Source organism: Pseudomonas grimontii (assembly GCF_007858185.1).
GTDB classification, from domain to species: domain Bacteria; phylum Pseudomonadota; class Gammaproteobacteria; order Pseudomonadales; family Pseudomonadaceae; genus Aquipseudomonas; species Aquipseudomonas grimontii.
In genome coordinates, this window is the sequence record NZ_VFES01000002.1 from 1 (window position 1) to 115,343 (window position 115,343).

The 115,343-nt window shown below is 60.6% G+C and carries 96 protein-coding genes, 1 tRNA gene and 2 pseudogenes (1 of these 99 running past the window's edge); 40 read left to right on the forward strand and 59 right to left on the reverse strand.

Annotated features, from left to right (window positions below; genetic code table 11):
- Positions 1–567 precede the first annotated feature (567 nt).
- Positions 568–1,488, reverse strand: a complete 921-nt coding sequence (locus FIV39_RS04250) for a LysR family transcriptional regulator (protein WP_090401136.1) — start codon at positions 1,486–1,488, stop codon at positions 568–570.
- 182 nt (positions 1,489–1,670) lie between these two features.
- On the opposite strand from FIV39_RS04250, the gene FIV39_RS04255 reads away from it, so the two are divergent.
- Entirely contained in the window at positions 1,671–2,576 is a 906-nt protein-coding gene (locus FIV39_RS04255; RefSeq protein WP_090409823.1) for a TauD/TfdA dioxygenase family protein, read from the forward strand.
- An 89-nt stretch (positions 2,577–2,665) separates the two neighbouring features.
- Here the strand turns inward: FIV39_RS04255 and FIV39_RS04260 are convergent, their stop codons facing one another.
- Positions 2,666–4,273: an alkaline phosphatase family protein gene (locus FIV39_RS04260; RefSeq protein WP_090401135.1), complete on the reverse strand. Its 1,608-nt coding sequence runs from the start codon at positions 4,271–4,273 to the stop codon at positions 2,666–2,668.
- Positions 4,274–4,373: 100 nt separating this feature from the next.
- Positions 4,374–5,318 (reverse strand): LysR family transcriptional regulator, encoded by a 945-nt coding sequence (locus tag FIV39_RS04265; RefSeq protein WP_053137643.1) that lies wholly within the window; start codon positions 5,316–5,318, stop codon positions 4,374–4,376.
- 155 nt (positions 5,319–5,473) lie between these two features.
- On the opposite strand from FIV39_RS04265, the pseudogene FIV39_RS04270 reads away from it, so the two are divergent.
- A pseudogene (locus tag FIV39_RS04270) lies at positions 5,474–7,814 on the forward strand (TonB-dependent receptor).
- On the opposite strand, the gene FIV39_RS04275 reads toward FIV39_RS04270, so the two are convergent.
- On the reverse strand, positions 7,785–8,972 hold the full coding sequence (locus FIV39_RS04275; protein WP_090401133.1) for a CynX/NimT family MFS transporter: 1,188 nt from the start codon (positions 8,970–8,972) through the stop codon (positions 7,785–7,787). The pseudogene FIV39_RS04270 and the gene FIV39_RS04275 overlap by 30 nt on opposite strands.
- A 107-nt stretch (positions 8,973–9,079) precedes the next feature.
- On the opposite strand from FIV39_RS04275, the gene FIV39_RS04280 reads away from it, so the two are divergent.
- The 4 genes from FIV39_RS04280 to FIV39_RS04295 all read left to right on the forward strand — a co-directional run bounded on the left by FIV39_RS04280 (position 9,080) and on the right by FIV39_RS04295 (position 12,163).
- Positions 9,080–9,946, forward strand: a complete 867-nt coding sequence (locus FIV39_RS04280; RefSeq protein ID WP_090401132.1) for a LysR family transcriptional regulator — start codon at positions 9,080–9,082, stop codon at positions 9,944–9,946.
- 224 nt (positions 9,947–10,170) lie between these two features.
- The gene (locus tag FIV39_RS04285; RefSeq protein ID WP_090401131.1) at positions 10,171–10,986 is read left to right on the forward strand and encodes an energy transducer TonB; all 816 of its coding nucleotides are present in this window, start codon (positions 10,171–10,173) and stop codon (positions 10,984–10,986) included.
- Positions 10,987–11,040: 54 nt separating this feature from the next.
- Positions 11,041–11,760 (forward strand): MotA/TolQ/ExbB proton channel family protein, encoded by a 720-nt coding sequence (locus tag FIV39_RS04290; protein WP_390620686.1) that lies wholly within the window; start codon positions 11,041–11,043, stop codon positions 11,758–11,760.
- A gap of 1 nt (position 11,761) precedes the next feature.
- Positions 11,762–12,163, forward strand: coding sequence for an ExbD/TolR family protein (locus FIV39_RS04295; protein WP_010565408.1), 402 nt, complete (start codon positions 11,762–11,764; stop codon positions 12,161–12,163).
- 85 nt (positions 12,164–12,248) lie between these two features.
- On the opposite strand, the gene FIV39_RS04300 is transcribed toward FIV39_RS04295, so the two are convergent.
- From FIV39_RS04300 to FIV39_RS04310, 3 genes are read right to left on the reverse strand one after another with little or no spacing between them, the layout of a single operon-like run.
- Complete coding sequence (locus tag FIV39_RS04300) at positions 12,249–13,196, reverse strand: LysR substrate-binding domain-containing protein (RefSeq protein WP_090401130.1); 948 nt, start codon at positions 13,194–13,196, stop codon at positions 12,249–12,251.
- Entirely contained in the window at positions 13,196–14,044 is an 849-nt protein-coding gene (locus tag FIV39_RS04305; RefSeq protein WP_090401129.1) for an EamA family transporter, read from the reverse strand. The genes FIV39_RS04300 and FIV39_RS04305 overlap by 1 nt, the downstream gene beginning before the upstream one ends.
- 53 nt (positions 14,045–14,097) lie before the next feature.
- Positions 14,098–15,045: a TauD/TfdA family dioxygenase gene (locus FIV39_RS04310; RefSeq protein ID WP_090401128.1), complete on the reverse strand. Its 948-nt coding sequence runs from the start codon at positions 15,043–15,045 to the stop codon at positions 14,098–14,100.
- Between the two features lie 459 nt (positions 15,046–15,504).
- Here FIV39_RS04310 and FIV39_RS04315 point away from each other — a divergent pair, with 459 nt between their 5' ends.
- The 8 genes from FIV39_RS04315 (at position 15,505) to FIV39_RS04350 (ending at position 26,678) form a co-directional block, all read left to right on the forward strand.
- Positions 15,505–15,753 carry a hypothetical protein gene (locus FIV39_RS04315; protein ID WP_090401127.1) on the forward strand — a complete coding sequence of 83 codons (249 nt, stop codon included), beginning with the start codon at positions 15,505–15,507 and terminating at the stop codon, positions 15,751–15,753.
- A 240-nt stretch (positions 15,754–15,993) separates the two neighbouring features.
- Complete coding sequence (locus FIV39_RS04320; protein WP_016975008.1) at positions 15,994–16,575, forward strand: alpha/beta hydrolase; 582 nt, start codon at positions 15,994–15,996, stop codon at positions 16,573–16,575.
- Positions 16,576–16,624: 49 nt separating this feature from the next.
- Positions 16,625–17,545: a sigma 54-interacting transcriptional regulator gene (locus FIV39_RS04325; protein WP_090401126.1), complete on the forward strand. Its 921-nt coding sequence runs from the start codon at positions 16,625–16,627 to the stop codon at positions 17,543–17,545.
- 149 nt (positions 17,546–17,694) lie between these two features.
- Positions 17,695–18,477: a MetQ/NlpA family ABC transporter substrate-binding protein gene (locus FIV39_RS04330; protein WP_090401125.1), complete on the forward strand. Its 783-nt coding sequence runs from the start codon at positions 17,695–17,697 to the stop codon at positions 18,475–18,477.
- Positions 18,478–19,132: 655 nt separating this feature from the next.
- The gene (locus FIV39_RS04335) at positions 19,133–20,215 is read left to right on the forward strand and encodes an efflux RND transporter periplasmic adaptor subunit (RefSeq protein ID WP_090401123.1); all 1,083 of its coding nucleotides are present in this window, start codon (positions 19,133–19,135) and stop codon (positions 20,213–20,215) included.
- A complete protein-coding gene (locus tag FIV39_RS04340) occupies positions 20,212–21,282 on the forward strand; it encodes an efflux RND transporter periplasmic adaptor subunit (RefSeq protein ID WP_090401122.1) in 1,071 nt (356 codons plus the stop codon). The genes FIV39_RS04335 and FIV39_RS04340 overlap by 4 nt, the downstream gene beginning before the upstream one ends.
- On the forward strand, positions 21,279–24,344 hold the full coding sequence (locus FIV39_RS04345; RefSeq protein ID WP_090401121.1) for an efflux RND transporter permease subunit: 3,066 nt from the start codon (positions 21,279–21,281) through the stop codon (positions 24,342–24,344). The genes FIV39_RS04340 and FIV39_RS04345 overlap by 4 nt, the downstream gene beginning before the upstream one ends.
- A gap of 162 nt (positions 24,345–24,506) precedes the next feature.
- The gene (locus FIV39_RS04350) at positions 24,507–26,678 is read left to right on the forward strand and encodes a glycoside hydrolase (RefSeq protein WP_090401120.1); all 2,172 of its coding nucleotides are present in this window, start codon (positions 24,507–24,509) and stop codon (positions 26,676–26,678) included.
- Between the two features lie 84 nt (positions 26,679–26,762).
- On the opposite strand, the gene FIV39_RS04355 is transcribed toward FIV39_RS04350, so the two are convergent.
- The 12 genes from FIV39_RS04355 to FIV39_RS04410 form a co-directional block, all read right to left on the reverse strand.
- A complete protein-coding gene (locus FIV39_RS04355; RefSeq protein WP_090401119.1) occupies positions 26,763–27,389 on the reverse strand; it encodes a class I SAM-dependent methyltransferase in 627 nt (208 codons plus the stop codon).
- Between the two features lie 89 nt (positions 27,390–27,478).
- The gene (locus tag FIV39_RS04360; protein WP_090401118.1) at positions 27,479–28,123 is read right to left on the reverse strand and encodes a methionine ABC transporter permease; all 645 of its coding nucleotides are present in this window, start codon (positions 28,121–28,123) and stop codon (positions 27,479–27,481) included.
- On the reverse strand, positions 28,113–29,228 hold the full coding sequence (locus FIV39_RS04365; protein ID WP_090401117.1) for a methionine ABC transporter ATP-binding protein: 1,116 nt from the start codon (positions 29,226–29,228) through the stop codon (positions 28,113–28,115). The genes FIV39_RS04360 and FIV39_RS04365 overlap by 11 nt, the downstream gene beginning before the upstream one ends.
- Positions 29,225–30,040: a MetQ/NlpA family ABC transporter substrate-binding protein gene (locus FIV39_RS04370; protein ID WP_090401116.1), complete on the reverse strand. Its 816-nt coding sequence runs from the start codon at positions 30,038–30,040 to the stop codon at positions 29,225–29,227. The genes FIV39_RS04365 and FIV39_RS04370 overlap by 4 nt, the downstream gene beginning before the upstream one ends.
- A 145-nt stretch (positions 30,041–30,185) precedes the next feature.
- Positions 30,186–31,553, reverse strand: a complete 1,368-nt coding sequence (locus FIV39_RS04375; RefSeq protein WP_090401115.1) for an LLM class flavin-dependent oxidoreductase — start codon at positions 31,551–31,553, stop codon at positions 30,186–30,188.
- A complete protein-coding gene (locus tag FIV39_RS04380) occupies positions 31,553–32,746 on the reverse strand; it encodes an SfnB family sulfur acquisition oxidoreductase (protein ID WP_090401114.1) in 1,194 nt (397 codons plus the stop codon). The genes FIV39_RS04375 and FIV39_RS04380 overlap by 1 nt, the downstream gene beginning before the upstream one ends.
- A gap of 24 nt (positions 32,747–32,770) precedes the next feature.
- Positions 32,771–34,012: an SfnB family sulfur acquisition oxidoreductase gene (locus tag FIV39_RS04385; RefSeq protein ID WP_090401113.1), complete on the reverse strand. Its 1,242-nt coding sequence runs from the start codon at positions 34,010–34,012 to the stop codon at positions 32,771–32,773.
- Between the two features lie 187 nt (positions 34,013–34,199).
- Positions 34,200–34,976, reverse strand: a complete 777-nt coding sequence (locus tag FIV39_RS04390) for a hypothetical protein (protein WP_090401112.1) — start codon at positions 34,974–34,976, stop codon at positions 34,200–34,202.
- A gap of 305 nt (positions 34,977–35,281) precedes the next feature.
- Complete coding sequence (gene tcyN, locus FIV39_RS04395) at positions 35,282–36,028, reverse strand: L-cystine ABC transporter ATP-binding protein TcyN (RefSeq protein WP_090401111.1); 747 nt, start codon at positions 36,026–36,028, stop codon at positions 35,282–35,284.
- A gap of 3 nt (positions 36,029–36,031) precedes the next feature.
- Positions 36,032–36,697 carry a cystine ABC transporter permease gene (tcyL, locus tag FIV39_RS04400; RefSeq protein ID WP_065925825.1) on the reverse strand — a complete coding sequence of 222 codons (666 nt, stop codon included), beginning with the start codon at positions 36,695–36,697 and terminating at the stop codon, positions 36,032–36,034.
- A complete protein-coding gene (tcyJ, locus tag FIV39_RS04405) occupies positions 36,697–37,497 on the reverse strand; it encodes a cystine ABC transporter substrate-binding protein (RefSeq protein ID WP_090401110.1) in 801 nt (266 codons plus the stop codon). Before tcyJ ends, tcyL begins: the two co-directional genes overlap by 1 nt.
- Before the next feature lie 214 nt (positions 37,498–37,711).
- Positions 37,712–38,707 carry a D-cysteine desulfhydrase gene (locus FIV39_RS04410; RefSeq protein ID WP_090401109.1) on the reverse strand — a complete coding sequence of 332 codons (996 nt, stop codon included), beginning with the start codon at positions 38,705–38,707 and terminating at the stop codon, positions 37,712–37,714.
- Between the two features lie 166 nt (positions 38,708–38,873).
- Here FIV39_RS04410 and epsC point away from each other — a divergent pair, with 166 nt between their 5' ends.
- The 4 genes from epsC (at position 38,874) to mgrA (ending at position 44,798) form a co-directional block, all read left to right on the forward strand.
- A complete protein-coding gene (gene epsC / locus FIV39_RS04415) occupies positions 38,874–39,800 on the forward strand; it encodes a serine O-acetyltransferase EpsC (protein ID WP_090401108.1) in 927 nt (308 codons plus the stop codon).
- Positions 39,801–40,182: 382 nt separating this feature from the next.
- Positions 40,183–42,144, forward strand: a complete 1,962-nt coding sequence (gene betT / locus FIV39_RS04420) for a choline transporter BetT (RefSeq protein ID WP_167361143.1) — start codon at positions 40,183–40,185, stop codon at positions 42,142–42,144.
- 158 nt (positions 42,145–42,302) lie between these two features.
- Complete coding sequence (locus tag FIV39_RS04425) at positions 42,303–43,652, forward strand: OprD family outer membrane porin (protein WP_167361093.1); 1,350 nt, start codon at positions 42,303–42,305, stop codon at positions 43,650–43,652.
- 108 nt (positions 43,653–43,760) lie between these two features.
- The gene (gene mgrA / locus FIV39_RS04430) at positions 43,761–44,798 is read left to right on the forward strand and encodes an L-glyceraldehyde 3-phosphate reductase (protein WP_090401106.1); all 1,038 of its coding nucleotides are present in this window, start codon (positions 43,761–43,763) and stop codon (positions 44,796–44,798) included.
- 61 nt (positions 44,799–44,859) lie between these two features.
- Here the strand turns inward: mgrA and FIV39_RS04435 are convergent, their stop codons facing one another.
- The 9 genes from FIV39_RS04435 to FIV39_RS04475 form a co-directional block, all read right to left on the reverse strand.
- Positions 44,860–46,062 carry a helix-turn-helix domain-containing protein gene (locus FIV39_RS04435; protein ID WP_090401105.1) on the reverse strand — a complete coding sequence of 401 codons (1,203 nt, stop codon included), beginning with the start codon at positions 46,060–46,062 and terminating at the stop codon, positions 44,860–44,862.
- A gap of 3 nt (positions 46,063–46,065) precedes the next feature.
- Complete coding sequence (locus FIV39_RS04440) at positions 46,066–46,743, reverse strand: hypothetical protein (RefSeq protein WP_090401104.1); 678 nt, start codon at positions 46,741–46,743, stop codon at positions 46,066–46,068.
- 111 nt (positions 46,744–46,854) lie between these two features.
- Complete coding sequence (gene tauD / locus FIV39_RS04445) at positions 46,855–47,691, reverse strand: taurine dioxygenase (RefSeq protein ID WP_090401103.1); 837 nt, start codon at positions 47,689–47,691, stop codon at positions 46,855–46,857.
- Positions 47,692–47,707: 16 nt separating this feature from the next.
- Positions 47,708–48,544 (reverse strand): taurine ABC transporter permease TauC, encoded by an 837-nt coding sequence (tauC, locus tag FIV39_RS04450; RefSeq protein ID WP_090401102.1) that lies wholly within the window; start codon positions 48,542–48,544, stop codon positions 47,708–47,710.
- A complete protein-coding gene (gene tauB, locus FIV39_RS04455; protein ID WP_065948520.1) occupies positions 48,541–49,320 on the reverse strand; it encodes a taurine ABC transporter ATP-binding subunit in 780 nt (259 codons plus the stop codon). Before tauB ends, tauC begins: the two co-directional genes overlap by 4 nt.
- Before the next feature lie 17 nt (positions 49,321–49,337).
- Positions 49,338–50,315, reverse strand: coding sequence for a taurine ABC transporter substrate-binding protein (gene tauA / locus FIV39_RS04460; protein ID WP_090401101.1), 978 nt, complete (start codon positions 50,313–50,315; stop codon positions 49,338–49,340).
- Between the two features lie 249 nt (positions 50,316–50,564).
- A complete protein-coding gene (gene gshA / locus FIV39_RS04465) occupies positions 50,565–52,148 on the reverse strand; it encodes a glutamate--cysteine ligase (protein WP_090401100.1) in 1,584 nt (527 codons plus the stop codon).
- A 214-nt stretch (positions 52,149–52,362) separates the two neighbouring features.
- The gene (locus FIV39_RS04470) at positions 52,363–52,746 is read right to left on the reverse strand and encodes a PaaI family thioesterase (RefSeq protein ID WP_090401099.1); all 384 of its coding nucleotides are present in this window, start codon (positions 52,744–52,746) and stop codon (positions 52,363–52,365) included.
- Positions 52,746–55,082 (reverse strand): Tex family protein, encoded by a 2,337-nt coding sequence (locus FIV39_RS04475; RefSeq protein ID WP_090401098.1) that lies wholly within the window; start codon positions 55,080–55,082, stop codon positions 52,746–52,748. The genes FIV39_RS04470 and FIV39_RS04475 overlap by 1 nt, the downstream gene beginning before the upstream one ends.
- A gap of 355 nt (positions 55,083–55,437) precedes the next feature.
- Here FIV39_RS04475 and ompR point away from each other — a divergent pair, with 355 nt between their 5' ends.
- Entirely contained in the window at positions 55,438–56,178 is a 741-nt protein-coding gene (ompR, locus tag FIV39_RS04480; RefSeq protein ID WP_015373500.1) for an osmolarity response regulator transcription factor OmpR, read from the forward strand.
- Between the two features lie 116 nt (positions 56,179–56,294).
- Positions 56,295–57,608 (forward strand): ATP-binding protein, encoded by a 1,314-nt coding sequence (locus FIV39_RS04485; protein WP_053140284.1) that lies wholly within the window; start codon positions 56,295–56,297, stop codon positions 57,606–57,608.
- 96 nt (positions 57,609–57,704) lie between these two features.
- Here the strand turns inward: FIV39_RS04485 and rimK are convergent, their stop codons facing one another.
- From rimK to rimA, 3 genes are read right to left on the reverse strand one after another with little or no spacing between them, the layout of a single operon-like run.
- Positions 57,705–58,610, reverse strand: coding sequence for a 30S ribosomal protein S6--L-glutamate ligase (gene rimK, locus FIV39_RS04490; RefSeq protein WP_003171022.1), 906 nt, complete (start codon positions 58,608–58,610; stop codon positions 57,705–57,707).
- Positions 58,607–59,089, reverse strand: a complete 483-nt coding sequence (gene rimB, locus FIV39_RS04495; protein ID WP_090401097.1) for a retropepsin-like aspartic endopeptidase RimB — start codon at positions 59,087–59,089, stop codon at positions 58,607–58,609. Before rimB ends, rimK begins: the two co-directional genes overlap by 4 nt.
- A 13-nt stretch (positions 59,090–59,102) precedes the next feature.
- Positions 59,103–59,882: a S6 modification regulatory phosphodiesterase RimA gene (rimA, locus tag FIV39_RS04500; protein WP_090401096.1), complete on the reverse strand. Its 780-nt coding sequence runs from the start codon at positions 59,880–59,882 to the stop codon at positions 59,103–59,105.
- A 116-nt stretch (positions 59,883–59,998) separates the two neighbouring features.
- Here rimA and FIV39_RS04505 point away from each other — a divergent pair, with 116 nt between their 5' ends.
- Positions 59,999–60,406: an RNA-binding S4 domain-containing protein gene (locus FIV39_RS04505; protein WP_090401095.1), complete on the forward strand. Its 408-nt coding sequence runs from the start codon at positions 59,999–60,001 to the stop codon at positions 60,404–60,406.
- 63 nt (positions 60,407–60,469) lie between these two features.
- On the opposite strand, the gene FIV39_RS04510 is transcribed toward FIV39_RS04505, so the two are convergent.
- Positions 60,470–61,273 carry a phosphatase PAP2 family protein gene (locus FIV39_RS04510; protein WP_090401094.1) on the reverse strand — a complete coding sequence of 268 codons (804 nt, stop codon included), beginning with the start codon at positions 61,271–61,273 and terminating at the stop codon, positions 60,470–60,472.
- Positions 61,274–61,399: 126 nt separating this feature from the next.
- On the opposite strand from FIV39_RS04510, the gene hslO reads away from it, so the two are divergent.
- Positions 61,400–62,302 carry an Hsp33 family molecular chaperone HslO gene (gene hslO / locus FIV39_RS04515; protein ID WP_090401093.1) on the forward strand — a complete coding sequence of 301 codons (903 nt, stop codon included), beginning with the start codon at positions 61,400–61,402 and terminating at the stop codon, positions 62,300–62,302.
- Positions 62,303–62,481: 179 nt separating this feature from the next.
- Positions 62,482–64,023, forward strand: a complete 1,542-nt coding sequence (locus FIV39_RS04520; protein WP_090401092.1) for a phosphoenolpyruvate carboxykinase — start codon at positions 62,482–62,484, stop codon at positions 64,021–64,023.
- 57 nt (positions 64,024–64,080) lie between these two features.
- Here the strand turns inward: FIV39_RS04520 and FIV39_RS04525 are convergent, their stop codons facing one another.
- The 5 genes from FIV39_RS04525 to FIV39_RS04550 all read right to left on the reverse strand — a co-directional run bounded on the left by FIV39_RS04525 (position 64,081) and on the right by FIV39_RS04550 (position 67,192).
- Entirely contained in the window at positions 64,081–64,932 is an 852-nt protein-coding gene (locus FIV39_RS04525; RefSeq protein WP_090401091.1) for a DMT family transporter, read from the reverse strand.
- A gap of 53 nt (positions 64,933–64,985) precedes the next feature.
- Positions 64,986–65,342 carry a DUF1493 family protein gene (locus tag FIV39_RS04530; RefSeq protein WP_090409817.1) on the reverse strand — a complete coding sequence of 119 codons (357 nt, stop codon included), beginning with the start codon at positions 65,340–65,342 and terminating at the stop codon, positions 64,986–64,988.
- A gap of 277 nt (positions 65,343–65,619) precedes the next feature.
- Positions 65,620–66,090 (reverse strand): hypothetical protein, encoded by a 471-nt coding sequence (locus tag FIV39_RS04535; RefSeq protein ID WP_090401090.1) that lies wholly within the window; start codon positions 66,088–66,090, stop codon positions 65,620–65,622.
- A 332-nt stretch (positions 66,091–66,422) separates the two neighbouring features.
- Positions 66,423–67,022, reverse strand: a complete 600-nt coding sequence (locus tag FIV39_RS04545) for a putative adenosine monophosphate-protein transferase Fic (protein WP_090401089.1) — start codon at positions 67,020–67,022, stop codon at positions 66,423–66,425.
- The gene (locus FIV39_RS04550) at positions 67,022–67,192 is read right to left on the reverse strand and encodes a YhfG family protein (protein ID WP_083221252.1); all 171 of its coding nucleotides are present in this window, start codon (positions 67,190–67,192) and stop codon (positions 67,022–67,024) included. The genes FIV39_RS04545 and FIV39_RS04550 overlap by 1 nt, the downstream gene beginning before the upstream one ends.
- Before the next feature lie 176 nt (positions 67,193–67,368).
- Here FIV39_RS04550 and FIV39_RS04555 point away from each other — a divergent pair, with 176 nt between their 5' ends.
- The 3 genes from FIV39_RS04555 (at position 67,369) to FIV39_RS04565 (ending at position 71,163) form a co-directional block, all read left to right on the forward strand.
- Positions 67,369–68,544 carry a tetratricopeptide repeat protein gene (locus FIV39_RS04555; protein WP_090401088.1) on the forward strand — a complete coding sequence of 392 codons (1,176 nt, stop codon included), beginning with the start codon at positions 67,369–67,371 and terminating at the stop codon, positions 68,542–68,544.
- Positions 68,545–68,770: 226 nt separating this feature from the next.
- On the forward strand, positions 68,771–70,708 hold the full coding sequence (locus FIV39_RS04560) for a RecQ family ATP-dependent DNA helicase (RefSeq protein WP_090401087.1): 1,938 nt from the start codon (positions 68,771–68,773) through the stop codon (positions 70,706–70,708).
- Between the two features lie 23 nt (positions 70,709–70,731).
- Positions 70,732–71,163: an acyl-CoA thioesterase gene (locus FIV39_RS04565; protein WP_090401086.1), complete on the forward strand. Its 432-nt coding sequence runs from the start codon at positions 70,732–70,734 to the stop codon at positions 71,161–71,163.
- Positions 71,164–71,306: 143 nt separating this feature from the next.
- On the opposite strand, the gene FIV39_RS04570 is transcribed toward FIV39_RS04565, so the two are convergent.
- The 4 genes from FIV39_RS04570 to FIV39_RS04585 form a co-directional block, all read right to left on the reverse strand.
- Positions 71,307–71,780: a glycine zipper domain-containing protein gene (locus tag FIV39_RS04570; protein WP_090401085.1), complete on the reverse strand. Its 474-nt coding sequence runs from the start codon at positions 71,778–71,780 to the stop codon at positions 71,307–71,309.
- Between the two features lie 205 nt (positions 71,781–71,985).
- Entirely contained in the window at positions 71,986–74,334 is a 2,349-nt protein-coding gene (locus FIV39_RS04575; protein WP_090401084.1) for an FdhF/YdeP family oxidoreductase, read from the reverse strand.
- The gene (gene fdhD, locus FIV39_RS04580) at positions 74,331–75,170 is read right to left on the reverse strand and encodes a formate dehydrogenase accessory sulfurtransferase FdhD (protein WP_090401083.1); all 840 of its coding nucleotides are present in this window, start codon (positions 75,168–75,170) and stop codon (positions 74,331–74,333) included. The genes FIV39_RS04575 and fdhD overlap by 4 nt, the downstream gene beginning before the upstream one ends.
- 97 nt (positions 75,171–75,267) lie before the next feature.
- A complete protein-coding gene (locus FIV39_RS04585; protein WP_090401082.1) occupies positions 75,268–76,155 on the reverse strand; it encodes a LysR family transcriptional regulator in 888 nt (295 codons plus the stop codon).
- Between the two features lie 132 nt (positions 76,156–76,287).
- Here FIV39_RS04585 and lysM point away from each other — a divergent pair, with 132 nt between their 5' ends.
- Complete coding sequence (gene lysM / locus FIV39_RS04590) at positions 76,288–76,728, forward strand: peptidoglycan-binding protein LysM (RefSeq protein ID WP_053140321.1); 441 nt, start codon at positions 76,288–76,290, stop codon at positions 76,726–76,728.
- Positions 76,729–76,837: 109 nt separating this feature from the next.
- Here the strand turns inward: lysM and yrfG are convergent, their stop codons facing one another.
- On the reverse strand, positions 76,838–77,500 hold the full coding sequence (gene yrfG / locus FIV39_RS04595; RefSeq protein WP_090401081.1) for a GMP/IMP nucleotidase: 663 nt from the start codon (positions 77,498–77,500) through the stop codon (positions 76,838–76,840).
- A gap of 87 nt (positions 77,501–77,587) precedes the next feature.
- On the opposite strand from yrfG, the gene nudE reads away from it, so the two are divergent.
- Positions 77,588–78,154 (forward strand): ADP compounds hydrolase NudE, encoded by a 567-nt coding sequence (nudE, locus tag FIV39_RS04600; protein WP_090401080.1) that lies wholly within the window; start codon positions 77,588–77,590, stop codon positions 78,152–78,154.
- Entirely contained in the window at positions 78,151–78,987 is an 837-nt protein-coding gene (gene cysQ, locus FIV39_RS04605) for a 3'(2'),5'-bisphosphate nucleotidase CysQ (protein WP_090401079.1), read from the forward strand. Before nudE ends, cysQ begins: the two co-directional genes overlap by 4 nt.
- Positions 78,988–79,064: 77 nt before the next feature.
- On the opposite strand, the gene FIV39_RS04610 is transcribed toward cysQ, so the two are convergent.
- Genes FIV39_RS04610 through rfbB form a run of 7 tightly spaced genes read right to left on the reverse strand, consistent with a single transcriptional unit; the run spans position 79,065 to position 86,139 of the window.
- On the reverse strand, positions 79,065–79,520 hold the full coding sequence (locus FIV39_RS04610) for a YiiD C-terminal domain-containing protein (RefSeq protein WP_090409815.1): 456 nt from the start codon (positions 79,518–79,520) through the stop codon (positions 79,065–79,067).
- Between the two features lie 26 nt (positions 79,521–79,546).
- On the reverse strand, positions 79,547–80,923 hold the full coding sequence (locus FIV39_RS04615) for a sigma-54-dependent transcriptional regulator (RefSeq protein WP_090401078.1): 1,377 nt from the start codon (positions 80,921–80,923) through the stop codon (positions 79,547–79,549).
- Entirely contained in the window at positions 80,920–82,728 is a 1,809-nt protein-coding gene (locus FIV39_RS04620) for a sensor histidine kinase (protein ID WP_090401077.1), read from the reverse strand. Before FIV39_RS04620 ends, FIV39_RS04615 begins: the two co-directional genes overlap by 4 nt.
- A gap of 36 nt (positions 82,729–82,764) precedes the next feature.
- Positions 82,765–83,646, reverse strand: a complete 882-nt coding sequence (gene rfbD / locus FIV39_RS04625) for a dTDP-4-dehydrorhamnose reductase (protein WP_090401076.1) — start codon at positions 83,644–83,646, stop codon at positions 82,765–82,767.
- Entirely contained in the window at positions 83,643–84,188 is a 546-nt protein-coding gene (gene rfbC / locus FIV39_RS04630; RefSeq protein ID WP_090401075.1) for a dTDP-4-dehydrorhamnose 3,5-epimerase, read from the reverse strand. The genes rfbD and rfbC overlap by 4 nt, the downstream gene beginning before the upstream one ends.
- On the reverse strand, positions 84,185–85,060 hold the full coding sequence (rfbA, locus tag FIV39_RS04635; protein ID WP_090401074.1) for a glucose-1-phosphate thymidylyltransferase RfbA: 876 nt from the start codon (positions 85,058–85,060) through the stop codon (positions 84,185–84,187). Before rfbA ends, rfbC begins: the two co-directional genes overlap by 4 nt.
- Positions 85,057–86,139, reverse strand: a complete 1,083-nt coding sequence (gene rfbB / locus FIV39_RS04640; protein ID WP_090401073.1) for a dTDP-glucose 4,6-dehydratase — start codon at positions 86,137–86,139, stop codon at positions 85,057–85,059. Before rfbB ends, rfbA begins: the two co-directional genes overlap by 4 nt.
- A 146-nt stretch (positions 86,140–86,285) precedes the next feature.
- On the opposite strand from rfbB, the gene FIV39_RS04645 reads away from it, so the two are divergent.
- The 3 genes from FIV39_RS04645 (at position 86,286) to FIV39_RS04655 (ending at position 90,864) form a co-directional block, all read left to right on the forward strand.
- Complete coding sequence (locus tag FIV39_RS04645) at positions 86,286–89,186, forward strand: aminotransferase (RefSeq protein WP_090401072.1); 2,901 nt, start codon at positions 86,286–86,288, stop codon at positions 89,184–89,186.
- 121 nt (positions 89,187–89,307) lie between these two features.
- Positions 89,308–90,414 (forward strand): agmatine deiminase, encoded by a 1,107-nt coding sequence (gene aguA, locus FIV39_RS04650; protein WP_090401071.1) that lies wholly within the window; start codon positions 89,308–89,310, stop codon positions 90,412–90,414.
- 234 nt (positions 90,415–90,648) lie between these two features.
- Positions 90,649–90,864 (forward strand): hypothetical protein, encoded by a 216-nt coding sequence (locus FIV39_RS04655; protein ID WP_090401070.1) that lies wholly within the window; start codon positions 90,649–90,651, stop codon positions 90,862–90,864.
- A gap of 201 nt (positions 90,865–91,065) precedes the next feature.
- Here the strand turns inward: FIV39_RS04655 and FIV39_RS04660 are convergent, their stop codons facing one another.
- On the reverse strand, positions 91,066–93,138 hold the full coding sequence (locus tag FIV39_RS04660) for a TonB-dependent receptor (RefSeq protein ID WP_090401069.1): 2,073 nt from the start codon (positions 93,136–93,138) through the stop codon (positions 91,066–91,068).
- A gap of 410 nt (positions 93,139–93,548) precedes the next feature.
- On the opposite strand from FIV39_RS04660, the gene FIV39_RS04665 reads away from it, so the two are divergent.
- Positions 93,549–94,865: an OprD family porin gene (locus tag FIV39_RS04665; protein ID WP_090401068.1), complete on the forward strand. Its 1,317-nt coding sequence runs from the start codon at positions 93,549–93,551 to the stop codon at positions 94,863–94,865.
- Here the strand turns inward: FIV39_RS04665 and FIV39_RS04670 are convergent.
- From FIV39_RS04670 to FIV39_RS04720, 9 genes and pseudogenes are all read right to left on the reverse strand, one after another.
- Complete coding sequence (locus FIV39_RS04670; RefSeq protein WP_090401067.1) at positions 94,862–95,041, reverse strand: hypothetical protein; 180 nt, start codon at positions 95,039–95,041, stop codon at positions 94,862–94,864. The two genes, FIV39_RS04665 and FIV39_RS04670, sit on opposite strands and share 4 nt — an antisense overlap.
- Positions 95,042–95,388: 347 nt before the next feature.
- Positions 95,389–95,673 (reverse strand): DUF3077 domain-containing protein, encoded by a 285-nt coding sequence (locus tag FIV39_RS04675; RefSeq protein ID WP_090401066.1) that lies wholly within the window; start codon positions 95,671–95,673, stop codon positions 95,389–95,391.
- Between the two features lie 977 nt (positions 95,674–96,650).
- Entirely contained in the window at positions 96,651–97,559 is a 909-nt protein-coding gene (locus FIV39_RS04685) for a LysR family transcriptional regulator (protein ID WP_090401064.1), read from the reverse strand.
- Between the two features lie 6 nt (positions 97,560–97,565).
- Positions 97,566–98,768 carry a low temperature requirement protein A gene (locus FIV39_RS04690; RefSeq protein ID WP_090401063.1) on the reverse strand — a complete coding sequence of 401 codons (1,203 nt, stop codon included), beginning with the start codon at positions 98,766–98,768 and terminating at the stop codon, positions 97,566–97,568.
- A gap of 74 nt (positions 98,769–98,842) precedes the next feature.
- Positions 98,843–99,616, reverse strand: coding sequence for an SDR family oxidoreductase (locus tag FIV39_RS04695; protein WP_090401062.1), 774 nt, complete (start codon positions 99,614–99,616; stop codon positions 98,843–98,845).
- 149 nt (positions 99,617–99,765) lie between these two features.
- Positions 99,766–100,080 (reverse strand): annotated as a pseudogene (locus FIV39_RS33260) (hypothetical protein).
- Positions 100,077–101,057, reverse strand: coding sequence for an integrase domain-containing protein (locus FIV39_RS04705; RefSeq protein ID WP_090401061.1), 981 nt, complete (start codon positions 101,055–101,057; stop codon positions 100,077–100,079). The pseudogene FIV39_RS33260 and the gene FIV39_RS04705 overlap by 4 nt, the downstream one beginning before the upstream one ends.
- Positions 101,058–101,965: 908 nt before the next feature.
- The gene (locus tag FIV39_RS04715) at positions 101,966–103,288 is read right to left on the reverse strand and encodes a tyrosine-type recombinase/integrase (protein WP_090401060.1); all 1,323 of its coding nucleotides are present in this window, start codon (positions 103,286–103,288) and stop codon (positions 101,966–101,968) included.
- Between the two features lie 172 nt (positions 103,289–103,460).
- Positions 103,461–103,536, reverse strand: a tRNA-Thr gene (locus FIV39_RS04720).
- A 188-nt stretch (positions 103,537–103,724) separates the two neighbouring features.
- Here FIV39_RS04720 and FIV39_RS04725 point away from each other — a divergent pair.
- From FIV39_RS04725 to FIV39_RS04755, 7 genes are all read left to right on the forward strand, one after another.
- Positions 103,725–104,132: a hypothetical protein gene (locus FIV39_RS04725; RefSeq protein WP_090401059.1), complete on the forward strand. Its 408-nt coding sequence runs from the start codon at positions 103,725–103,727 to the stop codon at positions 104,130–104,132.
- Positions 104,133–104,712: 580 nt separating this feature from the next.
- A complete protein-coding gene (bcsQ, locus tag FIV39_RS04730; RefSeq protein ID WP_390620687.1) occupies positions 104,713–105,762 on the forward strand; it encodes a cellulose biosynthesis protein BcsQ in 1,050 nt (349 codons plus the stop codon).
- Positions 105,759–107,978, forward strand: a complete 2,220-nt coding sequence (bcsA, locus tag FIV39_RS04735; protein WP_090401058.1) for a UDP-forming cellulose synthase catalytic subunit — start codon at positions 105,759–105,761, stop codon at positions 107,976–107,978. The genes bcsQ and bcsA overlap by 4 nt, the downstream gene beginning before the upstream one ends.
- Positions 107,975–110,248, forward strand: a complete 2,274-nt coding sequence (gene bcsB / locus FIV39_RS04740; protein WP_090401057.1) for a cellulose biosynthesis cyclic di-GMP-binding regulatory protein BcsB — start codon at positions 107,975–107,977, stop codon at positions 110,246–110,248. The genes bcsA and bcsB overlap by 4 nt, the downstream gene beginning before the upstream one ends.
- Positions 110,245–111,441 (forward strand): cellulose synthase complex periplasmic endoglucanase BcsZ, encoded by a 1,197-nt coding sequence (gene bcsZ / locus FIV39_RS04745; protein ID WP_090401056.1) that lies wholly within the window; start codon positions 110,245–110,247, stop codon positions 111,439–111,441. The genes bcsB and bcsZ overlap by 4 nt, the downstream gene beginning before the upstream one ends.
- Complete coding sequence (locus tag FIV39_RS04750) at positions 111,423–115,301, forward strand: cellulose biosynthesis protein BcsC (protein WP_090401055.1); 3,879 nt, start codon at positions 111,423–111,425, stop codon at positions 115,299–115,301. The genes bcsZ and FIV39_RS04750 overlap by 19 nt, the downstream gene beginning before the upstream one ends.
- A 16-nt stretch (positions 115,302–115,317) precedes the next feature.
- A protein-coding gene (locus FIV39_RS04755; protein ID WP_090401054.1) for an SGNH/GDSL hydrolase family protein crosses the window boundary here: on the forward strand, positions 115,318–115,343 show its 5' end (the start). 637 nt of this gene lie beyond the right edge of the window; only the first 26 of its 663 coding nucleotides appear in the window; its start codon is at positions 115,318–115,320; the stop codon falls past the right edge of the window.

Sequence of the window (115,343 nt, forward strand, 5' to 3'; positions counted from 1 at the left end):
CAAATACCAACCCCATCAAGGCCCACCCCCGTAGCAGCTGCCGAGCGCAAGCGAGGCTGCGTCAGGCGCGCTGCCGATTCAAGCTCGAGTCGCGGCCAACGCAGCCTCGCCGGGGCTCGACAGCTGCGAATACCAACCCCATCAAGGCCCACCCCCGTAGCAGCTGCCGAGCGCAAGCGAGGCTGCGTCAGGCGCGCTGCCGATTCAAGCTCGAGTCGCGGCCGACGCAGCCTCGCCGGGGCTCGGCAGCAAATACCAACCCCATCAAGGCCCACCCCCGTAGCAGCTGCCGAGCGCAAGCGAGACTGCGTCAGGCGCGCTGCCGATTCAAGCTCGAGTCGCGGCCGACGCAGTCTCGCCGGGGCTCGGCAGCAAATACCAACCCCATCAAGGCCTCCCCCCGTAGCAGCTGCCGAGCGCAAGCGAGGCTGCGTCAGGCGCGCTGCCGATTCAAGCCCGAGTCGCGGCCGACGCAGCCTCGCCGGGGCTCGACAGCTGCTACGCACTATCCTATTGAAGTTGTGTAGATACTCATGGCCATCGGGGACTTGCCCCCGATGAGGCCCGTCAAACCGCCACACTCACCTCCTGCCTGTCCACCTCCACCAGCGTCTCGATCATCGCCTTCGCCGCCGGCGACAACCGTGAACCGGTGCGGCTCACAATCCCGCAGCGGGCGCTCATGGTCTCCATGTTCTGCGGCAGGTTGCGCCAGTGCAGCAGCTTCAACGTGCCCTGGGCGATGTCTTCGGCGAACGCCTCCTCGGTGCCCACGCCAATGGCATTGGACTGCAGCACGATCTTCACCAGCGCCGGGAAATGTTCGGTCTGGATGCTCGGGGAAAAATCCATGCGCCCGCTCAGGTTCGCCAACAGTTTGCGAATGCCCTGTGAGATCAGTGGCGATGCCAGCGGGTAGTCGAACATGTCGTTGGTCGACAGGCTGTCCTTGGCCAGCAACGGGTGCCCCGGCCGGCAAAAAAATACCCCGCGCTTGGGGGTCAGCGCGCGGGTCTGGAAATTCGGGTCGGCTTCGAATTGGCGGATGTCGGCGATAAAGAACTCGATCTCTTCGCGGCTCAGGGCACGGCTGAGTTTTTCCCAGTTATCCACCTGGAAACTGGTGCGGATTTTCGGGTGGGCGCTGATAAAGCGCGCCACCGCATCCGGTACCAGTTTCACCGCCGGGGCCGGGCCGCAGCCGAAGCGCAGGTCGCCGGCGTCGAGCTTGGTCATGCGCGTCACTTCACTGCTCAGCAATGCCGCGCCGTGCACCAGGGTCAGGGCGTGTTGCAGCACTACCTGGCCTTCCGGCGTAGGGCGCAGGTCCTTGTGGCCACGGTCGACCAGCACGCAGCCGAACTCCTGTTCCAGCCCCTGGATGCTGCGGCTGAAGGCCGGTTGCGTGATGCCCATGGCGTCCGCCGCCCGCACGAAACTGCGGTGTTCGTTGAGGGCGATGAAGTACCGCAGTTGGCGAAGATCCATATGCTTTCCCTGCATCTTAAAAATAGGTCGAAGGCATTTGCGACCACGGGAGCTGAGGTTTTAAATGCAAGCTCTTATTCCGTCAACGAAGCATGTGTTCATTTGCTAGACCTAAATTGCATATGGATAGAGCGTTGTCGGAAAGCGTCCCCACCATCAGCAAGCACAAGAGGGTCATCACCATGAGCAACGCCGCATTAGCTGTTCAACCTACCGCCCTGGCGCTGGACATCCACCCGGTCGCTGGTCGCATCGGTGCCGAGATCCGCGGTATCACACTGTCCGGCGATCTGGATGCCGCCACGGTCGAAGCCATCCAGCAGGCGCTGGTGCAGTACAAAGTGATCTTCTTCCGTGAGCAGACCCACCTCGATGACCAGAGCCAGGAGGCCTTCGCCCATCTGCTCGGCGAGCCGATTGCCCACCCGACGGTACCGGTGCGCGACGGCACGCGCTTCCTCATGGAACTGGACGGCACCCGTGGCCAGCGCGCCAATTCGTGGCACACCGACGTGACCTTCGTCGACGCCTACCCCAAAGCCTCGATCCTGCGCTCGGTATTGGCGCCCAAGTCCGGTGGCGACACCGTTTGGGCCAACACCTCCAGCGCCTACAACGACCTCAGCGTCGAACTGCGCGCCCTGGCGGATAACTTGTGGGCGGTGCACAGCAACGAATACGACTACGCCGCGATCAAGCCGGATGTGTCGGTAGAGCGGCTTGAGGCATACCGCAAGGTGTTCACCTCGACGGTGTACGAAACCGAGCACCCGGTGGTGCGCGTGCATCCGGTCAGTGGCGAGAAGACCCTGTTGCTGGGGCACTTCGTCAAGCGCCTGAAAGGCTATTCCCAGGCGGACTCGACCCAGCTGTTCAACCTGCTGCAAAGCCACGTCACCCGCCTGGAAAACACCGTGCGCTGGCGCTGGAACACCGGCGACGTGGCGATCTGGGACAACCGCGCCACCCAGCATTACGCCGTGGACGACTACGGCACCCAGGAACGCATCGTGCGCCGGGTGACGCTCAAGGGCGATGTGCCGGTGGGCGTGCAAGGGCAGCGCAGTCAGACGATAAAGGGACGTTAAGCTGCAAACTCTTAGCTACAAGCTGTAAGAAAAAGCTAATCGGCTTTTACCTGCAGCTTGTAGCTGACAACTTGCAGCTCCCGAAGGGCTTACCAGACGCCGATCTGCACCACTTTCTCCGCCTCCGGCTCACCGTAACGAAACCATTGGCCACGCAGATCGATCTCTGCGTGGCTGATGGTGGTGCGCCGCTTCAGCCCGCGCAGCCATTCGAACAGGTACCCCACATGGATTTCGCGCACGTCGGCATAGGCCGGGTCATTGCCCAGGTCGTGCAGTTCCTGCGGGTCGTTTTCCAGGTCGAACAGTTGTGCGCGAAAGCCGTCGTACGCCAGGTATTTCCAGCGTTCGCTGCGCACCATGGTCATGCGGCAGCGGTCGATGGGTTGCGCCAGGCGTTCGCGGGCCGGGGCCTGGAAGGCGTAGTCATACTCGGCGATGGCATAGCGGCGCCAGCGCGTTTCCCGGCCGTGCAGCAGCGGGATCAGTGAGCGCCCTTCCAGGCGATGGTCGGCTGCGGGCAGGCCCAAGGCATCGAGGAAGGTCGGCAGCGCATCGATGGTTTCCACCAGCCGCGCGTCCACCGTGCCACGGCTGATATCGGCAGCGACGCGCGGGTCACGCACGATCAGCGGAATGCCCACGGCAGGTTCCAGCAAAAATTCTTTTTCGCCGAGGAAGTGATCGCCGAGGAAGTCGCCGTGGTCGCTGGTGAACACGATCAGGGTGTCGTCCCAACGGCCATTGCCTTGCAGAAAATCGAACAGTCGCCCCAGTTGGTCGTCGATCTGTTTGATCAGGCCCATGTAGGTGGGAATTACCGTGAGCCGTACCTCGTCACGGGAAAAGTTCAGGCTCTCCTGGTGCTGGCGGAACGCTTGGTACACCGGGTGATCACTGGTTTCCCCAGGCTGGATCGGTGCCTGGATATGCTCGGCGCCATACAGCGCGTGATACGGCGCCGGCGCGATGTAGGGCCAGTGTGGCTTGATATACGACAGGTGCAGGCACCACGGTTGTTCGGCCTGCTCGCGGATAAAGTCGATAGCACGGTCGGTGGTGTAGACGGTTTCCGAATGTTCCTCGGCTACGCGCGCGGGCAGGCCTGCATGGCGCATGTGCCAACCACTGAGCACTTCGCCGTTTTCACCTGCTGCCGCATTCGCCCATTCGTGCCATGGGTTGGTGCCGCTGTAGCCCTGCTCGCGCAGGTAATGGGTGTAGGGCGCGGACTCGCGTTTTTCATCGAACAGCGGGCTGTCGGGGTAGATGCCGTCGTGACGCAGGTACGCCTCGAAGCCGACCTCGTTCAACGGCTCGGCCTGCTCGCTGTCAGGGTCGATATTCAGGCGTTGCAAGGCTTCCACATTGGGCGTGGCGTGGGTCTTGCCGACCAGTGCCGTGCGGATGCCGTGGGGGCGCAGGTAGTCGCCGATGGTCAGTTCTTCCAGGGGCAATGGCACCGCGTTCCACGCCGCCTGGTGGCTGCTGACGTAGCGCCCGGTATAGGCCGACATGCGCGAGGGCCCGCAGATGGTGCCTTGGGTATAGGCGCGGCTGAAACGCACGCCAGCGGCGGCCAGGCGGTCGATGTTTGGCGTGTGCAGATGGGCATGGCCATAGCACGACAGGTAATCGCGGCGCAGCTGGTCGCACATGATGTACAGCACGTTGCGCACGGGTTGGGGATCGGACATGAGGCTTCACCAGACGGAGGACAGGTGAGGTTTTTCGCCGTTCGGGCGGGGGGTTGGCAAGTGCATTTGGGGACTGGATTTCATGCAGTGAATGCATGGCTTAAACGGCGACGTTCTCCAGCGCACACACATCCTCATCCAACTCATCGATCTGCTTGATTTGCTCGATCATCGCTTCCGCCAGCGGCGACAGGCGATACCCCGCACGGCTGACGATGCCATAGCGGGTGTAACGCTCCTCCAGGTCTTCGGCCAGGCCCTCGATCTTCAGGCACACCAGTTCGCCGCGAGCCATGTGCAGCACGTCGCTGTTGGCGCTGACGATGCCGATGGCGTCGGAGCGCAGCACTACGCCCATCAGGCTATAGCCGTTCTCGCATTCGACATTGGGCAGGTAATCGGGCCGGCCGCTGAGGTCGACGATGACTTTGCGCAGGTTGGGCGGGCGGATGGTCACGGCCAGCGGGTAACTCATCAGCTCGGCGGCGCTCACGCTGTCGCGCAGGGCCAGCGGGTGGCCGGCGCGGCAGCAGAAATACCAGCGGCGCGGGCGCAGGCGGTGGGTGTGATAGTCCGGGTTGGCTTCGAAGTGGCGGGTGTCGGCGACGAAAAACTCGAACTCTTCACTGAGCAGGCGCTTGCTCAGGCTTTGCCAGTCGTCCACTTGGTACTGCACCCGTGCCTTGGGGTAGCGCCCGATAAAACTGCCGATGGCGCGGGGGATCAAGCCGCCTGCCGGTGCCGGGCCGCAACCGAAGCGCAACTCCCCCGCCTCCAGGCCATTGAACTGGCTGATCTCGTTGGCCAATTGCTGTGCGCCGCTGACCAGGCGCCGGGCGTGCTCCAGCAATACCTGGCCTTGCTTGGTCGGTGCCAGGTCCTTGCGACCACGGTCAACCAGTTGGCAGCCGGCGCTGTGTTCCAGGGCCTGGATGCTGCGACTGAACGCCGATTGCGACAGGTTCACGGCCAACGCCGCCGCGACAAAACTGCGTTGTTCGGCAAGGGCAATGAAGTGGCGAAGCTGGCGCAGATCGATATGCATTTTTCACATCAAAAATATCCGGGAAATGCATTGGCTATGCATTAGGTCGACTCCTTATAAAGGCTATCTCTTATGCAGTAAATGTTCGTAAAAACATAAATAAATAACCTAAAGGAATATCAGAAGGTGGATATTCCTGGGGTCCGGAGCCGCTTATGAGTCTGTTGAAGCCCGCTGTACCTTGCTCTTCCTGGAGGCTCAAGCGCCTGCCCCTGGCGATGTTGCTGGCGGGAAGTGCGAGTTGGACACCCAGTCACGCAGCCGAGCCGGCACCCTCGGGTGAAAGCGCCAGTGGCCAACTGGAAACCGTCACAGTGACCGCTCGGCGCCGCACCGAAAGTGCCCAGGAGGTGCCGACACCCATGAGCGTGATCGGCGGCCAGGCCTTGGAGAGCCAGCGGGTGTACCGGATTCAGGATTTGCAGCAACTGGTGCCCAGCGTCAACGTCGCCTACATGCATGCGCGCCAGTCCAGCGTGTCGATTCGCGGCCTCGGCAACAACCCGGCCAGCGACGGCCTGGAAGGCAGCGTGGGGCTGTACATCGACAACGTGTACCTCGGGCGGCCGGGGATGGCGGTGTTCGACTTGATGGACATCGAGCAGCTTGAAGTCTTGCGCGGCCCGCAGGGCACGTTATTCGGCAAAAACACCACCGCCGGGGTGATCAACATCAGCACACGCGCGCCGAGTTTTACCCCGGAACGCAGCATTGAAACCTCGTTGGGCGAGGACGGCTACTTCCAGACCAAGGGCACGATTTCCGGCCCGCTCACCGATGACCTCGCGGGGCGTTTCTCGGCGTATCGCACGCGCAGCGACGGCGACATCAAGAACGAATACAACGGCCATGACCTCAACGGCGGCTCGCGCCAGGGCTTTCGCGGGCAACTGCTGTACAAGCCCAGCGAGGCATTCAACCTGCGCTGGATCGGCGATTACAACGAAGAGGATTCCAGCGCCGGCACGCGTGTGCTGTACAGCACCGGGCCGACCATCAACGGCACCAACCTCTACCAGTCGCGGGCCAACGCGGCAGGCGCGACCCTGGTCGATGGCACGCATCGCAAGGTCAACCTGGACAGCGACCAGCAGGTCACCGTGTTCCAGGGCGGCACGTCGCTGGAGGCCAACTGGACATTGCCGAGTGACTTCACCCTGACCTCGGTCAGTTCGTATCGCTTCTGGAACTTCACTCCGCGCAACGACGACGGCCTTAACGTGCCGGCTTCGTATAACGGCGGGGTGTCGGTGGAAGACAAACAGTGGTCCCAGGAATTCCGGCTGGCTTCGCCTACCGGTGGTTTCTTCGATTACGTACTGGGCGCCTACTACTTCGGTAATTCGCTGGATAACAAATCCTTCAGCTATTACGGGCCCCAGGCCGACATTTGGAATGGCACGCCAGCCGGTGCGCTGGCCAACGTCAGCAGCGTCGGCAACGGGCACATTCGCACCGACAGTTTTGCCCTGTTTGCCCAGGGCACCTGGCACCTTACCGAGCGCCTGGATTTCACCGCCGGCCTGCGCGGCACCTATGAAGAAAAAAGTGCCTGGGTCACGCGCAACAATCCCCTCGGCGGTGCGGCGGTCACCGGTGCTGCCGCTACGGCTCGACGTGGCCGGGCGGGGGGCATACGATTCCGGTGATCTCACGCAATACAGCACCAGCCCCTCGGGTCTGCTGAACCTGAGCTACCGCTTCAACGAAAACCTGCTGGGCTACGCGACGCTGTCCCATGGCGAGAAGTCCGGCGGGGTCAACCTAGCGGTAGGCTCAGCGCCGACGGCCGGCGCCGACTCGCTGCTGATCGGCACCGAGCGCGCCAACAACGCCGAACTGGGTTTCAAAAGCACGCTGTGGGACCGGCGGCTGCAGCTCAATGCCAACCTGTTCTGGACCCAGGTCAACGGCTACCAGACCAACGCTTACGACCAGGACAACCGTGTGCAGTACCTGACCAACGCCGGTTCGGTGCGCTCGCGGGGCGTCGAGGTGGAAAGTACTCTGGTACCGATCAAAGGCCTGACGCTGAACCTCAACGGCTCGTTCAACGATGTGAGTTACCTGTCGTACAAGGATGCACCGTGCCCGCCGGAAGTCAGTCTGCGCCCCGGTGCGCCGGCCTCCTGCGACCTGAGTGGGCACCAAGTGGTGGGGGCATCGAAATGGATCGCCAACGCCAACGGCGAATACAAGTGGAACCTGGATAACGGCTTCGAACCCTACGTCACCGCCAGCTATGCCTTCCGTTCCAAGGCCGTGGGCACGGTGGAGGACTCCGACTATGGACAGATTCCCGCCTACGCCGTGGTCAACCTGTCCACCGGCCTGCGCGGCAACTATGAGCAGGGCCAGTGGGACGTGTCGTTATGGCTGAAAAACGCCTTCGACAAGACCTACTACACCACTCTGTGGACGGGGGGGAACGGCGGCTACGAAGGCTTGCTAGGTACGCCGCGCACGCTAGGAGTGACTGGGCGCTATGACTTCTAGCCCCGTGCGATAGGTGGCCGGGTTGAACACTCGCGTCACCACCAGCATCGCTACTGCCGTGACCGTCAGCACCACCCAGGCGCTGACAAAATTGCCGGTCAGCTCGCGCAGCCAGCCGGTCATCCACGGCGACACCGCATTGATCAAGAAGCCCACACCTTGCACAAAGGCCGCCAGCTGCCCGGCTTGGCGTGGGTCGCGGTGGTGGTCGAGGGTCAGCAGCAGGCTCAGGGCGAAACACGCGCCGAGGCCGAAGCCACACAACGCCACCCAGAGGTGCGCAGACTCCTGCGGCGCGACGATCAGGCCGAGGTAACCCACGGTCTGGGCCAGCAGGGCAATGCCCAGCAGCGGTCGACGGTCGATACCACGTTGCGCCAGCACCGGCATCAGCAGCGCGGCGAGCACCTGGAAAATAGTCATGAACGCCAGCAGCGAACCACTGGGCAACACCCCCCAGCCCAGTTGCTGATAGTAGGCCGGCAGCCACGCCACCAGGCTCATGTAGCCGCAATTGACCAGGCCGAAATACACCGCCAGCAACCAGGCGCGACGATTGCGCAGGTCTTTGAAGGCCGGCACCACCTGTGGATTTCTGGCCGCGCCCAACGGCAGCCAGGCCCATAGCAGCAAGGCGCCCAGCGCCGGCAGCAGCCACACCCCCAACCCCGCCTGCCATTGCTGGAAATGCGAGGCCACCAGCGGGCTGAGCAACGCTGCCAGCCCGCCGCCGGCCATCAGCGAGGCTGAGTACACACCCATCGCCACCGGCACGCGATGACGGAATTCGCGCTTGATCATCGCCGGCACCAAGGCCTGGATCAGCGCCACACCCGCACCGCCGAGCAACGCCGTGACCAGCAGCGCCGACGCCTGGCCCATCAACCCGCGAGCCAGGCACGCCAGCAGGATCATCATCAAGCCCAGGGCGATGCCACGCCGTTCGCCCAGGCGGGCCTCCACGCGCACGCCCACCAGCGCCACCAGCCCCATGCACACCACCGGCAGGCTGGTCAGCAGGGCACTGCTCTGGAAACTCAGGCCGGTGGCCTGGCGAATCTCGCCGAGCAACGGGCTGATGGAGCTGAGGATCGGCCGCAGGTTCAGGCCGAGCACCACCAACAGGCCCCAGCCGGCGAGGGATTTATTCAGGGTCATGCAACGCCTTGCGGTCGGTAAATGAGGCGTGAGTATGGCCAGCGCCAAAGGTATTCTGAAATTAAATATAACCATGCCAGCCAGTGGCAAAGGGAATGGTGACGCCGATGTTCGATCCCGTGTTGTTACGCAGCTTTGTTGCCGTGGTGGACTGCGGCAACTTCACCCGCGCCGCCGAGCGCCTGCACTTGACCCAGTCCACTGTGAGCCAGCAGATCCGCCGCCTCGAAGACGCCGTGGCGTGCCAGTTGCTGGACCGCGACCAGCGCCGTGTGGTCGCCACCGCCGAGGGCGAGCGTTTGTTGGCCTATGCGCGGCGCATCCTCGCGTTGCATGAAGAAGCTGCCGATGTGTTGATCAACCAACAGAGCGACGGCGTGCTGCGCCTCGGCGTACCGGAAGACTTTGCGGCGCAGCGACTGATGCCGTTGCTGTCGGCATTTGTGCTGGCCTACCCGCGGGTGCGCCTGGAGGTCACCAGCGGCCTGGGCCCCGAGTTGCAGCGTCAGTACCGCAGTGGTGAATTCGACGTGTTGCTGGTCAAGCAGATGGGCAGCAGCGATGACTGCCTGGCGTCGTGGCCCGAGCCGCTGTGTTGGGTCGACAGCCGCAGCACGCCGTGCCTGGGGCGCGACCCTCTGCCGTTGGTGGCATTCCCGGTGGGCGGCCTGTACCGCAATGAAATGCTGCACCACCTGGAAGTGAGCGGCTGGCGCTGGCGTATCGGCTATTCCAGCGCGAGCCTGGCCAGCGTGTGTTCGGCGGTGGCGGCGGGATTGGGTGTGAGTCTGTTGCCGCGACGGGTAGTGCAGCCAGGGCATGTGGAACTGGGGCCGGACAGTGGTTTGCCCGTGGTGCAAGGCGTGCGCCTGGCGTTGTATGCCCGTCATGGCCTGAGTGCCGCGGGGCAGTGCTTACAGGCTGAACTGTTCGATTTGTGCGCAAACAGTCCCGTTGATCCATGCCTTAACTGAATATTTTGTATGCCTGAAAAGCATCAAAAAAAACCACCTCGGCGCCAGGCCACGCCGGCCGGGGCTTTGGTGTTTTCAGAGAGATCGCTTATTCAGATTTGATCTATCTATAACTTCAAAGATTACTTTAAGAGATAAGCGTCTAGCCCCGATGATTCAGCCCTCGACGGTCTTCCACGCAGGCCCGTCGGTTTTTTTGTTTCGAAACCGCAGGGAGTCAATCAATGGGCAATGTCCAGACCGCCGCCAGTGCACCCGAGGCGCAATGGCGCCAGGCACCGAGTGGTGAGTTGGTCGACCTTGGCCGGCCGCACCGCGCGCCGTTGGGGCAATTGCGAACGCAGAAAACCCCAAAGCGCTTCTCCAGCCGCCGCGAAGGGATCCTGCTCGGTCTGTTGGTATTGGCCCTGCACGGTGCGGTGATTTATTGGGTAAGCCAGAAACCCACCCCGGTGCTGCCGATTGTGCCGCCGGAGATTCCGCCGATGACCATCGAATTTTCCCAGCCGGCACCGCCCGTGGTGGAACCGCCACCGCCTGTGCCGCCACCACCGCCACCGCCCGTGGTTGAGCCACCGCCGCCGGTGGTGGATGAGTTGGCCGCCAAGCCGGCGCCGCCCAAGCCGATTGCAAAACCCAAGCCCAAGCCGGTGCCAAAGCCTGAGCCCAAGCCCGCCCCGAAACCGGTCGAGCAGGCGCCCACGCCACCGCAACCGGCGCCACCGGCACCCGCGCCTGCTCCGCCCGCGCCCGCCCCGGTGACACCGGCTTCGGCCAACGCCGCGTACCTCAAGAACCCGGCGCCGGAATACCCGTCACTGGCTCAGCGTCGCGGTTGGGAAGGTACGGTGTTGTTGCGGGTGCATGTATTGGCCAGCGGTAAGCCGGGCGAGATCCAGGTCCAGAAAAGCAGCGGTCGCCAGCAACTCGACGATGCCGCGTTGACCGCCGTGAAGCGTTGGAGCTTCGTGCCGGCCAAGCAGGGCGATGTGGCCCAGGACGGCTGGGTCAGCGTCCCGATCGATTTCAAGATTCACTAACTATTGCGCTTCGGTGTGTTGCACACGCCGCGACTTGTACAGAGGGGAAACATCATGGCATTAGCATCTCCACTTGAATCCATCGAAAGCGCGGTGATCTGGCTGCTGGTGGTCTTTTCGGTCGCCACCTGGGGCCTGGCCTTGCTCAAGGGCGTGCAGTTCGGTCGCCTTAAAGCGCAGGATCGCAAGTTCCACAAACAATTCTGGGCGGCGTCGAGTCTTGACTCGGCCGCCGAGCTGGCCGAAACCCAGCCCGGCGCCGCTGCCCGTGTGGCCCAGGCCGGTTACGCCGCGATCCAGGTAGGGGATGCGCCGCACGCGGCCGACCTGAGCCAGGCGATCAACCATCAGGACCGCCTCGAGCGTGCCCTGCGCCAGCAGATCGTACGTGAGCGCCGCTCCCTGGAAACCGGCCTGGCCGTGGTCGCCAGTATTGGCAGCACCTCGCCGTTTATCGGCCTGTTCGGCACCGTGTGGGGGATCATGGAAGCGCTCAAGGGCATCAGCGCCGCCGGCTCCGCCAGCCTTGAAACCGTGGCCGGCCCGATCGGTGCAGCCTTGGTCGCCACGGGCGTGGGGATCGCCGTCGCGGTGCCGGCGGTGCTGGTCTACAACTACTTCCTGCGTCGCCTGAAGCTGACGGCGGCCGACCTGGATGACTTCGCCCGCGACTTCTACAGCCTGGCGCAGAAGAACTCTTTCCGCGTGCTGCTGCATCCTGCCCTGACTAAAAATGCGCCGGGCAACCCGCAAAAAGTGAAGGAGGCGTCCTGACATGGCCTTCTCCACGCAAGACAGTGATGAGGTGTTGAGCGAGATCAACGTCACGCCGCTGGTGGACGTGATGCTGGTACTGCTGGTGGTGTTTATCGTCACCGCGCCGCTGTTGACCAACGCGATCCCGATCAACCTGCCCAAGACCGAGGCCGTGGCGCCGGTGGAGCAGAAGGACCCGCTGGTGGTGAGCATCGACGGCGCCGGCAAACTGTTTATCAACAAGGACGAAATCCAGCCGGATCTGCTGGAATTCAACCTGCAGGCGGCTAAGGCCAAGGACCCCGATGTGCGGGTGCAACTGCAGGCTGACGATGGCGTGAACTACGGCGAAGTGGCGCGAGCCATGGCGTCTATCGAGCGCGCGGGTATTACCAAGCTGTCGGTGATTACCGCACGTTAGTTGCAAAAGCCTCGACAATTTTTTGGCCGTTTTCCTTGGCAGGGTGCGGCCTTTTTTTTGCCTCCGTTTCAGTAACATCACACGATCAAAGTGCGCCAACCCCAGCGATTTGCGGATACCGGATTTCAACTTCTTGCTGAAACTTTCTAGCGCTCTCTTTAAGCCAGTCAATCAACCGAGCGATATCAGGTTCCGACTGCCGCCCATTCCTACAAATAACGTAGTACGCCGCCGGCGACATCATCAGCGGGCCGCCTAGTGTGACTAATGCACCTTCTTCCAACTGGTCATACACCAACGCTGTCCTGGCCAGCGCAATCCCGCCACCCTTCACCGCCAGACTGATTGCCAGGCTTGAGTCCGGAAAGCGCGGCCCATGGTGATAAGGCGCAGCTGCCAGGCCCTGGAACGCAAACCAGCTTTCCCACCCTGGACACACTTGATCGTCCACACGGTGAATGAGTGGATACCGCGCGATATCCGTCAGCGAAATATCGCCATTCATGCGTTGAAACTCCGGTGAGCAAACCGGGAACACGGCATCGCGCATCAGAAGCTCGGCATGATGATCCGGGTAGTCGCCGTACCCCATCACAATCGCAACATCGAATTGATGGGCACCGAGATTGGCGCTATTCATATCCGCACTGGTCAATACCAGGTCGAGATTGAATGAAGCGTCGGTGTGGGAACCATGCATTCTGGGGATTAGCCAGGTCGAACACAGGGACGAAGTGCACGAAAGATAAAGGGGCTGAGATTTGCGCGGATTCAGCGAGTGCAACACCGTCTCAAGGGTTTTGAAAAAATCATCGGTCACCGGCAACAAAGCCTGCCCGGCGGTTGTGAGGTTGACGCCCCGCGAATGGCGTTCGAACAACTGAACGCCCCACCACTCTTCCAGACCTGCGATCTGATGACTGATGGCACTGGCGGTGAGGCTCAACTCTGATGCTGCGCGGGCGAAACTGCCTGTTCGTGCAGCACTGACAAAGGCTTGCAGCATGGGTGTAGGTGGCGGACGTTGGCCCATCAGGTGCTCACTTTGATCAGGATGATCCCGCAAACAATGACGAACGCCGAAAGCATCCGCCGCCAGCCGAACCGCTCGTGAAAAAACAGCGCGGCAATAATGGCGCCGATAATAACACTGGTTTCCCGCAACGCTGAGATCTTGGCCACCGCATCCAGCGACAGCGCGAACAGCACCAGGCCGTAGGAAGTGAGGTAAAAAACGCCGCCCATTACGCCGACTTTCCAATGGTTGCGAATGGCCTCTGCGAATTCCAGACGTTTCTTGAAAAACGCCAGCGCCGGAATCGGAATGCTCTGGAATACCGTCAGATAGATGATGTATTGCAGCACCGTCTCACTGGCTCTGACACCTTTGGCATCCACCACTGTGTAGGACGCGATGAAAGCACCTGCGCACACCGCCATCAGAATTGGTTTGAACATACGCGCGGACATCCTGCGCACGAATGTCAGGCTGATAATGCCTACGCAAATCAGCAACACCCCCGCCATGGCATGAAACGATAGCTGCTCGTGCAGCAGGAAATAGGAAAACAGCGCGACTAAAACCGGTGGCACCCCGCGCATGACCGGGTAGACCTGCCCAAAGTCGCCGGTTTCATACGCTTTGATCAGAAACAATCGATAGGCCGTGTTGAGCACCACGGAAACCAGCACGTAGCCCCACACCTGCAGGCTTGGCGTATTCACCAGCGGCAGCGCCGCCAGGCAGATCAGCAACGCCGTACCATCGACCATGGCCAAGGTCATGAAGCGACTGCTCCCCGCCCGGACGACCGCGTTCCAGGTGGCGTGCATGAAGGCGGAGATCAAAACAAGGGTGATCGCGATGTTGGAGTTGTCCATGGGGCTCGGCTTGTGATGGGAATATGAAGTTGTGCCTTATGGCCAGCGAGGGATCATCGTTTGCGCAACCACATTCGTAACATGTATCGATTGAGATCTTTCAAAGAGACTGCGTCATCAATCTCTAAGCGCGGAGCGCTCTTATCGATGAAATGCGTTCGGGTATGGAGAAACTTGTTGTCAGCTGAAATAAGAACCTGCCCTGGTTCAAGCAGCACTCGATGTTGAACTGAAGATTGATCAAGGACTGTATCTAGAAAATCCAATGCATGTATTTGCGCCAGGGTTAATGGCGCTCCCGCTTTGATGTGGGCCGATTCGATATAGACGCGGAAGTACCTAATCAAAGGGATGCCCTCATTTGAAAAGCTCAAGATTGGCGCTTTGAATAATTGTTCTTCCTCCGCCATACCTCGATTTTCAAAATAGAAATCGCACTTAAGTTCTTCCAGTACCTCAGGGAATGCCATTAATTCAGCGTATACCGCACTTGCGTCTATCAGAATACTTTCGCCGCCGAGTAAGGCTTTCTGGCCACAAGCCAGAATCAAATAATCGATAGGGAGCGGATCGCTTACGCCATCGTTATGGACATATGCGCCCTGACGGGTCTGATGATATCTCGCACCTTCTTCAATGCTTTTACCTCCCCGGTCATACACCTCAATAACCCTATGGCCAAGATGGTTCTGCACCATTGGCGCTCCCAGCAAAGAGCCGAACGTCCATATCAAAGATTTGAAACCTGCAAGATCATCGACTTTAAATCCATCTAGGATAAGGACGTGTTTTTCGTGATCAACGATTTTTCGTATATTGCGCAGTTCTGCGCTGAGGGTCTGCGAGTGATGGGGGGCGATGTAAGCAGGTTTTGCATCGAATCGATTAGTTTGATCATCCGGTTCGGAGCTGGCTTTTGCGCTCAGTAGTTCGTTGAATGCGGTCTTAGAAAGCCTGACTTTAGAAATTTCGTGGTGGAAAGTACTTATATTTATATTCATTGCGATTCTTTACGGGGTTGGTTGGAGTCAATATTTAACTAACCTCACCACTCTCCGGAAAAGCGAAAAGTCGTCAGCGGAGCCATAAAAAACCGTCATGGAAGATATTTCCTACAAGAAAGTTCATCAGGTGATCGATGCTGGCATTTCGTCATGATTTGTAAAGGGCCAGCAAGCCGTGTCCCTTTAAATTGCAGGACGTTTCCGAGACAATCCCCGCCGCCTTGTGACTGTTGGAATGGATGGCTAGTCTTCGGCCCGTCGCTGGTTTTCAGCGATCGGGTTTAGCAGCCTGAGTTCAATAGGCACACGGTTCACATCCGCGTTTATGGTGGCTGTGCGTGGGGCACCCTCGGGTGCGCTGGTGTTCCTATTGGCCAGTCTGCTAACCCGCGTACAGCTGCCACCTATCGTTTAGCAGCGTTAGTGGTCGCTCCCGTGTTCAATAGGAGTTACACCATGACCAAAGCACTTCCCGACCCACCCGTTGACTGCCTTGTCGCCAACGAAAACCTCAGTTTCGAAGACGCCCAACTTTATATCGCTCACCTGATCCACAGCGCATCGGCCACCGTATGGGACTGTTGTGAGCACCTGCAGCCGCACGACCGCGCGAAAGTCCATGCGGTGTGGCATTTGCTGGAAATGGCCAAGACCGTGGTGGATCGCACCATCGACTGCATGCCTCGTACCAATCACGTCATCTAAAACCACTGCAAATTGAATGTGAAATCGAGTCAATGTGGGAGGGGGCTTGCCCCCGATAGCGGTCCGTCAGCTAAAAATAGGTGGCTGACCCACCGCCATCGGGGGCAAGCCCCTCCCACATTTTGATCTCATGCGGGTTTGAGTTTTTGGTTATTAATAAATAGCTTCTTATTCCTTAACGGATATAACCCTCGTCCCTATACTGTCCTACAACGTTAAACGCTGCAGGAGGGCACACCCATGCACAGCGAGTCGATTCGTTATCTGATCGTGCCGGGCTGGCAAGGATCGCCAGAAGATCATTGGCAAAGTCACTGGCAGAACAGCCTGCCCAACAGCGCACGCGTGGAGCAGGCCGATTGGCTGACGCCGCGCCGCGAGGACTGGGTGGCTGCGCTGGCCGAGGCGATTGCCGCCGACAGCACCCCGGTGATTCTGATCGCCCATAGCCTGGGCTGCATCACCGTGGCCCATTGGGCGGCCACTGCCCCCGTGCAGTTCCTGCGGCAGGTGCGTGGCGCCTTGCTGGTGGCCCCGGCGGACGTCGAACGTCCGGCGTGCTCGCCTGCGTTGCGCAACTTTGCGCCGATCCCCACCGACCTGTTGCCGTTTCCCAGCCAGGTGGTCAGTTCCGATAACGACAGCGCCGTCAGTGCCCCCCGGGCCCTGGAGCTGGCGCGCAACTGGGGGGCCGAAGCCGGCATCCTGTCGGGGGCCGGCCATATCAATGTGAAGTCCGGTCACCAGCGCTGGGAGCAGGGGTTCGCCTACCTGTATCGCCTGCAAAGCCGCCTCGAGCATCACGCCCGGCGCACCGCCTGATATTTTTTCAACGCCCCGTCCCTGAGTGGATTTGGGGCGGGAGCTTGCCATGAGTCTGCATGAAACCTTCGGTCAGCCGTTGCTGACCTTCCCCGACGCCGAAAAAAGCCCGCTGAGCATCCGCGCCAAGGCGCTGGTGTTTGTTGACCCACGCTCGCGGCAACTGCGCGAAGACCTGGAAAACCTCGCCCCGCGCGCCTTGCCCGTATTGATTCGGGGCGAGACCGGCAGCGGTAAAGAATTGCTGGCGCGGCATATTCACCGGGGCAGCGACCGCACCGGTTTGTTTGTCTCTGTGAATTGCGGCGCCATCAGCCCGACCTACGCCGATGCCGAGTTGTTCGGCTATGCCGCCGGCGCCCACAGTGGCGCGGCCAGCAGCCGGGCCGGGTGGTTTGGCTCGGCGAATGGCGGCACCTTGTACCTGGACGAGATCGGCGACTTGCCGCTGCCGATCCAGGTAAAACTGCTCGCCGCCCTGGAAAACCATGAAGTCACCCGCGTTGGCGCCCATCAGCCGAGCCCGGTGGACGTGCGCCTGGTGGCCGCCACCAGCATCGACCTGGCCCAGGCGGTGGCCGCCGGCAAGTTTCATGAGCGGCTGTTCCATTACCTGAGCGAAGGCCGGTTGGACCTGCCTGCGTTGCGTGAGCGGGTGGGTGACATCCTGTCGTTGGCCGAATACTTTCTCGGCATCTACAGCCAGCGCCTGGACCTGCCGGTGCCGTTGATCAGCGACGCCGCCCAGCGTGTACTCGAACACCACAGCTGGCCGGGTAATACCCGCGAGCTGGAGAACGTCATTCACTTCGCCTTGCTGGTGAGCAGCGGCGACGAAATTCTACCCGAACATTTGAACCTGCCGGTGGCGGGGTCGCCGTTGGAACAAGTGCAGCGGATCTTCGCCAATGCCAGCCCGGCTGAGCAGGCAACCTTGCGCAGCTTTCTACATGAACAGGCAGCCACATGAGAAAAATGGAATATCAACGTGAATAAAAGATATTGTTCGGGAATAAAAAATCTAGGTATTGTCCCTCCCACGCCGCGATAGCACTTCGCTGGCACCCCACAGAAGAAACGGTCGTCAGAGACGCCCCGCAATTCCAATAAGGACACTGCATGAAAAAGGTTCTGTTGTTTACCGCACTGGCGGCTGCCCTGACTGCAAGCTTCGCCCAGGCCAACGAGAAACTGGTGGTTGCCGCCACCCCGGTCCCGCACGCCGAGATCCTCGAACTGGTCAAGCCAACCCTCGCCAAAGAAGGCGTGGACCTGGAAATCAAAGTCTTCACCGACTACGTCCAGCCAAACGTGCAGGTTGCCGAGAAGCGCCTGGACGCCAACTACTTCCAGACCCTGCCGTACCTGGAAAACTTCAACAAGGGTAAGGGCACCAACCTGGTCACCGTGGTCGGCGTGCACGTTGAACCCTTCGGCGGTTACTCGAAAAAGATCAAGAATATTTCCGAGCTCAAGGATGGCGCCACCGTGGCTATCCCGAACGAAGGCTCCAACAGCGGCCGCGCCCTGTTGCTGCTGCAGAAGGCCGGTGTGATCACCCTGAAAGACCCGACCAACGCCCTGGCCACGCCGAAAGACATCGCCAGTAACCCGAAGAACCTGAAGTTCAAAGAGCTGGAATCGGCCCTGCTGCCACGCGTGCTGGACCAGGTTGACCTGGACATGATCAACACCAACTACGCCCTCGAAGCTGGCCTCAACCCGGCCAAGGATGCGCTGATCATCGAAAGTGCCGACTCGCCTTACGTGAACTTCCTGGTGGCTCGCCCGGACAACAAGGGCAGCGACGCTATCCAGAAACTGTCCAAGGCCCTGACCAGCCCGGAAGTCAAAGCTTTCATCGAGAAGAAGTACAACGGTGCAGTCGTGCCAGCGTTCTGATGTAAGCCAAAACCCCCTTTAAGGTTTCAACGCCGGCGGCTCACATAGCGTCGGCGTTTTTTATGTGTGGAATTTGGAATGCGGTAAAAACTGTGGGAGGGGGCTTGCCCCCGATAGCCATAAGTATCTACACATCTTGAGCCGAGCCCCCTGTGTAGATACTTATGCCCCGATAGCGGTATGTCAGTCACAGATGCATTGACTGAACCACTGCTATCGGGGGCAAGCCCCCTCCCACATTGGATCTACGGTGTTTTAGAGATCCCGGCTATTGATCGCTCTGCGCAACGCCATCAACCACTTCACCAGCTCCTGCGGATCAATCGGTTTCGCTTTGTTCATTGTTCATTCCCTCGAAACACAGACCCCCCAACCATAGCCGCCACCCGCCAAACATGCGAATTCCGAGGTCGTCTTTTTGGGCGATATCAATATCCCGTTTGGGTATTTCACCGGCTATCGAGAGCGAGCTCCCTCCCACCTTTTGACGTATGAGTACATTCAAATGTGGGAGGGGTGGTGCGACGATTCGACTGCCCCCTATGAGGCCGGTCATATCACCTCAATGCTGCCTGCTCCATGCGGATAAGGAACCCTGATCTAAGCTCACAGTCGCATACAAACTGGCACATCGCATCGCGCACAAGGAGTCTGCATGGGCGGTCGTATTTCCATCTGTATTGTCGGCATGGGTTTAGTGGTGTTGCTGAGCGCTTGCGGCCAGGAAAACGCCGAACCCAAGCAGCATTCCCGAGTGTTCGTGCAAACCGTGCAACCCGCGGATTTTGCTGCGGCCGTCACGCTGACCGGGGATGTGCAGGCGCGCGTGCAAACCGACTTGTCCTTTCGCGTGGGCGGCAAGATCATCCAGCGCATGGTGGATGTGGGCGACCGCGTGAGCGCCAAACAAGTGCTGGCCAAGCTCGATCCCAAGGATTTGCAGACCAACGTGGATTCTGCCCAGGCCCAGGTCGTGGCCGAGCAGGCGCGGGTCAAGCAAACCGCCGCCGCTTTTGTGCGCCAGGAAAAACTCCTGCCCAAGGGCTACACCAGCCGCAGCGAATACGACTCCGCCCAGGCCGCGCTGCGCAGCAGCCAAAGTGCCCTGGCCGCAGCGCAGGCGCAGTTGGCCAACGCCCGTGAACAACTCGGCTATACCGCGCTGGTTGCGGATGCGCCGGGGGTGATCACCGCGCGCCAGGCCGAAGTCGGTCAGGTGGTGCAGGCCACCGTGCCGATTTTCAGCCTGGCCACCGATGGCGAGCGCGATGCGGTGTTCAACGTCTATGAATCGCTGCTGGTGGAACCGCCGCCGGATACGCCGATCACCATCAGCCTGCTGGATAACCCCAGCATCAAGGCGGTGGGTAAAGTGCGTGAAGTCACACCGGCCGTGGCCGCCAATACCGGTACGGTGCAAGTAAAGATCGCTCTGCAATCTCTGCCCCCAGGCATGCGACTCGGTTCGGTGGTCAGCGCCACCGCCAATGGCCCGGCCAAGTCGAGCATCGAGCTGCCATGGTCGGCGTTGACCAAAGACCTCAACGAGCCGGCTGTATGGCTGGTGGACGGCGAGGGTAAGGCGCAACTGCACAAGGTCAGCGTGGCGCGTTACCTCACCGGCAAAGTGATTATTGCCGACGGCCTTAAAGGCGGCGAAAAAGTCGTGGTGGCCGGTGGGCAATTGCTGCACCCCGGCATGCTGGTCGAGATCGCCCAGCCAGGAGCCCAGCCATGAAGCGCCTGACGTTCGTACTCGCCGCCAGCCTGTTGCTGATGGCCTGTTCCAAGGAAGAACCGGCACCCGAGCCCGTGCGCCCTGTGCTGTCCATGGAAGTGAAGTCCGAAGACCAGGAAACCCTCGGCCGCTTTGCCGGCACGGTCCAGGCGCGCTACGAAAGCAATTTGGGCTTTCGCGTCCCCGGTCGCATTGCCCGGCGTGCCGTGGATGTGGGCGCTGAAGTGGAGAAGGGCGCCTTGCTTGCCGTCCTCGACCCTACCGACCAACAGAACCAGTTGCGCGCCGCCCAAGGCGATTTGGCGCGCGTGCAGGCGCAGTTCATCAATGCCCAGGCCAATGCCCGTCGCCAGCAGGAACTGTTCAACCGGGGCGTCGGCGCCCAGGCCCAGCTGGATGTGGCCCAGACCGACCTGAAAACCACCCAGGCTTCCCTCGACCAGGCCCAGGCGTCGGTCAACCAGGCCAAGGACCAGCTCAACTACGCCGAGCTGCGCACCGACCACGCCGGCATCGTCACCGCCTGGAATGCCGAGGCCGGCCAGGTGGTCAGCGCCGGTCAGCAAGTGGTGACCCTGGCGCGCCCGGACATCAAGGAGGCGGTCATCGACCTGCCCGCCAGCCTCGCCGAGCGCCTGCCGCCGGATGTGGTGTTCCTCGTCGCCGGGCAACTCGACCCCAGCGTCAACACCACCGCCACCGTGCGCGAGATCGAACCCCAGGCCCAAAGCGCCACGCGCACCCGTCGCGCGCGCCTGGCCCTGGCCGAAACGCCGCCCGCGTTCCGCCTCGGCACGGCGATCAGCGTGACCTTGAGTTCGGCCATCGCGCCACGCATCGAACTGCCCCTGAGCGCGTTGCAGGACGTCGACGGCAAGACCCGCATCTGGATCCTCGATACCCAAAGCCAGACCGTGCAACCGCGCGACATCACGGTGCTTAGCCGTGACGCTGACAGCGTCTTGCTCAACGGCGGCGTCAACGCCGGCGAACGTATCATCACCGCCGGCGTGAATAGCCTGACACCTCAGCAAAAAGTCAAAATCGACGAGGACAGCCCGCGATGAAAGGGAGCTTCAACTTATCCGACTGGGCCCTCAAGCATCAGTCCTTCGTCTGGTACCTGATGTTCGTCGCGCTGCTGATGGGCGTGTTCTCGTACATGAACCTGGGCCGCGAGGAAGACCCTTCGTTCACCATCAAGACCATGGTGATCCAGACCCGCTGGCCGGGTGCGACCCAGGAAGAAACCCTCAAGCAGGTCACCGACCGCATCGAGAAGAAGCTTGAAGAACTCGACGCCCTCGACTACGTGAAAAGCTACACCCGGCCGGGTGAGTCCACGGTGTTCGTGTTCCTCAAGGACACCACCAGCGCCAAGGCCATCCCGGAGATCTGGTACCAGGTCCGCAAAAAGATCGACGACATTCGCGGCACCTTCCCCCAGGGCTTGCAGGGGCCTTCATTCAACGACGAATTCGGTGATGTGTTCGGCTCGGTGTACGCCTTTACCGGCGACGGCCTGTCGATGCGCCAGTTGCGCGATTACGTAGAGCAGGTGCGCGCCGAGATCCGTTCGGTGCCGGGGCTGGGCAAGGTCGAGATGATCGGCCAGCAGGACGAAGTGATTTACCTGAATTTCTCCACGCGCAAACTGGCGGCCCTGGGCATTGACCAGCGCCAGGTGGTGCAAAGCCTGCAATCGCAGAACGCCGTGACCCCGGCCGGGGTGATCGAGGCCGGGCCGGAGCGGATTTCGGTGCGCACATCCGGGCAGTTTGCTTCGGAGAAAGACCTGGCCGACGTTAATTTGCGCCTCAATGACCGCTTCTATCGCCTGGCGGACATCGCCGAGATCAGCCGTGGCTACGTCGACCCGGCGCGGCCGATGTTCCGCTTCAACGGCAAGCCGGCGATAGGTTTGGCCATCGCCATGCAGAAGGGCGGCAACATCCAGTCGTTCGGCAAGGCGCTGCACACGCGCATGGACGAACTGACCGCCGACTTGCCGGTGGGCGTCGGTGTGCATAAGGTCTCCGACCAGGCCGAAGTGGTGGAAGAGGCCGTCGGCGGCTTCACCAGCGCGCTGTTCGAAGCGGTGATCATCGTGCTGGTGGTGAGCTTTATCAGCCTCGGCATGCGCGCTGGGCTGGTGGTGGCGTGCTCGATTCCGTTGGTGCTGGCGCTGGTGTTCGTGTTCATGGAGTACAGCGGCATCACCATGCAGCGTGTGTCGCTCGGTGCGTTGATCATCGCCCTTGGCCTGTTGGTGGACGACGCGATGATCACCGTGGAGATGATGATCACGCGCCTGGAAAAAGGCGAAACCAAGGAGCAGGCGGCGACCTACGCCTACACCTCGACCGCCTTTCCGATGCTTACCGGCACACTGGTGACCGTTGCCGGGTTTGTGCCGATAGGTCTCAACGCCAGTTCGGCAGGCGAGTACACCTTCACCCTGTTCGCGGTGATTGCCGTGGCGATGCTGGTGTCGTGGGTGGTGGCGGTGCTGTTTGCGCCGGTGATCGGCGTGCATATCCTCAGTGCCAAGGTGAAACCCCACAGCGCCGAGCCGGGGCGCATCGGCCGCGCGTTCAATGGCGGCATGCTGTGGGCCATGCGCAACCGTTGGTGGGCCATCGGTATCACCGTGGGCCTGTTTGTGGCGTCGGTGTTCTCCATGCAGTTTGTGCAGAACCAGTTCTTCCCGTCGTCGGACCGTCCGGAAATCCTTGTCGACCTCAACCTGCCGCAAAACGCCTCGATCAACGAAACCCGCAAGGCCGTCGACCGCCTCGAAGCGATCATCAAGGACGACCCGGACATTACGCGCTGGAGCACCTATATCGGCCAGGGCGCGATCCGTTTCTACTTGCCCCTCGACCAGCAACTGGAAAACCCGTATTACGCGCAGTTGGTGATTGTCAGCAAAGGCCTGGAAGAGCGCGGTGCCTTGATTGCGCGCCTGCAAAAGCGCCTGCGTGATGACTTCGTGGGTATCGGCAGCTTTGTGCAGCCACTGGAAATGGGCCCGCCGGTGGGGCGACCGATCCAGTACCGGGTGTCCGGAAAAGACACCGATCAGGTACGCAAGCACGCCATCGAACTGGCGACCCTGCTGGATAAAAACACCCACCTGGGCGAGATCATCTACGACTGGAACGAGCCAGGCAAAGTGCTGCGCATCGACATTGCCCAGGACAAGGCGCGCCAGCTCGGGCTGTCCTCCGAAGACGTGGCGCAACTGATGAACAGCGTGGTCAGCGGTGCGTCGGTGACCCAGGTGCACGACGACATCTACCTGATCAACGTGGTCGGCCGCGCTGAAGACGCCGAGCGCGGTACGCCGGAAACCTTGCAGAACCTGCAGATCGTCACCCCCAACGGCGCCTCGATTCCGCTGCTGGCCTTCGCCACCGTGCGCTATGAGCTGGAGCAGCCGCTGGTGTGGCGTCGCGACCGCAAGCCGACCATCACCATTAAAGCGTCGGTACGCGATGAGATGCAGCCGACCGACCTGGTCAAGCAGCTCCAGCCGGAGATCGACACATTCAGCGCCGGCCTGCCGGTGGGCTACACGGTCGCCACGGGCGGCACCGTGGAAGAAAGCGGCAAGGCCCAGGGCCCGATTGCCAGCGTGGTGCCGTTGATGCTGTTCCTCATGGCGACGTTCCTGATGATCCAGCTGCACAGCGTGCAGAAGATGTTCCTGGTGGCCAGTGTCGCGCCGCTGGGGCTGATCGGCGTGGTGCTGGCCTTGATCCCCACGGGCACGCCCATGGGCTTTGTGGCGATCCTCGGCATCCTGGCGCTGATCGGCATCATCATCCGCAACTCGGTGATCCTGGTGACGCAGATCCATGAATATGAAGTGGCCGGCTACATGCCGTGGGACGCGGTGGTGGAAGCCACCGAGCATCGGCGTCGGCCGATCCTGCTCACGGCGGCTGCGGCGAGCCTGGGCATGATCCCGATTGCCCGCGAAGTGTTCTGGGGGCCGATGGCCTACGCGATGATTGGCGGCATCATCATCGCCACCTTGCTGACGCTGTTGTTCCTGCCGGCGCTGTATGTGGCCTGGTACAAGATCCGCGAACCAAAGCACGAGCAACAGGAAGAACACGGTTAAAAATGTGGGAGGGAGCAAGTCGAATCGTCGCACCGCCCCTCCCACAATTTGATCTCAGCTGGGCATTTGAGACGTGGGAAACTTCCGGAAGCGACGGGTGTTGCCCTGGCCACCCGCAGAGTGCTTTACCCTCCGGCCTCCACCTCTCAACGGTCGCCTGCCATGAACCGTCTGCGTCATACCTTGCTGATCTGCTGCTTCCTGTCGCCCATGGCCTTTGCCGGCACCGTCTTGGAAAACCCGCTGTGGCGAGTCGAACTCGACCCGGCCACCCTCGCCATCCGCGTGACCCCCAGCGGCCAGCCGCAGGTACACGCCTCCAACGGCGTATCGGCCCGTGCCGTCAGTCAACTTGCACAAAACGCTCAACAGGTCAGTTGGCAATGGGATGACGGTGCCTATCGTGTAAGTGCCAGCCTTGAGCAGCGCGACCTTATGCTGTCGATCACCGCGCGGGAAGCCGGTGAACTGCCGATCCTTGTGCAGCCGGCGAGCGCCCTGGGCAAGGGGTTGATGTGGCCGTTGGCCGAAGGGCATTACGTGTCGACCGGCAATGCCCTGTGGAACGCTTTCCTGGTGGAGCAGGGCGACATCAACACCACCCAGGACCTCAGCCTGCCGCTGTGGGGTGTCGATCACGGTGCCTTCACCCTGAACTGGTTGCTGACCAATCCCTATAACAACCGCCTGCGCTGGCAGGGCCAGGCGTTGTCGTTGGCCCATGCGTTCACCTCGCTCGCACCTGCCGCACCCATGACCCTGTTGTTGCACCTGGGCGAAAGCGATCCGCTGGCCGGCGCCAAGCGCTATCGCCAATGGCTGGTCGAGCAGGGCCGCTATGAACCCCTGGCAGACAAGCTGCGGCAAACCCCGGGGGCTGAAAAGCTGCTGGGCGCCAGCCATGTCTACCTGTGGGGCAATGACCTGCTGGCGCCGGAGGACGTGCGTGATTGGCCGCTGTTGCTCACGCGCTTGCGCGCCCATGAGCTCAAAGGCCTGTTGGACAAGGACTCCGCACAAGTGCTGGCGCAGCCCCGCAGGTTGAATCGCTACGAGCAAAGCGTGCTGTTGCGCGGCCTCAACGCCGCGATCAATAGGAAGGCCCGGCAGAGTTGGCAGGTGGCCGAGCCCGATATGACCCGTCTTGCCGCCCGCTACGGTGAATTGCGTCGCGAACTGGCCATGGACTTCGCCGGTGCCCTCGGCGATAACCCCGAAACCTGGGGCAGCCAGACGGTACAAGCGCTGCGCGACGCCGGGTTGCCACGCTTGATGCTGACCCTGGGCGAAGGCTGGGAAGGCGGCCTTTGGCACCCCGAAACCATCCGCGCCGGTGTCGACGCCGGCTACCTGATGGCGCCCTACGATTCCTATCAAACCGCGTTGTCCGCCACCGAAAACCCCGACTGGACCACCGCCCACCTGGGCAGCCGGGCCTACCGCGACTGCGCCATCGTGTTGAAGGACGGCACACTCAAGACCGGCTTCCAGCAGTCCGGCCACTACACCGACCCGCGCTGTGTGCGGCCTCTGCTGGAAGCGCGGGTGAAAGCCGTGCAGGCCAGGGCCGGCTTCAATGCCTGGTTTCTCGATGCTTATGCCACCAGCATGGTGCTCGACAGTTACCGCGACAGCGCCCCGATGACCCAGGCGCAAAACGCCGAAGGCAATATCGATGCGTCCCGTTGGTTGAATACCACGCTGCAAGTGCCGACAGGCTCCGAAGACGGCAACGCGATTACCGCCCAGGGCATTTTATTCGCCCATGGCATGCAAACCCCGGTGCTGGGCTGGGGTGATCGCAACATGACCCAGGACAAACAGTCGCCCTACTACGTGGGCAACTGGTACCCGCCGGAGCAACCGGCGGTGTTCTTCAAGTCGGTGCCGCTGAACGAGCCGTTCCGTACGCTTTACTTCGACCCGACGCTGCGCCTGCCGCTGTATCAGGCGGTGTTCCACGGCTCGGTGATCACCACTCATCACTGGCTGTTCGACAGCCTCAAACTGAGCAATGTGCGCGCCGAGAACGAGCTGGCCCAACTGCTCTACAACGTGCCGCCGCTGTATCACCTGAGTGCTGCGACGCTCAAGGCGCGGCTGCCGCTGATCCTGCGCCAGGACCGATTTTTTCGACCGCTGCATGAGCGCCTGGCCACCCAGGCGATGACCGGGTTTCGCTGGCTGACGGCGGATCGACAGGTGCAGGAAACCACCTTTGCCGATGGCACGCGGTTGGTGGCGAATTTTTCCACGGGGTCGAGAGAGGGCTTTGCGGCAAGGAGTGTGACAGCGGTGGTGGATGAGAAATCGGTGGCGTATCAGGTGGAGTAGTGGCGTCCATCAGTCCGTCATCGGGGGCAAGCCCGGCTCCCACAGGGGAATGCATTCCAAATGTGGGAGTGGGCTTGCCCTGACTCAAGCCTTGCGCCAAACGCTGGCCAACCAAGGCTGCTGTTCCCGAGGCAATCCCGCCGGCCGGAAGTAATGCTCCAACTCTTCAAACCCCGCCGTCGTCAGCAATGCCTGCCACGCCGCCAGGTCGTGATAGGAGCCATACCGCGGCCCATTCCAGCCTTCCTGGTTCTCACCCCGTGGATTGGAACTGAACAGCACACCGCCGGGCTTCAGCGCCCCATGCAGTTGCTTGAGCACACGCGGCAGTTCCTGCTTGGGAATATGAAACAGCACCGCGTTGGCAAAGATCCCGTCAAAGCGTTCGGCGGGTAAATCCAGCTTGAGGAAGTCCTGCTGCAACACCTCGCAGCCGCTGTCCTCGCGCGCCATCTGTGCAAACCGCTCGGAGCCATCCAGGCCGACGGCGATATGCCCCATGCGCGTAAAGGCCTGCAAATCCCGTCCCGGCCCGCAGCCGAAATCCAGCACGGTAAAGGGCGCCGAGCCCTGGATATGCCGCAGCAGCGCGTCGATGTTCTGGCTCACATCGTGATCGCGGGTGCCTTCACGGAAGTCCTCGGCCACCTTGTTGTAGTGGCCGAGGGTGGTGGAGGTGATCTGGTCGAGGTCGTCGGGCTTGAGGGGCATGGTGGGCAATACCGGGTATTGAGATGCCCCGACTATACCTTGTGGCGAGCGGGCTTGCCCCGCGTTGGGCTGCGCAGCAGCCCCAGCTTTCAGCGCTTATTCAGCACCCGCGCCAACCGATCACCACCCAACTGGATCACTGCCACCAGAATCACCAGCAGCACAATTACCGTGAGCATGATCTGCGTGTCGAAACGCTGGTAGCCGTAGCGATAGGCAATGTCGCCCAAGCCTCCCGCACCAATTGCCCCGGCCATGGCCGACGAGTTGATCATGGTCACCAGGGTGATGGTGAACCCGCCGACAATCCCCGGCAGCGCTTCCGGCAGCAGCACATGCCAGATGATGTGCCAGCGCCGGCAGCCCATGGCCTGGGCGGCTTCGATCAGGCCATGGTCGACCTCGCGCAAACTCACTTCGGCGATCCTCGCGAAGAACGGTGTCGCGGCGATGGTCAGCGGTACGACCGCCGCCCACACACCGTAGGTGGTACCGACGACCAGTCGCGTGAACGGGATCAGCGCCACCATCAGGATCAGGAACGGAATCGAGCGGAACAGATTGACGAACGCCCCCAGCACCCGGTTCAGCGCCGGCGCCTGGTAGATGCCGCCCTTGTCGCTGGTCACCAGAAACACCGCCAGCGGAATCCCCACCAGCAAGGCGATCAGCGATGACACGCCGACCATCAACAAGGTGTCGATGGCGCCCTGCACTAAACGATCAAACCACATAGCCCAGTACCTCCACCTGTTGTGCCCAGTTCGCGGCGCGGTTGCGCAGTTCTTCGGTGTCGTGAGATGAGCCATTCACCGCCAGCAGCAGTTGCCCCAAGGCATGCCCCTGAATCCGTTCGACTCCGCCCTGCAGCAGACGCACGCGCCCGCCGAGGGCGCTGAACAGCGCGGCCAGGTCCGGCTCATCGCTGGCACTGCCGGTGAACTGCAAGCGCAGCACCACCGCGGCGTCGGGCGATTCAGGCTGGGTGTGCAAACGGCTTTGCAGTTCCTCCGGCAGCCCATGTTGCAGCGGCGCCAGCAGGGTCTTGCTGACCTCGTGTTGCGGGTTGCCGAACACTTGCCACACCGGGCCTTGCTCGACGATGCGCCCGTGTTCCAGCACCACCACGCGGTCGCAGATGTCGCGGATCACGGCCATCTCATGGGTGATCAAGACGATGGTCAGGCCCAGGCGCCGGTTGATCTCGCGCAGCAGGCCGAGGATCGACTGGGTGGTCTCCGGGTCAAGGGCCGAGGTGGCTTCATCGCACAGCAGGATCTGCGGGTCGTGCACCAGCGAACGGGCGATGCCGACGCGCTGTTTCTGCCCGCCGGACAGCTGCGCCGGGTAGGCCGTGTGCTTGTCCTGCAAGCCGACCAATTCCAGCAGCTCGCGCACTTTTTGCTCACGCTGGGGCTTGGGCACGCCGGCGACTTTCAGCGGCAATTCGACGTTCTGCCACACGGTCTTGGCCGACATCAGGTTGAAGTGCTGGAAGATCATGCCGATACGCCGACGCAGCGCCACCAGGCGGTCTTCGTCGAACTCGCCGATGTCCACCTGATCGATCAGCACGCGCCCGCTGCTGGGCTGCTCCAGCCGGTTGATGGTGCGGATCAGCGAGGATTTGCCGGCACCGCTGCGGCCGATAATGCCGAACACCTCACCGCGCTGGATCGCCAGGTCGATGCCCTGCAAGGCCTGCACGCTGCCGTCGTAGGTCTTGCCCAGGTTGATAAAGCGCACGTGCGCGCGGTTCAGGTCCGGATGCAGTTCTGTCTGCTCGGCGTCCCTGGGCGGTGACCCCGGGTCGCGCAGTTGAGCGTGGGCGGCGGTCATTTTTTGTCTTCCCAACCGACTTGGTACAACTTGCCAAGGGATTTATCCAACGCCGCGCGCACCACCGGAGAGTGCTGGTAGATGTCGACGAACTTGATCACGCGCGGGTCGGTTTTGCTCTTGGGCTGGATCACGAACTGGATCACGTATTCCGGGTGGTCGAGGCCGTCGAACAGCAGCGCCGACTCGGCATCGAAGGTCTTGGACAGGCGGATGTACGCCGGGTAGCCCTGCACCAGGTCCGCATCGTCATAGGCGCGCACCAGCTGCACGGCCTCGACTTGCAGGATCTTGATCTTTTTCGGGTTGGTCACGATGTCTTCTTCGGTGGCCTTGTAGCCCACGCCCGGCTTGAGGGTGATCAAGCCGGCCTTGGCCAGCAGTTGCAGGCCGCGACCGCTGTTGATCGGGTCATTGGCAATCGCCACGCTGGCGCCCTGGGGCAGGTCGTTGATGCTTTTGTATTTCTTCGAATACAGGCCGACGTTGTTGATGATGCCCGGCGCGTACGGCACCAGGTCAAAACCGGCGGCGGCCTTGGCGTTTTCCAGGAACGGGATGTGCTGGAAGTAGTTCACGTCAATATCGCCGGCGGCCAGGCTGACGTTGGGCGCGATCCAGTCGGTGAATTCCACCAGCTCGACGTTCAGGCCTTGCTTGCCGGCTTCTGCCACCGCGGCTTCCAGGGGAATCGCGAAGGCGGCGGTGGTGCCGATTTTCAGCGGTGCATCGGCGGCGAACACCGCCGAGCTGAACAACCCGAAGGCCAGGGCCAGTGCTTTGACTGGGTGGGAGAGCAGTGTTTTTTTCATGGTCGATTTCCAGTCATAAGGTATTGGTACAAACAGTGGAGATCCACTGTGGGAGGGGGCTTGCTCCCGATAGCGGAGTGTCAGCAAACCAATCCGATGACTGATACACCGCTATCGGGAGCAAGCCCCCTCCCACATTTTTCAATCAGTGGCGGTAGGTGGAACCGGTGTGTTGTTCAGGTAGGCGAGCACTGCCGTGGAAGACTTTTTCCCGTAGCGTGCCGCTCTCATATTCGGTCTTGTACGACCCCCGCTTCTGCAACTCCGGCACCACCAGGTCGATAAAATCCACATAGCTTTCCGGCGTGACAATGCGCGTCAGGTTGAAGCCATCCAGGCCGGTTTCGCTGATCCAGGATTCCAGCGCGTCAGCGACCTGTTCGGGCGAGCCGACCAGGGTGATATAGCGCCCACCGAGGGCGTGCTGCTCGAGTAATTTGCGCCGGGTCCAGTCGTTGTTTTGCAGGTTCTTGGTGGCCGACTGGATCGCGTTGCTTTTCACGTACTGGATCGGCTCGTCGATTTCGTATTGGGAAAAATCAATCGCGGTGGACGCCGAGAAGTGCGCCACGCCGGCTTCCGCGCTGGCATAGCTCAGGTACTCGGCATGCTTGGCCCAGGCCAGCTCCTCGGTGGCGCCGACGATCACGTTGAGGCCCATGAACACCTTGATGTCTTGCGGGTTGCGCCCAGCCTCGACCGCGCTGGCGCGCACCTTGTCCACCTGCACCTTGGTCGCCGCCTTGTTCTGCCCGCTGATAAACACGCACTCGGCATGGCGCCCGGCGAACAGCAAGCCACGGTCCGAACTGCCGGCCTGGAACAGCACCGGCGTACGCTGCGGCGACGGCTCGCACAGGTGATAACCCTCCACTTGATAAAACTCGCCGCGATGTTCGACCTTGTGCACCTTGCCCGGCTGCGCGTAGACCCGCGCCTGCGGATCGTTGAGCACCGCGTCGTCTTCCCAGCTGCCTTCCCAGAGTTTGTAGAGCACCTCCAGGTATTCATCGGCCTGGTCGTAGCGCCGGTCATGCTCGACCTGTTCGGTGAGGCCCATGGCCTTGGCGGCACTGTCGAGGTAGCCGGTGACGATGTTCCAGCCCACCCGGCCACGGCTCAGGTGATCGAGCGTGGACATGCGCCGGGCGAACAGATACGGCGGTTCATAGGTGAGGTTGGCGGTCAGGCCGAAGCCGAGGTTCTTGGTCACGGCGGCCATCGCCGAGACCAGCAGCAGCGGGTCATTGACCGGCAGTTGGATCGACTCCTTGAGCGGTACATCAATCGAGCTCTGGTACACGTCGTACACGCCGACGATGTCGGCGATGAACAAACCGTCGAACAACCCGCGCTCCAGGGTTTGCGCCAGGTCGGTCCAGTACTCGATGCTTTTGTACTGGGTGGACGTGTCCCGTGGATGGGTCCACATGCCGTGGTTGATATGCCCGATGCAGTTCATGTTGAAGGCATTGAGCAGGATCTTTTTTCTCGCTTTCAAAGGCAGCGCCATCAGATCGTCCCCCGCAGTGGCGGGTTTTCATCGTTGAGGTAGTAATTACCCACGGCGTGGTACTTCCAGCGCACCGGGTCGTGCAGGGTGTGCACGCGGGCGTTGCGCCAGTGGCGGTCGAGGCCGTGCTCGGCCAGGGTGGCCTGGCTGCCGGCCAGTTCGAACAAGGTGCTGCCGGCGGCCAGGGAAACCTCGGTGCTCAAGGCGCGCACTTCGGCCACGGCAATCGACGCAGTCGCCACGGTGTCGGCGTTGCTGTCGGCCTGGGCGCGGTCGAGGAATTCGCCTGCACGTTCCAGCAGTGCCTCGGCGGCGTGCAGGCGGATGCTCAGGTGGCCGAAGCTCTTCAGGGTCAGCGGGTCTTCGGTGGCTTTGTCGTTGCCGGAATCGATCCACGGGCGGGTTTTGGTGCGCACAAAGTGCAGCGCATCTTCAAAGGCGGCGCGGGCGATGCCGGTGTCGATGGCGGCGTGAAGAATCTGCGCCAGCGGGCCGACAGTGGTCGGGCGCTCGAAAGCGCTCTGGAACGGGATCACGTCGTGGGCGGCGACCCACACGTTGTCGAACACCACCGAGCCGCTGCCGGTGGTGCGCTGGCCAAAGCCGCTCCAGTCGTCGATCACGCTCAGGCCTTCGCTGTCGCGGGGCACGAAGGCCAGTTGCTGGATGCCGTGTTCATCCACCACCGAGGTGGGGATGCGTTGCGCATAGATCGCGCCGGTGGCGTAGAACTTGCGGCCGGTGATACGGAAGCCGTCGCCGTCGCGGGTCAGTTGGGTGACGCGGTCGTGGGCGGTCTTGGTGCCCAGTTCCGCCAGGGCATTGCCGAAACGCTGCCCGGCGAGCACTTCGGCGTACAGGCGTCGTTGCTGTTCAGGGCTGCCATTCACGCGCAGCACTTCGAGGGCGTAGAAATGGTTTTGCGGAATCTGGCCCAGGGAGGCATCCGCCTGGGCGATGAGGGCAATGACCTTGGCCAGGGTGACGTTGGACACACCTGCGCCGCCGTATGCCTTGGGCACGCTGATGCCCCACAGGCCGGAGCGCGAGAACACGTCCAGTTCGGGCAGCGGCAGGCGGCGTTCGCGGTCGCGCTGGGCACTGTCTCGGCGGAAGTCTTCGGCCAGGTCGCTGGCGACAATAAGGGCTTGTTCGTCGCTGGTGATAACCGCGACACGGTGAGAAAGGGTCATGAGTTTCTCCAGAGGTCTGGTCGGTTAAATCCAGGAGTGGCGAGCCGGCAACGTGCCGTTCAAGCGATAGGCGCCGACGGCGTGATACTTCCAGCGCACCGGGTCGTGCAGGGTGTGCACCCGGGCGTTGCGCCAATGGCGGTCGAGGTTGAATTCGGCGAGGGTGGCGCGGCTGCCGGCCAGTTCGAAGAGCTTTTCGCTGACCAGCAATGACACTTCGGTGGTGAGCACTTTCGCCTCGGCCACGGCAATCGACGCACGCGCGGCGGACTGTGCGGTGATCGGCGCGGCGCTGACCTGGTCCAGCACTTGCCCGGCCTTGCGCAACAGCGCTTCGGCGGCGTGCAGTTCGATCTTCAGCTTGCCGATATCGGCGATCACGTAGAGGTCATCGCTGGCGCGCTCGACCTTGGCGTCGATCCACGGGCGTGAACGCTCACGCACAAAGGCGATGGTGTCGTCCAGCGCGCCACGGGCGATGCCGGCGTCAATGGCGGCCTGGATCAGTTGCGAAACGGCGCCCTGGATAGTCGGGCTTTCGCCGATGCGCCAGTTTTCAACGACCAGTTCGGCGTCCACTGGCACGCGGTCCAGCAGCACGGTACCGCTGGCGGTGGTGCGTTGGCCGAAGCCCGACCAGTCATCCACGATGCGCAGCCCTTCGGTGCCACGGCGCACAAACGCCATGACCTGCTTGCCGTCGTCGTTCAGCGCCTTCACCGCCACCCAGTGGGCAAACAGCGCGCCGGTTGAATAGAACTTCTGGCCGTTGATTACGTAACCGTCACCGTGGGCAGTGATGCGCGCCTTGAGCTCCAGGGTGTTTTTGGTGCCGCGTTCCGGGCCGCCATTGCCGATGCGCCAGCCGTCGAGGACGCTCTGGAACAGCTGCTCTTTCTGGCGCTCGGTGGCGGCGCCCTGCAACAGGTGCAGGATGCCGAAATGGTTCTGGGGGATCTGCCCGAGGGCCGGGTCTGCCGCGCTGATGATCGCGAAGACTTCGGCCAGGGTCACGAATGAGACCTGTGGGCCGCCGTATTCGCGAGGAATGGAAATGCTGCCCAGCCCACTGCGGGTGAATTGTTCGATCTGCGCCCACGGCAGCTTGCGTTGCTGGTCACGCTTGGCGGCTTGCGGGCGTGCGGCTTGGGCCAGCTCGTGGGCAGCCTTCAGCGCCTCTGCATCGTTGCGCAGCACGGTGGCCGGCAACAGCAGGGGAGCAACGTCCAGATCACTCTGGGGGGGTGTTAGAGCCAAGTTAGACATCAGCGCCGCTCCTTGGCTGCACGTAATGCCCTGGCGTTATGCACCGGGGTAATTCTGACCATACCGACCTCGCATTCAATGAAATAAAAACAGAAAAATCAGAGATGTCCGGTGGTCCGGTGTATATACCCTAAGCGCGTTAAATATTTAAATAAACTAACTTTTGGGAATATGCATAGAAGGTCTGTCACCCCGGTTCACAGGGGGAGCCGAGGGGGCGCGGTTGATAGACCCGCGCGGTCCCGGCCGGATGGCCTGGCGCACAGTCGGCAATGCGTAATGTGCGCGTGGGCGCCCAGCGGGAATTGTTGCCGACGCGATCGAGAATGCAGTACGTCACCTCCAGGCGGCTGTCGTCACCTGCCTCGACAATCACCGCCGACGGTACCCATACGTGCACCGCCTGGCCGACTGTCTTGGCCTGGATCTTCGGCAGGTCCATGCGTACGTCACCCCAGCGCAGGGTGATGGCGTCGCCGCTGGACATGTTCAGGTAGGGCGCGATGGTCAGCGGAATGCCACGTCGTACCTGGCGACCGTTGACACCATGGCGACGGATGGTTTCGGGCAAACCGACGGGGGCGAGGTTGTGGTTTTCGTCGTTGTACAGGAGGGAGGGCTGGCCGCCAGGGTATCGGGTCTTTACACGCACCCCGGTCACGGCCGAGCGCAAAGGCGCGCGACCAACTTGCATGACCTGGTAATGCACCTGTGCCAGGCCGTCCTGCACAAAACTTTCCGGCACCCGTAGATGGATCTGCATGCCGACCTTGCATGCGCTCACCCTCCGAGAGGCGGCAAAGCAGTTGTTCCAGAACAGTTCGATCAAGTCGCCCTCATCCATGCCGGGGTAAGGCGCGATGTCCACCTGCAGCTGGCTAGCCGCCAGTGCGTTGATGCCGTGCCGGTTAGCCTGGGGCAAGGTTGGGGCCGTGAGCAGGGCCGGGGTTGCAGTGCGCGTCATAAGTAATCTCCTTGATGCAGCCAGCAGCAATCGTTCCAGCCCTGCGGCGCGGGTGCGCAGGTGGGCTGAAAGGAACGATTCAGTGAGTAGCCGGGATAGGATCCAATCCTCTGGACGCTAGATAAGAGGGTTGGCCGGGGAGCGTCAATGGCGGCAAAGGGCTAAACGGCGGGTTCGCAGATATTCAGAAGGGTCTGACTGGGTGGGGGATTTTTGGATCGGGGAGGCGGGGGGATTACGCGTGGATGGCGAGGATTTCCTGTAGGAGCAGATTTTGTGGTGAGGGAGCAATCTCCCTCGCCACATCAGTGGGCGAGGAACTTGCTCAGGAACTGCCGGGTGCGCTCTTCCTTGGGGTTGGCGAACAACGCCTTGGCGTCGCCTTGCTCCACGATCACGCCCTTGTCGAAGAAGATCACCCGGTTGGCGACATCGCGGGCAAAGCTCATTTCGTGGGTGACGATGACCATGGTGCGGTTTTCTTCGGCGAGGCTGCGGATGGTTGCCAGCACTTCGCCGACCAACTCCGGGTCCAGCGCCGAGGTGGGTTCGTCGAACAGGATCACCTCCGGTTCCATGGCCAGTGCGCGGGCAATCGCCACGCGTTGTTGCTGGCCGCCGGAAAGGCGCCGTGGGTAGGCGTCTTCCTTGCCGGCCAGGCCGACCCTGGCCAGCAACTTGCGCCCCAGGGCGATAGCCTCTTCGCGCGGCATCTTCTTGACCACGGTCGGCCCTTCGATGACGTTTTCCAGTGCCGTGCGGTGGGGGAACAGGTTGAAGTTCTGGAACACAAAACCCACGTGTTGGCGCAGGCGCCGCACCAGGCCTTGTTGCTGGTTGAGCGGTTTGCTGCCGTCGATCTGGATATCGCCCACCTTGATACGGCCGCTGGTGGGTTCTTCGAGGAAATTCAGGCAGCGCAGGAAGGTGGTCTTGCCGGAACCGCTAGGGCCGATGATGGCGACGACTTCGCCTTCCTTGACCTCCAGGTCGATGCCGTTGAGTACCACCTGACCGTTGAATTGTTTGGTCAGTTTTTCAACCACGATCATGCTTCAAGACTCCAGGTCATGCCGGTTGACCCGGTCTTCCAGGCGGTTTTGGAAATGCGCCAGGATGCTGATGAGCACCCAATAGATCAGGGCGGCCGACAGGTACATGGCAAACATTTCGAAGGTCCGTGCAGACACCAGTTGTGCTTGGCGCAGCAGCTCCGGCACTTGAATGGTTGCCGCCAGCGAGGTGTCCTTCACTAGTGAGGTGAAGCTGTTGCCCAGTGGTGGCAGTGCCGTACGCATCGCCTGCGGCAGGATCGCCCGGCGCAGGGTCTGCACACGGGTCATGCCGATACTGGCAGCGGCTTCCCACTGGCCGCGCTCGATGGAGCTGATGGCGGCACGCAGGGTTTCACAGATATATGCGGCCATGTTCAGCGAGAGGCCGATCAGGGCGGCGGGAATCGGGTCCAGTTCGATGCCCACTTGCGGCAAACCGTAATACATCACGAACAGCTGTACCAGCAACGGCGTGCCGCGAAAGAACGACACGTAGACGCGGGCGATCCAGCTCACCAGCCTGATGCGCGAGAGGCGCATCAGTGCCAGGCCGAAGCCCAGCAGAAAGCCGAAAAACATGCCGCCCAGGCTCAGGATGACGGTGAAGTACACGCCCTGCAGCAAGAAGGGCGTGGAGTCCAGGACGAGTTGGAGCTTTGCTTCCATTATTGGGTAACGTCAGCGTTGAAGTACTTATCCGATAGCTTCTTCAAGGTGCCGTCAGCGCGCAATTTGTCGAGGGCCTTGTTCACCGCCTCAAGCAGTTCAGGCTCGCCTTTGCGGAGGGCAACACCGGCTTCCTGACGGGAGAAGGCAGCACCGGCAGCGACGGTGTCTGGGGCTTTCTTGGCATATTCCAAGGCGGCCAGGCGATCGATCAGGATGGCGTCGATGCGGCCGATGCGCAGGTCCTGGAACTTGGTAGGATCATCTTCGTAGGTACGGATATCAGCGGTAGGCACATTGGCTTTTACCCACTCCTCGTAGTTGGTGCCCAGGCCCACACCCACCTTTTTACCGGCCAGGTCGGTGGCGGATTTGATGTTGAGCTTGTCTTCGTTCTTTTTCAGGACCAGCGCTTGAATCCCGGAAACGGTGTAGGGCTCGGAGAAGTCGTATTTTTTCTTGCGCTCGTCGGAGATGGTCACCTGATTGATCACTGCATCCAGACGCTTGGATTCCAATGCCGCCAGAATGCCGTCCCATTTGGTGGCCTGCAGCTTGACCTTCACACCCAGTTCTTTGGCCAGCGCTTCGGACAGCTCGACTTCGAAGCCCGCCAGTTTGCCTTTCTCATCCTGAAAGCTGAACGGCGGATAGGTGCCTTCCAGGCCGATTTTGATCTCGCCGGCCTTTTTGATGTTGCCCAGTTGCTCGCCGGCAACCGCCTGGCCCAGCCAACCAGCCCCAAGCGCCAGACCCAAAGTGCCAACCAGCAACGTGCGACGGAATACAGAAATAGTCATGAAGAGCCCCTGTGTTTTTTATGTTGAGCGAAGCAGGTGACGCAGTAGGCGTATCCTGCCTTAAAGCGCGTAGCGCGTCTTCGCCTGCGGCGCGATGATAAAGCCGGGTTTTAAGACTTGAAAATAATATAAATATTAATTGATATTCTATTTATGAATATGTGGTGGGTCTAATGTGGGAACAAGCCCCCTCCCATATTTAGCCCGTGTTTATTCAGTTGAAAACCGAGTCATAGGCAAACAACGCCGGCGCCCCACCGGTATGCAGGAAAATAATCGGTCCGTCTTCAAAGCGCTGACGCCCGATACCGTCGAGCAAACCGGCCATGGCCTTGCCAGTGTAGACCGGGTCCAGCAGCAGGCCTTCCTGGCTCGCCAATAGCTTGACCGCCGAAAGGGTGCCGGCGTTCGGTTCGCCATAACGGGGGCCGAAATATTCGTCCCACAGGATCACCTTGAAGGCGTCGGGGATGTCCACGCCGAGCAGTTCGGCCGTGTGTTCGGCCAGGCCCTGTACTTTCGGGAACTGCGCTTCTTCAGTGCGCGATACGGTAATGCCGATCACGGGCAACTGCGGCAGTACCTCACTCAATGCCAAGGCCAGGCCACTGTGGGTACCGGCGCTGCCGGAGGCCAGCACCACGGCGGCGAATTCGATCCCGCTGTCTTCGATCTGCCCGGCCAGCTCCAGCCCGGCGCGCACATAACCGAGCGCGCCAAGGGCATTGGAGCCGCCGATGGGTACCAGGTAGGGCTTCTTGCCGTTGCTGCGCAGGCGATCGGCGAGGGCGTTGAGTTGGTCGTCGACGTTGTCGAGGTTTTCGACCAACTCCACCTTGGCGTCGAACAGCTCCAGCAACAGGCGGTTGCCGTTGCCCAGGTAGTTGGGGTCTTCGGTGCCAGTGGGGTTTTCCAGCAGGGCGACGCAGCCCAGGCCGAGCCTGGCGGCGAGGGCAGCGGTCTGGCGTACGTGGTTGGACTGGATCGCGCCGGCGGTCACCAGGGTATCGGCGCCCTGGGCGATGGCATCGGCTGCCAGGTATTCGAGTTTGCGCAGCTTGTTGCCACCCATGGCCAGTGGCGTGGTGTCATCGCGCTTGACGTAGATGTCGCGTCCCAACCAGGTCGACAGCCGTTCGAGTTTTTCCAGGGCGGTGGCGCCGCCCAGCAGTTCCAGGCGGTTAAAACGGTCGAGCTGTTGCTTGATCATGGCTACGCACGGTGGCTAAGGGATGGAGCGACTATAGGCAGGCACTTTTCATCGGGCAACCGTCAATCGCTTATGCCTGATGGTTCTTAGTATCACACCATTGGTTCTTAAGGACGATCAGGGTGCATACCGTAAAGTGATGGCCATTACGTCAGGAGTGAATACCGTGAGTGAGCGTTCCAGCCATTGGCAATTACAGACCATCGTCAGCCAGTTGCGTGGCGCCCGTGACCAGTGGCGAACGCGCAATGGTCGCCTGAGCGGCGAGCATGGCGGCCGCGAATTGCCGTCCCGTGAAGCCGTTGCGCAGATTCTCGAAGCCCTGTGTGGTGCGCTGTTTCCGATGCGCCTGGGGCCCGTGGATTTGCGTGAAGAAAGTGAAGATTTCTACGTCGGCCATACCCTCGACGTCGCGCTGAACGCCTTGCTGGCCCAGGCGCGTCTGGAGTTGCGTTATGCCGCGCGCCAGGGCGGCCAGGATGACAGCCAGATCGATGCCCATGCCATCCGCCTGATCCAGGATTTTGCCTTGGCCTTGCCTTCCTTGCGCAGCCTGCTGGATACCGACGTACTCGCCGCCTACCACGGCGACCCGGCCGCACGCAGTGTGGATGAAGTACTGCTGTGCTACCCGGGGATTCTCGCGGTGATTCACCATCGCCTGGCCCACCACCTCTACCGCGCTGGCTTGCCGCTGCTGGCGCGGATCAGCGCGGAAATCGCCCATTCGGCCACCGGTATCGATATCCATCCCGGCGCGCAGATCGGCCCGAGCTTCTTTATCGACCACGGGACGGGTGTGGTGATCGGCGAAACCGCCATCATCGGCGAGCGGGTGCGTATCTATCAGGCGGTCACGTTGGGGGCCAAGCGCTTCCCCGCGGATGAGGATGGGCAGTTGCAGAAGGGCCATGCGCGCCATCCGATTGTCGAGGATGACGTGGTGATCTATGCCGGGGCGACGATCCTCGGGCGCATCACCATCGGCAAGGGTTCGACTATTGGCGGTAACGTGTGGCTGACGCGCAGCGTGCCGGTGGGGGCGAACATTACGCAGGCGAATTTGCAGCATGATGATGGGACGCAGAAGTAGAGAGCTTGCACCGGTCACCTGTGGGAGGGGGCTTGCTCCCGATAGCGGTCTGTCAGTCACAGATGCACTGGCTGAACCACCGCCATCGGGAGCAAGCCCCTCCCACATTTTGACGGCATTCCACACGGAGGCCGTATTTCATTCAGCAGTCGCTGAACGATTTCCTTTGCTCACCCGTCATACCACTCAGCCCTGCGATTAGTCCCAAACCGCCTATTCATGTTTAACTTGACTGTTCGTTCAAGTTAAACCCGGTGGTTCGCTGCCCGCTCACAACAGGAGGCTTACCTTTGCTGAGTCCGTTTTATACAGCCACATCCCTCACCCTCGGGGTGCACCGTTCATGAGTGCATCGTCCACCCCATCCAGCGGCCTGGTGCGCATGAATGCGCCGGTGTTCTATTTTGCCGCTACCTTCATCTTGCTGTTCGGCATCACTGTCATCGCTATCCCGCAACAGGCCGGTGCCTGGCTGCTGGCGGCGCAAAACTGGGCGGCCAACACGGTCGGCTGGTACTACATGCTGGCGATGACCCTGTATCTGGTCTTCGTGGTGGTCACCGCGCTATCGGGCTACGGCAAGATAAAACTCGGTGCCGACCACGACGAGCCCGAATTCAGTTACCTGTCCTGGGCCGGCATGTTGTTCGCCGCCGGGATCAGCATCACGCTGTTCTTCTTCTGCGTGTCCGAACCGCTGACGCACCTGGTGCAACCGCCTCAGGGCGAGGCCATGAATGCCGACGCTGCACGCCAGGCCATGCAGGTGCTGTTCCTGCACTGGGGCCTGCACGGCTGGGGCGTGTTTGCGTTTGTCGGCATGGCGCTGGCGTATTTCGCCTACCGGCATAACCTGCCGCTGGCGCTGCGCTCGGCGCTGTACCCGCTGATCGGCAAGCGCATCAATGGCCCTATCGGCTATGCGGTGGATGGCTTCGGCATCATTGCCACGGTGTTCGGCCTCGGTGCCGACATGGGCTTCGGCGTGCTGCACCTCAACTCCGGCCTCGACTACCTGTTCGGCATTGCCCACACCCAGTGGATCCAGGTCGGCTTGATCACCTTGATGATGGGCGCGGCGATCCTGGTCGCCGTCGCCGGCGTCGACAAGGGTGTGCGGGTGATGTCCGACATCAACATGCTGCTGGCCTGTGCGCTGCTGCTGTTTGTGTTATTCGCCGGGCCCACCCAGCACTTGCTCAACACCCTGATCCAGAACATCGGTGACTACCTGGGCGCATTGCCGACCAAGAGTTTCGATGTGTACGCCTACGACAAACCCAGCGACTGGCTGGGCGGCTGGACGGTGTTCTACTGGGCCTGGTGGATCGCATGGTCACCGTTCGTGGGCCTGTTCATTGCACGCATTTCCCGTGGCCGGACCATCCGCGAATTCGTGTTCGGCGTGCTGCTGATCCCGCTGGGCTTCACCCTGGCGTGGATGTCGATTTTCGGCAACAGCGCCATCGACCAAGTGCTCAACCACGGCATGACCGCACTCGGTCAGTCGGCCATCGATGATCCATCGATGAGCCTCTACCTGCTGCTGGAAACCTACCCGTGGAGCAAAACCGTCATCGCGGTCACGGTGTTTATCAGCTTCGTGTTCTTCGTCACGTCGGCCGACTCCGGCACCGTGGTGCTCTCAACCCTGTCGTCCAAGGGCGGCAACGCCGACGAAGACGGGCCGAAATGGCTGCGGGTGTTCTGGGGCGCGATGACGGCACTGATCACCAGCGCGTTGTTGTTTGCCGGCAGTATCGATTCGCTGAAATCGGCGGTGGTGCTGACCTCGCTGCCGTTCTCGCTGATCCTGTTGCTGATGATGTGGGGGCTGCACAAGGCCTTCTACCTCGAGTCACAAAAGCAGATTGCGCAGTTGCACTCGCTGGCGCCGGTCTCGGGCTCACGCAAAGGCACCGGCGGTTGGCGCCAGCGTTTGAGCCAGGCCGTGCATTTCCCGTCGCGGGATGAGGTGTACCGCTTCCTTGAGACCACGGTGCGTCCGGCGATTGAAGAAGTGACGGCGGTGTTTGTCGAAAAAGGCCTCAATGTCGTCACCCAGCCCGACCCGTCCAACGACAGCGTCAGCCTGGAAATCGGTCACGGCGAAGAGCATCCGTTCGTTTACCAGGTGCAGATGCGCGGCTATTTCACGCCCTCATTTGCACGCGGTGGCATGGGCTCCAAGCAGCTCAATAACCGTCGCTACTACCGGGCGGAAGTGCACTTGAGCGAGGGCAGCCAGGACTACGACCTGGTGGGCTACACCAAGGAGCAGATCATCAACGACATCCTTGACCAGTACGAGCGCCACCTGCAGTTCCTGCACTTGGTGCGCTGACGCTCAACTCCCCGCAAAGCCCCGTTCTACGGGGCTTTCTTAAACTTAATTTCATCCGTCAAGGCGCTGTTTTGACGCGTAACTGTCATCTGGTCACTGCGTAATTGTGTGAAGCGTTTGACGCTTTCATTTCAGAACAGTGACGGAGACCGGTGCCCATGAAGACGTTTTTAAGCCCTGTGGTGGGAGCCGCCATGGCGAGCTTTATGCTGTCTGCCCAGGCGGATTTTATCGATGACAGCCACGCCGACGTGACCCTGCTCAACCGCTATCTCAACCAGCAGGGACGTGACGTGGTCGGCAGCAATGCCAAGGCCCATAGCATTCGGGATTGGGGCCAGGGTTTCGAGTTCAACTTCAAGTCGGGCTACACCGAGGGGCCGGTGGGTTTCGGCCTGGATCTGCAGGCGTTCTACGGCTTGAAACTGGATTCCGGTGGCGACCTCAACGACAAGGATCACCAGGGCCGCTATCCCGGCAGCATGTTCCCGCTGGACAACGGCAAATCCGCCGACCAGTTCGGCGTGCTCAGCCCGACGTTCAAGATGCGCTTTGCCAAGGATGAGTTGCGCGTCGGTACGCTGTACGGCAATAACCCGGTGCTGGCCAACACCGACGGGCGCCTGTACCAGCAGACCAACACCGGTGTGCAACTGGTGTCCAAGGACCTCAGCGACTTCACCTTCACCGGCGGTGATATTTTCAAGACCAAGATCCGCAACGAAACCGGCGACCAGGGCATGATCACCGCCGGCGGGACCAAAGAAAGTGACCGCTTCCTGTTCGGCGGTGCGGATTACAGCGGCATACAGAACACCACTGTCAGCCTCTGGTACTCCAACCTTGAGGATTACTACCAGCAGTTCTTCCTCGGCGCCAAGCGCCATGACGCCTTATCGGTGGGGGCGATCGATACCGACGTGCGCGTGTTCCGCAGCCTGGGTGTGGGCGCCAACGCCGACGGGGATAAGGACTTTGCCGCAGCGGGCCTGTACGGCGACGGCGTGAACAAGGGCCGCATCAACCAGTCCACCGTCAGCCTGCTGGAAAGCTACAGCCTGGACGGCCATACCGTCGGCCTGGGCCTCCAGAAAAACAGCGGCGACAGCGACTTCCCGTACCTGGACTCCGGCCTTAACAGCGGTGACGCCCGCCAAGGCCCAGGCTCGGGTGCCGACACCCCGGCGCTGACCAACATGCAGCTGAACAAATTCCAGCACGCCGGCGAACGTACCTGGCTGGCGCAGTACAAATATGATTTGGGCAAACTCGGCCTCAACGGCCTGACGTTCTCCGCTGCCTACGCCCACGGCGATGACATCCGCACCGCCCAAGGCACCACCACCGAATGGGAGCGTAACGTGGCCGTGGCGTACCAAGTGCCCACCGGTACGCTCAAGGGCCTTGGCGTGACCTGGAAAAATGCCCACGCCAGCCCGGACATTACCGGTGCCACCGTGCAGGATGAAAACCGCTTCTATGTCAGCTATGTCGTTCCACTCTGGTAGGAAATTGCTGTAAAACGGAAGGGCAGACTTAAGCGATTCAGCTGGTTAAAAGGCCTGGGAATATCGTTATTCCCAGGCCTTATTTGCCTACGTCCAAGAGAGGATTCGATGACTTACATTGCTGCCGAAAACCGCTATGAATCTATCCCGTATCGCCGCGTAGGCCGCAGTGGGTTGGTGCTGCCGGCACTGTCCCTGGGGCTATGGCACAACTTTGGCGACAGCACCCCGATCGACACCCAGCGCGCCCTGCTGCGCACCGCGTTCGACCTGGGGATCAACCACTTCGACCTGGCCAACAACTACGGCCCACCCTACGGCAGCGCCGAGATCAACTTCGGTCGTTTGCTGCGCGAAGACTTCAAGCACTACCGCGACGAATTGATCATCTCCAGCAAGGCCGGTTGGGACATGTGGCCGGGCCCTTACGGCCAGGGCGGCGGCTCACGCAAATACGTGCTGGCAAGCCTGGACCAGAGCCTGCAACGCCTGGGCGTCGACTACGTGGATATTTTCTACTCCCACCGGTTTGATGCCGACACGCCCCTGGAAGAAACCGCCAGCGCCCTCGCCACCGCCGTGCAACAGGGCAAGGCGTTGTACATCGGTATCTCGTCTTACTCCGGGGTGAAAACCCGCGAAATGGCGGCACTGCTCAAAGAGTGGAAAGTGCCGCTGCTGATCCACCAACCGGCCTACAACCTGCTCAACCGTTGGGTGGAAAAAGACCTGCTGGACACCACCGAAGAACTCGGCGCCGGAGTGATCGCCTTCACGCCGCTGGCCCAGGGTTTGCTCACCGACAAGTACCTCAACGGCGTGCCGGCCGACGCACGGGTCAACCGCCCGGGTGGTGGTTCGTTGCAGGCCAAGCACCTGTCTGAAGCCAACATCGCCCACGTACGTGCACTGAACGAAATCGCCCAGCGCCGTGGCCAAAGCCTGGCGCAATTGGCGCTGGCCTGGACCTTGCGCGACCCTCGGGTAACCAGCGCGCTGATCGGTGCCAGCCGGCCGGAGCAGATCATCGAGAATGTCGGGGCGTTGAAGAACCTGAGCTTCAGTGCGGAAGAACTGGCGGAGATCGATCGGTTTGCGCAGGAAGGTGGAATCAACTTGTGGGAAAAGCCGTCCAGCGCTGAATAACATTGAAAGCAAGCCCTTCCTGTAGAGGGGGGCTTGCAAGTAGAACGGGCTGCTGATTTTGCTATTTTTTGTTCGGGAAGCCGAGTATTTCTGCCGTTTCGTTGAAAAAAGTTTCGCGTGCAGATCGCTTTCTCAACTGTATATCTACTACCTGCGACTTGTCCGGGAGGTTGAAATAACCTTCGTCCAAGCTACAAAGGTTTTCTAGAATGTGTAGCGGCAACCCGAGCACCTGCCTTAACTGAGATCGCGAAAGCACGTTGTTTTCAACAAGCATTTTCACTCCTCGCGCGATCAGCTGGGGCTTTTCGAAGTCAAAATCGCTGTCCATAGGCTCTCCCTTTACCCATCCTCTGGCAGATCTGGCCTTCCATAGTCTGGTGGTTGTGGTGTCGTTGATTATTTCTAGATCTAAACAACGCCTCACCATTGCGGCTACTGAGACTTTCCAGCGTGGTTTCAGAGCTAGCAACGTATCCAGTGTCGGCCAACGAACTTCTCGCAGAAAGCTTTCTGGGGGCAGTAAAAAGGCGCTTGCAAATCGATGAGCTTGAGTTTCAAGAAGTGCGTAATTCGCGTCGTACTGCTCTTTGGATATGTACCTATGCAGAACGATATGTCCGAGCTCATGGGCCGCATCAAAGCGATTTCTGATCCCGTTTGCCTTATCGGCGACAAGTAAAACATATGGCCGTTGGTCCAACTCGTACCAATTCGAAACGCCATCCATTTTCAGGTGCCCGAGTGTGGTCCGAGCACAGACAATACCTGCACTCTCCAATACTTGAACGACATTGGAGATCGGAGCTATCCCTAGTCCCCAGGTTTGACGGCATTTACTGGCCATCTGTTCGATTTCTTCGTCAGAAATCAGCTCGCAATTACGCTCTTCTAAATGCGGCACATTGACTTCAATAAATTCAAGGCTTTCTTGCAGTTTGTAAGAGATTTCTTGAAGCCACTCCAAGCGTACTTCCGCTATTTCCCGTGCGCTGGTCGTAGTGCTGACCTGCGATCGAAAGAAAAATGGAGTGTTCTCGCCAGTTGTGAACTGTTCCTCAAGTAGCCAGTTTTCGCTGACCCCGAAAACTTCGCATAAGCGCTGGAAGGCGTCGGCCTCTGGGACCTGAAGCCCATTCTCCCATTTTGAAACGTTGCCAGAGGCGCGCCCCACCATCTCGGCGAGAGTGGTTTGCGTCATCCCAAACGCAAGGCGCAACTGCTTGAGGCGCTCTGACTGAAAGCCCGCGACTCCCGTTCTCATGGTCTACCTCTTGGCGTTTTGCTTATCATCAGCTTGGTCTTCGGTTTCTTCGGCGCGGCGCATCTTATCTCGCAATTTCACCAACTCAACTGGTTTCTGCTGAACCGCCTCATTATCAGAGTAGCTTTGAAGCAAATCCTCAAATGTGCAATTCATGTGGAAGCCCTTACCGTTGAAGTACGGTACGGCCATCATGATTGCGCGTGGCTCTGACTGATCCTCTGAGCGAATTGGAGGTGCATGGACTACGACAAGCGCATGAATCAATTGTTCGGCTACGGTATGTTTGAGCCCATCGATCCAGTCCATTTGGGTGTCTGCAAGGGATTCATTTAACGTTTTGAGTTCGCTTCGGTGTTTTGCATCGCGGATTTCTTTCTGCCAAGGAAGCACCACCGCCGTGATTCTCAGTAAACCGAGCTCAAGCAGCACATAATTGTGCCCCTTCGGATCTGTTGACTTGATTATCGGATTCCACCGCTTCATTCCGGCCAGGGACTCCTGGACTAGCGAATGCCGTAAGTGCCCTCGCAAATCTTCATGGGGAGTATAAATCAGCAGCTCTTGAGTTTCTTTCAAGGCTTTTTGGAAGGTTTGAGGAAGTAAAACTCCAAGCTCCTCGAAAAATTCTTTATTTACCTGTGCACGAATGAACCCTTGGATTTCTTGTTTTGTGACCATGTAATCACCACTCGCTATTCGGTAAGCGGATTTTTACTCCATATTTATTCGTTATGGAAGTGAGACACTGGTTTTTTATCCAGCCGCTGATCGTTTTCTAGAGGTTGGATATTAGAACGGCACATCCCCAAGAATCGTCGCCCGATGCATCACCCGCCGCTGCGGCCGGTAGTCATCCACCGCGTAATGCTGGGTCACGCGGTTATCCCAGAAGGCCACGTCGTTTTCCTGCCAGCGCCAGCGGAGGGTGAATTCCGGGCGTGTCGCGTGGGCGAACAGCAGTTGGAGGATCGCTTCGCTTTCCGCCGGTTCCAGCTCATTGATCCTGGTAGTGAACCCATCACTGACAAACAGCGACTTACGCCCGCTCACCGGATGCGTGCGCACTACCGGGTGCGACAGCGGTGGGTTTTTCTTGCGGGTTTCTTCCCAGCGCGCCAAGTCTTCGGCGGTGTTGCCAAAGCGTTCCAGCGGAAAGGATTTGGTGAAGTCGTGGGTAGCCGTCAGCCCATCGAGCAACCGTTTCAGCGGTTCGGACAGCGCCTCATACGCCGCGATGCCACTGGCCCACAGCGTATCGCCACCAAACGCCGGCAGCAGCTTGGCGCTGAGCACCGCGCCGAGGGCCGGGGTGGGCAGGAAGGTCACATCGGTGTGCCATACGGCATTGTCGCGTACGTCGGTGACGGCGGTGTCGAGGATCAGCACTTCGGGCTGTTCCGGCACGTTGGGGTAGATCGGGTGGATATGCAGGTCGCCAAAATTCGCCGCGAACCGTGCCTGTTGCTGCGGGGTGATCGGCTGGTCACGGAAGAACAACACCGAGTGGCGGAGTAACGCCTGCTCGATGGCATCGCGGTGTTCGGCGCTCAGCGGTTGGGTAATGTCGACGCCGCTGATCTGGGCGCCCAAGGCGACGCTGAGGGGGGTAACGGTCAGGTTGCTCAATTTAAGTTCTCATCACTCAGTGTGCCTGGCCATGCCAAGGCACCAGTTTGCGCTGCAGGGCGCGCAGGCCCATTTCCATGGCGAAGGCGATCAGGGCGATCACCAGGATCCCCAGCACCACCACATCGGTGACCAGGAACTGCGCCGCCGACTGCACCATGAAACCCAGGCCGCTGGTGGCCGCGATCAGTTCGGCGGCGACCAGGGTCGACCAGCCCACGCCCAGGCCGATACGCACACCGGTGAGGATGTCGGGCAGGGCGCTCGGCAGGATCACATGGCGAATCAGCTGGGCACGGGTGGCGCCCAGCGACTGCGCCGCACGCAGCTTGGCCGGGTCGACGGTGCGCACGCCGGTCGCGGTGGCGATAGCAATCGGGGCGAAGATCGCGAGGTAAATCAGCAGCACCTTGGACAGCTCGCCGATACCGCACCAGATCACGATCAACGGCAGATAAGCCAGGGGCGGAATCGGTCGGTAAAACTCGATCAGTGGGTCGAGAATGCCGCGGGCGATGCGGTTGGAGCCGATGGCAATCCCCACCGGCACGGCGGTCAGCACCGCGAAGCCCAGGCCCAGGCCGATCCGGCTGAGGCTCGCGCCCAGGTGCTGCCATAAGGTGGAATCCATATAGCCCGTGGTCGCCAGCAGCCAGCCTTTTTGCAGCACGGCGGAGGGTGGTGGCAGGAACAACGGTTCGATCAGGCCGCTGGCGGTGACGGCCCACCAGAGGGCCAGCAAGGCGACCAGGGTCAACAGGCTGATCCAGCGCGTGCTCAGGCTGCGCCGCGCCGGTATCACGGCGTGCGCCACCGGTTTGGTAGCGGTGGCGGGAAGTTCGTAGCTGCTCATGCGGACACCTGCCGTTGCGAGAACACTTTGCCCAGCACGTGCTCACGGGTTTCGATAAAGCGCGGGTCGGACTTGATCGCCCGCGCCGACTCACCGGCCGCGTAGCGCTGGCCGAAGTCCAGATGCAGGCGTTCGACGATCTGCCCCGGGTTGGGCGCCAGCAGGATCAGGTCGGTGGCGAGGAACACCGCTTCTTCGATGTCATGAGTAATCAGGAACACCGGCTTGGCCGTGCGTCGCCAGACTTGCAGCAACAGTTCCTGCATCTGTTCGCGGGTGAAGGCATCGAGGGCGCCGAAGGGTTCGTCCATCAGCAACACGCGCGGGTCGGCGGCCAAGGCGCGAGCCAGGCCGACGCGTTGCTTCTGGCCGCCGGAGAGCTGCCAGATGCGGCGATTGTCGAAGCCGGCGAGGTCCACCAGCGCGAGCATTTCCCGGGCCCGCACTTCACGCTGCGCCTTGGGCACGCCGGCCAGTTCCAGGCCGAAACCGACGTTGGCCAGCACATCCTGCCAGGGCAGCAGCGCGTCGTCCTGGAACACCACACCGCGTTCGGCGCTGGGGCCTTTGACCGGCACGCCATCGAGGGTGATGCGCCCGGCAGACGGTTCGACAAAGCCGGCTATCAGGTTCAACAGCGAAGTCTTGCCACTGCCGGACGGGCCGAGGGCCACCAGCAATTGCTGGGGCCCCAGGTCGAGTGAAATGTCAGACAGTACCGGTTCTGTGGCGCCTGGGTACTGTGCGCTGATGCGCTCCAGTTGTAGCAAGGCCATCGCGATGAACTCCTGGATCAGTGGGTGATGAACTTGGCGCTGACGTAAGGGGCGTAGTCCGGCAGCACGGCGTCGACCTTGCCTTGTTCCTTGAGGAACGCAGCGGTATCGGTCACGGCCTTGGTGGTCGGTGCGCCCAGCAGGGTTACCTGATCAGCGGCCAGCGGGTAGACGTTGCCTTGCAGCAGCAGTGGGATGTCACTGGCCTTGGCACCGGAGAGTTTCACCAGTTTGTCGACGTTGCCTTTGTCGGCGAGCCAGGCTTGTGGGTCTTTGCGGTACGCGGCGTAGGCATCCAGGGTGACTTTGGCGAAGGCTGTGACGATTTCCGGGTGTTTCTCGGCGAAATCCTTACGCACGATCCAGGCATCGAAGGTCGGCGCACCGAACTTGGCCAGCTCGCCGGAGGTGATCAGCACCTTGCCGTTTTCCTTGGCCACGCCCAGGGCCGGGTCCCATACGTAAGTGGCGTCGATGTCACCACGCTTCCAGGCCGCGATGATCGCTGGCGGGGCGAGGTTGAGGATGGTCACTTTCGATGGGTCGATGTTCCAATGCTTCAGCGCGGCCAACAGGCTGTAGTGGCCGGTGGAAACGAAGGGCACGGCGACCTTCTTGCCGATCAGGTCCTGGGGGCTGTTGATCCCCGAACCGTTGCGCGCCACCAGGGCTTCGGCACCGCCGATCTGGGTGGCAACCAGGAAGGTTTCCACCGGCACTTTGCGGGTGATCGCAGCGGTCAGCGGGCTGGAGCCGAGGTAGCCGATCTGCACGTCACCGGAGGCGATGGCGGCGATGATGTCGGCGCCATTGTCGAATTTGCGCCAGTCGATCTTGGCGTTAGTGGCTTTTTCGTACGCGCCGTCGGCCTGGGCAACTTTGGCCGGGTCTACGGTGGTCTGGTAAGCGACGGTTACATCCGCCGCCTGGGCAAACAGGCTGGCACCGGCCAGGGAGAACGCCGCCAGGAGGCGCAGTGGGGTTAAACGTTTCAAGGGGAAGCTCCTCAATCAAGCGGCCGAGGGTCGGCGTGTGAGGAGACTAAATGATCTAAGAATCCGAAAATAAATAACATTTTCGAATTAGCTTATGGGCGAAAGGTTGAAGCGAATCTTGAGCTGGATGAAGGCAAATGTGGGAGGGGGCTTGCCCCCGATTGCGGTAGATCAGTCACTGATGGGTGGCTGACACTCTGCTATCGGGGGCAAGCCCCCTCCCACATTTTGAGCCGGGTTCGGCTTCAGTCAGTTGCTGATGGCGAGGATGCTTGCCTGGTACGACCCGACAAACACATCAAAGTCGCCCACTTCGTTCTGCTCCAGTTCCGCCTGTTGCGCCAGCGACTTGCGCGCCAGTTCCTCAAAGCGTGCCTGTTCTTCGGCGGGCAACGGCTCGCGGCGGAAGTGCTCGGCATGCACCTCGCTCTGATGCAGGGAAAACTGCGCAAAACTCTCTTTACGCTCGGCCATCGCCGCCAATACCTGCGCCGAAGGGGTCAGGGACGGGTCCTTGACCTTGGCCAGTTGGGCGTCCAGCGCCTGGCTGTGTTCGGTGATGCCATGGCTTTCATCAAGCAGCGCAGCCAACGGAGCAATCTTCTCCAGCAGCTCGGTGGCCCATTCCTTCATGTCCACGGCCTGGCCCTTGCGCTGCAATTGCAGGCCTGGACGCCGACCTTCCTTGACCACGCTGAGGAAGTTGGAGGTGGCGTTGCCGCACTCGTTGTCGGCGAACAGCGGGCTGTCGTTCAGCGCGCAATACAGCAGGAATGCGTCGAGGAAACGCGACTCCGGCAGGTCGATGCCCATCGGCAGGAACGGGTTGATGTCCAGGCAGCGCACTTCGATGTACTGGATGCCGCGGGCCATCAGCGCCTGGATCGGCCGCTCGCCGGTGTAGGTCACGCGCTTGGGACGGATATTGGAGTAGTACTCGTTTTCGATCTGCAGGATGTTGGTGTTGAGCTGTACCCACTCACCGTCCTTATGGGTGCCGACTTCGACATAGGGCGCGTAGGGCGTTGCCACCGCTTCGCGCAGGCTGTCGGTGTAGCTGCTCAGGTCGTTGTAGCACGGCGTCAGGCCTGCCTGGGCGTTGCTCTGGTAACCCAGGTCGCTCATGCGCAGGCTGGTGGCGTACGGCAGATACAGGGTGTCGGCGTCGAGCACTTCCAATTGGTGCGAGCGACCGCGCAGGAAACCCGCGTCCAGGGCCGGCGAGGCACCGAACAGGTACATCAGCAGCCAGCTGTAGCGGCGGAAGTTGCGGATCAGCGCGATATAGGCAGTGGACTGATAATCGCGGTCGGTGCCGACGAAGCCTTCAGTCTCCTTGAGCAGCGGCCACAACTGTTCCGGCAGGGAAAAGTTGTAGTGGATGCCGGCGATGCACTGCATTGTCTTGCCGTAACGCAGGGCCAGGCCCTTGCGGTACACGTACTTGAGCTGTCCGATATTGGAGGTGCCGTAGTAGGCAATCGGAATGTCTTCCTCGGCCGGCAACGGGCACGGCATCGAGGGGCTCCACAGGTATTCACTGCCGAGCTTGGTGTAGGCAAAGCGATGGATCTTGTCCAGGCTGCTCAGGGTATCGGCCGGGTTGGGCAGGGCCGGAGTGATGAACTCCAGCAGCGATTCCGAGTAGTCGGTGGTGATCTGTTCATGGGTCAACGCGGCGCCCAGGGCTTCGGGGTGCGGCGTTTGCGCCAGGCGACCCTCACCGGTGACACGTAGGCATTCACGCTCGATGCCGTGCAAGCACTGCTCTAGCAGGGAGAGGTGTTCGCGCTTGCCGAGCAGAGCCAGGCGGCGGTTGAGAAGTTCGCTCAAGTTGGATTCCTTCACGCGTCAGTCGCCCCAATATGGGGGTGGGCAGGACGGTCTACAAGGGTGAAGTTAAAACTGGCGTGATCGCCTGGTTTTGAGTCGATTTGACCCGCGTTAAAAAAGCCTACTTCACTCCATGAATTGGGCTATGGCGCAGCAAGAAAATTCCGACGCTGTTATCGCAGCGCCGAAATTAACTCAAATCGGGGGTGTGGAGCTATAGGACAGCGAACGTGCCCTGTGCTTTTGCGACAAGCCTTTCGTCCTGATACACATCGGCTTCGACCACCAGCGTGCGCCGGCCGGCGTGGATCACCCGGCTGGTGCACATCACATCACCGTCTTCCACGGCGCGGATGTAGTTGATCTTGCATTCGATGGTCGCGCTCTGCTGATCAAAACCATGGGCGCTGGAACACGCCAGCCCCATGGTGATGTCCACCAGACTGAAAATCGCCCCGCCATGGAGCTTGCCCGCGCGGTTGCGCAGGTGCGGCTCCAGGGTCAGGGCCACTTCGGCAACGCCTTCTTCGAGGCGTTGCAGGCGGCAGCCGATCAGTTCGCTGAACGCGCTCTGGGTCAAACCGGCGGGGATTTCCATCAGCGTTTCTTCAACTGCTTGGCGTTGGCGAACAGCGAGGCCATGGCGTTGTTGCTTGGCGCTGCGGTGGCGGTTTCCTTGCGCGGTTGACTGTTTTCAGAGCGGTTCTGCGACTGGCGCGGCGCCGAGCCAGGACGTGCACCACGGGCGCCGTCGATTTTTTCGCCTGGGGTATCGCTCATGCGCATCGACAGGCCAACGCGTTTGCGCGGGATGTCGACTTCCATGACCTTGACCTTGACCACATCACCGGCCTTCACGGCTTCGCGCGGATCCTTGATGAACTTCTCCGAAAGCGCAGAGATGTGCACCAAACCGTCCTGATGCACGCCGATGTCCACAAACGCGCCGAAGTTGGTCACGTTGGTGACCACGCCTTCGAGGATCATGCCCAGTTGCAGGTCCTTGAGGTCTTCGACGCCGTCCTGGAACTCGGCGGTCTTGAACTCGGGACGCGGGTCGCGGCCAGGTTTTTCCAGCTCTTGCAGGATGTCGGTGATGGTCGGCACGCCGAAGGTTTCGTCGGTGTACTTCTTTGGGTCCAGGCGCTTGAGGAACGCGGCGTCACCGATCAGCGAGCGGATGTCGCGGTCGGTCTCGGCGGCGATGCGTTGCACCAGCGGGTAGGCTTCCGGGTGAACGGCGGACGAATCCAGCGGGTTGTCGCCGTTCATGACGCGCAGGAAGCCGGCGGCTTGCTCGAAGGTTTTTTCACCCAGGCGTGCGACTTTTTTCAGCGCGGCACGGGTTTTGAACGCACCGTTTTCGTCGCGGTGAGTGACGATGTTCTGCGCCAGGGTGGCATTGAGGCCGGAGATACGCGCCAGCAGCGCCACGGAGGCGGTGTTCACGTCCACGCCCACGGCGTTTACGCAGTCTTCCACCACCGCATCCAGGCCACGCGCCAGTTTCAGCTGCGACACGTCGTGCTGGTACTGGCCGACGCCAATGGATTTAGGATCGATTTTCACCAGCTCGGCCAGCGGATCCTGCAGGCGACGGGCGATGGACACCGCACCACGGATCGACACGTCGAGGTCCGGGAATTCCTTGGAGGCCAATTCCGATGCCGAGTACACCGAAGCACCGGCTTCGGAGACCATCACCTTGGTCATCTTCATGGCTGGGTATTTTTTGATCAGCTCGGCGGCCAACTTGTCGGTTTCACGGCTGGCAGTGCCGTTGCCGATGGCGATCAGGTCCACTGCGTGCTTGGCGCACAGGGCGGCCAGGATGGCGAGGGTCTGGTCCCATTTGTTGTGCGGCACGTGTGGGTACACGGTGGCGTGGTCCAGCAGCTTGCCGGTGGCATCGACCACGGCAACCTTGCAGCCGGTGCGCAGGCCCGGGTCGAGGCCCAAGGTAGCGCGCGGGCCGGCCGGCGCGGCCAGCAGCAGGTCATGCAGGTTGTGGGCGAATACGTTGATCGCCTCGGTTTCGGCACCGTCGCGCAACTCGCCGAGCAGGTCGGTTTCCAGGTGGGTGTAGAGCTTGACCTTCCAGGTCCAGCGCACGACTTCACCGAGCCACTTGTCCGCAGGACGATTCTGATTCTGGATGCCGAATTGTTGCCCGATCATGCCTTCGCACGGGTGCATGGTGCCCGGCAGTTCGTCGCCGACTTTCAGCGCGGAGCTGAGAATACCTTCGTTGCGGCCGCGGAAAATTGCCAGCGCACGGTGGGACGGCATGCTTTTCAGCGGCTCGTCGTGTTCGAAGTAGTCGCGGAACTTGGCGCCTTCTTCCTCTTTGCCGGCAATGACGCGGGCGCTGAGGATGGCTTCCTGTTTCAGATAGCTGCGCAGTTTTTCCAGCAGGTTGGCGTCTTCGGCGAAGCGCTCCATCAGGATGTACTTGGCGCCTTCGAGGGCGGCCTTGACGTCGGCAACGCCTTTTTCAGCGTTGACGAAGCGCGCGGCTTCGGTGTCCGGGGTCAGCGAGGGGTCGTTGAACAGGCCGTCGGCCAGTTCGCCCAGGCCGGCTTCCAGGGCGATCTGGCCCTTGGTGCGGCGCTTCTGTTTATACGGCAGGTAAAGGTCTTCGAGGCGGGTCTTGGTGTCGGCGAGCTTGATGTCGCGTTCAAGCTGAGGCGTCAGCTTGCCCTGTTCCTCGATGCTGGCGAGGATGCTGATACGCCGTTCGTCGAGTTCTCGCAGGTAGCGCAGGCGTTCTTCCAGGTGCCGCAGTTGGATGTCGTCGAGGCTGCCGGTCACTTCTTTTCGGTAACGGGCGATGAAGGGCACCGTGGAGCCTTCATCCAGTAGAGCGACGGCCGCTTCGACCTGTTGTGGGCGTACACCGAGTTCTTCGGCGATGCGGCTGTTGATGCTGTCCATAAAACCACCTGAAATTCTGAAAAGCAGCCCGCAGGCCCGGAAAACAAGGCCTTGCGCGGCTGGTTGAGCGGCCCGACTGGCGCCGCTACCTGGGTCAAGAGGCAGCCTATTGACCCTCGAAATCGAAAAAATCACGACAAGCGGGTGAAAAAACCCGGCAGTAAACGGCAACGATCTGACGTTGCCCTGCACGAAGGCGCCGCATTATAACCAGCGTTCTGCCCTTGGGGGGTACTGCGCCCGTGGTTGGAAGGCGCGCGTTCGCTGGCAGTAGAGGAAAAATCTGCTAACAATGCACACGGTGCGTATAACGGCAGCTACGCCATAATGCGCGCCGAGATAAGAGGAGCATCCAATGAGCAGCACTGCACAAACTGCTGAAGGCGAAAAAATTCTCATCGTTGATGACGATCCGGGGCTGAGCAGCCTGCTGGAGCGGTTCTTCAATTCCAAGGGCTATCGTGCCCGCGCGGTGCCGAACACCGAGCAGATGGACCGTCTCCTGGGGCGCGAAGTGTTCAACCTGGTCGTACTCGACCTGATGCTGCCCGGCGAAGACGGCCTCACCGCCTGCAAGCGCCTGCGCGGCGCGAACAACCAGATTCCAATCATCATGCTCACCGCCAAGGGCGATGAGCTGAGCCGCATCAAGGGCCTCGAGCTGGGCGCTGATGACTACCTGGCCAAGCCGTTCAACCCGGACGAGCTGATGGCGCGGGTCAAGGCTGTATTGCGTCGTCAGGCACCGCCGGTACCGGGCGCGCCGGGCAGCGAAGACGAAAGCGTCACCTTTGGCGACTATGAGCTGTCGCTGGCGACCCGCGAGCTCAAGCGTGGCGATGAAGTGCACATGCTCACCACCGGTGAATTCGCCGTGCTCAAGGCCCTGGTGATGAACGCACGTCAGCCGCTGACCCGCGACAAGCTGATGAACCTGGCCCGTGGTCGCGAATGGGACGCCCTGGAGCGCTCCATCGACGTGCAGATTTCCCGTCTGCGCCGGATGATCGAGCCGGACCCGTCCAAGCCTCGGTATATCCAGACGGTCTGGGGTGTGGGCTATGTGTTTGTGCCGGATGGCACCGCAACCAAGTGATCGATGATTTGCAGGGCGGGCATCCTGGCGTTTGACTCCATGAGGGTCGACGGGATGCCCGGCGTCTGCAATTCTGCGAGCGCCGCTCGTTCCTGCAAGGTGTCCAGCTGTCATCTATGAAAACCCCGCTGTGGTTCCCACAAAGTTTCTTCTCCCGCACCCTTTGGCTGGTGCTCATCGTCGTTCTGTTTTCCAAGGCGCTGACACTGGTTTATCTGTTGATGAACGAAGACGTGCTGGTGGACCGGCAGTACAGCCACGGTGTTGCCCTGACGCTGCGTGGTTACTGGGCGGTAGATCCCGAAAACCGCGAAAAAGTAGCCAAGGCGTCGACGTTGACCCGCGTTGACGGGGCCGGCGTCCCTGAAGGTGAGCAACATTGGCCTTACAGCGAGATCTACCAGCGCCAGATGCAGGCCGAGCTGGGCGAGGACACCGAGGTGCGATTGCGCATGCATGTTTCACCTGCGCTGTGGGTGAGGGCGCCGAGCCTGGGCGATGCCTGGATCAAGGTTCCGCTGTATCCACATCCTTTGCGGGGGCAGAAGATCTGGAACGTGTTGGGCTGGTTCCTGGCCATCGGCTTGCTTTCCACCGCGTCCGCGTGGATTTTCGTTCGTCAGCTTAACCAACCGCTTAAACGCCTGGTGTTTGCCGCCCGCCAATTGGGCCAGGGGCGCAGCGTGCGCCTGCCGGTCAGCGATACGCCCAGTGAAATGACCGAGGTGTATGGCGCCTTTAACCAGATGGCGGAGGACGTCGAACAGGCTGGACGCGAACGCGAGCTGATGCTGGCGGGGGTGTCCCATGACTTGCGCACGCCATTGACGCGATTGCGCCTGTCCCTGGAGCTGATGGGCAACCATAGCGACCTCACCGACGACATGGTTCGTGACATCGAAGACATGGACGCGATTCTCGACCAGTTCCTGGCGTTTATCCGCGACGGGCGTGACGAGGTGGTGGAGGAAGTTGATCTCACGGACCTGGTGCGTGAGGTTGTCGCACCCTATAACCAGAATGGCGAGCAAGTGCGCATGCGCCTTGAGCCGATCCAGCCGTTTGCGTTGCGTCGGGTGTCGATGAAGCGCCTGCTGAACAATCTGATCGGCAACGCTTTGCACCATGCCGGTTCGGATGTGGAAGTGGCTGCGTATGTGTCTGGCGACAGTGCTGCGCCGTACGTGGTGCTGAGTGTGATGGACCGTGGTACGGGGATCGATCCGGCGGAACTGGAAGGTATCTTCAACCCGTTTACCCGTGGCGACCGTGCTCGGGGTGGCAAGGGTACTGGCCTGGGGCTGGCGATTGTGCGGCGGATTGCTTCGATGCATGGAGGCAATGTTGAGCTGCGCAACCGCGAGGGTGGTGGTCTTGAGGCGCGGGTGAGGTTGCCGCTTGGGCTGATGCTGCCAAGGGACGCGGTATAGAAAAAGCCGCAAGTTTCAAGCTTAAAGCCGCAAGAGAAAAGCAGACAGTTTTTGCCCTTTCTTGCAGCTTATAGCTTGAAGCTTAAAGCCGCGTCTCTAACCCTTGCCTTTGGTCCTGGTCATATTCGGTCCACCATTCTTCTCCAGATGCTGAATGATGATCCCCGCCACATCCTTGCCTGTGGTGGTCTCGATTCCTTCCAGGCCCGGCGACGAGTTCACCTCCATCACCAGCGGGCCGTGGTTGGAGCGCAGGATGTCGACCCCCGCTACGGCCAGCCCCATCACCTTGGCCGCCCGCAGCGCGGTCATTCGTTCTTCAGGGGTGATCTTGATCAGGCTGGCGCTGCCGCCACGGTGCAGGTTGGAGCGAAACTCCCCAGGCTTGGCTTGGCGTTTCATGGCTGCGATCACCTTGTCGCCCACCACGAAGCAGCGAATATCCGCACCGCCGGCCTCCTTGATGTACTCCTGGACCATGATGTTCTGCTTGAGGCCCATGAACGCCTCGATCACGGATTCCGCTGCGGTCGCGGTTTCACACAGCACCACACCGATGCCCTGCGTGCCTTCGAGCACCTTGATCACCAGCGGCGCGCCATTGACCATTTCGATCAGGTCGGGGATGTCGTCGGGGGAGTGGGCAAAGCCGGTGACCGGCAGGCCGATGCCCCGCCGCGAGAGCAGTTGCAACGAGCGTAATTTGTCCCGCGAGCGTGCAATGGCCACGGATTCATTGAGGGGGAAAACCCCCATCATTTCGAACTGGCGCAACACTGCGCAGCCATAGAACGTCACCGAGGCGCCAATACGCGGGATCACCGCATCAAACCCTTCCAGGGGCTTGCCGCGATAGTGGATCTGCGGCTTGTGGCTGGCAATGTTCATATAGGCACGCAACGTGTCGATCACCACCATTTCATGGCCGCGTTCGGTGCCGGCCTCGACCAGGCGGCGGGTGGAATACAGACGCGGGTTTCGCGACAGCACAGCAATCTTCATGCAGCACCTGGGGCAGAAATAGTAGAGACCGGGAACACCGGCTTGTCTTGAACGTACTTGACGCCGGGATTGACCACCAGATGGCCGTCAATCAGCGCCTTGGAACCCAGTAACAGGCGGTAACGCATGGCCTTGCGGCAGGCCAGGGTGAACTCCACCCGCCATACCCGATCACCCAGCGCCAGGGTGGTGCTGATCACGTAGCGCACCTGCGCATGGCCATTGGAGCTCTTGATGGTTTTCATCGCCACCAGGGGCGCTTCGCAGCGGCGGTGGCGCAGTTGCACCACGCTGCCCAGGTGCGCGGTAAAGCGTACCCACTTCTCCCCGTCGCGCTCAAAAGGCTCGATGTCGGTGGCATGCAGGCTGGAGGTGCTGGCACCGGTGTCGATCTTTGCGCGCAGGCCTGCCACTCCCAAGTCGGGAAGTGCCACCCACTCACGCAGACCTACAACGGTCAAATGGTCAAATGTCTTCAATATGGGTAACCGATCAATTCGCCCAGGCTTTCGGTGAAACCTCGGCCAGGGCTTTGAATGCAGGCTTGGCGAACCAGTAGCCTTGCATCAGAAATATTCCACAGTCAGACAGAAAGTCGCGTTCGCCGGCACTTTCGATGCCTTCGGCGATGACAGTAACGTTCAACTGCTCACAGATTGTGACAATCCCCTGGACGATCACCTGACGGACACGATCCTGGTCGACATCGCGGATCAGCGCCATGTCGAGTTTGATCAAGTCAGGTTGGAAATCAGCCAACAGATTCAGCCCCGAATAGCCCGCGCCGAAATCATCGATAGCGGTCTTGAAGCCGAATTCGCGGTATTCACGCAGAATATTCGTCAAATGGCGATAGTTATCTACATGCTCGCTTTCCAGTGTCTCGAAAATCAGTTGATCCAGCGGAAAATTGTGCGCGCGCGCCGCCTCCAGGGTGCTGCGGATGCACAACTCCGGACGGTACACGGCGTTGGGCATGAAGTTGATGGAAAGGTGGGTTTGCATCCCCAAAGCTGCAGCACCGGCAATCGCCTGGGTGCGGCAGCGCTGGTCGAAGCGGTAGCGGTTGCTGTCGTTGACCTGGTCCAGCACCGACAACGCCCCTTCGCCTTGTGTGCCGCGCACCAAGGCTTCGTGGGCAAAAATCGAATGGTCCCGAAGGTCTACGATAGGCTGGTAGGCGAACGCAAAATCGAAACCCAGGGGTTCGCTTTGTTGGCAGCCTACGCAACGCTGGTCGGGCGAGGTGAGTGAAGAGGGAAAGTCGGTCACGGCGTATCCTCGCGAAAACAGGGTGCTACCTGGCGTATCTTAGGTGAGCCTTGAGGTTTATGCGTCGAAGGGTTTCAACGTTACAGTTGCGACATTTGTCAGAGCGAGGAATTCAAGTGGCTCAAAAGCAGGAAGAGGAAGAAAAGGTCCGTCTGGACAAGTGGCTTTGGGCGGCGCGTTTCTTTAAAACACGTGCCTTGGCCAAGGCGGCGATTGAGAGTGGCAAGGTGCATCACCGAGGCGAGCGCTGTAAACCGGGCAAAGAGCCACGTGTCGGTGATGAGTTGCAGATTCGGATAGGTTTTGACGAAAAGACCGTCGTGGTTCAGGCACTTTCCATCGTGCGCCGTGGCGCACCCGAAGCACAAGCGCTGTACACCGAAACCGAAACCAGCATTGCCAAGCGCGAAAATGCGGCAGCCATGCGCAAGGCGGGCGCCACGGGGATGACCACCGATGGCAAGCCGAGCAAGAAGCAGCGCCGCGACCTGTTCAAGTTCCGCGGCAGTGGCAATGATGACTGATTGCGCAGAGCCCCAGTCCAATGTGGGAGGGAGCAAGCCCCCTCCCACATTTGGCCGGCAGCGTTAAGGGGATGTGCGCACGACGCTCAATCCACCGATCACCGGCAGCTTGCCAAGTAACCCGAAGATCGGCGTGGTCACTTGTAGCAAAACCCCCGACACCTTCGCGGCAAACGGCGTGTAATACCCCCAGCCCAACGCCAACAGCGCCAGCAAGACCCCGCCGATATAATCGTCCTGCCCCCAATGCGCACCTGCCACCAGCCGCGGCATCATAAACAATAGCGCCAGGCCCCAGATCACCAGCACCTGGCCGATGCGCTTGGCGAACACCGTCATGAACATCGCCCAGATCAACAGCACCGAAGCATGATCCCCCGGAAAGCTCTGGCTTGAGCGGTCCTTCAACTCCCAGGTCTTCTCCAACCCCGGGAAATAGTCACTCATTTGAATCGCCCCGCCGATCACCATCGATGGGCTGCTGTGCTGCCAGCCCATCTGCGCCGCGAGTTTGGAAAACAGCATGCGGATGAACAACAACAGCAACAAAATGCCGACAAAACCTAACAGTGCCTGGCGTGCCTGCGCGGCTTTGAACACCCAGTCGCCGCGAATCAGCAGCGTCAGCAAGATCACCCCGACCACCGCATCAAACGGCCGCAAACTGGCCACGGCCCACACGTGCAGCCATGTTGCGTTGCTCGCCAGCGGGTCGTTGAGCAGGTGAAACAGCCACTCGTCGAAAATCACACACAGCATCTGCCCCGTGGGCCACAGCCAAAAACACAGCAGCCCGATAGCGAGTAGATTGCACAGAGCCCATCGCCGGAGGTTCCACTTGGCTTGGAACAAACCCGGATTGTTCATAAACTGTCCCTCTTCGCTCTATAGACGCTCTCTGTTTCCAGGAGAGAACCGCACCAATATGGTGCTAAAGCGTTTAATTTTATAAATCTTGTAACCAATTTGTCATCAATTCAGATACCCAGACCTATGACTGATCTACCGGATACCGACTTCACCCAACGCTTCATCTTCGACGAGAGCGACGCCCGCGGCGAAATGGTTTCGTTGGAGCGCAGCTACGCCGAAGTCCTTGCCAAACACCCCTATCCGGAGCCGGTCGCGCAACTGCTCGGTGAGCTGATGGCAGCTGCTGCGTTGCTGGTGGGCACCATGAAGTTCGACGGTTTGCTGATTCTGCAAGCCCGTTCCGAAGGGCCGATTCCTCTGCTGATGATCGAGTGCTCCAGCGAGCGCGAAATCCGTGGCCTGGCCCGTTATGAAGCCGACCAGATTGCCCCGGACGCCGCCTTGGCCGACCTGATGCCCAACGGCGTCCTGGCGCTCACCGTTGACCCCACCGTAGGCCAGCGTTACCAAGGCATCGTCGACCTCGATGGCAAAACGCTTTCGGAATGCTTCACCAACTATTTCGTGATGTCCCAGCAAGTGGGCACCAAATTTTGGCTCAACGCCGATGGCCAGCGCGCCCGTGGCATGTTGCTGCAACAACTGCCGGCCGACCGTATCAAGGACGACGAAGATCGCGCTGAAAGCTGGCGGCACTGCATTGCCTTGGCCGATACCCTGAAAGCCGAAGAACTGCTGGGCCTGGACAACGAAACCATCCTGCACCGCCTGTACCACGAAGACCCCGTGCGCCTGTTCGACGCGCAAACCCTGCACTTCCACTGCAGCTGCTCTCGCGAGCGTTCAGGTAACGCCTTGGTCAGCCTGGGCCTGGAAGACGCGCAGAACCTGGTGGTGGAACACGGTGGCAATATCGAGATCGACTGCCAGTTCTGCAACCAGCGCTACCTGTTCGACGCTGCCGATGTAGCACAATTGTTCGCCGGCGCAGGTATCGACACGCCTTCCGACACCCGCCACTAAAACGTTTAAGCACAGGTAAATCACCTGACAAATGTCGGATTAGAGGTGTTCTGACGGGAGGGCCCTACTATTTTTGGGCTTTTCTGGCATAATCCGGCCCACTTTTTTCGCGGTAGTAGTGCGCAACTTTCTACTACAAAACGTTTGGAGCACTCGGCCATAGGCCGACGGGGAACCTCATGACGCAAGCCAATAACGCCGTATACACCGATCTGAGTGTTGACGATCTGGTCAAAGAAGCCCTGCAGCGCGGTGAAGGCGTGCTTGCCGATACCGGCGCGCTGGTCGTAGAAACCGGTCACCGTACCGGCCGTTCGCCAGTCGACCGTTTCATCGTTGAAGAGCCTTCCACCCAGGATTCCATCGCCTGGGGCCCGATCAACCGCAAGTTCCCGGCCGACAAGTTCGATGCCCTGTGGGCGCGCGTCGAGGCGTTCAACAACGCGCAGGAGCACTTCGTTTCCCATGTTCACGTAGGGGCTGCCGAAGACCACTACCTGGCCGTGAAGATGACCACCCAGACTGCCTGGCAGAACCTCTTCGGTCGTTGCCTGTTCATCAACCCGGCCCAGTACAACCCGGCCGGCCGTGACGAGTGGCAAGTGCTCAACGTGGCCAACTTCGAGTGCGTGCCTGAGCGTGACGGCACCAACTCCGACGGTTGCGTGATCCTCAACTTCGCCCAGAAAAAAGTGCTGATCGCCGGCATGCGCTACGCCGGTGAAATGAAGAAAGCCATGTTCTCGGTGCAGAACTACCTGCTGCCGGCTTCCGACGTACTGCCGATGCACTGCGCCGCCAACATTGGCGAAGCAGGCGACGTGACCCTGTTCTTCGGCCTGTCCGGCACCGGCAAGACCACCCTGTCCGCCGACGAAAGCCGTTACCTGATCGGTGACGACGAACACGGCTGGGGCGAAGGTGTGGTGTTCAACATCGAAGGCGGTTGCTATGCCAAGTGCATCGACCTGTCCGAGAAGAACGAACCGGTTATCTGGAAAGCCATCAAGCACGGCGCCGTACTGGAAAACGTCGTCATCGACGACGCCAAGCACGCCGACTATGCCGATGTCAGCCTGACCCAGAACAGCCGTGCCGCCTACCCGCTGGAGCACGTTGCCAAGCGTTCCGAGAAGAACCTGGGCGGCGAGCCAAACGCGGTGATCTTCCTGACCTGCGACCTGACCGGCGTACTGCCGCCAGTGTCCATCCTCAGCGAAGAACAAGCGGCCTACCACTTCCTGTCCGGCTACACCGCACTGGTGGGCTCGACCGAAATGGGTTCGGGCAGCGGCATCAAGTCGACCTTCTCCACCTGCTTCGGCGCGCCGTTCTTCCCACGCCCGGCCGGCGAATACGCAGAGCTGCTGATCAAGCGCATCCGCGGCTTCGGCTCCAAGGTCTACCTGGTCAACACCGGCTGGACCGGCGGCGGCTACGGCGTCGGTAAGCGCTTCAACATCCCGACCACGCGCGGCGTGATCGCAGCGATCCAGAGCGGCGCGTTGATCGGTGTTGAAACCGAACACCTCGACACCATCAACCTCGACGTGCCATTGACCGTACCGGGCGTTGAGACCGGCCTGTTGAACCCACGTAACACCTGGGCTGACAAGGCGGCTTACGATGAAGCAGCGAAGGCGCTGGCCGGTCTGTTCATCGAGAACTTCAAGAAGTTTGAAGTGAGCGACGCGATCAAGGCTGCGGGTCCGAAGTTGTAAGATTCGGAAGCGGTTAAAAAGCCGCCCCTTGTGGGCGGCTTTTTTGTGCGTGAAAGGTTAGTCGACGATATGCAGGACCACCGCCCCGACCAGCACCAGCACAACCCCCAGCACTTGCACCGCCGACAACCGCTCCTTGAAAAACACAAACCCCAAGATCGCCGCAATCCCCCCTGATAACGTACTGATCACCGTCACCACCGAAACCGACCCCGCCATCGCTCCCCACGAAAACGCCGAAAATCCCCCCAGGTTCATCAGGCTTGCCCCTGTCAGCGTGGCGCAGTTTTTCAGCGGCGGAATCTTCAGGCCGTCCTTGATCTTCAGCACCATCACCACCAGCACGCACAGCCCTACCAGGTAGCCGAGCCAAAGCATGGTGATCGGCCCCAGCGCGGGCAGTGTGTAGCGACCTTGTAGCCAGAAGCTCGTGCCGTATAGCAACGCGGCAAGCATCGCGTAAGCGATGGAGCGGTTTGAACTGCTGTGCGGGATGCCATTGTCCTTGTGGAGGCTGGAAAGGATCACGCCGATGACGCACAGGGCGATGCAACCGAGTTGGATCAGGCTGATGTGTTCGCCGCTGGCCCAGGACAGCAGTGTGGTGACGACGCCGTAGGACGTCACCAGCGGCGCCACGATGGCGGCTTTGCCCAGGGCGAAGGCCTTGGACAGGGCAAGGGCGCCGGAGACGGTGAACAGTGCGGCGGCAATGCCCAGCAGCCAGACGCTCATCGAGGCGTTCAGGGATTTGAAGAGCAAGGCGGGGAAGATGATCAGCAGCAAGGTCATGATCACGAAGCCGAGGGCCTGGCCGAAGTACACCGCGCGCTTAACGCCCACGGCCCTGGCGTTGAGACCCACGAGGAAATCCGTACCACCCCAGAGCAGGGCGGCCAGCAGGCCCATTGTTACGTCCATGTAAGGTCCTTAGTTGTTTTGAGTGCGGGGCCGGTGTTCGCTCAGCTGAGGTTTTCCAGTGTCTGTGTGTCCCAGCTGTGGGTCTTGATGGCCAGGTAGAGCATGCCGATGGTCAGCGGGACCTTGTCGCCATGCCCCTTGCCCCGGCGTTTGAGGAACACGTCAAAAACCGGTGGGTTAAAGTAACGATAAGTGTCGTAGTCGCCCAGGTCGAGGGCGAATTCCTGCTCCAGCGCTTCCATGAGTTGCTTGGCTTCACTGCCGTCACAGCCCAGGTCGAAATTGAGCGAGGTTTGCAGGCGGACGGTCTTGTGTTTCGGCAGGCCGATTTCTTCGTGCAGCAGTTGCAGGAGTTGCTGCATGACAGGGTCTTCGGGGACGTTGGGGGCGAGGTTCATGGTGGGGGCACGCTGGAGTGGATGAAGGGGCTGGTTGCGTTGGAGGCGGTATTTGTTTCGAGTGATGAAGAGCGCCAAGCCTATCAAGAATACAAAGACAGGTAGGAGGGGCATTCTGAGGATCACCGCTACATAGGGTAGTAGGAACGTCAAAATAAGACCTGTTGTAAGACATGTGACTGCGAAGTGCTTTCTGAGCATTGGGTCTGTGATTTGGTAGTGCAGCACCAAATAGATAATGAGAAAGGAAGCGGATTGAAGGTAAAGGGCCATGTCACTAAGACTCGTCCGAGTAGACATGCATTGAGAGTGTTGACCGCTGAGGCCCTATGCCTCCTCTCACACTGGCATCCAGACCGATGATGATGTCTCCAGCGTGATATCTACGAAGCTTGCCGGAAATCGTATCTCCAACGAAGCCCGCGGTTACGGTTGAAATGGCAATCCCCGGTGCTTTAACCGCTCCGGAGATTATTTGTTTGATGAGCACGTTTTGGTCGTTTAACCGATCGGCCTGATTCCGTCTCAAAGGATGGGAAATCGCGACCGCCATTTCGCATGGCAAATCTCTGGCCAGCATTTTTTCGTACAGCCTACGTATCTGATCGCGCATTTGTCGCGCTGCCGTTTTTGTTTCAAGCAGGCATAGATTGACCAAAGCATGCCGATTGTCAGGCACAACAGTGAAGCGAATCTCTGTGAAGATGACGTCATAGTGGCAGATGTGTTGAGTCCTTTCGATGTTCACAGGTTTCTGCCGAGAAAGTTGAGACCGCGCTATTTTCATTCAGCTACGGGTAACTTCTGTAGAGGGTCAAGCGGGTGTTTGGAGCAGTTTGGGAAGAGGATGTCGCGGTGTTTGGAGGTTTCCTACGGCCGTTTCCGGCATTTGTGGCTTGGCAGTGATTTAACAAGCAAAGCTGGTCGGTTATAGGAGCGAACTTGTTCGCGAAAAACTCAAGGACGCCGCGTTTGTTCTGGTTTACCGCGTCATCGTTGATGATGTTCGCGAGCAAGCTCGCTCCTACAAAGGGTGTTGCTTAGATTTCAGATCGCTCCCACGCAGAGCGTGAGGAACGATCACTGCCCGGCAGGCCTGCTGATACACCGCTCAAAAATCGCCTCCAAGCCCCGATAATCACACGCCACCGCGTCAATATTCGCCGGTATCCATGCCGCGTGTTTGACCAGCCACCAGTTCACCGAGAACCCCGCGTTCACGATGATCTGTTCAAACAAAATCCGCTGCGCCCGGCCGTTGCCCTCGCGGAAAGGGTGGATGACGTTGAGGTCGCCATAAGCTTCGGCAATCTTGCTCACCAACTCGGTTTGGCTGGCGCCGACAAACCAGTTGGCCTCGGCCATCTGCCGGATGATCTTCGCGGCTTCCGGTGGGATGCGTTCCGGGGTGCAGAACAGGGTGTCGCCCTTTTGGATGTTGACGCTGCGTAGCTCACCGGCCCAGTCGTAGACGTCACCGAACAGCGTGCGGTGGATGTGTTGCAGGCGTTCGAGGTCGTAGGGCGGGGGGAAGAGCGGGAGGCTGCCTACGGCGATTTCGGATAATTCCCGCTCAGCCTGGTGCAGGCGAGTTTCGTCGAGCAAATCGAGGCGGTTGCGCAGGACGCTGCTACCGGGATAGCAGTACGGATCCTGGCCCACCCCGTATTTGTCGAGCATCAGCGTGGCGTGTTGCGGTACTTGGCAAGCACGGTTTCGCGGGTCGGCAGGGGTTTGTCGACGTCGGCCGGTTGGGTGTCGAACCCTTCCAGGCGCAGGCTGGCCAGGTAATTGGAACGGCGGATCTTGTGGTAATGATCCTGTTTTTGCTCAAACGTCAGTTCGCTCATCGCAGCGCACTCCTGGGTAGCAAGGTTTGATTGTAGCGCAATGCTTCAACGGGAAGGCGGGATAAAAACCACGTCACATTCTGTACAAAAAATCCGCCGACACTCGGAATTCAGCGTATGTTTCACCGCAAAATCTTGTAGGGCGATTTCCGCCCGCTACTTAAAGGGAGTTAAGCATGGGTTTGCTTCGTGTTGCTTCGGCGATGTCGTTGTGTGCGGTGGCTTTTTCGGTCCAGGCCGGGCAGTTGCCGATCGAAGTGCTCAGTGCGGTGGTCAAGGACCAGAAAATCGCTGATGCCGAAGTGCTGCTGCAACGTAACGGCGCACAGAATGTGGTGGGCCGCACCAACGCCCAGGGCCAGGTGACGCTGACCAGTGAGGCCGCCGATGATGCGAGCAACCTGCTGATCATCAAGAAACCTGGCTACTCCAACCTGGTGGTGAAGTGCCCATGCGCGGGCATGACCTACGCCATCAGCCCGGTGATGGAAAACCTCGATGGCCTGCGTGTGGTGCTGACCTGGGGCAAGACGCCGAGTGACCTCGACTCCCACATGATTTTCCCCGGCAATAACATCTACTTCGAGAACCAGAAGGGTACCGACGCCGAGTTGGATGTGGATGACACCGACAGCTACGGTCCGGAAACCATCACCCTGCAGAAAAAGCACTACGGCGAAAGCTACGTCTATGCCGTGCACGACTACAGCAATGGCGGCAACCCAGGCTCGCGCCAGTTGTCCGACAGCGAAGCCAAGGTGTTCGTGTACATGGGCCAATCGCTGGTGCGTACTTACTACGTGCCTAAGAACCGCAGCGGCAACCTGTGGACGGTGTTCCGCATGACCGGCAGCGGCGACTTCCAGGACATCAACACCTTCAGCGGCGTGACAGTGAATGCCGCCAATGTGCTCAACGAAGTCAAACCGCTGCTGGATGACAGCGTGGCGGTCACCGCAGTCACCGTCAGCTCTTCCGTACAAACCGATGCGAAACGTCTGAACCTTCAGGGCGAAGCGGCCTACCAGGCCGGCAAACTTGACCAGGCCATCGACCTGTTCCGCCAGGCTATCGAGCTGGACAATGGGTTCGGCAAGGCCTACGGCAACCTTGGCCTGGCGTATCAGAAAGCCGGCAACACTGCCGAGTCGATCTGGGCCAACCGCAAGGCTATCGCCCTTGCCACCGGCGCCAATGCTGCCACCGTGCGTGCAGGTGCCTACTACAACATTGCGCGGATCTACGAAGCGGCGGGGCAGTTCGCGGATGCGTTGCGTCACTACCAGTTGGCCAAGGAACAGAAGGCCAATCCGGTGTATGACACGGCGATTGAGCGGGTGCAGAACCGCTGATTCAGCTGTAGCGCAGTTCTGAAATGTGGGCGGGGGGCAATCCCCCTCCCACATTTGGTTTGTGGTGTTCCTACATCCACAGTCGAACTTGTCGAATTTGGCCCAAGGCCATTGCTGCACCCTGTGTATCATCCTGTCTCTTTTTTCCATGCGACCTTTCTCGATTCGCTGAACTTACTGGGCTACGTTTTTAAGCCACTTTCAGCGGTCAATGGAGTGACAGCCTATGCACGACACCCTCCAGCAGGTCTTTGGTTATCCACAGTTTCGTTTGGGCCAGGAAGAAACGGTCAGCGCCGTACTGGCCGGTCGTTCGGCTGCGGCCATTTTTCCTACGGGGTCGGGCAAGTCCCTGTGTTATCAGCTGTCGGCGGTGTTGCTGCCGCACCTGACGCTGGTGGTGTCGCCGCTGTTGGCGTTGATGCAGGACCAGTTGGGCTTCCTGCAGCGCCACGGTATTTCGGCGGGCAGTATCGATTCGGCGCAAAGTCGTGAGGACGCCAATGACGTGATGGCTCGTGCGCGTTCGGGCGAGTTGAAAATCCTGATGATTTCCGTGGAACGCTTGAAGAACGAGCGCTTTCGCAACTTCCTGCAAAGTGTGCAGATCTCGCTGCTGGTGGTGGATGAGGCGCACTGTATTTCCGAGTGGGGTCACAACTTCCGCCCGGACTATTTGAAGCTGCCGGACTACCAGCGCCAGTTCAAGATCCCACAAGCGCTGCTGCTGACGGCTACGGCCACGCCCAAGGTGATTGCCGACATGCAGGCCAAGTTCGCCATTGCACCGGACGACGTGGTCACCACGGGCTTCTACCGGCCTAACCTCAACCTGTTGGTGGAGCCGGTCGCCGGTGCGGACAAACGTCGTCGCCTGGTGCAGTGGATGAACGAGCGGGCCAACCAGCCCAGCATCGTCTATGTCACCTTGCAAAAAACCGCCGAGCAGATTGCCGAGCATCTGAACCGCAACGGCATCCAGGCCGAGGCGTATCACGCCGGCTTGCCCCACGACAGGCGTGAGGGCATCCAGCAGCGCTTCATGGGTGGGCGCTCCAATTGCATCGTCGCCACCATCGCGTTCGGCATGGGCATCGACAAGAGTGACATCCGCAATGTGGTGCATTTTGACCTGCCCAAATCCATCGAGAACTACAGCCAGGAAATCGGCCGCGCGGGGCGTGATGGGCTGCCCTCGGACTGCCTGGTATTGGCCAACCGCGACAGCCTCAATGTGCTGGAAAACTTTGTGTATGGCGATACGCCCGAGCAGGACGGTATTCGCCGTGTGCTGGAGGAGCTACAGGCGGCGAGGAGTGACGGCCAGTGGGAGTTCTTGCTGCGGTCGTTATCGGACCACAGCAACATTCGCGAGCTGCCGCTGAAGACCCTGTTGGTGCAACTGGAGCTCAAGGGCGTTATAGCGCCGCGCTACGCGTTTTATGCCGAGTACCGCTTCAAGTACCTGATCGAACCCGAGGCGTTGCTGGCGCGTTTTTCCGGCGAGCGCCAGCAGTTTGTCGCGGCGATTATCCAAGTGTGCAAGCGCGCGAAAACCTGGGCGACCGTGGATTTCGACGCGCTTTATCAGCAACACAATGCCGAGCGCAGCCGCGTGGTGAAGGCGCTGGATTACTTCCAGGAGCAAGGCCTCATCGAGTTGGAAAGCAAGCAGATGACTGAGGTCTACAGCCTGCTGGATACCGACTTTGACCCACAGGTGTTGAGCGTCGAGTTATACACAGGCTTCAAGCAACACGAGGTGACGGAAGTGGCGCGGATTCACGCCATGCTTGATCTGTTCGCCACTGAGCATTGCCTGGGGCAGCGGCTGGCCGGGTACTTCGGCGATGAAAATGCACCGCAGCGCTGCGGGCACTGTTCTGTGTGCCACGGCCATGTCGCGCATTTGCCGGCGCCGCCGAGCCTGCCGCCGCTTGTGGATAAAAACTTCATGGGGCTGTGCGGTGATTTTATCCACAGGCATCATGAGCACACCGGCCAATTGCCGGGCGCTGAGCGGCTGACACGTTTCCTGGGCGGTATCAGCGTGCCGTTGTTTACCAAGTTGAAGGCGCGGGGCATTCCCGGTTTTGCTGCGCTGGAGGACTACCCCTACGCCGATGTGCGTGAGTGGGCCCAAGCCCATTTGAATGACCTGTAACCCTACTTTCATGAGACGTGCCCATGCCTGACTCAATGCCGCAACGCGCCGATTACCGTCACTTCCAGCCAATCATCACGCGCTGGCACGACAACGATGTGTACGGCCATGTGAACAATGTCACGTACTACAGCTTCTTCGACACGGCGGTGAATACCTACCTGATCGAACAGGGTGGGTTGGATATTCATGACGGTGAGGTGGTGGGGTTTGTGGTGAGTTCGGCGTGCGATTACTTCGCATCGATTGCCTTTCCCGACCGCGTGGAAATCGGCCTGCGGGTGGGCAAGTTGGGCAACAGCTCTGTGCAGTACGAGTTGGCGGTGTTCAAGGCAGGCGAAGAGGATGCCTGTGCGGCGGGGCGCTTTGTGCATGTGTTCGTGGATCGGGGGACTAACCAGCCGGTGACGATCCCGGGGTTGTTGCGCGAGGCGTTGCAGCGGTTGGTGGTCTGACTTCGGCCTGCAGGCACCACGGAACTCAATGTGGGAGGGGGCTTGCTCCCGATAGCGGTGGGTCAGGCAGCACACGAGTGGCTGACTCTCTGCTATCGGGAGCAAGCGCCCTCCCACATTGGTTTTGCAGTGTTCTTTAGCGCTTACCGGTGACGGTAGTGATGCTTGTTCTTGCGATGCCCGTAGGCATGGCCGCGGCCGCGATGGTCATCGCGGTCATAACGGCGGCTATCACGACCACGACGATCATCGTCATCACTCTTGTTGCCCATGTAGTTGCCCAGCGCACCACCCGCGCCACCACCGGCCGCTGAACCGATCAGTGCTCCGGTGCTGCCGCCGACACTGCGGCCCACTACGTTACCGCCGGCTGCGCCCAGTGCGCCACCAATGGCTGCTTCACCGCGGCTGCGCTTGTCGGCGCCGACCGCGCTACCGCCTGCGCCACCCAGGGCCGCGCCGATGGTCGAACCGGTGTTGCCGCCCAACTGCTGGCCGACAACCGAGCCTAGAACCCCGCCCAATGCGCCGCCCACACCGGCTTCGGTGGTGCCGCCGGCCATGGCTGCGCCACTGACCAGGCCAAGGGACAACAAGAGAATCGAGGAGAACTTCATAGAGAGACCTCAAGAGGATGACGGCGCGATCCTGAGGCTGTATTGACATGGTTACAATAGAAATCCGACCAGTAACACGAGTTGTACACAATTCTATAAGTTACTGTTTTAACTGGGGAACTTAAGTGATTTTTGCGAGTCTTTAGCTACTTCGGAACGGCCGCTTTTATGCAAAAGCGGCCTTTTTTGTGTCCGAAATGATCAGTCAGGCCGAACGCGCCATGATCAGCCCATTGTCACTCGCAGCTTCCAAACGTATCGCCACGAACTTCGACGTCGGTGTATGGCTGCCGTCCCCGGTGCTTTCCAGCGGCACCAGCGGGTTCACTTCTGGGTAGTAAGCCGCAGCCTGCCCCGCCGGAATATCAAACGCCAACAAGGTGAAGCCCTTCACCCGACGCTCACGACCGTCTTCCCAAAGCGACACGATGTCTGCCTTCTGCCCCGGCTTGAAGCCCAGGCGGATGATGTCGGCTTCGTTGACGAACAGCACGTCACGCTGGCCTTTGACCCCGCGATAGCGGTCGTCCAGGCCATAAATGGTGGTGTTGTACTGATCGTGGGAGCGCATCGACTGCATGATCAGGTCCGGAACGCGGCCCGTGGCGTGAGTGCGCTCGTGGATCAGGTCCTTGGGCAGGATGTTGGGGCGGAAGTTGGCGCGGCCCGAAGGCGTGTTCCAGCGTCGTGCACCGGCGGAGTTACCCAGGTAGAAACCACCGGGGTGTTTAAGGCGCTCGTTGAAGTCCTTGAAGCCTGGGATGGTATCGGCGATCAGGTCGCGAATGCGGCTGTAATCGGCCACCAACCAGTTCCAGTCCACCGGTTTGCTGCCCAAGGTCGCGGCGGCGATGCCGGCGAGGATGGCCGGTTCCGATTTCATCAACTTCGACAGGGGCTGCAGTTGGCCGTTGGAGTCGTGGACCATGCTGAACGAGTCTTCCACCGTCACCGCTTGCGGGCCTTCGGCCTGGATGTCGATGTCGGTGCGGCCCAGGCACGGCAGGATCAGCGCGTCTTTGCCGTGCATCAAGTGGCTGCGGTTGAGCTTGGTGCTGATCTGCACGGTCAGGTCGCAATTGCGCAGGGCTTCGAAGGTGCGCGGGCTGTCCGGGGTGGCTTGGGCGAAGTTGCCGCCCAGGCCGATAAACACCTTGGAGCGGCCTTCGAGCATGGCGTGAATCGCTTCCACCACGTTGTGCCCGTTGGTGCGCGGCACCTGGAACTGGAAGCGGCGCTCCAGGGCGTCGAGGAATGCCACCGGTGGACGTTCGTTGATGCCCATGGTGCGGTCGCCCTGCACGTTACTGTGGCCACGCACCGGGCACAGGCCGGCGCCGGGGCGGCCGATGTTGCCGCGCAGCAGCATCAGGTTGGCGATTTCCTGGATGGTCGGCACCGAGTGGCGGTGCTGGGTGATACCCATCGCCCAGCACATGATCACGTTCTTGCCCTTGGCGTACATGCGCGCCGCTTGCTCGATCTCGACCAGGGGCAGGCCGGACTGGGCGACGATTTCATCCCAGGACGTATCGTCGATCTGGCCCAGGTAATCCAGCACGTTGGCGGTGTGTTCATTGAGGAAGGCGTGGTCGAACACCGCGTCCTTGCCTTCGGCTTGAGCCTGGCGTTCCCACAGCAGCAGGAACTTGGCCATGCCGCGCAGAATCGCCATGTCACCCCCCAGCGCCGGGCGGAAGTACGCGGTGTTGGTCGGCTTGTCGCCGTTGGTGAGCATTTCCAGCGGGTGCTGCGGATGCTGGAAGCGTTCCAGGCCACGCTCTTTGAGTGGGTTGATACACACCACCTGGGCGCCGCGTTTCACCGCTTCACGCAGCGGTTCAAGCATGCGTGGGTGGTTGGTGCCGGGGTTCTGGCCCCACACGAAAATCGCATCGGCATGCTCGAAGTCATCAAAGGTCACGGTGCCTTTGCCGACGCCCACGCTCTGCGCCAGGGCCACGCCGCTGGCCTCGTGGCACATGTTCGAGCAGTCCGGGAAGTTGTTGGTGCCGTAGGCGCGCACGAACAGCTGGTACAGGTACGCCGCTTCGTTACTGGCACGGCCCGAGGTGTAGAACTCCGCCATGTCCGGGCTGGGCAGGGCGTTGAGGTGTTTGCCGACCAGGTCGAAGGCCGCCTCCCAGCTGATGGGGGTGTAGCGGTCGGTTTCAGCGTCGTAGCGCATTGGCTCGGTCAGGCGGCCCTGGTACTCGAGCCAATAGTCGCTTTGCTCCAGCAACGCGGTGACGCTGTGTTTGGCGAAGAATGCCGCATCGACCCGGCGCTTGGTGGCTTCCCAGTTGACCGCCTTGGCGCCGTTCTCGCAGAACTTGACCATGCCGCTTTCCGGCGAGTCGCCCCAGGCGCAGCCCGGGCAGTCGAAGCCGCCGTTCTGGTTGGTCTTGAGCATCATGCGCAGGTTTTTCAGCGCGTTGTCGCTGGTCAACCACGCCTGTGCCACGCTGATCAGCGCGCCCCAGCCGCCAGCCGGGCCTTTGTAGGGCTTGTAGCGCGGGGTTGGGGTTTGGTCGGCTTGATGATGATTGCTCACGGCTGGTTCTCCATCGCAGGGCTGTAGACCCGCGGCGCACTTTTCTGCGGCAGGTGGATGAGATTGAGGTTATGCCGGCGGGCCCATTGCAGGGCCAAGCCGGTGGGCGACGACAGGCTGACCAGGGTCTGGATGCCCGCGCGCAGGACTTTCTGGATCAATTCGAGGCTGCAACGGCTGGTGACAATCGCCAGCCCGCCGTCGGTCGGGATCTGTTGGCGAATCAGCGCGCCGATCAACTTGTCGAGGGCGTTGTGCCGGCCGATGTCTTCACGGCCCATCAGCAATTCACCCTGGTTATTCATGAACACGGCCGCATGCACTGCGCCGCTGTACTGGCCCAAGGGCTGGAACGCACTGATGCGCTGGCGCAGGCCGTCGAGCCATTCGGCAGGCGGCAAGGGCGCGCCGGGCAGCACTTTAAGGTCCGGCAGGGCCTGTTCCACTGCTTCCACTCCGCACAGGCCGCAGCCGCTGGTGCCTGCCAATTGGCGGCGCTGCTGCTTGAGGTTCCAGAACGCACGGCTGGAGATCTGTACCTGAGCGTATTGGGTCGAGCCCGAACCGCTGAGTTTCAGATCATAAATGTCGCTAACGTCGGCGATAATGCCGCTGCCGATGCTGAACCCAACAATAAAGTCTTCGAGGTCCGTCGGCGTGACGAGCATGACTGCCTGGCTGATGTCGTTATAGGCAATCGCCAACGCCACTTCTTCCGCCAAGGCTGTGCTGGCGACTTCGGTGTGTTCAAGGTTGCAAAACTGGTAGCTCTGGCTGGCGACGGGCGCGGACGTTTGCGGAGCAGGCGCCGCGCAGACTGGGCGCTTGGCGTTCATGGGGCAGTACCACCGGCGGATTGATCAGTGTTTAGACTAGGCGCGACAAAGCGTCGCGTCTAATTGCCAGTACTGATCTACCGATAGATGACGTCGATCAAGACTTTGTTTGCGATTTCTGAAACAGCGCGAAACACGCCTCCGCCAGCGCCGAGCGAGGCGCGCTGCGCCGCATGATCAAGCCCAGGCGCGCCAGGGTGTGGGCGTCTTCGATAGGTTGCAGGCGCAAGTGTTCGGTGAGGGCGTCGAGGCCGCCGTCCAGCGGCATGACTGCGCAGCACAGCCCGCCATGCACAGCTTGTAACAATTGATGGACGGCGTCGGTTTGTAACAGGGGCTGCGGGTGCAGGCCCCGGCTGTGAAAGTTGTGGTCGATGGACTGACGGAAGTGCATGCCACTGGTGAGCATGCCCAGGGGCAGTTCGATCAATGCCTCCCAGCTCAGCGGCTTGTCGCCAAAACTGAAATAGCGCTGGTCGTAGAGCAGGCCCATGCGGGTTTCGCCAAGGGCCAGGGAGTCGAAGCGTTCGTTGTCCAGGCGGTCGAGGTAGGACACCCCCAGGTCCAGGCGATTGCTCGCCAACTGTTCGAGGATCTGCTCGGAACTGAGGGCCGAGAGTTCAAAGCGCAGGCTCGGATGCTCCTTGTGCAGTTGTTGCATCAATGCCAGCGGATCAAAGCTCGACAACGGCACCACACCCAGGCGCAGCGTCCCCACCAGGTTGCCACGACAGGCGGCTGCTTCGGCCTGCAAGCCGTCATAGGCCGCCAGCACCGTGCGTGCCCAGGCCAGCACCCGTTCGCCAGGGGCGGTAAAGCCTTCGAAACGCTGGCCGCGATTGACCAGTGGCAAGTCCAGCTCTTCTTCAAGGCTGCGTAGACGCATCGACAGGGTCGGCTGGGTGATGTGGCAACGCGCCGCGGCCTGGCCGAAGTGACGGGTCTCGTCGAGGGCGATGAGGAATTTCAGCTGCTTGATGTCCATCTTCGCTCCAGGGCTTATTCCAATGGCGGGGGGATTCTAGCGCGTTTGGGTCTTTGGTCGGGCTGGAACCCAAGCGTTTAGGGTTGGTCTAGTCTTTGGCATCTGGAAATCAAACATCAAGGAGAGCGCACCATGAGTCTTTTGAGCTTTGTAAAGGAAGCCGGCGAGAAGTTGATCGATCTGTTGACGCCGGGTAATGCAAACGCCAGTGAGCAGTTGAAGGAACACGTGGCGAAGGTGGGTCTGGGTAATCCGAATGTGCAGACCACGGTGGATGGCGACAAAGTGACCGTAACCGGTGAAGTCGCGACCCAGGAAGAGAAAGAGAAGATTCTGCTGGCGCTGGGCAATATTGCCGGTGTGGCCAGTGTGGATGACCAGATCACCGTATCCGGCCCGGCGGTTGCCGCCGCCCGTTTCGTCGTGGTGAAAAAGGGCGACACCCTCAGCGCGATTTCCCTGACGGTGTACGGCAACGCCAACCTGTACAACAAGATCTTCGAGGCCAACAAGCCGCTGTTGTCCCATCCAGACAAGATTTACCCAGGGCAGACGCTGCGTATTCCTGAGTAATACATAAAGTAAAAATGTGGGAGGGGGCTTGCTCCCGATGACGGCGTGTCAGTCAAGGAAGCTTTGATTGACACACTGCCATCGGGAGCAAGCCCCCTCCCACATTTGATCAGAGCCCGACAATGAGATCCCGGTAATCCTCGACTGCTGCAAATTCCCCGGTGTCCTTCGGCCCTTTTTGGCTGTCCGGTTCTTTCACCGCCAGCAAATACCCCACGCCAAACGCCTGTGCACTGCGCAGGATCGGTAAGGTATCGTCGATAAACAGGCTGCGGGCCGGGTCGAACTGGATGTCGGCTTGCAAGGCGTCCCAGAACTGTGGGTTTTCCTTGGCGAAACCATAGTCGTGGGAGCTGATCAAACGCTCGAAATACGGCGCCAGTTCAATGCGTTCCAACTTCAATGACAGCGAATCACGATGGGCGTTGGTGATCAGGATCACGCGCTTGCCCGCCTGTTTGATTGCCGCCAGGAAGGTATCGGCATCCGGGCGCAGGGCGATCAGGTGGGCGGTTTCCAGTTTGAGTTCGCGTACCGGGATGTTCAGTTCCGCACTCCAGAAATCCAGGCAATACCATTGCAACTGTCCGGCGTTACGCTCGAACAGAGGCTGCAACTCCATCTCGGCCATGGCCTGGCTCACCCCGTGCAGCTCGGCGTAGCGCTGGGGCAGGTGCTCCATCCAGAAGTGGTTGTCGTAATGCAGGTCGAGCAGGGTGCCGTCCATGTCCAGCAGGACAGTGTCGATGGCGTGCCAGGGCAAAGAGGGCATGGGGCGGTCTCATGTAAGTAGAAATATCCGACACAGACAATCGGAAAAGCCACGGTATAGTAACCCGATCACGCCAAGGAGCCGCTTATGCGCCAGAAACCCACCGTCCTCGCCCGCGAAATAGTCGCCAGTAGCCGTTTGTTCCGCGTGGAGGAAGTGCAATTGCGCTTTTCCAATGGCGTTGAGCGGACCTACGAGCGCCTGGTGGGCCGCGGTGCCGGCTACGGCGCGGTGATGATCGTGGCGATGATCGACGAAGATCATGCATTGCTGGTGGAAGAGTACTGCGGCGGCACCGATGAATATGAACTGTCCTTGCCCAAGGGCTTGATCGAACCCGGCGAAGACGTGCTGGCGGCGGCCGACCGTGAACTCAAGGAAGAAGCCGGCTACGGCGCACGGCAGTTGGAACACATTACCGAGCTGTCGCTGTCCCCTGGCTACATGAGCCAGAAAATCCAGGTGGTGCTCGCCACCGAACTCTATGAAGAACGCCTGGAAGGCGATGAGCCCGAGCCGATGCGCGTGGAGCGGGTCAACCTGCGCGAGCTGTCGCAGCTTGCGCAACGCGAGCAATTCAGCGAAGGCCGCGCCCTGGCGGCGTTGTATCTGGTACGAGATTTGTTGATTCAGCGTGGAGCGTTTACCGCATGAGCGAACTGTTTTTAGGCCACCCGTTTATCGCCCCTGTGATCGAGCTGGCTCGCCAGGCGGGTGAAGTGATCCTGCCGTACTGGCGCGCCGATGTGGCGGTGACCTCCAAGGCCGATGATTCGCCGGTAACGGCGGCCGACCTGGCCGCCCACCATCTGATTCTCGCAGGCCTCACCGCACTCGACCCGAGCATCCCGGTGCTGTCCGAAGAAGACGCCGACATCGACCAGAGCGTACGCGCCGGCTGGCAGCGTTGGTGGCTGGTGGACCCGCTGGATGGCACCAAGGAATTTATCGCCGGCAGCGAAGAGTTCACCGTCAATATTGCCCTGATCGAACAAGGCCGCGTGGTGTTTGGCGTGGTGTCCATGCCCACGAGTGGCCGTTGCTACTTCGGCGGTGCGGGCCTGGGGGCGTGGCGTTCCGATGTGAACGAAGCGCCCAGGCAGATCCAGGTGCGCGAGGCGCCGGCAGTGGGTGAGGCGTTTACCGTGGTCGCCAGCCGTCGGCATACCAGCCCCGAGCAAGAGCGTTTGCTGGATGGTTTGAGCGAAGGGTTGGGGGAGTTGAAGCTGGCGAATATCGGCAGTTCATTGAAGTTCTGCCTGCTGGCTGAGGGCAGTGCTGATTGCTACCCGCGCCTGGCGCCGACTTCGCAGTGGGATACGGCTGCGGCGCAGGGCGTATTGGAAGGGGCGGGCGGCGAGGTGCTGGAGTTGAGCGGAGAGCCGTTCAGCTATCCGGCGCGAGCATCGCTGTTGAATCCGTTCTTTTTGGCATTGCCTGCAAAGGCGGCGTGGCGTGAGCGCTTGCTGACCTTGGCCCGCTCTTAAGACCTCAGCCGATCTAAATGTGGGAGGGGCGGTGCGACGATTCGACTTGCTCCCACATTTGTTTTGTGTATTGGCTTCTAGCGGTGCAGGACGTATTGGCCGGTGAACGTAACGGCCCGCTCTTCACTGCCCTCATTCACGATCCACGTGTCCAACGCCAGCCGCGCCCGGCCATAGCGCTTGTAGGTGGCTAAAAAGCGCTTCCACACCTTCTCCTCCGGCGCCGCGCAAATGGCGGTCGCGTCTTGCGTCACCGGCAGCGGATAGCTGATCTGCCCTTCCTGAATCACGATATGCCCGTCTTCAATCCCTTCCTCGCGCAGTTGCAGGTGCATCCAGCCCCAACCCGCCAGCACCGCGCCGCAGTAGAGGCTGCCGCCGAACATGGTGCTCTTATGGTTGATATTGGCTTGCAAAGGCAGGTGCAGCCGCAGTTGCCCGTCTTGCCAGTCGAGTACCTTGAGGCCCATTTCGCGGGTCAGGGGGATGTCGTGGTGGAGGATGGATTCCAGGTAACGGCTGTTACGGCTCATGGGGGCCTCTTGGTGGGTGGGCAGGGTCATTCGTCGTCAGCGCTTTGGTTGGCGAAGTTCAGGCCGTGCTTGCGCAGTTTGTCGTGCAGGGTCTTGCGCGGTACGCCAAGTGCTTCGGCGAGGCTGCGCATGGAGCTGTGGGGGCGGGTCAGTTCGGCGGCGATCAGGCTTTTTTCGAACTGCTCGACCTGCTCGCTCAAGCCGCCCGGTGTGGAAGTCAGCACGCCGCTGGCGGGACTGTCCGGCGTGTTGTCCAGCGCCAACTCCAGGCCCAGGGCAAAGCGCTCGGCGGCGTTCTGCAATTCGCGCACATTGCCTGGCCAATTGTGGCGTAACAGCAGCGCGCGCTGACCCGGTTGCAGCTCGTGCAACGGCAGGCCATGGCGGCTGCTGGCTTCGTCGGCGAAGTGCTGGAACAGCATCAACGCATCTTCACCGCGTTCGCGCAGGGGTGGGATGCGCAGCGGCGCGACGTTGAGGCGGTAGTACAAGTCCGCCCGGAAACGGCCCTGGTCGGCGGCCTGGCGCAGGTCTTCCTTGGTGGCGGCGATGATGCGTATATCCAGCGGGATCAGTTGATTGCCGCCGAGGCGCTCCACCACGCGCTCCTGCAACAGGCGCAGCAGCTTAACCTGCACATCCAGGCTCATGCTCTCGATTTCATCGAGGAACAACGTGCCGCCGTTGGCGAATTCGAACTTGCCGATGCGGCGTTTCTGCGCGCCGGTAAAGGCGCCGGGCTCATGACCGAACAGCTCGCTTTCGACCACCGACTCGGCCAGCGCTCCGGCGTTGATCGCTACAAACGGCCCGCTGCGCCGGCTCGACAGGTCGTGCAGCGCCCGGGCCACCACTTCCTTGCCGGCGCCGGTTTCGCCGAGGATCAGCACATCGGCGCGGGTCGCGGCCAGGGCGCCGATCTGCTCGCGCAGGCGCAGCATTTGTGGCGAGTGCCCCACCAGGCGGGTGCTCAGTTGCTGGCGGTCACTGAGGGCCAGGCGCAGGCTGCGGTTGTCCAACACCAGGCGGCGCAGGGCCAGGGCGCGGCGTACGCTGTCGAGCAGGGCGTCGCTGGCGAAGGGTTTTTCGAGGAAGTCATATGCCCCCGCGCGCATGGCCTGCACCGCCAACGGCACGTCGCCGTGGCCGGTGATCAGCAGCACCGGCAGGTCCGGATCCTGGCCGTGCAGCTCGGCCAGCAGCTCCAGGCCGTCCATGCCGGGCATGCGGATGTCGCTGACCACCACGCCCGGCCAATCCCGCGACAGGCGTGCGGTGAGGCCGGTGGCTTCGCCCAGGGTCAGGACGTTCAGCCCGGCCAGGTCCAGGGTCTGGCACAGGGCCTGACGCAAGTGTGGATCATCGTCGATCAACACCACCTGAATCTGGTTATCGATACTCATACACTGCGGTCCTCGGACGGTTGCAGACTGACGCCCGGCGAGCCGGCGCGCAATTTCAAGGTTAACAGCGCACCCCCTTCCTTGTGGTTGGCAAACAGCAGTTCGCCGCCAAAGGCACGCATCAGGGTCTCACAGATCGCCAGGCCCAGGCCCAAGCCCTGGGTGCGCGTCTTGGTGGTGTAGAACGGTTCGCTGGCACGGCCCAACGCTTCCATGCAAAAGCCTGGGCCATTGTCGCGAATGTACAGGTTGACGCCCTGGGCGGTGGTTTCGGCACTGAGCCACAGTTTGCGCGGCGGGCCTTTTTCGGTAAGGGCGTCGAGGGCGTTGGCCAGCAGGTTGCCCAGTACCTGGCGCAAGCGGGTTTCGCCGGCCTGCACCCACAGGGTCGCTTCCGGCAAATCGCGGATCAGCTCGACTTCCATCGACCGCCGCCGCTTGGCCAGCAGGGCCAGCGCATCGTCCAGCGCCGGTTGCAGGGCCACGCTCTCCGGGGCATGGCGATCGCGTCGGGCGAAGGCGCGCAGGTGGGCGATGATCGAGGCCATGCGCCCGGTCAGTTCGCTGATCAGCTTGAGATTGCCCCGGGCATCGCTGGTGCGCTCGTGGTCGAGCAGGATCTCGGCGTTTTCCGCGTAGCTGCGAATCGCCGCGAGAGGTTGATTGAGTTCGTGGCTGATACTCGCCGACATGGTGCCCAGCGCCGACAACTTGCCGGCCTGTACCAGGTCATCCTGGGCGCGCACCAGTTCCTGCTGGGCGTGCTCGCGCTCCAGCACTTCCTGTTTCAAGCGCCGGTTGAGGCCTTCCAGGTCACTGGTGCGCTCCGCGACGCGCATTTCCAGCTCGCGGCGGGCCTTGGCTTCGAAGGCGATGCGTTCCAGGTAGTGGCGACGGCGCTGCATCATCAGGCCCAGCAGCAGCATCAACACCAGCAACGTGGCGCCGCCCACGGCAACCACCGTGCGCACCGGGCGGCTGATCAAGGATTGCGGTGCCAGGATTTCCACATTCCAGCCGGTTTCGGCAATGGCGGTGGATTGGCGCAGCCATGCGCTGTTGCTCAGGCTCAGGGGTTGCGGGTCGCGTGTGGGGTAGGGCTGGATGGCAATGATGGCCTGGCGTTCTTCGGCGGTCAGTGGCCGGGTGGCACGGAAGCGCCATTGCGGGCGCGACGTAAGGATCACCACGCCGTTATGGTCGGTGACCAGCAGTTGTTCCGGGGTATTGCCCCACAGGCTTTCGGTGTGGTCCAGGTCGACCTTGACCACCAGGACGCCGATGATCGTGTCGCCATCGCGCACGGCGGCGGCGAAGAAATAGCCGCGCTTGGCCGAGGTGGTGCCCAGCCCGAAAAACCGCCCCAGGCGTCCGGCCATGGCTTCGCTGAAATAGGGCCGGAACGAGAAGTTGCGTCCGACGAAGCTGTCCTGTTTGTCCCAATTCGACGCGGCGAGGGTCTTGCCGGTGGTGTCCATCAAATACATCACTTCCACCCCGGCCTGGGCGGCGACGTCCTTGAGCAGCAGGTTGGCGTTGACCAGGTTGGTGCTGACTTGCGGCGCACTCAGTGCCGTGCGCAGGGCCGGCAAGTCGCCGAGGATCTGCGGCAGCACTTCATAGCGATGCAGGGTGCCCAGCAGGTTGGCGACGTACAGGTCTAGGGTCTGGCGGTTTTGCCCGGCCAGTTCGCTGCGATAGTAGCGCTCGGCCAAATGCTCCAGCGGCCACAGCAGCGGTGCCAGGCACAGGGCCAACAGGGCGAGGCTGCGCCAGCGGGGTCTTCGCGGAAGGGGTGGAGTCATGGGAGTCGTGCGCCTGTGGGTACAGGCGCATTATGCCTAGTGCTGCCCGGCAAGACACTCGCGCAATGCGTCTTGCCACAAGGGCTGACTGACGTGCCATTGCTGGCGCAGGTGGCTGCAATCGAGGCGTGAGTTCAGCGGGCGCCGGGCGGGCGTCGGGTAGGCGCTGGATGGGATCGCCTCCAGTTCGGCACAGGCACGGCCGCTGGCGCGCAGATGCTCGCCAATCGCTTGGGCAAAGCCGAACCACGACGTTTCACCCTCGGCGGTCAGGTGGTAGACGCCCCATTCCCCGGCCTCGCCCGCTTGCCAACGTTCGATCAGGGCGAGCGTACTGCCGGCAATGGTCCCGGCCCACGTCGGCGCGCCGATCTGGTCGGCGACGATGCGCAGGTGGGGTTTTTCTTGCAGCAGGCGCTGCATGGTCAGCAGGAAGTTCTTGCCGTGGTTGGAGTAGACCCAGCTGGTGCGCAGGATCAGGTACTGGCCTCCCACGGCGGCAATCGCCTGTTCACCCGCCAGTTTGCTCTGGCCGTAGACGCCCAAGGGGTTGGGCGCGTCAGCTTCGATGTAGGGCGCAGGCTTGCTGCCGTCGAACACGTAGTCGGTGGAATAGTGGATCAACGGGATGCCCAGGGCCTTGGCTTCCTCGGCAAGAATGCCGGGGGCGATGGCGTTGATGGCGAAGGCGAGGTCCGGTTCACTTTCGGCTTGATCGACAGCCGTGTGGGCGGCGGCGTTGATGATCAGGTCGGGGCGATGGGCGCGTACCTGTTGGCGGATGTGCTCTGTGTTGGCCAGATCGAGCTGCTCGCGGCCGAGCACAATCAGTTCGCCCAGCCCCTGAAGCTGCTGTTGCAGCGCCTGGGAGACTTGGCCATGTTGGCCGGTGATTAGGATCTTTAAAGGGGTCGTCATGGGAACAGATCGGCTTCCATCAGCAGTTTTCCAGCCTGGTCCTTGACGGACAGTTGCGGCGGTTCGCTCAGTTCCCAGTCGATGGCCAGCGTCGGGTCGTTCCACAGAATGCTGCGTTCCGCGCTGGGCTGGTAGTAGTCGGTGGTCTTGTACAAGAATTCGGCGGAGTCGCTCAGCACCACAAACCCATGGGCGAAGCCTTCCGGTACCCACAACTGGCGATGGTTCTGTGCCGACAGGCGCACGCCCACCCATTGCCCGAAGTTCGGCGAGCTGCGGCGAATGTCGACAGCGACATCCAGCACTTCACCGGCGGTAACCCGTACCAGTTTGCCCTGGGTGTGCTCCAGTTGGTAATGCAGGCCCCGCAGCACGCCTTTTTGCGAGCGCGAGTGGTTGTCCTGGACAAACTCGCGCTTGAACCCGGTGGCCTCTGCAAAGGCGCGAGCATTGAAGCTTTCGTAGAAAAAACCACGCTCGTCACCGAACACTTTGGGCTCGATGATCATTACGCCGGGGAGTGAGGTGTCAACGACGTTCACCGGTTGTCTCCAGCCAGGGAATACAGGTATTGGCCATAGCCTGTTTTGCCGAAGTATTTGGCGCGTTCGAGCAGATGGTCGCGGTCGATCCAGCCGTTCCCGTAGGCGATTTCTTCGAGGCACGCCACTTTGAGGCCCTGACGGTGTTCGATGGTCTGCACGTACTGTGAGGCTTCCAGCAAGCTGTCGTGGGTGCCGGTATCCAGCCAGGCGAAACCTCGACCGAAGCGCTCCACCTGCAAGTCACCGCGCTTCAAGTAAGCGTTGTTGACGTCGGTGATTTCCAATTCGCCACGGGCGGAGGGTGTGACGGCCTTGGCGATGCTGACCACGTCATTGTCGTAGAAATACAGGCCCGTGACGGCATAGCTTGATTTGGGGGTGGTCGGCTTTTCTTCGATGGACAGGGCGCGGCCTTCGCTGTCGAAGTCGATCACGCCGAAGCGCTGCGGATCCTTGACCCAATAGCCAAATACCGTGGCGCCTTTGCCGCGCTTTACCGCCGCATGTAACTGCTCGCTGAAACGCTGGCCGTGGAAAATGTTGTCGCCCAGGATCAGGCACACGGAGTCGTTGCCGATGAACTGTTCGCCAATCAGAAAGGCCTGTGCCAAACCGTCCGGCTGCGGTTGTTCGGCGTAGCTGAAGCTGACGCCAAACTGGCTGCCATCGCCCAGCAGGTTGCGGTATTGCGGTAAGTCCGACGGGGTGGAGATCACCAGGATTTCTTTGATGCCTGCGAGCATCAGCACCGAGATCGGGTAGTAGATCATCGGCTTGTCATACACCGGTAGAAGTTGCTTGGACACACCCAGGGTGATGGGATGCAAGCGGGAGCCGGAGCCACCGGCCAATACGATTCCTTTCATCATGCAATCAGATCCCTCGTGTCGGTATTGCCTAAGCGTTCACCCTGATAACTGCCGTCCTGGACCCTGCGGCACCATTCCAGGTTATCGAGGTACCACTGCACGGTTTTGCGCAGCCCGGTTTCAAAGGTTTCTTCGGGTACCCAGCCCAGTTCGCGTTCGATCTTGCTGGCATCGATTGCGTAGCGTTGGTCGTGGCCTGGGCGGTCCTTAACGAACGTGATCAGGTCGGTGTATTGCTCCACCCCGTGGGGATGTTGCGGGGCCAGTTCCTCCAGCAGGGTGCAGATGCTGCGCACCACGTCGATGTTCTTCTGTTCGTTGTGGCCGCCGATATTGTAGGTCTCGCCGACCACGCCTTGTGTCACGACGGTGAGCAGTGCCCGCGCATGGTCTTCGACAAACAACCAGTCGCGAACTTGCAGACCATCACCATAGACTGGCAATGACTTGCCTGCGAGGGCGTTGAGGATGACCAGCGGGATCAACTTCTCGGGGAAGTGGAAGGGGCCGTAGTTGTTGGAACAGTTGGTCAGTAGCACGGGCAGGCCGTACGTGCGTTGCCAGGCGCGCACCAGGTGGTCGGACGCGGCTTTGCTGGCCGAGTAGGGCGAGCTGGGCGCGTAGGGCGTGGTTTCGCTGAACAAGTCGTCCACGCCGTGTAGGTCGCCGTAGACTTCGTCAGTGGAGATATGGTGGAAGCGAAATGCGCGCTTGTCTGGCTCGGCGAGTGTTTGCCAATAGCCACGGGCGGCCTCCAGCAGGCTGTAAGTGCCGACGATATTGGTCTGGATAAAATCCGACGGGCCGTCAATCGAACGGTCGACATGGGATTCGGCGGCGAGGTGCATGATCGCGTGGGGCTCGAAGCGCGCGAGCACTGCGCTGACGGTGGCCTGGTCGACAATATCGGCTTGAACGAACTCATAACGGCTATTGGACGCGATGCTGACCAGCGATTCCAGGTTGCCGGCGTAGGTGAGTTTGTCCAGGTTGAGCACCTCGTGCCCGGTGTGCTGAATCAGATGACGTATCAAGGCAGAACCGATAAAACCGGCGCCACCGGTAATGAGAATGCGCATGTCGGGGGCCCTTTCCTTAGACGTACGTTTAGCGAGTGCAGCATAGCCTGTGTTGTGGCGCCGGGCAGTGCGGCATGTGTGTGGGGGTTGCGTAAAGCCCCTGAAAAATGGCGATATACACCTCTAAAAAATCGAGGCCATCCCCCATGCTGCTCGCTACGTTGATCCACCGCGCCAGTCTACCCTGCCCGCAAGTAGGCCCCGACCAGGCGGCTCAACTTCTCATGCAGCATTACGGGCTTACCGGCGCGTTGCAGTCACTGGGCAGCCAGCAGGATCTCAATTACAAAGTCGACAGCACTCGCGGCCGGTTTGTTCTGAAAATCTGCCGGGGCGATTATGCCGCGATTGAGCTGCAGGCCCAGCACGCGGCCCTCAACACACTGCAGGCCGTGCGCGTGCCCAAGGTCATCAAGGCCCTGAGCGGTGAAGAGCTGCTGACCGTGACGGTCGACGGGCAGCCCCTGCACCTGCGGTTGCTGGACTACATCGACGGCCAGCCGTTGACCCATCTGCCGCATTTGGGGCGCGACGTCATCGCAGGCTTCGGAGACCTGTGCGGGCGCATGAGCCTGGCGCTGGCTGACTTCTCCCACCCTGGACTGGACCGCACCCTGCAATGGGACCCGCGCCATGCCAGGGAACTGATCACCCATTTGTTGGCCACCCTGGAAAATCTGCCCCACCGCGCCGCACTGGAGCAGGCGGCCGAGCAGGTTGAAGCGCGCATTCGCCCCCTGGCCGACCGCTTGCCCTGGCAAGCGGTGCACATGGACATCACCGATGACAACGTGGTCTGGCAGCGCGATGCGCAACGGCACTGGCAACTGCAAGGCGTTATCGATTTCGGCGACCTGGTGAACACCTGGCGGATTGCCGACCTGTCGGTGACCTGCGCTGCCCTGTTGCACCATGCGCAGGGCGACCCCTTTGCCATCCTGCCAGCGGTCCAGGCCTGCCACGCCGTGACCCCGCTGCAGCGCGAGGAGTTGCAGGCGTTGTGGCCGTTGATCGTCGCCCGTGCAGCAGTGTTGGTGCTGAGCAGCGAACAGCAGCAACGCCTGGATCCGCACAACACTTACCTGTTGAAAAACGCCGAACACGAGTGGGAAATTTTCCATGTGGCCACCTCGGTGCCGTTTGAACTGATGGAGGCGGCGATTCTCAGCAGTGTCGGTGAGACGCTGCCGTCGGTGGCCAGTCAGGACTTCGCGCCCTTGCTACCCGGCCTGGTGGGGCGGGAGTTCGCGCTGATCGACCTGGGCGTGCTCAGTCCGCATTTCGAAGCCGGCAACTGGGAGCTGCCCGGCATTGACCGGCATCTGCTGGATCAGGCGGCGGCGGTGCATGGGCTGGCGGCGAGTCGTTATGGCCAATATCGGCTGTCGCGTACGTGCCCGGACAGCGCCACCGAACCGCACACCTTCCCACTCCACGTGGAGCTGCATTTGCCCCATGGCACGGTGTTGGAGGCACCTTTTGCCGGCACGCTGCATCAGGACGCCGACGGCCTTGTGAGCGTGCAAGGGGTCGAGCTGAGCGTGCGGTTGTGGGGCGTGAACACCCGGTTAAAGCCCGGTTCATTGTTGGTGAAAGGGCAGGTTCTCGGTGAGGTCCATGGGCCGCTGACCGTGCAACTGTGTCGTACCGACCTCGAACCGCCGCTGTTTTGCACACCGTCCCGGGCATCGGCCTGGCAAGCCTTATGTCCATCGCCTGCGGCATTACTGGGGCTGGCCTGCGATGCCGAACCGGAACTCGATCCCCACGCCCTGCTGGCCCGGCGTGACGCCAGTTTCGCCCGCTCGCAGAAACACTATTACGTCGACCCGCCACGCATCGAACGCGGCTGGCGCAACCACCTGATCGATATGCAGGGCCGCTCTTACCTGGACATGCTCAATAACGTCGCCGTGCTGGGCCATGGCCACCCGCGCATGGCGGCGGTGGCGGCGCGGCAATGGTCGCTGCTCAATACCAACTCGCGGTTTCACTATGCGGCTATTGCCGAGTTTTCCGAGCGTTTGCTGGCGCTGGCGCCGGCGGGTATGGATCGGGTGTTCCTGGTCAACAGCGGCACCGAGGCCAACGATTTGGCCATCCGCCTGGCGTGGGCCTACAGCGGCGGGCGCGACATGCTCAGTGTGCTGGAGGCTTACCATGGCTGGTCGGTGGCGGCGGATGCGGTGTCCACCTCGATTGCCGACAACCCCCAGGCCTTGAGCAGCCGCCCGGAATGGGTCCACCCGGTCACCGCGCCGAACACCTACCGCGGTGAGTTCCGCGGGCAGGACAGTGCGCCGGACTACGTACGAAGCGTGGAACATAACCTGGCGAAAATCGCTGCGAGCAAGCGCCAATTGGCCGGGTTTATCTGTGAGCCGGTGTATGGCAACGCCGGCGGCATCTCCCTGCCGCCGGGTTACTTGCAGCAGGTGTACGGGTTGGTACGTGCCCAGGGCGGCGTGTGCATCGCCGATGAAGTGCAGGTCGGCTACGGCCGCATGGGGCATTTCTTCTGGGGCTTTGAAGAGCAGGGCGTGGTGCCCGACATCATCACCATGGCCAAGGGCATGGGCAACGGCCAGCCACTCGGCGCGGTGATCACCCGTCGCGACATCGCCGAGGCATTGGAGGCCGAGGGGTATTTCTTCTCATCGTCGGGGGGTAGCCCGGTGAGTTGCCGGATCGGCATGGCGGTGCTGGATGTGATGGAAGAAGAAAAACTGTGGGAAAACGCCCAAGTGGTCGGCGGGCATTTCAAGGCGCGGTTGGAAGCCCTGATCGACCGTCATCCCCTGGTGGGTGCGGTTCACGGTTCCGGTTTTTATCTGGGCCTGGAGCTGGTGCGTGACCGGCAAACCCTGGAGCCCGCCACCGAAGAGACCACCCTGTTGTGTGATCGATTGCGGGAGTTGGGGATTTTCATGCAGCCGACTGGCGATTATTTGAACATCCTCAAGATCAAGCCGCCGATGGTAACGTCCAGGCGCAGTGTGGACTTCTTTGTCGACATGCTGTCGAAGGTGCTGGATGAGCAGTTGTAAATAATCGATTGTTATCGGTTATTGGCTGTCATATTTTTCAGCTAGCCTGTTTGTTCGCTTTTAAAGCCGATTTTTATCCGTTATAAAGTCGGCCTTTACCCCATTCGGAGTCCTGATCGCCATGACCACCCTGCACAGCACCCCCCGCGCCGATGGCTTCCACATGCCCGCCGAATGGGCGCCACAGACCCAAACCTGGATGGTCTGGCCCGAGCGCCCGGACAACTGGCGCCTGGGCGGCAAGCCCGCGCAGGCCGCTCACGTGGCCGTGGCCAAGGCCATCGCACGGTTTGAGCCGGTGACGGTGGCGGTTTCTGCCGGCCAGTACGAAAACGCCCGCGCCCGTCTGGATGTGCCGAATATTCGTGTGGTGGAAATGTCCAGCGATGACGCCTGGGTACGCGATACCGGCCCGACTTTCGTGATCAACGACCGTGGCGAAGTGCGCGGCGTGAACTGGGATTTCAACGCCTGGGGCGGCTTTGACGGTGGCCTGTACTCGCCGTGGAACCGTGACTCGCAGGTGGGCGGCAAGATCCTCGAAATCGAGCGCGCACCGCGTTACCGCACGGAAGGCTTTGTGCTGGAAGGTGGCTCGATCCACGTCGACGGCGAAGGCACCCTGATCACCACCGAAGAATGCCTGCTCAACCGCAACCGTAATCCGCACCTCGACCGTGCCGAAATTGAAGCGGTGCTCAGCGCCAACCTGGCTGTGGATAAGATCATTTGGCTGCCAGATGGCCTGTTCAACGACGAAACCGACGGCCATGTGGATAACTTCTGCTGCTACGTGCGGCCGGGCGAAGTGTTGCTGGCCTGGACCGACGATCCGCAAGACCCTAACTACACGCGTTGCCACGCCGCCATGGACGTCCTGCAAAGCAGCACCGACGCCCAGGGGCGCTCGTTCACAGTGCATAAAATGCCGATCCCGGGGCCGTTGTATGCCACTGAGGAAGAGTGCGCAGGGGTCGATCCGGTAGACGGCACACAGGAACGTAATCCGACCGTGCGGTTGGCGGGTTCCTACGTCAACTTCCTGATCGTCAACGGCGGCATCATCGCGCCCAGTTTCGACGACCCGTTGGACGCTGAAGCCAAGGCCATCCTGCAGAACCTGTTCCCGCAGCACGAAGTGGTGATGGTGCCGGGCCGTGAACTGTTACTGGGTGGCGGGAATATCCACTGCCTGACCCAACAACAGCCGGCCCCGCATAAAAACTGAGTGCAGTTGTAACAACGCCTTTCCTGCAAACCAGCGCTACTCAGTTTTAGCCTCTACAGCAAGCCCACGGCCCAGCACGGTCGTGGGCTTTTTTGTGTCCGTACACCTATAAACACGCGACATTGGCATAGCTCTTGTATCGGTGTTGCCACAGTAACCCAGGGTGATGACTGCACCGTTCTGTCATAAACCTTGAGTAAGTTAGCCGCTCACGCAGTAGGAGAGAGCGCCGAAATGAATGCCAATATCAACCCGATGTACACGCGCACCTTCCACCCTTTGCGGGTTGACAGTGATGCGATCCATGCGCTGGGGCTTTGGTTGAAGGAAAACGGCTCGCGCCAGGCCAGGCAGCAGCCGGATTTGCGCAGTGTGATGAGCGAACGCTACCCGGTGGGGTTGTTCAGCGAAGATGAATTGCACGCGTTGTGTGAGTTGATTGAAAACTGAACAATCACCTCTGACGTCATAGATACCGTCTTATCCAACACCGCGTAAATCCGTAGCAGCTGCCGAGCGCAAGCGAGGCTGCGTAGGCCGCGGCTCGATTCTGAATTGGCAGCGCGCCTGACGCAGCCTCGCTTGCGCTCGGCAGCTGCTACGGGGGGGGGGCGTGGTGTTGTTTGAGACTGCCTCTACGGGTTTATCGAGTTAGAAGCTGTAGGTCCCTGTCACCACCAGGTTACGCGGCTCGCCCGGCTGAATCTGCGCCACGCTGGTCGCCGATTCGTAGTAGGTCTTGTCGGCGATGTTGTTCAGCGCCGCGCGCACGTCCCATTCTTTCTGCCGGAAGCCGACCAACGCGTCCCAACTGCCATAACCCGGCAGCACCACGGTGTTGAGGCTGTCGGCGTAACGGTCGCCCACCAGCGTCAAGCCGGTTTCCGCGTACCAGCCCATCTCCGGTTTCCAGGTGACAAACAGGCTTGCATTGCGCTTGGCCACGTCGCTGACGCGCTTGCCTTCAAAGCCGTTGTTGTCCTTCTCGACCTTGGCGTCCTGCAGGCCGATACCACCGCGTACGTACCAGTTGCCGACGATCTTGCCGGTCGCCGTCAGCTCCACGCCGCGCGAGCGCTGCAGGCCGCTGAGCAGGGTAATGGTGCGGTCCAGCGGGTCGCTGGTGCGGCGGTTGTAGAGTTCCAGTTCGTACACCGCCAGGGTGGTGCTCAGGCGGTCGTCGAGCCAGTCGCTTTTCACGCCGATCTCTTTTTGCTTGGTCAGCTCGGGGCTCAGGTCGTTGACGCTGCCGGCGGCGTTCGGGGTGATGCCGATCAGGCCGCCACCCGCCGGGGAGAAAGTCTTGCTCCACGAGGCATAGAACGAGTGGTGTTCCAGGGGCGTCCACACCAGGCCAAAGCGCGGGCTGGTGCTGTGGCTTTTGACGTCTTGTTGGGTATTGAGCAGTTTGTTTTTGGTGTCCACTTCGAAACGGTCGTAACGCAGGCCGGCCAGCACTTGCCACTGATCGTTCAGGCGCAGTTGGTCTTGCACATACAGGGCGCGGCTTTCGACTTCGGTGTGGTTGTTACTCGATACGCTCATGCGCCCGGTGTGGCTCAGGCGACGGTTGGGCTGGTTGAGGTCCAGGGCTGGCACGGCCGAGGCGGGGGCGGTGTACAGCTTTGGATCGCGGCGCTGGCTGCCCAGCTCAAGGCCGGTGAGCAGGCGGTGTTCGAGGCCGAAGGTGCTGAAGCCACCTTCGAGCTCGACGTTGTTGAAGACGTTGAGGGTGGTCAGGTCTTGCTGCCAGCGTTGGCGCGTCACCCGATTGGTCGAGGCAACGTAGGCGGTCTGGTAGGTGTTGTCGAAATCGCTGTCGAGCTTGAACACGCCCAGGGTCTGGCGCAGTTGCCAGTTGTCGTTGAGTTCGTAGGCCAGCTTGGAGCGCAGTGACTGGCTTTTGTCGTCGATGTAATCGCGGCTGTCGCCGTAGGTGGTGCTGCGACTGACGTCGGCGGGGCGGCCGTTGACGCCGGGGATGCCGCGATCCGGCGTGCGGTTGTAGCGGCTGTACTCGTATTGCACCAGCCAGTTCAGGTCCGGCGTGAGCTGCCAGCTCATGGACGGCGCGAACAGTTGGCGATTGCCGCTGACGCCGTCGCGGAAGCTGTTGTTGTCCTGGTTGCCCATGTTCAGACGCAGGCTGATGTTATCGGTGGGGTCGGTGCTCAGGTCGGCATACACACTGCGCAAATCGTTGCTGCCGCCCTGGGCTTCGATGCTCGACTTATGCCCGGCCGTTGGCAGTTTGCTCACGCGGTTGACGATCCCACCCTGGCCGCCGCGCCCGTACAGCACGGCGGCCGGCCCTTTGAGCACTTCGATACGCTCGATGTTGTGCAGGTCGCGTACGTACTGGCTGTCGTCGCGAATGCCATCGAGGTAGAAGTCATTGCTCGCGTCGAAGCCTCGGATGCGCAAACTGTCGAAGCGCGTGTCCGCACCACTGCTCACGTTGGGGATGCCGCTCAACGCCCGGCCCAAGTCGTTGGTGCCGTAGGCGCGCAGGCTTTCGGTCTTCACCGAGTCGATGGCCTGGGGCACATAACGCACGGGTGTGGCAGTGCGGGTAGCGGTGCTGGTTTCCTTGACGCGCGGGTCGTCTTCGTCAGCTTCGGCGCTGATCGAAGTTTCGGGCAAGGTGGTGGCCGCACAGGCAAAACCGGCAGACAGCAGAACAGAAAGCCCAAGGGTCATGGGCGTCAGGCGAAGGGCAGGCATGGTGGAATGCATCCAAAGTGTTTGGCAGGAAAAAGCGCGCTAATGGTAATGCTTTGCATTTGCGCGCGTTATCCATTACCAAACGTGTCGGCTTTGAAATTTGTTACGAAATGTGTTTTTGAGGTCGCTAAACACAGGATTAGGTCGTTTTCAGAAAGGCCGTAGGCCATTGCTTAGAATTATTTCGCCTAAATACAGACGATTCACGAAATTGACACATAGTTCAACGCGCGACTAGGATTGCGCCCAACGCCTGTGGCTAACAGCCATGACTCATCCAATAAGAAAAGGCCCGCGGCATGTTCAGTCGTCCGCGGGCCTTTTTTTTTTGGAGAAAGTCGACACCAGAAAAGCGACATGGAGCCCGGTGTCATAGCGCGTACTCAACCCGTAATAAGGAATACAAAAAAATGTTGAAGCAACGGATGAGTCTGATCGCTCTGGGGATTTTGAGCGCATCGACAGCAATGGCAAACGACCAGGAGCAATCCAAGGGTTTCGTTGAAGACAGCCATCTGAACATCGCAGCACGTAACGCCTACATCAGCCGCGACTACAAAAACGGCAAGCAAGACAAAGCCGAGTGGGGCCAGGGTTTCATCGGCAAGTTCGAGTCCGGCTTCACCCAAGGCACCGTCGGTGTGGGTGTGGACGTGATCGGTCAATATGCGATTCGTCTGGACGGTGGCCAAGGTCGCGCCGGCGCGGGCGGTATCGACTTCTTCAAGCAGGGTAATGGCACCACCAACCCTGATGGCACGGCAAACCCTGGCTCGGCACCCCACGACCTGGCCAAAGGTGGCGCAGCCGTCAAGTTCCGCGTCTCCAACACGGTGCTCAAGTACGGTGATCAGTTCCCTAACGTTCCGGTCCTGGCCTACGACAACTCCCGTCTGCTGTCCGAAACGTTCACGGGTACGTCGATCGTCTCCAAAGAAATCGCCGGACTGCAACTCGACGCCGGTCACTTCACCAAGGAAGCTCGCAAGAGCGCCGAAGGCACCGACAGCGGCCGTCTGAAAAGCATCGACTACGTCGGTGGTAGCTACAAATTCACCGAAAACCTGTCGGCCGCGCTGTACGCCTCCGACATGCAAGACGTGCTGAAGAAGCAATACGTCAACGTCAACTACGTACTGGTGCTGCCAGAGAAACAGTCGCTGACCTTTGACTTCAACGGCTACAAAACCAAGCTGGACAAGAGCTTCGCCCTGGAAAACCAAGGCAGCGAAGACGCTCGCGACAACAAGATCTGGAGCCTGGGCGCCACGTGGGCTGTTGGCCCGCACAGCTTCACCGTCGCTCACCAGCGCAGCACCGGCGACACCGGCTACCTGTACGGCGGCTACCGCAACGCTGACGGCATCGGCGACGGCGGCAACACCATCCTGCTGGCCAACTCCTACTGGTCCGACTTCAACGGCAAGGACGAGCGCTCCTGGCAAGCCGGCTACGGCCTGGACTTCAGCACCTTCGGCGTGCCTGGCCTGACCTACAACGTTGCCTACGTTCGTGGTACCAACATTGACGATGGTTCCAACCGTGGCAATGGCACCGAGCGTGAAATCTTCAACCAGTTCAAATACGTCGTGCAGAGCGGCCCGGCCAAAGACCTGAGCCTGCGTGCGCGTGCGTCCTGGTTGCGCGTTTCCAGCAATGCCGACAAGTACAACGTAGGCGGTAACGAAATCCGTCTGTTCGCCGACTACCCGATCAACGTTTTCTAATTGATCGCGCGTAGCGCCTGATTCCAGGTGATAAAAAACCCCGACTGGTTCGGGGTTTTTTTATGGGCGTGGATCGCACGGTTCACTCCGTGGCCGGTAGGCAGTTCGGCTTCGATTTTTTCCGGACGCGAGAGGGCTGTCTGCACGCTGAATTTTTCATTGATCAGGTCGACCATCGCAGGGGTGGCTTCGTCAGCCCGCTGACGCTCCTAGCCACCGAGGGCGGCCAGCAACAGCGGGAAAACGACCCGCAGTCAGATCAGTTTCAGAGCGTTCATGGGAGTCCGTTCACGACGCGGGTAGGTGGGTTATACCGAAAAAAGCGCCCCAGGCCGAGGCGCTTAAAGTTGGCAGCTAACCACCGTCTTACCCAACACCACGCACATCCGTAGCAGCTGCCGAGCGCAAGCGAGGCTGCGTTGCGGTGTATCAGGCAGCCCGCAAACGCAGCCTCGCTTGCGCTCGACAGCTGCTACGCGGGGCCGATTAAAACCGCGACGACCCCCAACCACCATAGCCCTTCCTATAGCTCGGTATTCCCAGGCGACTCCAACACCTTCACCACATCATCAATCACCGCCTTGCTCATCTCCTGCAAATAATGCGACGCCCAGGCATAGCGGTCCGTCTCCTTGGTCATCGCTGCATCTTCGGCGAGCAGCTTGGCAACGTGGAGCAAGTCGGAAACGTGATGCAAGGCTTCATGCAGGGAAACACCGCTGTTGACGCGGAACAGAGGTTGGTCGGAGTGAAAGGAGAACGGGGTGACGCCTAGGGTGGTTAACGCAGAGGGATGTGTAGCGGTCATCGGTAAAACTCCCATATCGAGTGAGAGCTACCACGTTCGTTCTCAGGCGAATGGGTGGCAGCTGTGCGCAGGCTGAGAAACCGGAGATACAGGAACCCGGCAGACCCGAAGGTCTCCCACGCACAGCCGCCATTGCACGAATTTTCAGGCGAAAAAAAAACGCCTTCAAAATCGGGTGTTGGGGGCGCTTGGTGCGCCTGCATCTTGCCGGGTTCTCAGGCCCGATCGCTGAATTGGCAGCGACGGGGGGAGGTTAGCGTGGTGAGCGGTGAGGAGCAATCGGGAAAATGGATTGGTTGATTTTTCAGCTCTTCCTGAAAGGTTGCGACTAGGCGTTGATGCCATTATTTGTTTTATGAATACGCCGTAATTATTGGCTACCCATAATTCAGCATAAAGGATGAAATCTGGAGTTTTGGCGCGAAAAGAGGTGATTCAACAGGAAGGGGGGGGAGGCGGGAAAGGGTTGATCGAGGATGAATATCCCAGAAACAACAAAGCCCCTGCATTTCTGCAGGGGCTTCGTCTTATATGGTGCGGCACCAGACGAACGGTACGTTTCGGGGAGGCCAGATTTTCCGGGCGTCTGGATTGCGGTGGAAAATTCGGCGTACCCCAACTAGTAACTATAAATAAATCAGCTAGTTATGGCGTTCGGTGGAATCGAATTCGGGATTTTTTAGATGTCAGCACATTGTCGGTCGGTAAGTAATTCAGAGCCGCATACGAATGGTAAACCTCCCGAATTCGAACGTTGTCGATCATCCCTTCAGTAGAGAATAGGCAGGAAACCGCCAAAAGCTGCCGTGGCGACATGCAGCAGACGGCCACTCAGGGTGAGCAGCGTAAGGTTTGAAACCGGCATGGCAGTGCTCCCGACGGTTACAAGACCTACCCAGACTAGATCCTCTTTACGCAAAGATAAGCCGAGGGGAGCTGGATGCAGTGTCCAGGCTTTACCGCCAATCGAAACGGCGTTACCTACTCTGCAGATACGGCGCCATCAAGCCGGCAAACCACTCGATAAACGCACCGAGGCGCCGAGAGCGTTGGCGACGATCCGGATACAGTACAGACACGGTCATCGACGGCGGCCGGTAAGCTGCCAGCACTTCCACCAGCTCGCCGCTATCCAGTAAATGCTGCACATCGAACAACGGCACCTGAATCAAACCGAGCCCTGTGCAGCATGCGGTGATATAGCTTTCCGCATTATTTACTACCAAGCGACTGGGCAGTGGCAACGACTGCCGGACGCCGTCGAGACAATATTCCCACTGAGCCTCCTGCCCGCCCGATCCCGCAACATAGCCGACGCATACGTGCCGCTCCTGCAACTCGGCAAGCTCGGTGGGCACGCCAAACTCGGCCAGGTAGGCGGGGCTGGCGCAGTTGATCAGCAACACCTGCCCCAACGGTTTCACTACTAGGCTGCTGCTCTGCGGCGTGCCGAAACGAATCACACAATCGACGCCCTCCTGCACCAGGTCTATCGCCCGGTCGGTGGAACCCAGGCCCAGTTGCAGGCGCGGGTAACGCTGGAAAAATTCGGGCAGCGCAGGAATGAGTAGGCGTCGGGCGATACGGCTGGGCACATCGACTTCCAGGCGCCCCATCACCTGCTCTTGATGGGTGTGGAACAGTTGGTCGATCTCATCGATCTCGACCAACACCTGGCGCGCGCGCTGTAGTAACTGGCTGCCGTCGGTGGTCAACGACACCTTACGCGTGGTGCGGTGCAACAAGCGCGTTCCGGCATTGGCTTCCAATTGTTGAATGGCCGCCGATACTGTGGCGCGTGGCAGTTTCAGCAGTCGTGCGGCCTGGATGAAACTGCCGAGCTCAGCCACCTGAACGAAAACGCGGTACTGCTCGATGCGGTCCATGGGTTATCAGTGCTCGACGACGGCGTTAGCCTGTTTCGCTCGAAACCGGCGGACCACCCGCCATTCCACGAAACTGACGATCAACAACACCATGGTGGTCAACGTGCCCACCATCAGCAGGTCGGTCAAAAACGCTATCGGCGCCAGCGCCAGCAATAGCACGATGCCGGCCAGGTGCGATTTGGCGACCACCTGATACACCTCGCGTTTGTACAACAGGCTGGCGAATAGAAAGATCATGGGCCCCAGCAGCAGGGTCACGACGTAGGCCGTGTTCATGTGCTTGTCGGGGTGGGCCATAACCAGATCATTGCCGACGGCCGTGGCAATGATGCCGGCCACCAGCACCGCGTGAATGTAATGAAAGTAAGCGCCGGTGCGCCCAGGGTCCTTGGAGTGGGTAACGCAATGAATGGCGTCTTTGCTCGCCGTGCCGAAGTACAACCACCACATAGCCAGGGTGCCCAGTAAGGTCACCAATAACCCCACCAACACGGGAATATCCCAGTGCTCGGTTTCGGCGAGCACCGCGCCGCTGGCCAGCAGCGTTTCGCCCAGTGCGACAATCACAAACAGCTGGCAACGCTCGGCTAGATGCGCGCCCTCGATGGTCCAGTCACTGGTGCGCGAGCGTCCCAGCCCCGGCAGCGCAAAGCCGAACATGGGCGACACGTACTCACATAGCACCGCGATTAGCCATAGGCCGATACGCCACGGCCCTTCCATAAACGCGCCCGCCAACCAGAACGCCGCGGCAATCGCTACCCAGCCGAGCATGCGCTTGAAGTTAGGTGCCAGCGCGTGTTCACCGGGCAAATGCAGCACGATAAAGGCGGTACGGCCTACCTGAATCGCCACATAGGCCAGCGCAAACACTAAGCCCCGTTCGCCAAAGGCTTCAGGAATGCTCGCCGCCATCAGCAATGCGGGAAACATCAGGGCGAAGATCAGGCCGCGCACCCTCGGGGTTTCCGGGTTAAACCAGTTGGTGACCCAGCAGGTGTATTGCCAGCCAAGCCATACCGCGAACCACAGAATAAGGGTCTCCATCACGCCGGCCAGGGTCAGGTGATGGAGCAGGCCGTGGCTGAGTTGGGTCACGGCGAAGACATAGACGAGGTCGAACAATAGCTCTTCGAACGTCACCCGCGCATGGTGACCATCACGGTGGCGAAGTAACGGGTGATGTGCAGACTGTTCGGCGCTCATAGCAACCCCATGGTCTGGTTTGTCGGGAAAGTGTCAACGCGACATTACGGGGTTGCAATCGTTTTTTTCGCCCGTTACTTGGTGGTATAACCGCCGTTGATCAAAATCGTCTGGCCCGTCACCCACCAGCCATCACTCACCAGGTTGCGAATAAACGGCACCACATCCTCGATATCAGTCAGGCCCGTCCGCGAGAACGGCGAAAGCGCCGCGGCGGTCTTATGATAGTTCACCGCATCCTGACCTTCGGCCGGATAGAAAAACGGCGTATCCATCGGGCCAGGGCCCACTGCCGTCACTGAAATACCACGCGCGCCGAGTTCTTTTGCAGCCGCTCGGGTGAACTGTTCCACCGGCGCTTTGCTGCCGGCATACGCCGCGTAAAACGGCGTGAACGCGCCGAGCAGCGAGGTGACGATGGTGCAGATCTTGCCGTTGTCGTTGAGGTGCTTGCCGGCTTCCTTGAGAAAGAAAAACGCGGTTTTGGAGTTAACCGCCATCATCTCGTCGTACTCAGCTTCGGTGATCTCGGCCATAGGCTTTTTCAACACCTTGCCCACGGTGTTGATCGCAATATCCGGGCGCCCGACTGCGGCCACGGCATCGCTGAACAGTTTTTCCACGGCACCGGCAGTGGTCAGGTCTGCCTGCAACGCCACCGCCTTGGCTCCCAACGCCTCGAGAGCCGCCACGGTAGCGTTGGCATCGCCCTGGCTGGAGGCGCTGTTGTAATGCACCACTACGGCCTTAGCTCCGTGCTGGGCGAGATCGCGGGCGAGCAAGCCGCCGAGATTTTTCACACCGCCGGCGATCAGTACGACCTTGCCATTGATTGAATGTTTGGACATGACAACGCTCCTGGGCTGGGAAAGGTACGACCCAGTCTAGAGCGGCCGCGGGCAAAGATAAGCACGCTGATGCTGGATGCACTGTTCAGTGTTTTCAGCCAATAAGCGTAAAGTTACTTTCCCGACTCTAAACGTCCGCTGTTGTCGAGTCAGGTGAATGACCGCATATGGCTGTTCTCTGTCCTTCGTTTAGCGGTTGAACTGCCAGAGTTTCCTAAGCGATGAGTGAGTAATTTCATGGTCAGCAAATAGTAATAGCGCGTCGATTCAGTGTGCTGGTTTAGGTTGTGATTCAAAAACCACGCAAGGTGCTTTCTCTACCAAGTCGATGGATTGTCGCGTTGCCAGCGCTCAGCGATCGCTGTTTGGATAGCCTTCGCCAGACGCAGGTGGCGTTGACGGGGGGTGTGCGATCCGGTCAGGACGCCCGCCAGGAACAAATCCATATCGAATGCCGTGCTCACGCTCGACCACCAATGTAAGCGGCCACCACGACGATACGGCCGTGCCCCAGCTCATAGCTGATTTGTACTCGGGCATCCTGATCTAGGCGTCGGTCGAGTTGATAGCAATGGCCTCCGTTGATGGGGGCGAGATGATGGCTGATTTGCTCATAGCGTTCGCACGCATAGGCTGCCCGCAATTCGTGGAAGCCTTTGAGGTTGTGCTTATGGAGGATGTCCCGTGCGGGGCGCACGATTCGCTGTTGGAAATCGAAGTAGCTTTCGTTCGGTGCAAGCAGGTTACGGCTACCGTCGGGCGAGATCTGTTCGGCAAACCTCAGTACGTCATGAATATGATCATCTGCCGTAATCCAGCGAGGTGCCGACGCACCTGAACGGCCACCTTTGGTGCCATCCTGGATGTTGATCTTGCCGTACTGTTCTGCCTCACGTTTTAGGCGTGGTAGGTCGGCCAAAATAGCCTCGCGTAAGCGCATGCCGGTGGCTCGCGCTAACTGAGCGATGGCCGCGGCGCGCGGCATTTGGTGTTCGCAAAAAACCTCTACGATCCGCTTCACCTGTTCGCGATCTTGGCCTTGCGGCGCTGAACGACGAACACTGGTGCGCCGCATTCCCAGCGCCTTACTCGGGCTCTGCACTTTCACATACTGATCACCGCGAAGCGCAGCCAGGGTCCGATTTACACTGGACAACCGGTTTTGCGCAGTGGCGATGGCCAGCTCACCTAGTTCGACTTGTTGGCGCAGATGTCCGGCGTAGTCCAGCAAGGTCTGCCAATTAATCTGCCGCGCATCGTTAAACCCCGGCCCTTCCTCCGACCGACACCAGCGTACAAACGCCTGCCAGCGATCACTATGTGCTTTGATCGTGCCGTAATGCCCGCCGCCAAATAGATCGCGTAATGCCTGCGGCCCGGCATAGCTCAGTTGCCGGCCATAGCCAAAATTGCGCCCATCCCGCCTACCTACCAATGCCATGATCAAACGCCTCTCGAAGCCAAAACTTTTAAAACTTTCCCCACTTCATCCCGCCAAGGATGTTCAGTGTTATCAGGGATCAAGGCCCCTGCGACCTGTGAGGGGTGTCCACTAACGCGGGACTGGCGGCTCTTTACGACCGGGAGTTTGGGCATCTCATGATCTGGCCTCCTGAGCACCGATACCGGTGGGCGGGTGGAGGCTGCATTGGCTGACGAGACCGGCGCCGCGAGATCTTGAGCCGGGTGAAGGCAGTGATGCGATGACCGGGGCGTGCCTGACTGTCAGTCAGGTGCAGTCCATTCCCTGGGCTGCGGCACCATCATCTGCATCGCTGTTGCTGGTGACTTCGGTGTTTGTCACGCCGATTGTCACGGGGGGGAATGCCGCAAAGCCTTGTACGAGATGGGCTGCAGCAGCGGTACGAGCGCCCGTCTCTTTCCGGGGGAAAGAGACGGGCGCAGGTTGGCGCAAGGAAATGGCCAAGCGGATAGGTTGCTGCAGGGCAGCTATGAAAGGGGATGAGTTGCCGCAATGGGCACACTGTTAAAAGTAGGCATCCATCACATCGCTGTGACCGTTCGAGCCGCCGGACGCTAATCGCACTTTGGGAGAACCGCCACTGTGTGGCGTAGCCTTAAAGGTTCTGGCTACCTGGGTTGCTGTCAACGACAGCGCTTTGCCCGATCTTTTCTACGCTTGTGGATAATTCGGGTCAAGGCTCGAATTTTCGGGAACTCTGCGGCTGTGGATGAAATTATCCACCGGTGGAAATCGGTGGTTTTCCACAGACAGTTGCCGGGCTTTAGATTTTTTAAGTGAGGTCCATCCAAGCAGGGCGGCTTTGCAGCCCTGCTTGGATGGACCCGCGTGAACAAGCGGATCACTCAAATATGAAGACCGAGTGCTTACTCAGTTGCGCCACGTTTTGCTTTTAGGCGAGTGACGTTCGCTCCGGTCTGGTTCGCGAATTCGTGTGGAGTGACATGCTCCTGCCGGTTGGCCTCCAGGTACCGGCTCCACCAGTTCATGATCAGCCTGCGCTCCTCGATGAACTCGGCCTTGTGGATGTAAGCGGCGCGGACGTTGTTGCGCTCCTTGTGGTTCATCTGCCGTTCAATGGCGGTCTCCGACCACAATCCTGACTCGATCAGTGCGCTGCAGGCCATCGAACGAAACCCATGCCCGCAGATATCGGTTTTGGTGTCGTATCCCATCGTCCGAAGCGCATTGTTCACAGTATTTTCGGACATGGGCTTCCAGGGTTTGGCATCACCTGCGAAGACCAATGCGAATTTACCTGTGAGTGCATGGATTTTTTCGAGTAGCGCCACTGCTTGCGGCGATAAGGGTACTAAATGGATATCCCCTGCCATCTTCGTACCCCTTGTGGAAAAGGGTACTCCCTCCAACGCAGGTCGAGTGTCCGGTATCTCCCAGGTGCCGCGCTTGAGGTCGAACTCGCTCCAGCGTGCGAAACGCAGTTCGCTGGATCGTACAAACACATGCAGTGACAGCATCACCGTCAGACGGGTAAGTGCCCGGCCTTTATAGGTGTCGATCCGCTCCTGTAGTTCCGGCAGTCGCGATAAGGGTAGAGCGGGGCGATGGATCACCCGCGGGGCCTTGATCAAGCCTTCGAGGTCGTAAGCAGGGTTTGCGGTGATAAGCCGGAGGCGTTTTGCCTCGCGCATGATGCTCAGCAGGTAGTTTTGTACCCTTAAAGCAACGTCTATCGTTCCGCGCTTCTTGATCGCTTCCAAGGGCTGCATGAGGTCATGGGTGTCGAGGTCGACAATGGCGCGGGTGCCGATCAGCGGGAATACGTGGGTTTTGAGGCGGCTCATCACAGTCTTGGAGTGGCCTAGTGCCCACTTGGCCGACATTTCCGTGTGCCAGTCCAGCGCAACGCTTTCAAAGGTTCTGCCTTTGATCACAGCTTCCGCCTTGGCTTGGTGCTTGGTCTCTATAGGATCAACGCCATCCGCCAGCATTCGCTTAACTTCCAAGCGCTTGCGACGCGCGTCGGCGAGGCCAATGACGGGATAGTTGCCGAACGAGGTTAGTCCTTCCCGTCCGTCAGGTTTGACGTAACGGAGCCGCCAGCCTTTGCGGCCATTGGGTTGGACTAGGAGATAGAGGCCATCGCCGTCGAAAAGCTTGTAGGCGCGGTCTGTAGGTTTTGCCAAGCGGCAAGCTGCGTCGGAGAGCGGAGCTGTGGTGCGCGACATAAGGGTACTCCCTTTTATCGAAGTGACCTGTATCCCAAACTCTACCCTTAAAACGGTTGGAATCCACCAGTTTCTGACGGAAACCGATGGAACGCCAAAACGAAAAAACCCGCCAGAAGGCGGGTTTTTCGGGGGTTCCAGAGATTTTGAAAGCCTTCTATGGAACCTTGTATGGTGCCGGCACCAGGAGTCGAACCCGGGACCTACTGATTACAAGTCAGTTGCTCTACCAACTGAGCTATACCGGCGTGTTAGGGCGACGATTATAGCGATTGGCAACGTTATGTAAACCCCTGAATTCTGACTATTTTTACAGAGACCGAGCTTTTTTCACGAACGCCCCTTTTTTCGGCAAGCAAGGGTAGGATTCATCCCTCGTCGCCGAGCGGTCTAGCCGGCGCGATCTTGAATTCATCTCTACCTAAGGAAGCCTCGCGTGAAACGGATTCTCTCCCTTTACCTCATCCTCCTCACCGCCGTTCTCAGCGCGTGTTCCACTACCAAGCCCGGCAATGACCCCGTGCTGGTCGGCATCTGGAAAGGCCTGCGTACGGAAACCGGCAAATGTCAGTTCCTGTCGTGGACCAACAACCTCAAGCCCGATGGCCGTTTCACCCTTACCTTTTTCCGCGATGCGCAGCAGACGCAGGTGATTCAGACCGAGCAGGGGTCGTGGTCGGCGGCCAATGGCAGGAATGAATTGCGCACAGACGGGGTGCGTTCGCCGGATGTGTACACCTATCAGCTGGTGGACCCGGACACGGTGCATTACGTGAGTGTGGCGGCGGACCCTACCAGCGATTGCCAGGGTGACTACGAATTCACCGAGCGGCGGGTTCGTTAACAAGCCTGACGATGATCAGGCGTTCCCGTTCAGGGTGGCTGTCCTCGGGGGTCAATGAGTGGGCTCATTGAAGGTCGAGGAGCTACCGGGTGGTGCGGTTCTCTCCTCTATCTATAGACGCTGTGCAGACATACGCCGGCCGTGCCTTTACGTGCGACCGTCGGGCGGGTTTTGCCTTGAATCCCGCAGCGGTTTGCGTATTCTGTCGCGCGATAGGAACGGTGGGTTTAATCGCAAAGTCGTGTAGGAAAATTTTCGAGACAGTGTTGGGCAATCGATTATTTGTTTATGGGCGTGTCAAATTTGTGCCGATTTTGACCAGTCGGCCAACAAAACCCCTAATAAATCCATGCAACTTCATGTTCTTACAGCGAATGCATTTTTCCCCGCAAAATAGTCATAAAAATGGCGCATTGCCGTTCGTCGGATAATATCGCGCTAAAATCATCAAAATACTGACACCATCAATTTGATATCACAGAATGCCTCCGCCAACACATAACTATAAAAATACAAGGTCAGCTCATTGCTGACCTTTTTATCGCCTTTAAAGCGCAAACCAAGTGGGGAGGGGCAGTGAGTGAGTCGAGCAGATGACATTTCAAAACTATTCAACAAGCTGGGTGCCAACCCGAATGGCTACCGCGAAATCGACTTTATCCATGAGTTCATCGAGGACGAAGTAGAGGTCCTGGAAAGCCCGGAGGTTGTTGCTCCCCTGCCTGCATTGGCAGCTCTCTTAGATGAAGCCCCATCGGCGCCGTTGTTGCGTTTGCTCGAAGAGCTGAACCATGGGGAAGCCGACCATCTTCAACCACCTGAAGTGGTGCAGGGCCTGCAAAGCAAGGTGCATTCGGAGCCGTCCACGCCGAAAGTGGTGGTGGTGGTCTCGGTCAAAGGCGGCGTCGGCCGCAGCACCTTGGCTGCTGCGATTGCCAGTGGCTTGCAACGCCAGGGTCACCCGGCGCTTGCCCTTGACCTGGACCCGCAAAACGCTCTGCGCCATCACCTGTGCCTGGGCCTCGACATCCCCGGCGTCGGCGCCACCAGCCTGCGTAATGAAAGCTGGGAAGCCTTGCCCGAACGCGGTTTCGCAGGTTGCCGCCTGGTGGCATTCGGTGGCACTGACCACGCGCAGCAGCAAAGCCTGAATCGTTGGCTGGGCCAGGATGCCGAGTGGCTGGGCAAGCGTTGGGCCGGTCTTAAACTGAACGGCCAGGACACTGTCGTCATTGACGTCCCTGCCGGCAATACCGTGTACCTCAGCCAGGCCATGTCGGTCGCCGACGCGGTGCTGGTGGTGGTGCAGTCGGATGTGGCGTCGTTCAGCACCCTGGACCAGATGAACAGCGTGCTTGCGCCGTACCTTGAACGCGTCAAACCGCTACAACGCTTCTATGTGATCAACCAGCTGGACGCCGCCCACCGGTTCAGCCTGGACATGGCCGAGGTGTTCAAGACGCGCCTCGGTACTGCCCTGTTGGGCACCGTCCACCGCGACCTGGCGTTCAGCGAAGCCCAGGCCTGCGGGCGTGACCCCCTCGACCCTACCGTCAACAGTATCGGCTGCCAGGACGTCCACGCCCTGTGCCGTACCTTGCTCGAACGCATCGACTCGGACCTTCCATGACCGACAATACGTCTTCCACGCCCTTCGTCGAAGGGCGCGTCGAACAGCGCCTAAATGGCGCCATCGCGCGCTTCAATCGCTGGCCGGCGGCGCTGCGTACGGTACTGGTATTTGCCAGTTGCGTACTCGGTGTCTTGCTGCTTTTGGGCGTTATCAGCGCGCCGCTGGACCTCTACAGCCAATGCCTGTTTGCCGCTGTGTGCTTCATGGCGGTGCTGGTGCTGCGCAAGATCCCGGGGCGCCTGGCAATCCTCGCGCTGGTGGTGTTGTCGCTGGTGGCCTCGCTGCGCTACATGTTCTGGCGACTCACCTCCACCCTGGGCTTTGAAACCTGGCTCGACATGTTCTTCGGCTACGGCCTGGTCGCCGCCGAGTTCTACGCTCTGATCGTGCTGATCTTCGGCTACGTGCAGACCGCCTGGCCGCTGCGCCGCACGCCCGTATGGCTCAAGGCCGAGCCGGAAGAATGGCCGACCGTCGATGTGTTCATCCCCACCTATAACGAAGCGCTGAGTATCGTAAAACTGACCATCTTCGCCGCCCAGGCGATGGACTGGCCCAAGGACAAGCTGCGCGTCCACGTGCTCGATGACGGCCGCCGTGATGACTTTCGCGACTTTTGCCGCAAGATCGGCGTGAACTACATCCGCCGCGACAACAACTTCCACGCCAAGGCCGGTAACCTCAACGAAGCGTTGAAGGTCACCGACGGCGAATACATCGCGCTGTTCGACGCCGACCACGTGCCGACGCGCTCCTTCCTGCAAGTCAGCCTGGGCTGGTTCCTCAAGGATCCTAAGCTGGCGATGCTGCAAACGCCGCACTTCTTCTTCTCCCCGGACCCGTTCGAAAAGAACCTCGACACCTTCCGCGCCGTGCCCAACGAGGGCGAGCTGTTCTACGGCCTGGTGCAGGACGGCAACGACCTGTGGAACGCCACCTTCTTTTGCGGCTCGTGTGCGGTGATTCGCCGTGAGCCGCTGCTGGCAATCGGCGGGGTGGCTGTCGAGACCGTGACCGAAGACGCCCACACCGCGCTCAAGCTCAACCGCCTGGGCTACAACACGGCGTACCTGGCGATCCCGCAAGCCGCGGGCCTGGCCACGGAAAGCCTGTCACGCCACATCAACCAGCGGATTCGCTGGGCGCGGGGCATGGCGCAGATCTTCCGCACCGACAACCCGCTGCTTGGCAAGGGGCTTAAGTGGGGCCAGCGCATCTGCTACGCCAACGCTATGTTGCACTTCTTTTATGGTTTGCCGCGTTTGGTGTTCCTCACCGCGCCGCTGGCCTATTTGGTCTTTGGCGCGGAGATTTTCCATGCCTCGGCGCTGATGATCGTCGCTTATGTACTGCCGCACCTGGTGCATTCAAGCCTGACCAACTCACGCATCCAGGGCCGCTTCCGGCACTCGTTCTGGAACGAGGTGTACGAGACCGTACTGGCCTGGTACATCCTGCCGCCGGTGCTGGTGGCGCTGGTCAACCCCAAGGCCGGTGGCTTCAACGTCACCGACAAGGGCGGCATCATCGACAAGGAGTTCTTCGACTGGAAGTTGGCGCGCCCTTACCTGGTGTTGTTGGCAGTGAACTTGGTCGGCCTGGGCTTTGGTATCCATCAGTTGGTCTGGGGCGATGCGTCCACGGCCGTGACGGTGGCGATCAACCTGACCTGGACCCTCTATAACTTGATCATTACCAGTGCCGCCGTGGCCGTGGCGTCCGAGACGCGGCAAGTGCGTTCCGAGCCGAGGGTGAGTGCGAAATTGCCGGTCAGCGTAATCTGCGCCGACGGTCGTGTACTCGCCGGCGTCACCCAGGACTTCTCCCAGAATGGCTTTGGCCTGATCCTTGATGAGGGCCACTCCATTTGCCAGGGCGAACGGGTACAACTGGTGCTGTCGCGAAACGGCCAGGACAGCCTGTTCCAGGCGCGGGTCGCGTTCAGTAAAGGTTCGCAGATCGGAGCGCAATTCGAATCCCTGTCGCTGCGAGAACAAAGCGAGCTGGTCCGCCTGACGTTTTCCCGTGCCGACACCTGGGCAGCCAGTTGGGGGGCCGGCCAGCCCGACACACCGCTGGCAGCCCTGCGTGAAGTCGGTGCCATTGGCATTGGTGGCCTGTTCACTCTGTGCCGCGCCACTCTGTATGAACTGCGAATGGCCTTGCGCCGCACTCCCTCACAACCGCTCGACACGTTGATGGACAAGCCATGACTTCCACACCAATTTTTGCGCGTGCCCACGTACGTGCGGCACTCGCTTTGATGACTGCATCGCTGCTGGGCCTGAGCCCGCTGCTGCAGGCGGCCGAAAAATCGCCTGCCACTGCGGTGGCCGTGCAGGGCGCCGACGATGGCTACAACCTGACCCTCAAGCAGTTGGGTCGTCGCGACACCATGAACCTGCAAGGTGTGGAGTCGTCCGACAGCGTCAACTTCGATATCCGCACCGACCAGGTGGTGACCGGCGCGCAAGTGCTGCTCAACTACAGCTACTCGCCGGCCTTACTGGCGGACCTGTCGCAGATCAACGTGCTGGTCAATGATGAAGTGGCCGCCAGCATCCCGCTGACCAAAGCAGGCGCGGGCACTGCACAACAGACACTGGTGCAGATCCCGCCGCACCTGATCACCGAATTCAACCGCTTGCGGGTGCAGTTCATCGGTCACTACACCATGTCCTGCGAAGATCCGTTGCACAGTAGCTTGTGGGCAAAAATCAGTAACAGCAGCGAGCTGAAACTGCAGGTGACGCAGATCCCGTTGAAGGACGACCTGTCGGTGTTGCCGCTGCCGTTCTTCGATAAGCGCGATGCTCGCCAGGTCCGCCTGCCGTTCGTGTTTGCCACCGCACCGGACAATGCCACGCTGGAAGCGGCGGCTACCTTGTCGTCGTGGTTCGGCGCGCTGGCCAGTTACCGTGGCGCGACGTTCCCCACCACCTACGGCACGATACCGGCCAAGGGCAACGCCATTGTGCTGGTGCTGAGCCCAAGCGCGGTTGACGTCAACGGCGTCAAAGTGGCACAAGCCACCGGGCCGACCCTGAACCTCATCACCAACCCCAACGACCCGCAGGGCAAGCTGTTGATCGTGTCGGGCCGTGATGGCGCCGAACTCAAGCGCGCCGCCACCGCCGTGGCACTGGGTAACCCGGTGCTGGCCGGCAGCAGCGTGGTGATCGACAAGTTCGAAAGCCTGGCGCCGCGTCGTCCCTATGACGCGCCGAACTGGGTGCCCAGTGATCGTCCAGTGCGCCTGGGTGAACTGGTCGAGCTGAAAAAACTCAGCGTCTCGGGCTACAACCCAGGTGCGATCAGTGTCGACTTCCGCCTGCCGCCCGACCTGTTCAATTGGCGTGAAGAGGGCGTGCCGCTGCATCTCAAATACCGCTACACACCGCAGCAGGTGTCGACTAATTCGTCGCTGCTCGTGGGCATGGATGACCAGTTCATGAAGTCCATGCCGCTGCCGTCGATCACCAGCCTGGCGGACGGCAAGACCCTGCTGAGCATGATGCAGAAAGACAACACCCTGCCGCGCGAAGCCACTGTGCTGCTGCCGATCAGCTCGGCGTCGCCGATGTCCAAGCTGCAGTTGCGCTTCATGTACGACTACATCAAGGAAGGTGAATGCCGCGACATTATTGTCGACAACATGCGCGGCACCATCGACCCGGATTCGAGCCTGGACATCACCGGCTACCAGCACTTTATCGCCATGCCTAACTTGGGTGTGTTCAACGATGCTGGCTTCCCGTTCACCCGCCTGGCGGACCTTTCCGAATCGGCCGTGGTGTTGCCGGACACCTTCGGTACCGATGAGCTGAGTGCCTACCTCACCATCCTTGGCCGCTTCGGCGAGTCCACCGGCTACCCGGCTACCGCGGTCAAAGTGGTACAGGCCAAGGACGTGCAAAGCGTTGCCGACAAGGACCTGCTGGTGATCGCCACTGGTGCTGACCAGCCGTTATTCAAGCAGTGGCAGCAGTATCTGCCGGCCAACGTTGACGGACCGCGACAGCACTTCAAATTGTCTGACCTGCCGCGCTACGTGAGCAACTGGGTGAGTCCTGACGCCGAAGCCAATAAGCACGCAGCCAACGCCGCGCTCAGCTTCAATACCTTGGCCAGCAGCACCTGGTTTGCCGGTTTCGAGTCTCCACTCAAGACTGGGCGCAGTGTGGTGTTGATCTCCAGCGTCAAACCCGAAGGCCTGCAGGCCGCGACGGCCGTGCTGATCGGCGGTGACCAGTTCAAAGACACCATCCAGGGCAGCCTCGCAGTGGTACAGGGCACGCAAGTCAGCTCGCTGGTGGCTGACCAGCAGTACTACGTCGGCAAGCTGGGCCTGTTCAAGCAGGTGCAATGGCAGTTGTCGCAGAACGTGGGTTGGATGTTGTTATTGACCTTCCTTGGCCTGGCAATTGTCACTTGCCTGATCTACCTGTCCCTGCGGGCACGTGCAAAACGGCGGCTGGCATGATGCGTCCGGTCGGTTGGGTTGCGCTGGGCATCGCGCTCTTCGCTGGCGCAGCCCAGGCGCAGACGTGCGACGCGCAGTGGCCACTGTGGCAGAACTACGCGAAGCGCTTTGTGCAGGATGACGGGCGGGTGCTGAACTCGTCCCTGAACCCCAGCGAAAGCAATTCTGAAGGACAGTCCTACGCGATGTTTTTCGCCCTGGTGGGCAATGACCGCGCGCGGTTTGACAAGCTCTGGACCTGGACCAAGACCAACATGGCCGGCAACGACATCAGCCGCACCCTGCCAGGCTGGTTGTGGGGCAAGACCCAGAGCGGCGAATGGGGCCTGATCGACGCCAACTCCGCCAGCGATGCCGACCTGTGGGTCGCCTACGCGCTGCTGGAAGCGGCACGTGTATGGAATGTGCCGCAGTACCGCGCCGATGCGCAGTTGGTATTGGCCAATGTCGAAAAGACCTTGATCGTACGCGTACCGGGCCTGGGCAAGATGCTGTTGCCCGGGCCGGTGGGCTACAGCTACCCAGACGGGTTGTGGCGTTTCAACCCCAGCTACCAAGTACTGGCGCAACTGCGACGCTTCCACAAAGAACGTCCCAAGGGCGGCTGGAATGAGGTGGCCGAGAGTAACGCTAAAATGCTCGCCGACCCCAAGAGCAACCCCCATGGCATCGCCGCCAACTGGGTGGGTTACCGCGCCACGGGTGCGAACACCGGGGTGTTTGTGGTCGATCCGTATTCCGATGACCTGGGCAGCTACGACGCCATCCGTACTTACCTGTGGGCTGGAATGACCGCCAAAGGCGACCCGCTGGCGGCGCCGATGCTCAAGGCGTTGGGTGGTTTTTCACGTGCTACGGCGGCGTCTCCCAATGGTTTGCCACCGGAGAAGATTCACGTGCTCACCGGTGAGGCCGAAAAGAACAACGGCTATTCGCCGCTGGGGTTCTCGGCGTCTGCCTTGGTGTTCTTCAATGCACGCGGCGAACCCGCCCTGGCTCAACTGCAAAAAAACAAGCTGGATGATGTGCTGGGCAAGGCTATGGTCGCATCAGCGGCCGACGGCGATCAGCCGGTGTATTACGACTACATGCTCAGCCTGTTCAGCCAAGGCTTTACCGATCAAAAGTACCGCTTCGAACAGGACGGTACGGTCAAATTATTCTGGGAGGGCGCATGCGCCGTCACACGCTAGCCCTCGCGATACTGGCCACCCTGGCGTCCCACGTCAGCCTGGCCGCAACGACCGACCCTCAAGCTTTGCTGATCGAGCAGGGTTACTACTGGCAGTCGAAGAAAAACCCGGAGCGGGCCACGGAATCCTGGCAAAAACTGCTGGGCCTGAGCCCCGAGCAGCCGGACGCGCTGTACGGCATGGGTCTGATCCAGGTGCAAGAGCAGCACCCGGAAGAGGCACAAAAATACCTGGCCCGTCTGCGCGCACTTTCGCCGCTGCCGCGCCAGGCGTTGTTGCTGGAGCAGGATATCGCGGTCAACACGCCCACCAATGCCAAATTGCTGGAGCAGGCTCGTGAGTTGGGTGAGCCAGTCGAAGAGCGCGAAAAGGCCGTGGCGCTGTATCGCCAGATTTTCCAGGGGCGCCCGCCTCAAGGCTTGATCGCCCGTGAGTATTACAACGCCCTGGCCTTCACCCCCAAAGGCACCGTAGAAGGTATCGCCGGTCTGCAACGCGTAACCCGTGAGCGGCCGGATGACGCCATTGCCGCGCTTTTCCTGGCCAGGCATCTGGCGCGTAACCCGAGCACCCGTGTCGAAGGTATACGTTCCATGGCACGTCTGGCGACCAACAACGAAGTCGGCGGCGCCGCAGACGAAGGCTGGCGCTTCGCGCTGATCTGGCTGGGGGCACCGAACCGTGATCAGGTGCCGTTATTCCAGGAGTTCCTGATCAAGCACCCGGATGACAGCGAAATCCGTGCGCTGATGAATAAGGGCATTGCCCAAGGCAAGGGGGACGGTGGCTGGCAGCGTGACCCGAAGCTGGTCAAGGCCTTCAAGGCCCTCGACGACGGCGACCTGAAGACCGCCGAGCCGTTGCTGGCGGCACGCCTGGCGGAAAAAGCCAACGATGTCGATGCCCTCGGCGGCATGGGTGTAGTCCGCCAACAGCAGCAGCGCTTCAGCGAGGCGGAAAACTACCTGGTCCAGGCCACCCGCTTGCCAGGCGGTGCCGCCTGGCAAAAAGCCCTGAATGACGTGCGTTACTGGAGCTTGCTGAACCAGGCCCGGGATGCGCAGAATGCCGGCCGCAGCAGCCAGGCCCGTGACCTGGCGGCGCAGGCTGAGCGCCTGAACCCGGGCCGTGCGGATGCTACGGTAGCCCTCGCCGGTTTCCAGGCCCAGGACAATCAATTCGACGCCTCCGAAGCCAGCTACCGCAAAGTGCTGGCGCGTAACCCTGGCGATGCGGATGCGTTGAATGGCCTGATCGGTGTGCTGTCGCAATCCGGCCGCCCGGAAGAAGCCTTGAAGCTGATCGATTCGGTGTCTGCCGCAGATCGCACAAAGCTGTCCTCCAACGTGAAAATCAAGGCTTTGCGTGCCACCCAGATGGGCAAGGTGGCCGACCAGCGTGGCGACTTGAAAGCCGCGCAGGCTGCCTACCAGCAGGCGCTCGACGCCGACCCGGAAAACCCCTGGACCCGTTTTGCCCTGGCGCGTGTTTACCTGCGCGATGGGCAAATCCGCAACGCCCGCGCCTTGCTCGATGGCCTGCTCAAGAGCCAACCCAACCAGCCGGACGCGCTGTACACCAGTTCGTTGCTGTCAGTCGAGCTGAACGAATGGAAAGCCGCGGACGCGACGCTGTCGCGCATTCCGGCCGGCCAGCGCACGGCGGATATGAATGAGCTGGCGAGCGACATCGCCCTGCACAAACAGACCGACATCGCCATTGAAAGCGCTCGCCGTGGCCAGCGCCCGGAAGCCCTGGCATTGCTGGGGCGCAGCGCGGCCCTGGCCGGTAAAAAGCCGGAGCGGCTGGCGGTATTGGCGTCTGCCTATGTGGACGTCGGCGCACCGGAAGAGGGCCTGCAGATCATGCAAGGCGTGCTCGACAACACCCCCAACCCGACTGCCGACCAGAAGCTGCTCTACGCCGGTGTGCTGCTCAAGGCTAACCACTACACCGAGGCTGGTGACATCCTGCGCGACATGCAGGGCCAGCCGCTGAGTGACGCCGGGCGCCAGCGCTACGAAGACCTGATCTTTCAATATCGGGTTAAGCAAGCCGATGCGCTGCGCGAGAAGAACGACCTGGTGGCAGCCTACGACATGCTCTCACCGGCATTGGTCCAACGGCCCCATGACACGTCGGCCATTGCGGTGCTGGCGCGCATGTATGCTGACGGTGGCGACGGCAAGAAAGCCATGGCGCTTTACGAACCGCTTGTGCAGCAGAACCCTGATAACGCGCGCCTGCAACTGGGCCTTGCGGGGATCGCCTTGAAAGGCGGTAATCGCAGCCTGGCTGAGTCGGCTACCGACAAGGCGTTGCGGCTGGACCCGACCAGTGCCGAGACGTTGACGGCCGCCGGCCAGATCTACCAAGGCCTGGGCCGCAATGCCGAAGCGGCCGAATTGCTGCGTCGCGCCCTGACCCTCGAAAACACTCAGCGCGCACAGGCGCGCTCGGCCTTGGCGGATGCGCAGGGCGTGGCGTACAACCCGTTTGTCGGGTTGCCTGGCCAGCGTCGACAGATTACTGATTTGGCCGTTGACCGCGGCGCGGTTCCGCCGCCGATCGATGCGCCGGCCAATGTGATGCCAGCGCCGGTATCTGCGCCCGGGAATACCCTGGTCACTGCCGGCTTCGCACCCTCGAGCAGGCTGAGCGACCCGTTTGTACCGCCTACCCGTATTGCTGCGCTGGATAACCCGACCTTGAGTCCGGCACGCCTTGCTCTCGATGGTCTGCTGCGTGATCGTAGCGGCTATCTGGTGCAAGGTTTGAGCGTGCGCAGCAACAATGGTGAAAGTGGCTTGAGCCGAATCACCGACGTGGAGACGCCGTTCGAGGCACGCATGCCGGTGGGTGACTACAACGTCGCGTTGCGTGCTACGCCGGTCAGTTTGAGCTCCGGGACGGTCAAGGCCATCTCGGCAGCGCGCTTTGGTGCGGGCGCCGGTACGGATGGTTCCCAGAGAGAGAACGGTGTCGGCCTGGCCGTCGCCGTGGAAGACCCGGCGCAAGGCGTCAAGGCCGACGTCGGCGTCAGCCCGCTGGGCTTCACCTATAGCACCGTGGTTGGTGGCGTGAGTGTGAATCGACCGTTCACCGAGGGCGGCAACCTGCGCTATGGGGTGAATGTTTCGCGGCGCCCGGTCACCGACAGTGTGACCTCGTTTGCCGGTTCGCAAACCACGACCGCCGATGGAGAGCGCAAAAAATGGGGCGGCGTCACCGCCAACGGCGGGCGTGCCGAGCTGAGCTATGACAACCAGGAAGTGGGGGCCTACGGCTATGCTTCGCTGCACCAGTTGCTCGGCAATAATGTTGAAGACAACACGCGTATGGAACTGGGCAGCGGCGTCTATTGGTACCTGCGCAACACGCCAACCGACACCTTGACGCTGGGTGTCAGCGGCATGGCGATGGGCTTCAAGGACAACCAGGGTTTTTACACCTATGGCAATGGCGGCTACTTCAGTCCGCAGCGCTTCTTTTCCCTGGCTGTACCGGTTCGCTGGGCGCAGAGCTTCGACCGCTTCAGTTACGAGTTGAAAAGTTCGGTGGGCGTGCAACATATCGCGCAAGATGGCGCCGACTACTTTCCTACGGACAGTACGCTTCAAGGCAACGCTGCCACCAAAAAATACGACAGCAACAGCAAGACCGGCGTCGGCTACAGTCTCAACGCGGCCGCCGAATACCGTCTTACTTCACGCTTTTACCTGGGTGGCGAAGTCGCAGTCGACAACGCCCAGGACTATCGCCAGTACGTTGGCAACGCGTACCTGCGCTACCTGTTTGAAGACCTGAGCGGGCCAATGCCCTTGCCGGTCAGCCCTTACCGTTCCCCTTATTCGAATTGATTGATAGGAGTCATCCATGCCTGTTTCTGCAATTGCCGGCCT

Coding starts and splice junctions, on each gene's coding strand:
- FIV39_RS04250 (WP_090401136.1), bottom strand. CDS start 1,488: ATGGATCTTCGCCAACTGCGGTACTTCATCGCCCTCAACGAACACCGC.
- FIV39_RS04255 (WP_090409823.1), top strand. CDS start 1,671: ATGAGCAACGCCGCATTAGCTGTTCAACCTACCGCCCTGGCGCTGGAC.
- FIV39_RS04260 (WP_090401135.1), bottom strand. CDS start 4,273: ATGTCCGATCCCCAACCCGTGCGCAACGTGCTGTACATCATGTGCGAC.
- FIV39_RS04265 (WP_053137643.1), bottom strand. CDS start 5,318: ATGCATATCGATCTGCGCCAGCTTCGCCACTTCATTGCCCTTGCCGAA.
- FIV39_RS04275 (WP_090401133.1), bottom strand. CDS start 8,972: ATGACCCTGAATAAATCCCTCGCCGGCTGGGGCCTGTTGGTGGTGCTC.
- FIV39_RS04280 (WP_090401132.1), top strand. CDS start 9,080: ATGTTCGATCCCGTGTTGTTACGCAGCTTTGTTGCCGTGGTGGACTGC.
- FIV39_RS04285 (WP_090401131.1), top strand. CDS start 10,171: ATGGGCAATGTCCAGACCGCCGCCAGTGCACCCGAGGCGCAATGGCGC.
- FIV39_RS04290 (WP_390620686.1), top strand. CDS start 11,041: ATGGCATTAGCATCTCCACTTGAATCCATCGAAAGCGCGGTGATCTGG.
- FIV39_RS04295 (WP_010565408.1), top strand. CDS start 11,762: ATGGCCTTCTCCACGCAAGACAGTGATGAGGTGTTGAGCGAGATCAAC.
- FIV39_RS04300 (WP_090401130.1), bottom strand. CDS start 13,196: ATGGGCCAACGTCCGCCACCTACACCCATGCTGCAAGCCTTTGTCAGT.
- FIV39_RS04305 (WP_090401129.1), bottom strand. CDS start 14,044: ATGGACAACTCCAACATCGCGATCACCCTTGTTTTGATCTCCGCCTTC.
- FIV39_RS04310 (WP_090401128.1), bottom strand. CDS start 15,045: ATGAATATAAATATAAGTACTTTCCACCACGAAATTTCTAAAGTCAGG.
- FIV39_RS04315 (WP_090401127.1), top strand. CDS start 15,505: ATGACCAAAGCACTTCCCGACCCACCCGTTGACTGCCTTGTCGCCAAC.
- FIV39_RS04320 (WP_016975008.1), top strand. CDS start 15,994: ATGCACAGCGAGTCGATTCGTTATCTGATCGTGCCGGGCTGGCAAGGA.
- FIV39_RS04325 (WP_090401126.1), top strand. CDS start 16,625: ATGAGTCTGCATGAAACCTTCGGTCAGCCGTTGCTGACCTTCCCCGAC.
- FIV39_RS04330 (WP_090401125.1), top strand. CDS start 17,695: ATGAAAAAGGTTCTGTTGTTTACCGCACTGGCGGCTGCCCTGACTGCA.
- FIV39_RS04335 (WP_090401123.1), top strand. CDS start 19,133: ATGGGCGGTCGTATTTCCATCTGTATTGTCGGCATGGGTTTAGTGGTG.
- FIV39_RS04340 (WP_090401122.1), top strand. CDS start 20,212: ATGAAGCGCCTGACGTTCGTACTCGCCGCCAGCCTGTTGCTGATGGCC.
- FIV39_RS04345 (WP_090401121.1), top strand. CDS start 21,279: ATGAAAGGGAGCTTCAACTTATCCGACTGGGCCCTCAAGCATCAGTCC.
- FIV39_RS04350 (WP_090401120.1), top strand. CDS start 24,507: ATGAACCGTCTGCGTCATACCTTGCTGATCTGCTGCTTCCTGTCGCCC.
- FIV39_RS04355 (WP_090401119.1), bottom strand. CDS start 27,389: ATGCCCCTCAAGCCCGACGACCTCGACCAGATCACCTCCACCACCCTC.
- FIV39_RS04360 (WP_090401118.1), bottom strand. CDS start 28,123: ATGTGGTTTGATCGTTTAGTGCAGGGCGCCATCGACACCTTGTTGATG.
- FIV39_RS04365 (WP_090401117.1), bottom strand. CDS start 29,228: ATGACCGCCGCCCACGCTCAACTGCGCGACCCGGGGTCACCGCCCAGG.
- FIV39_RS04370 (WP_090401116.1), bottom strand. CDS start 30,040: ATGAAAAAAACACTGCTCTCCCACCCAGTCAAAGCACTGGCCCTGGCC.
- FIV39_RS04375 (WP_090401115.1), bottom strand. CDS start 31,553: ATGGCGCTGCCTTTGAAAGCGAGAAAAAAGATCCTGCTCAATGCCTTC.
- FIV39_RS04380 (WP_090401114.1), bottom strand. CDS start 32,746: ATGACCCTTTCTCACCGTGTCGCGGTTATCACCAGCGACGAACAAGCC.
- FIV39_RS04385 (WP_090401113.1), bottom strand. CDS start 34,012: ATGTCTAACTTGGCTCTAACACCCCCCCAGAGTGATCTGGACGTTGCT.
- FIV39_RS04390 (WP_090401112.1), bottom strand. CDS start 34,976: ATGACGCGCACTGCAACCCCGGCCCTGCTCACGGCCCCAACCTTGCCC.
- tcyN (WP_090401111.1), bottom strand. CDS start 36,028: ATGATCGTGGTTGAAAAACTGACCAAACAATTCAACGGTCAGGTGGTA.
- tcyL (WP_065925825.1), bottom strand. CDS start 36,697: ATGGAAGCAAAGCTCCAACTCGTCCTGGACTCCACGCCCTTCTTGCTG.
- tcyJ (WP_090401110.1), bottom strand. CDS start 37,497: ATGACTATTTCTGTATTCCGTCGCACGTTGCTGGTTGGCACTTTGGGT.
- FIV39_RS04410 (WP_090401109.1), bottom strand. CDS start 38,707: ATGATCAAGCAACAGCTCGACCGTTTTAACCGCCTGGAACTGCTGGGC.
- betT (WP_167361143.1), top strand. CDS start 40,183: ATGAATGCGCCGGTGTTCTATTTTGCCGCTACCTTCATCTTGCTGTTC.
- FIV39_RS04425 (WP_167361093.1), top strand. CDS start 42,303: ATGAAGACGTTTTTAAGCCCTGTGGTGGGAGCCGCCATGGCGAGCTTT.
- mgrA (WP_090401106.1), top strand. CDS start 43,761: ATGACTTACATTGCTGCCGAAAACCGCTATGAATCTATCCCGTATCGC.
- FIV39_RS04435 (WP_090401105.1), bottom strand. CDS start 46,062: ATGAGAACGGGAGTCGCGGGCTTTCAGTCAGAGCGCCTCAAGCAGTTG.
- FIV39_RS04440 (WP_090401104.1), bottom strand. CDS start 46,743: ATGGTCACAAAACAAGAAATCCAAGGGTTCATTCGTGCACAGGTAAAT.
- tauC (WP_090401102.1), bottom strand. CDS start 48,544: ATGAGCAGCTACGAACTTCCCGCCACCGCTACCAAACCGGTGGCGCAC.
- tauB (WP_065948520.1), bottom strand. CDS start 49,320: ATGGCCTTGCTACAACTGGAGCGCATCAGCGCACAGTACCCAGGCGCC.
- FIV39_RS04470 (WP_090401099.1), bottom strand. CDS start 52,746: ATGGAAATCCCCGCCGGTTTGACCCAGAGCGCGTTCAGCGAACTGATC.
- FIV39_RS04475 (WP_090401098.1), bottom strand. CDS start 55,082: ATGGACAGCATCAACAGCCGCATCGCCGAAGAACTCGGTGTACGCCCA.
- ompR (WP_015373500.1), top strand. CDS start 55,438: ATGAGCAGCACTGCACAAACTGCTGAAGGCGAAAAAATTCTCATCGTT.
- FIV39_RS04485 (WP_053140284.1), top strand. CDS start 56,295: ATGAAAACCCCGCTGTGGTTCCCACAAAGTTTCTTCTCCCGCACCCTT.
- rimK (WP_003171022.1), bottom strand. CDS start 58,610: ATGAAGATTGCTGTGCTGTCGCGAAACCCGCGTCTGTATTCCACCCGC.
- FIV39_RS04510 (WP_090401094.1), bottom strand. CDS start 61,273: ATGAACAATCCGGGTTTGTTCCAAGCCAAGTGGAACCTCCGGCGATGG.
- hslO (WP_090401093.1), top strand. CDS start 61,400: ATGACTGATCTACCGGATACCGACTTCACCCAACGCTTCATCTTCGAC.
- FIV39_RS04520 (WP_090401092.1), top strand. CDS start 62,482: ATGACGCAAGCCAATAACGCCGTATACACCGATCTGAGTGTTGACGAT.
- FIV39_RS04525 (WP_090401091.1), bottom strand. CDS start 64,932: ATGGGCCTGCTGGCCGCCCTGCTCTGGGGTGGTACGGATTTCCTCGTG.
- FIV39_RS04530 (WP_090409817.1), bottom strand. CDS start 65,342: ATGAACCTCGCCCCCAACGTCCCCGAAGACCCTGTCATGCAGCAACTC.
- FIV39_RS04545 (WP_090401089.1), bottom strand. CDS start 67,022: ATGCTCGACAAATACGGGGTGGGCCAGGATCCGTACTGCTATCCCGGT.
- FIV39_RS04550 (WP_083221252.1), bottom strand. CDS start 67,192: ATGAGCGAACTGACGTTTGAGCAAAAACAGGATCATTACCACAAGATC.
- FIV39_RS04555 (WP_090401088.1), top strand. CDS start 67,369: ATGGGTTTGCTTCGTGTTGCTTCGGCGATGTCGTTGTGTGCGGTGGCT.
- FIV39_RS04560 (WP_090401087.1), top strand. CDS start 68,771: ATGCACGACACCCTCCAGCAGGTCTTTGGTTATCCACAGTTTCGTTTG.
- FIV39_RS04565 (WP_090401086.1), top strand. CDS start 70,732: ATGCCTGACTCAATGCCGCAACGCGCCGATTACCGTCACTTCCAGCCA.
- FIV39_RS04570 (WP_090401085.1), bottom strand. CDS start 71,780: ATGAAGTTCTCCTCGATTCTCTTGTTGTCCCTTGGCCTGGTCAGTGGC.
- fdhD (WP_090401083.1), bottom strand. CDS start 75,170: ATGAACGCCAAGCGCCCAGTCTGCGCGGCGCCTGCTCCGCAAACGTCC.
- FIV39_RS04585 (WP_090401082.1), bottom strand. CDS start 76,155: ATGGACATCAAGCAGCTGAAATTCCTCATCGCCCTCGACGAGACCCGT.
- lysM (WP_053140321.1), top strand. CDS start 76,288: ATGAGTCTTTTGAGCTTTGTAAAGGAAGCCGGCGAGAAGTTGATCGAT.
- yrfG (WP_090401081.1), bottom strand. CDS start 77,500: ATGCCCTCTTTGCCCTGGCACGCCATCGACACTGTCCTGCTGGACATG.
- nudE (WP_090401080.1), top strand. CDS start 77,588: ATGCGCCAGAAACCCACCGTCCTCGCCCGCGAAATAGTCGCCAGTAGC.
- cysQ (WP_090401079.1), top strand. CDS start 78,151: ATGAGCGAACTGTTTTTAGGCCACCCGTTTATCGCCCCTGTGATCGAG.
- FIV39_RS04610 (WP_090409815.1), bottom strand. CDS start 79,520: ATGAGCCGTAACAGCCGTTACCTGGAATCCATCCTCCACCACGACATC.
- FIV39_RS04615 (WP_090401078.1), bottom strand. CDS start 80,923: ATGAGTATCGATAACCAGATTCAGGTGGTGTTGATCGACGATGATCCA.
- FIV39_RS04620 (WP_090401077.1), bottom strand. CDS start 82,728: ATGACTCCACCCCTTCCGCGAAGACCCCGCTGGCGCAGCCTCGCCCTG.
- rfbD (WP_090401076.1), bottom strand. CDS start 83,646: ATGACGACCCCTTTAAAGATCCTAATCACCGGCCAACATGGCCAAGTC.
- rfbA (WP_090401074.1), bottom strand. CDS start 85,060: ATGATGAAAGGAATCGTATTGGCCGGTGGCTCCGGCTCCCGCTTGCAT.
- rfbB (WP_090401073.1), bottom strand. CDS start 86,139: ATGCGCATTCTCATTACCGGTGGCGCCGGTTTTATCGGTTCTGCCTTG.
- FIV39_RS04645 (WP_090401072.1), top strand. CDS start 86,286: ATGCTGCTCGCTACGTTGATCCACCGCGCCAGTCTACCCTGCCCGCAA.
- aguA (WP_090401071.1), top strand. CDS start 89,308: ATGACCACCCTGCACAGCACCCCCCGCGCCGATGGCTTCCACATGCCC.
- FIV39_RS04655 (WP_090401070.1), top strand. CDS start 90,649: ATGAATGCCAATATCAACCCGATGTACACGCGCACCTTCCACCCTTTG.
- FIV39_RS04660 (WP_090401069.1), bottom strand. CDS start 93,138: ATGCCTGCCCTTCGCCTGACGCCCATGACCCTTGGGCTTTCTGTTCTG.
- FIV39_RS04665 (WP_090401068.1), top strand. CDS start 93,549: ATGTTGAAGCAACGGATGAGTCTGATCGCTCTGGGGATTTTGAGCGCA.
- FIV39_RS04670 (WP_090401067.1), bottom strand. CDS start 95,041: ATGGTCGACCTGATCAATGAAAAATTCAGCGTGCAGACAGCCCTCTCG.
- FIV39_RS04675 (WP_090401066.1), bottom strand. CDS start 95,673: ATGACCGCTACACATCCCTCTGCGTTAACCACCCTAGGCGTCACCCCG.
- FIV39_RS04685 (WP_090401064.1), bottom strand. CDS start 97,559: ATGGACCGCATCGAGCAGTACCGCGTTTTCGTTCAGGTGGCTGAGCTC.
- FIV39_RS04690 (WP_090401063.1), bottom strand. CDS start 98,768: ATGAGCGCCGAACAGTCTGCACATCACCCGTTACTTCGCCACCGTGAT.
- FIV39_RS04695 (WP_090401062.1), bottom strand. CDS start 99,616: ATGTCCAAACATTCAATCAATGGCAAGGTCGTACTGATCGCCGGCGGT.
- FIV39_RS04705 (WP_090401061.1), bottom strand. CDS start 101,057: ATGGCATTGGTAGGTAGGCGGGATGGGCGCAATTTTGGCTATGGCCGG.
- FIV39_RS04715 (WP_090401060.1), bottom strand. CDS start 103,288: ATGTCGCGCACCACAGCTCCGCTCTCCGACGCAGCTTGCCGCTTGGCA.
- bcsA (WP_090401058.1), top strand. CDS start 105,759: ATGACCGACAATACGTCTTCCACGCCCTTCGTCGAAGGGCGCGTCGAA.
- bcsB (WP_090401057.1), top strand. CDS start 107,975: ATGACTTCCACACCAATTTTTGCGCGTGCCCACGTACGTGCGGCACTC.
- bcsZ (WP_090401056.1), top strand. CDS start 110,245: ATGATGCGTCCGGTCGGTTGGGTTGCGCTGGGCATCGCGCTCTTCGCT.
- FIV39_RS04750 (WP_090401055.1), top strand. CDS start 111,423: ATGCGCCGTCACACGCTAGCCCTCGCGATACTGGCCACCCTGGCGTCC.